Origin of the sequence: Pantoea dispersa, from assembly GCF_019890955.1 — a bacterium.
GTDB lineage: Bacteria > Pseudomonadota > Gammaproteobacteria > Enterobacterales > Enterobacteriaceae > Pantoea > Pantoea dispersa.
The window spans coordinates 3768768-3884110 of record NZ_CP082346.1; the positions used below are offsets into that span (position 1 = coordinate 3768768).

Annotated in this window: 98 protein-coding genes, 5 tRNA genes, 2 other RNA genes and 1 riboswitch (2 of these 106 cut by a window edge); of the genes, 33 read left to right on the forward strand and 72 right to left on the reverse strand. The window is 59.0% G+C overall.

The window, feature by feature from the left end; genetic code table 11:
- The 5 genes from xerC to K7H94_RS17605 all read right to left on the reverse strand — a co-directional run.
- Window positions 1-264, reverse strand: partial view of a tyrosine recombinase XerC gene (gene xerC, locus K7H94_RS17585; protein ID WP_021506971.1) — the start only. The gene continues 648 nt to the left of window position 1, outside the view; the window shows 264 of its 912 coding nt (coding positions 1-264); it begins with the start codon at window positions 262-264; its stop codon lies beyond the left edge, outside the window.
- Window positions 261-965 carry a DUF484 domain-containing protein gene (locus K7H94_RS17590; RefSeq protein ID WP_021506972.1) on the reverse strand — a complete coding sequence of 235 codons (705 nt, stop codon included), beginning with the start codon at window positions 963-965 and terminating at the stop codon, window positions 261-263. The genes xerC and K7H94_RS17590 overlap by 4 nt, the downstream gene beginning before the upstream one ends.
- On the reverse strand, window positions 962-1786 hold the full coding sequence (gene dapF, locus K7H94_RS17595) for a diaminopimelate epimerase (RefSeq protein WP_031279612.1): 825 nt from the start codon (window positions 1784-1786) through the stop codon (window positions 962-964). The genes K7H94_RS17590 and dapF overlap by 4 nt, the downstream gene beginning before the upstream one ends.
- Window positions 1787-1815: 29 nt before the next feature.
- Window positions 1816-2022 (reverse strand): LPS translocon maturation chaperone LptM, encoded by a 207-nt coding sequence (gene lptM / locus K7H94_RS17600; protein ID WP_022548017.1) that lies wholly within the window; start codon window positions 2020-2022, stop codon window positions 1816-1818.
- 125 nt (window positions 2023-2147) lie between these two features.
- Entirely contained in the window at window positions 2148-4706 is a 2559-nt protein-coding gene (locus K7H94_RS17605; RefSeq protein ID WP_021506974.1) for a class I adenylate cyclase, read from the reverse strand.
- Window positions 4707-5023: 317 nt separating this feature from the next.
- On the opposite strand from K7H94_RS17605, the gene hemC reads away from it, so the two are divergent.
- From hemC to hemY, 4 genes are read left to right on the forward strand one after another with little or no spacing between them, the layout of a single operon-like run.
- Window positions 5024-5965, forward strand: a complete 942-nt coding sequence (gene hemC, locus K7H94_RS17610) for a hydroxymethylbilane synthase (RefSeq protein WP_222951405.1) — start codon at window positions 5024-5026, stop codon at window positions 5963-5965.
- Window positions 5962-6702 (forward strand): uroporphyrinogen-III synthase, encoded by a 741-nt coding sequence (hemD, locus tag K7H94_RS17615; protein ID WP_058758110.1) that lies wholly within the window; start codon window positions 5962-5964, stop codon window positions 6700-6702. Before hemC ends, hemD begins: the two co-directional genes overlap by 4 nt.
- 23 nt (window positions 6703-6725) lie before the next feature.
- On the forward strand, window positions 6726-7856 hold the full coding sequence (gene hemX / locus K7H94_RS17620; protein WP_058758109.1) for a uroporphyrinogen-III C-methyltransferase: 1131 nt from the start codon (window positions 6726-6728) through the stop codon (window positions 7854-7856).
- Between the two features lie 2 nt (window positions 7857-7858).
- A complete protein-coding gene (gene hemY, locus K7H94_RS17625; protein WP_058775512.1) occupies window positions 7859-9055 on the forward strand; it encodes a protoheme IX biogenesis protein HemY in 1197 nt (398 codons plus the stop codon).
- A 607-nt stretch (window positions 9056-9662) separates the two neighbouring features.
- Here hemY and K7H94_RS17630 read toward each other — a convergent pair.
- The 19 genes from K7H94_RS17630 to trxA form a co-directional block, all read right to left on the reverse strand.
- A non-coding RNA gene (locus K7H94_RS17630) (RtT sRNA) lies at window positions 9663-9792 on the reverse strand.
- A gap of 35 nt (window positions 9793-9827) precedes the next feature.
- Window positions 9828-9904: transfer RNA gene (locus K7H94_RS17635), tRNA-Pro, on the reverse strand.
- Between the two features lie 36 nt (window positions 9905-9940).
- Window positions 9941-10027 (reverse strand) — tRNA-Leu (locus tag K7H94_RS17640).
- Between the two features lie 16 nt (window positions 10028-10043).
- A tRNA-His gene (locus K7H94_RS17645) sits at window positions 10044-10119 on the reverse strand.
- 90 nt (window positions 10120-10209) lie between these two features.
- Window positions 10210-10286, reverse strand: a tRNA-Arg gene (locus tag K7H94_RS17650).
- 159 nt (window positions 10287-10445) lie between these two features.
- Complete coding sequence (wecG, locus tag K7H94_RS17655) at window positions 10446-11180, reverse strand: lipopolysaccharide N-acetylmannosaminouronosyltransferase (protein WP_021506979.1); 735 nt, start codon at window positions 11178-11180, stop codon at window positions 10446-10448.
- Between the two features lie 28 nt (window positions 11181-11208).
- Window positions 11209-12552, reverse strand: a complete 1344-nt coding sequence (gene wzyE, locus K7H94_RS17660) for an ECA oligosaccharide polymerase (protein WP_021506980.1) — start codon at window positions 12550-12552, stop codon at window positions 11209-11211.
- The gene (gene wecF, locus K7H94_RS17665) at window positions 12549-13619 is read right to left on the reverse strand and encodes a TDP-N-acetylfucosamine:lipid II N-acetylfucosaminyltransferase (RefSeq protein WP_222951406.1); all 1071 of its coding nucleotides are present in this window, start codon (window positions 13617-13619) and stop codon (window positions 12549-12551) included. The genes wzyE and wecF overlap by 4 nt, the downstream gene beginning before the upstream one ends.
- Entirely contained in the window at window positions 13616-14869 is a 1254-nt protein-coding gene (wzxE, locus tag K7H94_RS17670) for a lipid III flippase WzxE (RefSeq protein ID WP_058758104.1), read from the reverse strand. The genes wecF and wzxE overlap by 4 nt, the downstream gene beginning before the upstream one ends.
- Window positions 14869-15999: a dTDP-4-amino-4,6-dideoxygalactose transaminase gene (rffA, locus tag K7H94_RS17675; protein WP_021506983.1), complete on the reverse strand. Its 1131-nt coding sequence runs from the start codon at window positions 15997-15999 to the stop codon at window positions 14869-14871. Before rffA ends, wzxE begins: the two co-directional genes overlap by 1 nt.
- Window positions 15999-16694 carry a dTDP-4-amino-4,6-dideoxy-D-galactose acyltransferase gene (gene rffC, locus K7H94_RS17680; protein WP_222951407.1) on the reverse strand — a complete coding sequence of 232 codons (696 nt, stop codon included), beginning with the start codon at window positions 16692-16694 and terminating at the stop codon, window positions 15999-16001. Before rffC ends, rffA begins: the two co-directional genes overlap by 1 nt.
- Window positions 16672-17553, reverse strand: coding sequence for a glucose-1-phosphate thymidylyltransferase RfbA (gene rfbA, locus K7H94_RS17685; RefSeq protein ID WP_166720212.1), 882 nt, complete (start codon window positions 17551-17553; stop codon window positions 16672-16674). The genes rffC and rfbA overlap by 23 nt, the downstream gene beginning before the upstream one ends.
- A 23-nt stretch (window positions 17554-17576) precedes the next feature.
- Window positions 17577-18653 (reverse strand): dTDP-glucose 4,6-dehydratase, encoded by a 1077-nt coding sequence (rfbB, locus tag K7H94_RS17690; protein ID WP_222951408.1) that lies wholly within the window; start codon window positions 18651-18653, stop codon window positions 17577-17579.
- Window positions 18650-19909, reverse strand: a complete 1260-nt coding sequence (gene wecC, locus K7H94_RS17695; RefSeq protein WP_150361820.1) for a UDP-N-acetyl-D-mannosamine dehydrogenase — start codon at window positions 19907-19909, stop codon at window positions 18650-18652. The genes rfbB and wecC overlap by 4 nt, the downstream gene beginning before the upstream one ends.
- A 2-nt stretch (window positions 19910-19911) precedes the next feature.
- On the reverse strand, window positions 19912-21036 hold the full coding sequence (wecB, locus tag K7H94_RS17700) for a non-hydrolyzing UDP-N-acetylglucosamine 2-epimerase (protein ID WP_222951409.1): 1125 nt from the start codon (window positions 21034-21036) through the stop codon (window positions 19912-19914).
- Between the two features lie 10 nt (window positions 21037-21046).
- Entirely contained in the window at window positions 21047-22096 is a 1050-nt protein-coding gene (gene wzzE, locus K7H94_RS17705; protein WP_021506989.1) for an ECA polysaccharide chain length modulation protein, read from the reverse strand.
- 37 nt (window positions 22097-22133) lie between these two features.
- Window positions 22134-23210 (reverse strand): UDP-N-acetylglucosamine--undecaprenyl-phosphate N-acetylglucosaminephosphotransferase, encoded by a 1077-nt coding sequence (gene wecA, locus K7H94_RS17710; protein WP_021506990.1) that lies wholly within the window; start codon window positions 23208-23210, stop codon window positions 22134-22136.
- Window positions 23211-23490: 280 nt separating this feature from the next.
- Entirely contained in the window at window positions 23491-24750 is a 1260-nt protein-coding gene (gene rho / locus K7H94_RS17715) for a transcription termination factor Rho (protein WP_021506991.1), read from the reverse strand.
- Between the two features lie 346 nt (window positions 24751-25096).
- Window positions 25097-25429 (reverse strand): thioredoxin TrxA, encoded by a 333-nt coding sequence (trxA, locus tag K7H94_RS17720; protein ID WP_021313352.1) that lies wholly within the window; start codon window positions 25427-25429, stop codon window positions 25097-25099.
- Window positions 25430-25545: 116 nt separating this feature from the next.
- On the opposite strand from trxA, the gene rhlB reads away from it, so the two are divergent.
- Together rhlB and ppx are read left to right on the forward strand one after the other, a co-directional pair.
- The gene (rhlB, locus tag K7H94_RS17725; RefSeq protein WP_031279615.1) at window positions 25546-26841 is read left to right on the forward strand and encodes an ATP-dependent RNA helicase RhlB; all 1296 of its coding nucleotides are present in this window, start codon (window positions 25546-25548) and stop codon (window positions 26839-26841) included.
- Between the two features lie 6 nt (window positions 26842-26847).
- Window positions 26848-28332, forward strand: a complete 1485-nt coding sequence (gene ppx / locus K7H94_RS17730) for an exopolyphosphatase (protein ID WP_031279616.1) — start codon at window positions 26848-26850, stop codon at window positions 28330-28332.
- 141 nt (window positions 28333-28473) lie between these two features.
- Here ppx and rep read toward each other — a convergent pair whose 3' ends face one another.
- The gene (gene rep / locus K7H94_RS17735) at window positions 28474-30495 is read right to left on the reverse strand and encodes a DNA helicase Rep (protein ID WP_058758096.1); all 2022 of its coding nucleotides are present in this window, start codon (window positions 30493-30495) and stop codon (window positions 28474-28476) included.
- Between the two features lie 167 nt (window positions 30496-30662).
- On the opposite strand from rep, the gene ppiC reads away from it, so the two are divergent.
- Window positions 30663-30944 (forward strand): peptidylprolyl isomerase PpiC, encoded by a 282-nt coding sequence (gene ppiC / locus K7H94_RS17740; RefSeq protein ID WP_058758095.1) that lies wholly within the window; start codon window positions 30663-30665, stop codon window positions 30942-30944.
- Here ppiC and K7H94_RS17745 read toward each other — a convergent pair whose 3' ends face one another.
- The gene (locus K7H94_RS17745; protein WP_222951411.1) at window positions 30945-33005 is read right to left on the reverse strand and encodes an AsmA family protein; all 2061 of its coding nucleotides are present in this window, start codon (window positions 33003-33005) and stop codon (window positions 30945-30947) included.
- 61 nt (window positions 33006-33066) lie between these two features.
- Window positions 33067-33840, reverse strand: a complete 774-nt coding sequence (pdeH, locus tag K7H94_RS17750) for a cyclic-guanylate-specific phosphodiesterase (RefSeq protein ID WP_166720216.1) — start codon at window positions 33838-33840, stop codon at window positions 33067-33069.
- 282 nt (window positions 33841-34122) lie between these two features.
- Here pdeH and kdgK point away from each other — a divergent pair, with 282 nt between their 5' ends.
- Entirely contained in the window at window positions 34123-35061 is a 939-nt protein-coding gene (kdgK, locus tag K7H94_RS17755) for a 2-dehydro-3-deoxygluconokinase (RefSeq protein WP_222951412.1), read from the forward strand.
- A 396-nt stretch (window positions 35062-35457) separates the two neighbouring features.
- The gene (locus K7H94_RS17760; RefSeq protein WP_058758092.1) at window positions 35458-36330 is read left to right on the forward strand and encodes an alpha/beta hydrolase; all 873 of its coding nucleotides are present in this window, start codon (window positions 35458-35460) and stop codon (window positions 36328-36330) included.
- A 134-nt stretch (window positions 36331-36464) separates the two neighbouring features.
- Here K7H94_RS17760 and K7H94_RS17765 read toward each other — a convergent pair whose 3' ends face one another.
- The 6 genes from K7H94_RS17765 to bcsE form a co-directional block, all read right to left on the reverse strand.
- On the reverse strand, window positions 36465-37979 hold the full coding sequence (locus K7H94_RS17765; protein ID WP_222951413.1) for a M16 family metallopeptidase: 1515 nt from the start codon (window positions 37977-37979) through the stop codon (window positions 36465-36467).
- 242 nt (window positions 37980-38221) lie between these two features.
- Entirely contained in the window at window positions 38222-39502 is a 1281-nt protein-coding gene (locus tag K7H94_RS17770; protein WP_031279619.1) for a dicarboxylate/amino acid:cation symporter, read from the reverse strand.
- 232 nt (window positions 39503-39734) lie between these two features.
- Window positions 39735-41747, reverse strand: a complete 2013-nt coding sequence (hmsP, locus tag K7H94_RS17775; RefSeq protein WP_222952064.1) for a biofilm formation regulator HmsP — start codon at window positions 41745-41747, stop codon at window positions 39735-39737.
- Between the two features lie 204 nt (window positions 41748-41951).
- Window positions 41952-43589 (reverse strand): cellulose biosynthesis protein BcsG, encoded by a 1638-nt coding sequence (bcsG, locus tag K7H94_RS17780; protein WP_104094230.1) that lies wholly within the window; start codon window positions 43587-43589, stop codon window positions 41952-41954.
- Window positions 43582-43770: a cellulose biosynthesis protein BcsF gene (gene bcsF / locus K7H94_RS17785; protein WP_010617915.1), complete on the reverse strand. Its 189-nt coding sequence runs from the start codon at window positions 43768-43770 to the stop codon at window positions 43582-43584. The genes bcsG and bcsF overlap by 8 nt, the downstream gene beginning before the upstream one ends.
- A complete protein-coding gene (bcsE, locus tag K7H94_RS17790) occupies window positions 43767-45311 on the reverse strand; it encodes a cellulose biosynthesis protein BcsE (protein WP_222951414.1) in 1545 nt (514 codons plus the stop codon). The genes bcsF and bcsE overlap by 4 nt, the downstream gene beginning before the upstream one ends.
- Window positions 45312-45509: 198 nt before the next feature.
- Here bcsE and bcsR point away from each other — a divergent pair, with 198 nt between their 5' ends.
- Genes bcsR through bcsC form a run of 5 tightly spaced genes read left to right on the forward strand, consistent with a single transcriptional unit; the run spans window position 45510 to window position 54733 of the window.
- Window positions 45510-45704 carry a cellulose biosynthesis protein BcsR gene (bcsR, locus tag K7H94_RS17795; RefSeq protein ID WP_021507005.1) on the forward strand — a complete coding sequence of 65 codons (195 nt, stop codon included), beginning with the start codon at window positions 45510-45512 and terminating at the stop codon, window positions 45702-45704.
- On the forward strand, window positions 45704-46435 hold the full coding sequence (gene bcsQ / locus K7H94_RS17800) for a cellulose biosynthesis protein BcsQ (RefSeq protein WP_222951415.1): 732 nt from the start codon (window positions 45704-45706) through the stop codon (window positions 46433-46435). Before bcsR ends, bcsQ (K7H94_RS17800) begins: the two co-directional genes overlap by 1 nt.
- A complete protein-coding gene (gene bcsA, locus K7H94_RS17805; RefSeq protein WP_222951416.1) occupies window positions 46432-49047 on the forward strand; it encodes a UDP-forming cellulose synthase catalytic subunit in 2616 nt (871 codons plus the stop codon). The genes bcsQ (K7H94_RS17800) and bcsA (K7H94_RS17805) overlap by 4 nt, the downstream gene beginning before the upstream one ends.
- A gap of 15 nt (window positions 49048-49062) precedes the next feature.
- Window positions 49063-51360: a cellulose biosynthesis cyclic di-GMP-binding regulatory protein BcsB gene (bcsB, locus tag K7H94_RS17810; RefSeq protein ID WP_411829779.1), complete on the forward strand. Its 2298-nt coding sequence runs from the start codon at window positions 49063-49065 to the stop codon at window positions 51358-51360.
- On the forward strand, window positions 51353-54733 hold the full coding sequence (bcsC, locus tag K7H94_RS17815) for a cellulose synthase complex outer membrane protein BcsC (RefSeq protein ID WP_222951418.1): 3381 nt from the start codon (window positions 51353-51355) through the stop codon (window positions 54731-54733). The genes bcsB (K7H94_RS17810) and bcsC overlap by 8 nt, the downstream gene beginning before the upstream one ends.
- Window positions 54734-54738: 5 nt before the next feature.
- Here bcsC and K7H94_RS17820 read toward each other — a convergent pair whose 3' ends face one another.
- The 20 genes from K7H94_RS17820 to K7H94_RS17915 all read right to left on the reverse strand — a co-directional run bounded on the left by K7H94_RS17820 (window position 54739) and on the right by K7H94_RS17915 (window position 77561).
- Window positions 54739-55041 (reverse strand): BrnA antitoxin family protein, encoded by a 303-nt coding sequence (locus K7H94_RS17820; protein WP_058775497.1) that lies wholly within the window; start codon window positions 55039-55041, stop codon window positions 54739-54741.
- The gene (locus K7H94_RS17825; RefSeq protein WP_058771045.1) at window positions 55022-55321 is read right to left on the reverse strand and encodes a BrnT family toxin; all 300 of its coding nucleotides are present in this window, start codon (window positions 55319-55321) and stop codon (window positions 55022-55024) included. Before K7H94_RS17825 ends, K7H94_RS17820 begins: the two co-directional genes overlap by 20 nt.
- A gap of 222 nt (window positions 55322-55543) precedes the next feature.
- Window positions 55544-56548: a family 8 glycosyl hydrolase gene (locus K7H94_RS17830; protein ID WP_222951419.1), complete on the reverse strand. Its 1005-nt coding sequence runs from the start codon at window positions 56546-56548 to the stop codon at window positions 55544-55546.
- Window positions 56549-56557: 9 nt separating this feature from the next.
- Complete coding sequence (bcsD, locus tag K7H94_RS17835; RefSeq protein WP_058758083.1) at window positions 56558-57004, reverse strand: cellulose biosynthesis protein BcsD; 447 nt, start codon at window positions 57002-57004, stop codon at window positions 56558-56560.
- Window positions 57004-60807, reverse strand: coding sequence for a cellulose biosynthesis protein BcsC (locus K7H94_RS17840; RefSeq protein WP_222951420.1), 3804 nt, complete (start codon window positions 60805-60807; stop codon window positions 57004-57006). Before K7H94_RS17840 ends, bcsD begins: the two co-directional genes overlap by 1 nt.
- Before the next feature lie 11 nt (window positions 60808-60818).
- Window positions 60819-63338, reverse strand: coding sequence for a cellulose biosynthesis cyclic di-GMP-binding regulatory protein BcsB (gene bcsB / locus K7H94_RS17845; RefSeq protein ID WP_222951421.1), 2520 nt, complete (start codon window positions 63336-63338; stop codon window positions 60819-60821).
- Complete coding sequence (bcsA, locus tag K7H94_RS17850) at window positions 63335-65440, reverse strand: UDP-forming cellulose synthase catalytic subunit (protein WP_222951422.1); 2106 nt, start codon at window positions 65438-65440, stop codon at window positions 63335-63337. Before bcsA (K7H94_RS17850) ends, bcsB (K7H94_RS17845) begins: the two co-directional genes overlap by 4 nt.
- Before the next feature lie 61 nt (window positions 65441-65501).
- Window positions 65502-66302, reverse strand: coding sequence for a cellulose biosynthesis protein BcsQ (bcsQ, locus tag K7H94_RS17855; RefSeq protein WP_222951423.1), 801 nt, complete (start codon window positions 66300-66302; stop codon window positions 65502-65504).
- The gene (gene bcsO / locus K7H94_RS17860; protein ID WP_222951424.1) at window positions 66293-66925 is read right to left on the reverse strand and encodes a cellulose biosynthesis protein BcsO; all 633 of its coding nucleotides are present in this window, start codon (window positions 66923-66925) and stop codon (window positions 66293-66295) included. The genes bcsQ (K7H94_RS17855) and bcsO overlap by 10 nt, the downstream gene beginning before the upstream one ends.
- 474 nt (window positions 66926-67399) lie before the next feature.
- Window positions 67400-68410 (reverse strand): dipeptide ABC transporter ATP-binding subunit DppF, encoded by a 1011-nt coding sequence (gene dppF, locus K7H94_RS17865; protein WP_021507018.1) that lies wholly within the window; start codon window positions 68408-68410, stop codon window positions 67400-67402.
- Window positions 68400-69386, reverse strand: a complete 987-nt coding sequence (dppD, locus tag K7H94_RS17870; protein ID WP_021507019.1) for a dipeptide ABC transporter ATP-binding protein — start codon at window positions 69384-69386, stop codon at window positions 68400-68402. The genes dppF and dppD overlap by 11 nt, the downstream gene beginning before the upstream one ends.
- A 12-nt stretch (window positions 69387-69398) precedes the next feature.
- Window positions 69399-70301, reverse strand: coding sequence for a dipeptide ABC transporter permease DppC (gene dppC / locus K7H94_RS17875; RefSeq protein WP_021507020.1), 903 nt, complete (start codon window positions 70299-70301; stop codon window positions 69399-69401).
- 9 nt (window positions 70302-70310) lie between these two features.
- Window positions 70311-71330 (reverse strand): dipeptide ABC transporter permease DppB, encoded by a 1020-nt coding sequence (gene dppB, locus K7H94_RS17880; protein WP_021507021.1) that lies wholly within the window; start codon window positions 71328-71330, stop codon window positions 70311-70313.
- A 245-nt stretch (window positions 71331-71575) separates the two neighbouring features.
- On the reverse strand, window positions 71576-73186 hold the full coding sequence (gene dppA, locus K7H94_RS17885; protein WP_058758078.1) for a dipeptide ABC transporter periplasmic-binding protein DppA: 1611 nt from the start codon (window positions 73184-73186) through the stop codon (window positions 71576-71578).
- Between the two features lie 477 nt (window positions 73187-73663).
- The gene (locus tag K7H94_RS17890; RefSeq protein WP_222951425.1) at window positions 73664-73948 is read right to left on the reverse strand and encodes a hypothetical protein; all 285 of its coding nucleotides are present in this window, start codon (window positions 73946-73948) and stop codon (window positions 73664-73666) included.
- 290 nt (window positions 73949-74238) lie between these two features.
- A non-coding RNA gene (locus K7H94_RS17895) (RtT sRNA) lies at window positions 74239-74368 on the reverse strand.
- Window positions 74369-74406: 38 nt separating this feature from the next.
- Window positions 74407-74483, reverse strand: a tRNA-Pro gene (locus tag K7H94_RS17900).
- A gap of 124 nt (window positions 74484-74607) precedes the next feature.
- Window positions 74608-76302 (reverse strand): kdo(2)-lipid A phosphoethanolamine 7''-transferase, encoded by a 1695-nt coding sequence (gene eptB, locus K7H94_RS17905; protein ID WP_222951426.1) that lies wholly within the window; start codon window positions 76300-76302, stop codon window positions 74608-74610.
- Window positions 76303-76571: 269 nt separating this feature from the next.
- Window positions 76572-77000 carry an organic hydroperoxide resistance protein gene (locus K7H94_RS17910; RefSeq protein WP_021507024.1) on the reverse strand — a complete coding sequence of 143 codons (429 nt, stop codon included), beginning with the start codon at window positions 76998-77000 and terminating at the stop codon, window positions 76572-76574.
- Between the two features lie 96 nt (window positions 77001-77096).
- Window positions 77097-77561: a MarR family winged helix-turn-helix transcriptional regulator gene (locus K7H94_RS17915; RefSeq protein WP_058758075.1), complete on the reverse strand. Its 465-nt coding sequence runs from the start codon at window positions 77559-77561 to the stop codon at window positions 77097-77099.
- 60 nt (window positions 77562-77621) lie between these two features.
- On the opposite strand from K7H94_RS17915, the gene K7H94_RS17920 reads away from it, so the two are divergent.
- Window positions 77622-78215 carry an HD domain-containing protein gene (locus tag K7H94_RS17920; RefSeq protein ID WP_021507025.1) on the forward strand — a complete coding sequence of 198 codons (594 nt, stop codon included), beginning with the start codon at window positions 77622-77624 and terminating at the stop codon, window positions 78213-78215.
- A gap of 46 nt (window positions 78216-78261) precedes the next feature.
- Here the strand turns inward: K7H94_RS17920 and K7H94_RS17925 are convergent, their stop codons facing one another.
- From K7H94_RS17925 to K7H94_RS17955, 7 genes are all read right to left on the reverse strand, one after another.
- Window positions 78262-78558: an HTH-type transcriptional regulator gene (locus K7H94_RS17925; RefSeq protein ID WP_021507026.1), complete on the reverse strand. Its 297-nt coding sequence runs from the start codon at window positions 78556-78558 to the stop codon at window positions 78262-78264.
- Between the two features lie 265 nt (window positions 78559-78823).
- On the reverse strand, window positions 78824-82423 hold the full coding sequence (gene uca / locus K7H94_RS17930) for an urea carboxylase (RefSeq protein WP_222951427.1): 3600 nt from the start codon (window positions 82421-82423) through the stop codon (window positions 78824-78826).
- Window positions 82424-82503: 80 nt separating this feature from the next.
- A complete protein-coding gene (locus K7H94_RS17935; RefSeq protein ID WP_132466083.1) occupies window positions 82504-83139 on the reverse strand; it encodes an urea amidolyase associated protein UAAP2 in 636 nt (211 codons plus the stop codon).
- A complete protein-coding gene (locus K7H94_RS17940) occupies window positions 83139-83846 on the reverse strand; it encodes an urea amidolyase associated protein UAAP1 (RefSeq protein ID WP_222951428.1) in 708 nt (235 codons plus the stop codon). The genes K7H94_RS17935 and K7H94_RS17940 overlap by 1 nt, the downstream gene beginning before the upstream one ends.
- 11 nt (window positions 83847-83857) lie before the next feature.
- A complete protein-coding gene (locus tag K7H94_RS17945) occupies window positions 83858-84619 on the reverse strand; it encodes an ABC transporter ATP-binding protein (RefSeq protein WP_141497162.1) in 762 nt (253 codons plus the stop codon).
- A 10-nt stretch (window positions 84620-84629) separates the two neighbouring features.
- Window positions 84630-85442 (reverse strand): ABC transporter permease, encoded by an 813-nt coding sequence (locus K7H94_RS17950; RefSeq protein ID WP_058771035.1) that lies wholly within the window; start codon window positions 85440-85442, stop codon window positions 84630-84632.
- Window positions 85443-85456: 14 nt separating this feature from the next.
- A complete protein-coding gene (locus K7H94_RS17955) occupies window positions 85457-86515 on the reverse strand; it encodes a putative urea ABC transporter substrate-binding protein (protein WP_058758070.1) in 1059 nt (352 codons plus the stop codon).
- A gap of 63 nt (window positions 86516-86578) precedes the next feature.
- Window positions 86579-86673, reverse strand: a riboswitch (guanidine-I (ykkC/yxkD leader).
- Between the two features lie 270 nt (window positions 86674-86943).
- Between K7H94_RS17955 and K7H94_RS17960 the strand changes: the two genes are divergently transcribed.
- The 5 genes from K7H94_RS17960 to rraA all read left to right on the forward strand — a co-directional run bounded on the left by K7H94_RS17960 (window position 86944) and on the right by rraA (window position 92531).
- Window positions 86944-87660: a DUF3053 domain-containing protein gene (locus K7H94_RS17960; protein ID WP_010616539.1), complete on the forward strand. Its 717-nt coding sequence runs from the start codon at window positions 86944-86946 to the stop codon at window positions 87658-87660.
- Between the two features lie 433 nt (window positions 87661-88093).
- Window positions 88094-90028 (forward strand): PTS mannitol transporter subunit IICBA, encoded by a 1935-nt coding sequence (locus tag K7H94_RS17965; protein WP_058758069.1) that lies wholly within the window; start codon window positions 88094-88096, stop codon window positions 90026-90028.
- A 94-nt stretch (window positions 90029-90122) separates the two neighbouring features.
- Window positions 90123-91271 carry a mannitol-1-phosphate 5-dehydrogenase gene (gene mtlD, locus K7H94_RS17970; RefSeq protein WP_088516551.1) on the forward strand — a complete coding sequence of 383 codons (1149 nt, stop codon included), beginning with the start codon at window positions 90123-90125 and terminating at the stop codon, window positions 91269-91271.
- 60 nt (window positions 91272-91331) lie between these two features.
- Complete coding sequence (mtlR, locus tag K7H94_RS17975) at window positions 91332-91880, forward strand: mannitol operon repressor MtlR (protein WP_193717991.1); 549 nt, start codon at window positions 91332-91334, stop codon at window positions 91878-91880.
- Window positions 91881-92045: 165 nt separating this feature from the next.
- Window positions 92046-92531, forward strand: coding sequence for a ribonuclease E activity regulator RraA (gene rraA / locus K7H94_RS17980; RefSeq protein ID WP_021507037.1), 486 nt, complete (start codon window positions 92046-92048; stop codon window positions 92529-92531).
- A gap of 51 nt (window positions 92532-92582) precedes the next feature.
- Here rraA and zapB read toward each other — a convergent pair whose 3' ends face one another.
- The gene (gene zapB / locus K7H94_RS17985) at window positions 92583-92822 is read right to left on the reverse strand and encodes a cell division protein ZapB (RefSeq protein WP_021507038.1); all 240 of its coding nucleotides are present in this window, start codon (window positions 92820-92822) and stop codon (window positions 92583-92585) included.
- Window positions 92823-93238: 416 nt separating this feature from the next.
- On the opposite strand from zapB, the gene K7H94_RS17990 reads away from it, so the two are divergent.
- From K7H94_RS17990 to glpX, 3 genes are all read left to right on the forward strand, one after another.
- A complete protein-coding gene (locus tag K7H94_RS17990; RefSeq protein WP_021507039.1) occupies window positions 93239-94087 on the forward strand; it encodes an MIP/aquaporin family protein in 849 nt (282 codons plus the stop codon).
- A 29-nt stretch (window positions 94088-94116) separates the two neighbouring features.
- Window positions 94117-95628: a glycerol kinase GlpK gene (gene glpK, locus K7H94_RS17995; RefSeq protein ID WP_021507040.1), complete on the forward strand. Its 1512-nt coding sequence runs from the start codon at window positions 94117-94119 to the stop codon at window positions 95626-95628.
- A 95-nt stretch (window positions 95629-95723) separates the two neighbouring features.
- The gene (gene glpX / locus K7H94_RS18000; protein ID WP_021507041.1) at window positions 95724-96734 is read left to right on the forward strand and encodes a class II fructose-bisphosphatase; all 1011 of its coding nucleotides are present in this window, start codon (window positions 95724-95726) and stop codon (window positions 96732-96734) included.
- Here glpX and emrD read toward each other — a convergent pair.
- Entirely contained in the window at window positions 96724-97917 is a 1194-nt protein-coding gene (emrD, locus tag K7H94_RS18005; protein ID WP_276523022.1) for a multidrug efflux MFS transporter EmrD, read from the reverse strand. The genes glpX and emrD overlap by 11 nt on opposite strands.
- Before the next feature lie 291 nt (window positions 97918-98208).
- Between emrD and fpr the strand changes: the two genes are divergently transcribed.
- From fpr to tpiA, 3 genes are all read left to right on the forward strand, one after another.
- Window positions 98209-98955 (forward strand): ferredoxin--NADP(+) reductase, encoded by a 747-nt coding sequence (gene fpr / locus K7H94_RS18010; protein WP_215800486.1) that lies wholly within the window; start codon window positions 98209-98211, stop codon window positions 98953-98955.
- Between the two features lie 105 nt (window positions 98956-99060).
- A complete protein-coding gene (locus K7H94_RS18015) occupies window positions 99061-99651 on the forward strand; it encodes a YiiQ family protein (RefSeq protein ID WP_058771031.1) in 591 nt (196 codons plus the stop codon).
- Window positions 99652-99772: 121 nt separating this feature from the next.
- Complete coding sequence (gene tpiA, locus K7H94_RS18020) at window positions 99773-100540, forward strand: triose-phosphate isomerase (RefSeq protein WP_031279624.1); 768 nt, start codon at window positions 99773-99775, stop codon at window positions 100538-100540.
- Between the two features lie 68 nt (window positions 100541-100608).
- On the opposite strand, the gene K7H94_RS18025 is transcribed toward tpiA, so the two are convergent.
- The 5 genes from K7H94_RS18025 to cpxP all read right to left on the reverse strand — a co-directional run bounded on the left by K7H94_RS18025 (window position 100609) and on the right by cpxP (window position 105408).
- Window positions 100609-101364 carry a CDP-diacylglycerol diphosphatase gene (locus tag K7H94_RS18025; protein ID WP_222951429.1) on the reverse strand — a complete coding sequence of 252 codons (756 nt, stop codon included), beginning with the start codon at window positions 101362-101364 and terminating at the stop codon, window positions 100609-100611.
- Window positions 101365-101491: 127 nt separating this feature from the next.
- Entirely contained in the window at window positions 101492-102481 is a 990-nt protein-coding gene (locus K7H94_RS18030) for a sulfate ABC transporter substrate-binding protein (protein WP_104094244.1), read from the reverse strand.
- A 147-nt stretch (window positions 102482-102628) separates the two neighbouring features.
- The gene (gene pfkA, locus K7H94_RS18035) at window positions 102629-103591 is read right to left on the reverse strand and encodes a 6-phosphofructokinase (protein WP_021507047.1); all 963 of its coding nucleotides are present in this window, start codon (window positions 103589-103591) and stop codon (window positions 102629-102631) included.
- A gap of 207 nt (window positions 103592-103798) precedes the next feature.
- Window positions 103799-104701: a CDF family cation-efflux transporter FieF gene (gene fieF / locus K7H94_RS18040; protein ID WP_058781662.1), complete on the reverse strand. Its 903-nt coding sequence runs from the start codon at window positions 104699-104701 to the stop codon at window positions 103799-103801.
- 194 nt (window positions 104702-104895) lie between these two features.
- Complete coding sequence (gene cpxP / locus K7H94_RS18045; protein ID WP_021507049.1) at window positions 104896-105408, reverse strand: cell-envelope stress modulator CpxP; 513 nt, start codon at window positions 105406-105408, stop codon at window positions 104896-104898.
- A 150-nt stretch (window positions 105409-105558) separates the two neighbouring features.
- On the opposite strand from cpxP, the gene cpxR reads away from it, so the two are divergent.
- Genes cpxR through trmL form a run of 3 tightly spaced genes read left to right on the forward strand, consistent with a single transcriptional unit; the run spans window position 105559 to window position 108139 of the window.
- Complete coding sequence (cpxR, locus tag K7H94_RS18050) at window positions 105559-106257, forward strand: envelope stress response regulator transcription factor CpxR (protein ID WP_007885339.1); 699 nt, start codon at window positions 105559-105561, stop codon at window positions 106255-106257.
- The gene (gene cpxA, locus K7H94_RS18055) at window positions 106254-107630 is read left to right on the forward strand and encodes an envelope stress sensor histidine kinase CpxA (protein ID WP_031279625.1); all 1377 of its coding nucleotides are present in this window, start codon (window positions 106254-106256) and stop codon (window positions 107628-107630) included. The genes cpxR and cpxA overlap by 4 nt, the downstream gene beginning before the upstream one ends.
- Before the next feature lie 35 nt (window positions 107631-107665).
- The gene (gene trmL, locus K7H94_RS18060) at window positions 107666-108139 is read left to right on the forward strand and encodes a tRNA (uridine(34)/cytosine(34)/5-carboxymethylaminomethyluridine(34)-2'-O)-methyltransferase TrmL (protein WP_021507051.1); all 474 of its coding nucleotides are present in this window, start codon (window positions 107666-107668) and stop codon (window positions 108137-108139) included.
- Here the strand turns inward: trmL and cysE are convergent.
- The 5 genes from cysE to K7H94_RS18085 all read right to left on the reverse strand — a co-directional run bounded on the left by cysE (window position 108136) and on the right by K7H94_RS18085 (window position 111249).
- Complete coding sequence (gene cysE, locus K7H94_RS18065) at window positions 108136-108951, reverse strand: serine O-acetyltransferase (RefSeq protein ID WP_021507052.1); 816 nt, start codon at window positions 108949-108951, stop codon at window positions 108136-108138. The genes trmL and cysE overlap by 4 nt on opposite strands.
- Before the next feature lie 68 nt (window positions 108952-109019).
- Window positions 109020-110039, reverse strand: coding sequence for an NAD(P)H-dependent glycerol-3-phosphate dehydrogenase (gene gpsA, locus K7H94_RS18070; RefSeq protein ID WP_215786842.1), 1020 nt, complete (start codon window positions 110037-110039; stop codon window positions 109020-109022).
- Window positions 110039-110503 carry a protein-export chaperone SecB gene (gene secB / locus K7H94_RS18075; RefSeq protein WP_021507054.1) on the reverse strand — a complete coding sequence of 155 codons (465 nt, stop codon included), beginning with the start codon at window positions 110501-110503 and terminating at the stop codon, window positions 110039-110041. Before secB ends, gpsA begins: the two co-directional genes overlap by 1 nt.
- 40 nt (window positions 110504-110543) lie before the next feature.
- On the reverse strand, window positions 110544-110798 hold the full coding sequence (gene grxC / locus K7H94_RS18080; RefSeq protein ID WP_010616518.1) for a glutaredoxin 3: 255 nt from the start codon (window positions 110796-110798) through the stop codon (window positions 110544-110546).
- Between the two features lie 19 nt (window positions 110799-110817).
- Entirely contained in the window at window positions 110818-111249 is a 432-nt protein-coding gene (locus K7H94_RS18085; RefSeq protein ID WP_058759412.1) for a rhodanese-like domain-containing protein, read from the reverse strand.
- A 249-nt stretch (window positions 111250-111498) separates the two neighbouring features.
- Between K7H94_RS18085 and envC the strand changes: the two genes are divergently transcribed.
- The 4 genes from envC to K7H94_RS18105 all read left to right on the forward strand — a co-directional run.
- Window positions 111499-112800, forward strand: coding sequence for a murein hydrolase activator EnvC (envC, locus tag K7H94_RS18090; RefSeq protein ID WP_031279626.1), 1302 nt, complete (start codon window positions 111499-111501; stop codon window positions 112798-112800).
- A 3-nt stretch (window positions 112801-112803) separates the two neighbouring features.
- Window positions 112804-113709, forward strand: coding sequence for a divergent polysaccharide deacetylase family protein (locus tag K7H94_RS18095; RefSeq protein ID WP_222952065.1), 906 nt, complete (start codon window positions 112804-112806; stop codon window positions 113707-113709).
- A gap of 67 nt (window positions 113710-113776) precedes the next feature.
- Window positions 113777-115006: a glycosyltransferase gene (locus K7H94_RS18100; RefSeq protein WP_222951430.1), complete on the forward strand. Its 1230-nt coding sequence runs from the start codon at window positions 113777-113779 to the stop codon at window positions 115004-115006.
- Window positions 114999-115343 carry the start of a hypothetical protein gene (locus K7H94_RS18105; RefSeq protein ID WP_222951431.1) on the forward strand. Its footprint extends 567 nt past the window's final position, so the window shows 345 of its 912 coding nt (coding positions 1-345); the start codon lies at window positions 114999-115001; its stop codon lies beyond the right edge, outside the window. The genes K7H94_RS18100 and K7H94_RS18105 overlap by 8 nt, the downstream gene beginning before the upstream one ends.

Below are 115343 nucleotides of genomic sequence, written 5' to 3' on the forward strand. Positions count from 1 at the left end.
GTCGAGAAAGCTGCGCAGCGCCGACATGCGCAGGGCCAGGCTACTGGCACCGAGACCGCCGCGCCGGCTGCGCGCCGCCAGACTGCGCACCTGTGCCGGTTCCAGCTGCGACCAGGCGGTGATGTGCATGTCATCCGCCATGGCGATAAGCGCCTGCAGCTGGCGCTGGTAATTCTTTTGCGTCAGCGGGCTGAGCTGGCGTTCGACTTTCAGATAGCGCAGAAAGCCCTCAACGGCCGGCAACAGCGGGCTGGCGCTGCTCATGCGCGCTCCACCCAGCGAGACAGCAGGTCGGGCAGCATTTGTGCCAGATGCTGCAGCAGCAGCGTGCCCATGCCCGCCTGATAGTGCTGGTTGTCGCGGCTGCTGAAGATCAGTACGCCGAGATCGCCCTGCTCGCCCATCAGCGACATCGCCACCGATCCGACGGCTTTTGCCTGCGGCAGCAGCAGCAGCAGCTCCGGTCCGTTCAGGCTGCCAAGGTAGTGATGCTGCTGACCAAAGCGCTGGATGCGCAGCGGCTCAAACGCCTGGCGTGACAGACCAAGCTGGGTGAAATCGGAGGGTGCGCCGATGCGCCAGCGGTCGCTGAACAGCCGCACATTAGCGCCCGCCAGGCCAAGCTCGCGCGCCCAGCGATGCAGGCGCGTCAGCATCTCCTGCAGGCTATCGGCCGCCGCGAGATGGCTCTGCAACGCCAGCAGGCGATCGAACAGCTGATGATTGGCGGTTGCCTGCTCCATCAGCAGCGTGATCTCCTCTTCCAGCTGCTGGATGTGGTTGCGCTGACGCGCCATATGCCACTCCACCAGCGATACGCTGCCGCGCACCGGATGCGGCACCATCATTTGCTCAACCTGGCGCGCATTGCGAATAAAGAAATCGGGGTTGTGACGCAGCCAGGCGCTCACCGCCTGATCGTCCAGCAAAACCGCGCTGTCGGTCTGCTCTTCGATATTTTTCATAGATGAATAAACCCATCATAGACGTGTGTGGCTGGCCCGGTCATAAACAGCGGCTGACCGGCCCCTTTCCAGGCGATATGCAGCGTGCCGCCGGGCAGATCGACGCGCACTTTCTCCGCCAGAATGCCCTGCTGAATGCCGCAGGCCACTGCGGCGCAGGCGCCGCTGCCGCACGCCTGGGTTTCGCCCGCGCCGCGTTCATACACGCGCAGACGGATGTGTTCCGGATTGACCACTTCCATAAAGCCGACGTTCACGCGCTCGGGAAAGCGCTCATGGCTCTCCAGTGCCGGACCGAGCGTCTCCACCGCGGCGGTTTTCACGCTTTCAACCTGAATCACGCAGTGTGGATTGCCCATTGATACCGCGCCAAACATCACGGTCTGCTCGGCCACGCGCTGCAGATAGAGGTTTTCCGCCTTGTTAGCGCGCAGCGGCACCTGCTGCGGGTCAAAGTTGGGCTCGCCCATGTTAACGCGTACCAGCTCATCGCTGGTGACGCTCAGTACCATGCGGCCGGTCTGGGTGCTGACGCGAATGTCGCTTTTATTGGTCAGCCCTTTGAGGCGAACAAAGCGGGCAAAACAGCGCGCGCCGTTGCCGCACTGCGCCACTTCGCTGCCGTCAGCGTTGAAGATGCGGTAGTGGAAATCGAGATCCGGATCGTAAGGTGGCTCGACGATCAGCAACTGATCGAAGCCGATCCCCAGATGCCGATCCGCCAGGCGGCGAATCAGTTCCGGCGAAAAAAAGACGTTTTGCGTCACGGCATCGACGACCATAAAGTCGTTACCGAGACCGTGCATTTTCGAGAACTGCATTTTCTGCTCCGCCGGATGACTCATCGGGTTTAATTCGCCTGCACGCCAGCCGGTTTGCTGGTGACCAGGCCGCTGGTATCCGCATCCTGTGCCGCTTTCTGCTGCTGCTCAGTCACCGGCTGATTTTTCTGTTGCGGCCGATCGTTGGGCGGGAAATACAGCGGTCCTTTCAGGCCACAGCCTACCAGGCTGACCAGTGCCAGCGCCATACCCAGCTGGCTCATCACTCGTATCATTCTGTCTGCTCTTTTTATCCAAATCCCAGCTGCTTATCATCGCAGTTGACGTTGTAAAAGCAACAGGAAATATCCGGCAGAAGGTTCAGAAACGGGGGCAGGCCACTGCGTACAGCGCAGCGGCTTTAGTGCATCTGGTAGCGCGGCTGGAAGTCGCCGTTGTCGTTGTCCGGCTGGGTGGCGCACAGCTGCGTCAGCGTCTGGCTGCGGAACGGAATCACCTGGAAGCGATCGCCGGCGTGCACAATCTGATAGAACTGCGGCAGGTTGAAATTGATAAAGCTGGAGCCGTAGGTAAAGCGATCGTGCGACGACGAATAGAAGCGGCTGACGTCACGCACCAGCTCCTCTTTGCTGCCTTCGCAATGGTGATACACCTCAACCCGGTTGCTTTCATCGAGAATGTAGATATTGAAGCCGCGATCGTCACTGGTGTCTTCAAAGAAGAACTGAATGATGCCTTCGCTGGCGTAGCCGTTGACCACCGGTGGCAGCGGCGTCTGGTTCGATTCAACTTTGATCGACAAACCGTGCAGCTTGTTGTTGGAAATCGCGCCGTAAAACTCGACCGCGTTTTCCAGCTTCTGCACCGAGACGCTCATGCGTTCGAAAAACAGGCCCCAGGTCTGACCGGCCATGCGCAGCGCTTTAAAGCGGCCCGGCTCCTGACGCGTGCTCGACAGACGCAGCTCAATGCATTCCGACACCAGCTGCTGCACGCGGGTACGAATCAGGCCACGCAGATGCTGGCTGTAGCAGAATACTTCTACCGTGTCCGGCGGTGCGGCGTCCTGATGCATTTTGCCCAGAATGGTTTTCAGCGCTTCAATCATCGCCTGCTCGCCGCTGAAGTGCAGCGTACGCACTTCGTTCCACGAGTTGCGGTACAGCAGATCGATGCTGCCAATCAGGCACTGCTGCTGCTGACCAAAGCTAAACACATCCAGCTTACGGAAGTCGAAGTGCACCACCTGATTGCGGAACGCCGAGGTCGGATCGTGTTCGAGGTTAACGATGATCGCCAGATGCCGGATTTCGCACGGGCTGTAGAGCGCTTTCGGCGTCGGCGCGGGCAGACGCAGCGGGAAGTGGCTGGAGACATCGTTGACCAGCTCCTGCAGGCGCGGCAGATCGCAGAACTCGTTGCCCTTAATGTGCAGACGGGTTTTGCGCGTCAGCAATCCGTTGAACCACGCCCATGCCACTAACTTGTTGAGATAACGGTTATATTCCAGCGGCTGATGGCTGATGATTGAGCTCATGTCCGGCGACTGGTTATACAGATACCAGCCGGCACGGTTGGCGCGCCCGGCCGGCACATGAATAAAGGTCAGGTTCTCTTCCGACAGATCGGGCGAGATTTGCGGGTTCACCAGCGTGACTTTGCCCGGCAGCGCTTCAAACGCGGCGTACAATTTACGCGTCAGCACGCCGATGTCCTGCGGGCTGGCGCTGACGCTTAAATTGTTGCGACGGGCAAAACGGATCAGGTTGCGATAGCTCTGCATCATCGCATCCAGCAGCTCATTGTGCGCCTCGCGCACCCGTTCGATTTTCCACTGCGCGCGATTATCCAGCACCGCCAGCTTCTCATCGTCCCAGCCCCACTCTTTCACCAGCTGCGACAGAATTTCACGCCGCCAGCCCGCGCGCGGATGCTGCTCCTCGCTGGAGAGTTTTTCGCACACTTTGAGGTAAAAACAGCGACGCACCAAATCAAGGCGCGCGGTGTCATCGACGCTGGTCAGATAGCGCGTCACGCGCTCCAGCATCATGCAGTAGGGATCGAGACCGAAGCAGACAATTTCGCCGTCGTGCAGTCGCTGTTTGATATCCATCGCCAGCAGCTGCGTGTTTGGGTATTCCCAGCTGTAAGCTTCCAGCAGCAGGGTTTTCAGCACCGCTTTGTACGGCGAATCGATACTTTTATACAGCTGCCACAGGCTGGCACCAAAATACTCTTCCGCCGACAGCGTGCCGAGACCGCCGAGATCCAGCCACTCATTCGGCGTCAGCACGCCCTGTGAATAGAGCGACATCACGTAATCGTCGTAATGATGTTCTTCTTCGCCAGGCACCATGTTCCACAGAATGCGTTTCCCCGCCATGCGCACGGCGGTACGGTAGAACTCATCCAGCAGTAAAATATGTTGGGTAGAACCGCAGTCCTCACCGCCGAGGCTGCCGCTCTCATTATGGCGGAAGCGGTTTTCGTCGATCAGGAAGAAGCTGACTTCCACACCCAGCGACACACACCATTTTTGCAGGAGCGTACACTTGCGCTGCAGATTGAGACGCTCTTCGTTATCCAGCCATGACTGATGGCATACCCAGATGTCGAGATCGGAGACGCTGTTCTGGCCGACGGACGAGGTGCTGCCCATTGAGTAGATGCCGGTGATAGGCAGTTCGCCCTTCACCGCGCTGCTGAGGTCGAGCGGATGGTCGCCCGCTAACTGTTGCAACAGTTGCTGTTGGTTTTCATCAGGCGCAAAGAAGCTGACGCCATGGGGAACGCTACCTTCAAGGTAACCCGGCATCAGCGGATGATGATAATGCAGTAATGTTGGCAGCAGACTGTAGACGTGCTGGAAAGCAGGTCCCATGGCAGCCAGTGCGCGATCTACACGCAGCTGGTTAATCGCATCCAGTCTCTGTTTCAGTGTCTCAATGTAGAGGTACAAGACGATTCGCCTGATTGTCCCAGTGTTAAGCACCCTGTTTCCAAAATCTGCCGCTTAATAATAAAGATGTCGGGCAAATTATTGCTGGAAACGTGATCAATCTAACACCTGGAAGATTGACCGTAAAGAAAGTTGCGCTACCTGACAGTTTAGCACGTTCCAAACGTAGCCCTGCATTTTCGGACTCCAGCCTCAGAATCTGACGCCGTAAAAAGCGGGCTCCGGTCTGAGATTGCAGCCTGGTCAATCCGTTGAAACTGACAGCATTCCCCTATCAATGATAGGATAATCGATGAACGATCAAAATGGTTAACAGCATGTTAAACAAAATTTTCAGAATTGCTACCAGGCAAAGCCCGCTTGCCTTGTGGCAGGCACAATATGTCCAACAGCGCCTGATGGCTGCGCATCCCGGCTTGCAGGTTGAGCTGGTGCCGATGGTCACCAAAGGTGATGTCATCCTTGATACGCCGCTGGCGAAAGTGGGTGGCAAAGGACTGTTTGTCAAAGAGCTTGAGCTGGCGATGCTGGAAAACCGTGCCGATATGGCGGTGCACTCCATGAAAGATGTGCCGGTCGATTTTCCCGACGGTCTGGGACTGGTGACCATCTGCGAGCGCGAAGATCCGCGCGACGCTTTTGTCTCGAGTCATTATTCCTCGATCGACGCGCTGCCGCAGGGCGCGGTGGTCGGCACGTCCAGCCTGCGTCGCCAGTGCCAGATCAGCGCACGGCGCCCGGATCTGGTGATTCGCTCGCTGCGCGGTAACGTTGGTACGCGTCTCAGCAAACTGGACGCCGGCGAGTATGACGCCATCATTCTTGCTGTCGCCGGACTGAAACGCCTTGGACTGGAAGATCGCATTCGCCAGGCGTTGCCGGCGGAGTTTTCCCTGCCGGCGGTGGGCCAGGGCGCGGTCGGCATTGAGTGCCGCCTTGACGATCAGCCGTTAATTACGCTGCTGCAGGCGCTAAACCACAGCGACACAGCCGTCTGCGTGCGCGCCGAGCGCGCCATGAATACCCGTCTCGAAGGCGGCTGTCAGGTGCCGATCGGCAGTTTTGCCGTGCTGGAAGATGATCAGCTGTGGCTGCGCGGCCTGGTCGGTGCGCCGGATGGCAGCCAGATGGTGGTGGGCGAACGCCGCGGCCCGCGTGAACAGGCCGAACAGATGGGGATTTCACTGGCCGAAGAGCTGCTGGACGGCGGTGCGCGTGACATTCTGCGTGAAGTTTATCAGGGACAGCCGCCCGCATGACTATCCTCGTGACCCGTCCGGAACCCGCCGCCAGCGAACTGGTCGCGCGCCTGCGCAGCCAGGGCAAACTGGCGTGGTCGTTTCCGTTGATTGAATTCACGCCGGGTCGCGATCTCCCCCAACTGCCGCTGAAGCTGGCCGCCCTGCAGCCCGGTGACCTGGTATTTCTGCTGTCGCAGCAGGTGGTGCACTTTGCCCAGCCCGCTTTACAGCAGCAGCGCAGCGCGTGGCCGGCATTTCTCGACTATTATGCCATTGGTCGCAGCACCGCGCTGGCGCTGCACACCGTCAGTAATCTGAAAGTTGACTATCCGCATGCGCGGGAAACCAGCGAAGAGCTGGTGCGGCTGAATCGCCTGCAGCAGGTCAGCGGCAAGCGTGCGCTGATTCTGCGCGGCAGTCCGGGCCGTGAACTGCTGGCGGAGACGCTGATCGCCCGCGGCGCGGACGTGCAATACTGTGAGTGCTATCAGCGCTGTGAAAAGCAGTACGACGGCGCGATTGAAGGCCGTCGCTGGCGCGATCGCGGTATTACCACGCTGGTGGTGACCAGCGGTGAAATGTTACAACAACTGTTTGCGCTGTTTCCGCCAATCGATAGGCGGGAATGGCTGCTGCACTGTCGACTGCTGGTCGTCAGTGAACGTTTGGCTACCCAGGCCGCCGAATTAGGCTGGCAGGAGATTGAGGTAGCCGATGGTGCGGATAACGACGCGCTGCTGCGTGCGTTACGCTGAACTTAACATTGGGATGAGCCACAATGACGGAACAAAAAGACTCCTCCGCCATGGTTGAAGAAACCACCCCTGCGGACACTTCCCCGACGCCAGCCAGCCAGCCGCCTCGTGCGAAAAAGAGCGACGGCAAGGTGCTGAGCGCGGTGGCAATTGTCATTGCACTGGCGATTGGCGCGGGACTTTACCTGAATGGGAAACACCAGGCCGACTTACAGGCTCAGACTAACCAGAACCTGAGCGAGCAGCTGAGCGCCCTGCAGCAGCAACTGGGCAGCGATAAACAACAGCTCTCGCAGCAGCTGGCGGACGCCAACACCGCGCTGCAGGAAGCGCGCAGCCAGCAGGATAACAGCGCCAAAGAGCTGGAGACGCTGCGTGAAAAAGTGGCCACTATTTCCGGCAACGATACCCGCACCTGGCTGCTGGCGCAGGCCGACTACCTCGTCAAACTGGCGGGTCGCAAACTGTGGAGCGATCAGGACGTCACCACCGCGGCAGCGCTGCTTAAAAGCGCGGACACCAGCCTGGCGGAGATGAACGATCCCAGCATCATGAACGTGCGCCGTGCGCTGACTCAGGACATCAGTTCACTGGCGGCGGTCAGCCAGGTAGACTACGACGGCATCATCCTCAAGCTGAACCAGTTGTCGAACGGCGTGGATAATCTGCGTCTGGCCGATAACGACAGCGATGAGTCGCCGATGGATGCCGACAGCGGTGAGCTCTCCAGCTCGCTGCACGAATGGCGTCAGAATCTGGTGAAGAGCTGGCACAACTTCATGGATGATTTCATCACCATCCGCCGCCGCGATAATACCGCGCAGCCGCTGCTGGCACCGAATCAGGATGTTTATCTGCGCGAAAACATCCGTTCACGTCTGCTGATTGCCGCGCAGGCGGTGCCGCGCCATCAGGATGAGATCTACAAACAGTCCATCGATGCGGTATCCACCTGGGTGCGTGCCTGGTACGACACTAACGATGCGGCAACCAAAGCCTTCCTCGCCCAGCTCGACGAGCTGAGTCAGCAAAGTATTTCGATGGACGTGCCGGACACGCTGGAGAGCCAGGCGCTGCTGGAAAAACTGATGCAAACGCGCGTGCGCAATCTGCTGGCGCAGCCATCGGCTGCGGCTGATCAACAGGGAGGCTAACCATGCTGAAAGTATTGGTGCTTTTCCTGCTGCTGATTGCCGGCATTGTGCTGGGACCGATGGTTGCCGGCCATCAGGGCTACGTGCTGATCCAGACCGATAACTGGAACATTGAGACCAGCGTCACCGGTCTGGCCATCATCCTGATTCTCAGCCTGCTGGTAATTTTGCTGGTTGAATGGATTCTGCGTCGCCTGTTCCGCACCGGCGCCCGCACCCGCGGCTGGTTCACCGGGCGGAAACGTCGTAGCGCCCAGCGTCACACGCAAAGCGCGCTGATGAAGCTGGCGGAAGGCGATTATCGTCAGGTAGAAAAGCTGCTGTCAAAGAATGCCGATCACGCCGATCAGCCGGTGGCGAACTATCTGCTGGCGGCGGAAGCAGCGCAGCAGCGCGGCGATGAAATCCGTGCTAACCAGCACCTGGAGCGCGCCTCTGAGCTCTCCGAGAACGATACCATTCCGGTTGAGATCACCCGCGTGCGACTGCAGCTGGCGCGTAACGAAGATCACGCCGCACGTCACGGTATTGATCGCCTGCTGGAAGTGGCGCCGCGCCATCCGGAAGTGCTGCGTCTGGCCGAGCAGGCTTATATCCGCACCGGCGCCTGGGGCGCACTGCTGGATATCCTGCCCTCTATGCAGAAGGCGCAGATTAACGATGAGAACCAGCGTAACGCGCTGCAGCAGCAGGCGTGGCTGGGTCTGATGAATCAGGCTATGGCCGATCAGGGCAGCGAAGGCCTGAAAAAATGGTGGCAGAACCAGAGTCGTAAAACCCGCCAGGAGACTGCCCTGCAGGTGGCGATGGCTGAGCATTTGATCGAGTGCGACGATCCGGACACAGCGCAAAGCATCGTGCTGGAAGGGCTGAAGCGTCAGTATGACGATCGGCTGGTGCTGCTGATGCCGCGTATCAAAAGCGGTGACCCGCAGGCGCTGGAAAAAGCGCTGCGTCAGCAGATCAAGCAGCACGGCGCCACGCCGCTGTTGCACAGCACGCTCGGCCAGCTGCTGATGCGCCATGGTGAATGGCAGCAGGCCGCAGAAGCCTTCCAGCAGGCGCTGGCACAGCGTCCCGATGGCTTTGACTACGCCTGGCTGGCGGACGTTTACGATCGCCTGCATCGCCCGGAAGACGCGGCTAAAATGCGTCGCGAAGGTCTGTTACTGACGCTGAAGAACAATCCTGGCGCCTGATTTTACTGTTGTTATTTTTGTGCACGCCGGGCCAGTCCCGGCTTTTTTTTGCCTCAAAGAGCGTGCAGGGAATACGGCATCAATCCGTGAACGGCAGATAAAAAAACACCTGCCAGAAGCAGGTGTAAGATCAGGTCGGTAAGACAACTGATGGTATCCGACTCAACGTAATGTCCTTCTTACTGCAGTAGCGCGTACACGTTACTGCCAGCTGGACAACGGATACCGTAAGGGGCTCTGCATCATTCCCAGGTTTATGTAGCATTAGCAAACATAAGAGGTGGAATGAGCATCTACGCTGAGATTATTGCACAAAGCGTGCCAGAATGGCATGAATCACGGGAAGTTATTTTATATCAGTCAGTTAGATGACCCCTGCCTGCTAACAGCGGTTACGATGTCGCGAAAACGCGACAGACCGGTTTAAAGCTGTCTCCGCTGAGCGACAGGCTGTGCAATGAAAGGTAAGACTATTAAAAATCAGCAGGTTATATGTCGCGTAATAGCGACAATCGCTGCGCCCGGCGCAAACCTCCTTCGGAGGTTCTCATCCTCTTTTGCTGCGAACGAAAAAAGCCCGCTTTTTGCAAAGCGGGCTTTTCGAATATGGTCGGCGAGAGAGGATTACGCTTCTCTGCGAGAAGCGCCCTGCGGGCCGTTGCTGACGCAACGTTGTCTCGCTGCGCTCGGCTCAAACCTCCTTCGGAGGTTCTCATCCTCTTTTGCTACGAACGAAAAAAGCCCGCTTTTTGCAAAGCGGGCTTTTCGAATATGGTCGGCGAGAGAGGATTCGAACCTCCGACCCACTGGTCCCAAACCAGTTGCGCTACCAAGCTGCGCTACTCGCCGATTTTGTACTGCCTGTTACTGCTTACTTGTTTTGCCTGGTGCGAAGAGAGGGACTTGAACCCTCACGTCCGTAAGAACACTAACACCTGAAGCTAGCGCGTCTACCAATTCCGCCACCTTCGCATGTCCCAGCAAAATCTGGGGTGGCTAATGGGACTCGAACCCACGACAACTGGAATCACAATCCAGGGCTCTACCAACTGAGCTATAGCCACCATAATTCTGGTGCGTAAGCGTAACCGCTTACTTAATGCACTGCATAACGCGGTTAAACCAACCACCGAAGCTCTTGCGCACAAACTAAATGGCGCGCCCGACAGGATTCGAACCTGAGACCTCTGCCTCCGGAGGGCAGCGCTCTATCCAGCTGAGCTACGGGCGCGTAGCGCCGTTGCGGATGGGCATACTACGTATTTGACTCCAGGCTGTCCAGTGCTTTTTCATAAAAAAATCGCGTTTGCTTACGCTTTGTGCATTCCGTCGATAAATAACGCAATTTGCCTGCTTAACCTGCCGGAATTACAGCACTATTCCTGCCGCGTTACAGATCGCCGCGCCAGTGATAGCGTAAATATTTCAGCAGTTTTAACTGACGGCGCCAGCGTGATGGCTGGCGTATCAGGCGATAAAGCCACTCCAGCCCTAATTGCTGCCAGATGCGTGGCGCACGCGTGACGTGGCCGGTAAAGACATCATAGGTGCCGCCGACCCCCATATATAGCGCGTGCGGCCAGTGTTCGCGGCAGTCGCGCATCAGCAGCTCCTGGCGCGGCGATCCCTGCGCCACGGTCACAATCTGCGCCCCGCTGGCGGCAATGCGCGCAAATAGCGCCTCGCGTTCGGCTGGAGCGAAGTAGCCGTTCTGGCTGCCCACGATGTTGACATTCCACTGACGGCGTAATTTATCGCAGGTTTCCTGCAGCACCTGCTCACGCCCGCCGATTAAAAACACCGGAATACCGCTGCGGCCCGCCTGTTCCATCAGCGCTTCCCACAGATCGGCGCCGGCGATGCGGTTCACCGTTAGCTGCGGGTATTTCTTTCGCAGCGAACGCACAATGCTGATGCCGTCCGGGTACTTGATCTCCGCGGCGGCGATCAGCGCGCGCAGCTGGGCATCCTCTTCCAGCGTCAGCATCTTTTCAGCGTTGATTGCCACTAGCGTGCCGCTGCGCGGCTTGCCGTCCGGCAGCAGAAAGTGAAGAAAGCTCGCCATATCAGCGAAAGCGTGTAAATCGATGCCGCGCAGGGTATAACGCGGATGATCGGTTTCCATGGTCGGTATTTCCCGTCAGGCCCGGAGGTTAAGCAGAGCGCGATAATACTGGCTCCGCGCGCGGGCGAATCAGCCCGGCACGCGCTAACAGCCAGAAAAGTAACTTCGCCAGCCCAACGCAGGCGGCGAAAATCAGGCAAAAGAACACCACGCGCGAGCCGAATGCATCCAGCCCTTCGCGCGCCAGCACGATCATATTGAACACCGCGCCAAAGCAGAAGCTTTGCAAAATGGCACCGCTGTAGCGGTTGCCGGCTTCGCGCCCCTGCTGGTAGAGAGAATCAAACCCTTTCATCAACAGCCCGACCGCTATCGCCCCAAGGGGAATAAAGCCTGCGCCGCCCATGATCAGCAGCGAACCGAGTAACGTGGGCGAAATCGCCAGCCCGGAGTGGTTATTCAGCACTTCCCAGGTGAAATAGTTGGCGCTGTTGAGCACCATCGATGGCCGATCCGGCCACAGCCAGCCCGGGATAAACACGTAGAAATCACGCCAGATCGGTGCCAGCCCCTGAAAATCGATTTTGTCGTAATTCTGCAGCAGCAGCGCAAGGTTTTCCCACGGCGAAAAGGTGTCGCGCGTCAGATAGAGAAACGTGTAAAACGCTTCATCGCCCACCACGTCGAGATTGTAACGACGCAGCGCCAGCCAGAACATGCCGCCAATCGCCATCACGCCGGCCCCCACCAGCATCCACAGCGTAATCCAGCCGCGCGTAATGCCGATGAACAGGAACAGCGCAAAGGCGATGATGATATTGGCGCGCGTCCCGCCCACCAGCGCATAGGTCAGCAGACCAAACGCCACCGTGATCAGCAAAAACAGCAGCCACTGGCGCTGGGTAGGATTAAGGAAATAGCGGATCAGCATCGCCGGAATGAAGAAGTAGAAGAAACGCTTGAGCGCCACGCCGGACACTTCGCTGGAGAAGATCTGGTTATAGGCCGACAGCCGGAACAGCAGCAGGCCGTTATGCATAAAGAACACCGTGACGGTTCCCACCGCCACCAGCGCCAGCAGCAGGCAGGTCAGATGGGTTTCCACCCGGTTCATCGTCAGCCAGGGTTTGCGCGGCGCCGCCTGCGCAGGCCGCAGCCGCACTTTGTAGCTGACGTAATAGATGGCGTAGAAACTGGTGGCGGCCAGCAGCGCCTGCAGCAGATAGTCTGCCGGCACCACGCTGACGTTAAAGCGGAATACCAGCACGCTGGTCAGTGGGAAGCCAAAGTAAAAGGTCAGTAAAAACAGCAGAGTAAAGAACAGGTGGAAATTAAAACGCACCCGTTTAAATTCGCGCCAGGTCAGCGTCAGAATGAAGCCCAGCGAAAACAGATACACCACCAGCAGACCACTAAACTGCAGCAGGCTCATGTTGACTCCCTTTCACTCTCCGCCAGCGCGTGGCGCCATCCCGCCAGATAGCCCGGGGCAAAAAAGGCGATAGCAGAACAATCGCACTGCGCCAGCTGACGCTGCGCCTCCGCCACGCGCGTGCGATCCAGCGCGTCAGCGCTAAATAACACCGGCAGCCCCTGCTCGCTCAGGTCACGCCAGAACGGATTCTTACGGTTAACCACAAACGGAATGCCGGCCTGAATCAGCAGGCACAGCGTACCGATGCCCTGCTGACGTTCGAACATAAAATAACCGAGCTGACAGCGACTCAGCAATTGCAGATAGGCAGTGAAGTCGATTTTGTCGCGCAGCAGCGTCACCTGGCCGCGCGGAAACAGGCGCTGCGCGGCAGCATCAATCTCATCGATGTACTCATAGTTGCTGGCCGGATAACCGAGCGGGATCACCACGTTAACCTGCTCACCAAACTGGCGGCGAATCGCCTGCAATCCTTCAATGTGCCGGTTGCTGCGATCGCCCGAGTTGCCGAGCAGAATGGTAAAGCTATCACTGGCGGCAGGGGCGGGTATCGCGGTCTCCGGCATACGCGTTGGAAAATAGAGCAGCGAAGTGGGTACGCGCGGATGGCGCTGCTGGAAAAAGTGCAGATCGCCGCGCGTGGCAAACACCTGCGCCATGCGCCCCTGGGCGATACGCCGCAGCAGATAAAACAGGCGGTACTTCAGCCCGGCGCCCTCTTCGTAGAGATCGGCGCCCCAGACGTGCCAGAACGCCTGCTGTCGCCGCAGTTTGCCGCTGAGCAGCGCCAGCCACAGGCGCGGATTGAACTGGCCGTGAAAGAAGAAGCGCTGACGGCGATCGGCGGCGCGTGCGATCACCGCCTGCGCCAGCGCGCGCTTGCTGGGATACACGTCGATCTGCAACTGAGGATAGGCCAGCAGGGTATCCGGCGCGGCCGATACCACCATAAACTGACGCGGCGCGTCGGCTGGCGCTTCGACGCTCATGACGTCGTTAAAAAAGCGCAGCAGCGTGTGATTGTGATGCGGGATATCGGAGCCCAGCACGTGAAATAGCGTCATTTTTTCCGGCAATAAATCAAGAAAGCGCCACAGCAAAGGGCAAAGTAGAGCACGTAGGTCGCCATGTAAGCCTGCGCCGCGCCCGCCGTTCCGTGCAGTGGGATCAGCCAGTGCGCAAAGGCGGTCAGCAGCACAAACTGGCTGATTTCCGTGAGAATATAAAAGCGCAGTGAGGCTTTGGCGATCACCAGGTATCCGAAAACATAGGCGCCTACTTTAAAGACGTCACCGCACAACTGCCAGACAAAAAGATCGCGCATGGCGCTGAACTGCGGGGAAAACAGCAGCCAGATGGCGACATCGCGCAGCAGCCAGACACAAAAGCTGGCCGCCGCCACCGCCGGCAGCACAAAGCGCAGCGCACGGCCAATTTCGCGCGCGATGTCGGCTTTATGCTCCAGCCGCGCCAGCGTTGGCAGCAGCCAGACGCTGAACGTGGCGGTGATAAATTGCAGATACGCATCGGAGATGCTGGTGACGCCCTGCCACAGACCGACCTGCGCCCAGCCCTGCTGCTGCGCCAGCAGATTACGCATCATCACCCAGGCTACCGGCAGGGTCACGGCCGTCATCAACGCCATCAGGGTAAATTTGGCCAGATTACGCGCCAGCGCCGGCTGCCACTGCGGCATCAGCCAGCGCAGCGGCAGTTCCTCGCGGTGGCGTCGCAGCATCCACAGCGCCGGCCCGACCAGCAGCGCCGGCACCAGCGCCAGCCCGACCAGCGCACCGGCATAGCCACCCAGCCACCAGCACAGCACATAACCCACCACGCCGATCAGGCTGCCGGCGATCAGCGCCAGCGCGTTACCGCGCGCATCGCGAAAACCTTTCAGCAGCGCCAGTGTCAGGTTGGCCCAGGCAATGCCCAGCTGCAAAAAGGCGACGATACGCACCACGTTTTGCCAGGCGGCGTGGCCAAACAGCGCCCGGCTGATGGGCTCCGCCGCCAGCAGGAACAGCAGCGCCAGCAGCGTGGAAAACCCCAGCACCATTGCCGACGCGGTGCCGGTCACGGCGCGCAGCTGCGCCGGCTGCTGGCGGAACTGCGCGACATAGGTGGTTACGCCGTTGAAGATACCCGCGCCGGCCAGCACGCCGAGCACGGTAATCAGCTGGCGAAAGTTACCCGCCTGGCCGACGCCCTCGGGGCCGAAGCTCACCGCCAGCAGTTTCACCACCAGCAGGCCAGCGACAATTTTTACCAGCGTGGACGAGGCGGTCCACACTGAGGCTCTGGCTAACGACATCAGGCAAAGAAGCTCAGCAGCGAACTGATTACCGTACGCTGGTTGTTGTCCGACAGGTTGTAGAACAGCGGCAGCCGCAGCAGGCGCTCGCTCTCGCGCGTAGTGAACGCATCCGTGCCGTGGAAGCGGCCAAAACGCGTGCCGGCCGGTGAGGAGTGCAGCGGGATATAGTGGAACACGGTGAGGATCTCCGCTTCCTTCATCCAGTTAATCAGTGCCTGGCGATCCTCACTGTCGCGCAATTTGAGATAGAACATGTGGGCGTTGTGACGGCAACTGGCCGGCACCGCCGGTAACGCAATGCGCCCGCTGGCCGCCAGCGGCTGCAGCGCGTCGTAATAGTTCTGCCACAGGCGCAGACGCTGCTGATTGATGCGTTCCGCCGCTTCCAGCTGTGCCCACAGATAAGCCGCCTGCAAATCCGCCATCAGGTAGCTGGAACCAATATCGCGCCAGGTATATTTATCCACCTGTCCACGGAAGAACTGGCTGCGGTTGGTGCCTTTTTCGCGGATGATCTCCGCACGCTCGATCAGTTTCGCCTCGTTGATCAGCGTGGCGCCGCCTTCACCGCCAGCGGTGTAGTTTTTCGTCTCATGGAAGCTAAAGCAGCCAATATGGCCGATGGTGCCCAGCGCGCGCCCTTTATACTGCGACATCACGCCCTGCGCCGCATCTTCAATCACATACAGCTGGTGCTTCGCCGCCAGCGCCATGATGGTATCCATCTCGCACGCCACGCCCGCATAATGCACCGGCACGATGGCGCGCGTTTTCGGCGTGATTGCTGCTTCAATCTGCGTTTCGTCGATATTCAGCGTATCCGGGCGTACATCGACAAACACAATGGTGGCGCCGCGCAGCACGAAGGCGTTGGCGGTGGAGACAAAGGTGTAGCTCGGCATGATCACTTCATCGCCGGGCTGGATATCGATCAGCAGCGCTGCCATCTCCAGCGAAGCGGTGCACGAGGGCGTCAGCAGCACTTTTTTGCTGCCAAAATGCTGCTCCATCCACTGCTGACAGCGCCGGGTAAAGCCGCCGTCGCCGCACAGCTTGCCGCTGGCCATCGCCGACTGCATATAGTCAACTTCGGTGCCCACAACCGGGGGCGCATTAAATGGGATCATCAGGCTTTCCTGTAAAACCAGTAGGCGGTGCTTTCCAGCCGGGCACCGCTGCGTAAATAGAGGCGCATCGCCGTAAGATTGCTGAGCTGGGTTGCGACCCGCAGACGTTCGAGCTGGCGCACCCGGCCCCAGTCGGCTGCCGCCAGCAGCAAACGCTGCCCGACGCCATTGCCCTGCGCCGCCGGCAGCACCGCCAGCAGACCGATACGCGCGTCACCAGCGACTTCGCGCATGGAGACGAACCCCTGCAGCGCGCCCTGCTCGTCGCAGGCGATCAGACACTGGTGATCAAATGTGCCGCGCACCGCGTTCTCAATCCACTGTGCGTAGAAGCGGCCGCTGTCTTCAGCGTCAAACCAGGGAGCACGAAAACGGCTCTGGCTAAACGCCTGGGCCGCTGCCGCGCGCAGCTGCGTGATCTGCGCTTCGCGCGCGATGCGCACGCCGGTCTGCCGTTCGGTGCGTTTGATATTGATCGCCAGATCCGCTTCGCCTTCCACCAGCTGAAAACCGTGCTGGCTCAGCGCATCTATCGCCGCGCTGTCCTGCGCTGGCACCTTAACCTGCCACAGCGTGTAAGGCTGCTGCAGCGCCTCGGCCAGCGGCACATCGCCGTCCAGCGTCAGCCGCGCCGTGGCGCAGCGGAAGAAGTCGCTCTCCCACGCAAGGGGATCAATACTGACGCGGACGGGCATGAAGAATATCCAGCAGATACTGGCCGTAGCCGGTTTTGGTCAACGCCTGTGCCGCTGCCAGCAGCTGCTCATCGCTCAGCCAGCCGTTGCGCCAGGCAATCTCTTCGAGGCAGGCAATTTTAAAGCCCTGGCGTTTCTCAACCGTTTGCACGAACACGCTAGCCTCAATCAGGCTGTCGTGGGTGCCGGTGTCCAGCCAGGCAAAGCCGCGCCCCAGCAGCTCCACCGCCAGTTCGCCCTGCTCCAGATACATCTGGTTGATGGCGGTAATTTCCAGCTCGCCGCGTGCCGAAGGCTGCACCTGCTTCGCAAAATCCACCACGCGGTTGTCGTAAAAGTAGAGGCCGGTGACTGCCCAGCGCGATTTCGGCTGCTGCGGCTTCTCTTCAATCGACAGCGCGTTGAAGTCGTCATCAAACTCCACCACGCCAAAACGTTCCGGATCCATGACCTGATAGGCAAAGACCGTGGCACCGTGGCTGCGCGCGGCCACCTTTTTCAGTTTCGGACTGAAGCCCTGGCCGAAGTAGAGATTGTCGCCCAGCACCAGACAACAGCTGTCGTCGCCAATGAAGGATTCACCGATGATAAAGGCCTGCGCCAGGCCATCCGGGCTCGGCTGCTCGGCATACTGCAGCTGCAGGCCAAATTCACTGCCATCCCCCAGCAGCCGCTCAAAATGGGCGCGATCGTCCGGCGTGGTAATAATAAGAATGTCGCGAATCCCCGCCAGCATCAGCACCGACAGCGGATAGTAGATCATCGGTTTGTCGTACACCGGCAGCAGCTGCTTGGATATCGCCCGGGTTATCGGGTGCAGGCGCGTGCCCGAGCCACCGGCTAAGATGATACCTTTCATCGTTGCTCCTCCTGCATGCGTGCTTAACGCGGGGTGGCTAAGCCCAGTCGCTCGCCGCGATAACTGCCGTTGAGAATCGCCTGCCACCACTGCGGATTGGCCAGATACCACTGCACGGTTTTACGGATGCCGCTGTCGAATGTTTCCTGCGGCGTCCAGCCCAGTTCACGGGCGATTTTACTGGCATCAATGGCATAGCGCAGGTCGTGGCCGGGACGATCGTGGACAAAGGTGATCAGTTCCCGGTAGCTGCTCAGCCCGGCAGCGCGCTGTTGCGGTGCCAGCTCATCCAGCAAATCACACAGCGTCTCCACCACCTCAATATTGCGCCGCTCGTTGTGGCCGCCAATGTTGTAGGTCTCGCCCACTTTGCCGCTGCTGACCACGGTGTAAAGCGCGCGGGCGTGATCTTCCACATACAGCCAGTCACGAATCTGGCTGCCGTTGCCGTACACCGGCAGCGGCTTACCGGCCAGCGCATTGATAATGGTGAGGGGAATCAGTTTTTCCGGAAAATGGTAAGGGCCATAGTTGTTGGAACAGTTGGTGACCACCACAGGCAGTCCGTAGGTGCGCAGCCACGCGCGCACCAGATGGTCGCTGCTGGCTTTGGTCGCCGAATAAGGGCTGCTCGGGGCGTACGGCGTGGTTTCGGTAAAGAAATCTTCCGTGCCGTGCAGATCGCCAAACACCTCGTCGGTGGAGATATGGTGCAGGATGAAGCCCTTCTTGCGCTCATCCGTCATGCCGTTCCAGTAATGGCGCGTCGCCTCCAGCAGCTGGTAGGTGCCGACAATGTTGGTTTCGACAAAGGCGATTGGCCCGTCAATCGAGCGGTCCACGTGACTCTCAGCCGCCAGATGCATGATGCAGTCCGGCTGGTACTGCGCCAGCACGCGATCCAGCGCGGCGCGGTCGCAGATATCGACCTGCTCAAAAGCAAAGCGTGCATCCTGCTCAACCGGTGCCAGCGACGCCAGATTGCCGGCATAGCTCAGCTTATCCACCACCACCACCCGGTGGTCGGTATTGGCAATCAGGAAGCGCACCAGCGCGGAGCCAATAAAACCGGCACCGCCGGTGACTATAAACTGTTTCATCGCCAGACTCCTTTGGTATCCACAATCCACGGCTGCGTCACCTGTTCAGGGGTAACGGCGCGGAACTGTGCATGATCGACCAGCATCACCAGGATGTCGGCGTGTTGCAGGGCATCAGCCAGCGGCACCAGCGTAGCGCGTTCGGCGAGCTGCGGCGGAATATCCGCCACATGCGGCTCGACCACCCAGGTGCGGCCGCTGTGCCAGCCCGCAATACGCTGCGCCACCGACATCGCCGGGCTTTCACGCAGGTCATCAATATTAGGTTTGAATGCCAGACCGAAACAGGCGATGGTCACGTCCGTGGCACGCTTGCCGCTGGCCGTCAGGCACTCGGCCAGCGCCTGTTTAACCTGATCCAGCACCCAGCCCGGCTTGGCATCGTTAACCTCACGCGCGGTCCGGATCAGCCGTGCCTGCTGCGGGTTTTGCGCCACGATAAACCATGGGTCGACCGCAATGCAGTGGCCGCCAACGCCCGGTCCCGGCTGCAGGATATTGACGCGCGGATGGCGGTTCGCCAGCGCAATCAGTTCCCATACGTTGATCCCCTGTTCGGCGCAGATCAGCGACAGTTCGTTGGCAAAGGCGATGTTCACATCGCGGAAACTGTTTTCCGTCAGCTTGCACATCTCTGCGGTGCGCGCGTTAGTTTCCACACACTCGCCGCGCAGGAAAATGCGATACAGTTCGCTGGCGCGCGCTGAACAGGCCGGCGTCATGCCGCCAATCACGCGGTCATTTTCCAGCAACTCGACCATCACTTTCCCCGGCAGCACGCGCTCCGGGCAATAAGCGATAAACACGTCAGGTTGCTCGCCGTGCTGCGGGAAGCGCAGATCCGGGCGCGCCGCCGCCAGCCATTGCGCCATCTGTTCAGTAGCGCCCACCGGCGAGGTTGATTCGAGGATCACCAGATCGCCGGCCTTCAGCACCGGCGCAATCGACAGCGCTGCCGCCTGCACGTAGCTGAGATCCGGCTGATGATCGCCGACAAACGGCGTCGGCACGGCAATCAGAAAGGCGTCGGCAGCTTCAGGCTGGGTGGTGGCGCGCAGGTTGCCGTTGTGCACCGCTGCACGTACTACGTCGCCCAGCTCAGGCTCGACGATATGAATTTCGCCGCGATTAATGGTTTCCACCGCGCGCGCATTGATATCCACGCCGATGACCTGTTTCCCGTGCGACGCAAAAACGGCTGCCGTCGGCAGCCCAATGTAGCCCAGTCCGATAACGGAAATGGTTGAAAAACGCATAGTTAAACTCTGTGTTGTTTAAGTGCATGCAGGATGCGCGCGCAGGCATGGCCGTCGCCATACGGATTGTGCGCGCGGCTCATCGCCTGCCACGCCTCGTCGTCCTGCAATAGCAGGCTGACTTCAGCAACAATTTTATTCACGTCGGTGCCGACCAGCTTCACCGTACCGGCCGCGACCGCTTCCGGCCGCTCGGTGGTTTCACGCATCACCAGCACCGGTTTGCCCAGCGACGGCGCCTCTTCCTGGATACCACCGGAATCGGTAAGAATCAGCCAGGCGCGATTCATCAGCCAGACAAACGGCAGGTACTCCTGCGGCTCAATCAGAATGATGTTGTTGATACCGCTCAGAATACGGTTCACCGGCTCGCTGACGTTAGGGTTGAGGTGCACCGGATAGACGATTTGCAGCTGCGGATGCTGACGCGCCAGCTGCGCCAGCGCGCTGCAGATGCGTTCAAAGCCTTCGCCAAAGCTTTCGCGCCGATGGCCGGTAACCAGAATCAGCTTTTTACCGGCCTCAAGGAACGGGTAACGCGCCGCCAGGCGGGCATTGAGATCGGCATCATCCAGCACGCGATCGCGTACCCACAGCAGCGCATCGATCACCGTATTGCCGGTGACGAAAATGCGCGCGTCGGGCAGATTTTCGCGCAGCAGGTTTTGCCGCGAATTTTCTGTCGGCGTGAAGTGATAGCTGGCGAGATGGCCGGTCAGGGTGCGGTTGGCCTCCTCCGGCCACGGTGACATCAGGTTACCGGTCCGCAGACCCGCCTCAACGTGGCCCACCGGAATTTGATGGTAAAACGCGGCCAGGCTGGCGGCAAAGGTAGTAGTGGTATCGCCGTGCACCAGCACGACATCCGGCTGGAAGTCTGCCAGTACGGTCTTCATACCCTGCAAAATGCGGCTGGTGATCTCGGTCAGCCCCTGTTCGGGCCGCATAATATTGAGGTCATAGTCGGGCTGCAGCCGGAACAGGCGCAGGACCTGGTCAAGCATTTCACGATGCTGTGCCGTCACGCACAGGCGCGATTCGAAGGCAGCATCCTGCGCCAGTGCCTGCACCAGCGGAGCCATTTTGATCGCTTCAGGGCGCGTGCCAAATACAGTCAGAACTTTCACGCGGATTCTCTTAGTGACGGTTGGCGAATGTTGCACGCGGACGACGCACCAGCGCTACGCCGGCACCCACCAGCGCACCGATCGCGCCCCACATCACCATCATAAACAGACGACGTGGGCTATCGCGGCTGACCGGCTCTTCCGGCGTGCGCAGGTAACGGTAGGTCTGGAACGGTTTATCCAGGCGCGGCCCGGCCTGCAGTGTGTTGAGCATCGCCCTGTTTTGATCATAGCTTAAATCGTAAGCAGGTCCGCTGGCTTGCAGGGTATCCAGCTGCGCCTGCAGCATCTGCTGCCCCAGCAGGAAGCGATCGCTGTCCGGCAGCGCTTCTCCGCTGACCGGCGCGCGGTTCTCTTTAATGCCCTGCTGGCTGGCCACTTTCAGCGCCTGCTCGATGCGCTGGCGACGGCGATCAAACACCGCCTGTGCCACTTCCTGCTGACGACTGACCTGCGCCTGCAGCTGCACGCTGCGCGCCTGCCACGCACCTTTGAGCTCATCGTTGAGATGACGCGCGGCGCGTTCGCTGGCATAGGCAATGTACTGCCGCAGCAGATTGTTGGCGTCGCCGGCGGTCTCCGCGATCAGCTTAATGTTATCCAGCGTATTGTGGGTGGCATCGGCCGGGGTGAACTGAATGTTGGTGATCAGATCGTCGAGCAGCGCGGCATCATTGTGCGCATTACCGCTTTTGCGGCTCTTATAGTAATCAGTCTGCAGCCAGAAATCGCGACGCGTATCCCACGACGCCAGCTGCATGGTGAACTCCTGATAGACCTCATCCATCACCGTCGGTGCTGGCGTATTCAGGCTGACGGTCTCGTTGCGCACATCCAGATTATTGAGGAACTGCTGCTGCACAAAGAATGCGCCCAGCATATTCACCGTCGGCCGATCGGTCACCGCCGTGGCGCTCCAGGATTGCTTCATTAGCATGGAAGCCAGCCACGCCAGCAGCGCAAACAGCAGCGCCAGGCCAATAATCCAGCCTTTGCCGCGCCACAGCGTGCAGCCGAGGCCGCGTACATCCAGTTCGTTCTCCACAACGACAGAGGTCATAACAAAAGTGTCCTTATCCGGGTACTTATCTGGGTAATTATTTTTTCTCTTCGCCGCTGCTTTGCCAGCGACGTTTGATACGACGGATTTTGCGCGCGACGCGCCATGCATGTTTCAGGCAATAACCGTAAAGGAGGAAAGCAGCGAGGAACAGCGCCAGCATGACCCACTCGGGAATAAATGCCAGATATTCGCCCAGCACGCCGATCCCGGCCAGCAGCGCGGCGGCCACGGTAATCAATAAAAAGGCCTGGCGGGAGGTAAAACCGGCCCGCATGATCAGGTGATGGATATGCTGACGATCGGCCGAGAACGGGCTCATGCCCTTGCGCAGGCGACGATACATGATCGCCACCATGTCCATCAGCGGAATAGCAATCAGCCACAGGGCGGTAACTGGCGTGATGGGATGGCTGAGGCCCTGCGTCGTTTCCAGCAGAATCCAGATGATGGTGAAGCCGATCATGGTACTGCCGGCATCACCCATAAACACTTTATAACGGCGGCCTAAAAAGCCGAGATTAAGCAGAATGTAGGGAATAGTGGCGGCGATCATCGCGAAGCACCACATCGCCAGGCTGGTCTGTCCGTCAAAGTAGAGGATGATGCCCATCGCGGCGAAGGTGACGCAGGATAAGCCACCCAGCAGACCATCAATACCGTCCACCATATTGAAAGCATTGATCGCTGCCCATACCGCGAACAGCGTCAGCACATAGCCGAAAGGCCCGACGATCAGCTCGACCGGACCAATGATAAACCCCAGGCTCAGTAAATAGAGTTTTGCCCCGACCATCATCACGATGGCAATCGCCGCCTGAACCACGGCACGGATTTTGACGCTGATATCAAAGCGGTCATCGAGCGCGCCGACCAGCACCAGTACCCCGGCGCAGAAAAGGTACAGTACGGCGTGCGGCAGATAATAATTTGAGATGGCAAAGGCGAAGCAAATCCCCGCATACACGGAGATACCGCCGACTAACGGAATGGCGCCATGGTGTCGTTTTCTGGAATTCGGCGTGTCCACAAGCCCAATTTTTTTAGCCGCTTTACGAGCAAAAAACAGGAACGCTAAAGAAAAAAGAAATACTAAACCAAGCTCAGTACTCATAGTGAGTAAATTCACGTTAACGCTCTCAGCTAAAATCATGGGCAACAATAAGCAATTTTCCCGCCATTGCTGTATATCCCTGGTCTGAATTCTGTCGCAGCGCGTGCGTTTGCTGAAAAAACCGCCGCTTTGCTGCCTCAGTCAATATGTCTGCTTCCTGACAGGCATAATCCTAATGCCCACAAATGAAAAACGCCACGTTAAGACGTGGCGTTAGTCATAAATCCTGGCAATTTGTGCCTTTAGCCGGCTGGCTCAGGCCGTTACCGGCGGCAACAGATTACGAGCGTTTCATCATATCGAAGAATTCGTCGTTGGTTTTGGTCATTGCCAGTTTATTAATGAGGAACTCCATCGCATCAATTTCACCCATCGGATGGATGATTTTGCGCAGGATCCACATTTTCTGCAGCTCTTCCTGAGAGGTGAGCAGCTCTTCTTTACGCGTACCGGAACGGTTGTAATCGATAGCCGGGAACACGCGCTTCTCAGCGATTTTACGTGACAGGTGCAGTTCCATGTTACCTGTACCTTTAAACTCTTCGTAAATCACTTCGTCCATCTTCGAACCGGTATCAACCAGCGCGGTGGCGATGATGGTCAGGCTGCCGCCCTCTTCCACGTTACGTGCCGCACCGAAGAAACGCTTCGGACGATGCAGGGCGTTGGCGTCAACACCACCGGTCAGGACTTTACCCGACGCCGGCACTACGGTGTTGTAGGCGCGCGCCAGACGGGTGATGGAGTCCAGCAGGATGATAACGTCTTTTTTGTGCTCGACCAGGCGCTTAGCCTTCTCGATCACCATCTCTGCAACCTGCACGTGACGCGAGGCCGGTTCGTCAAAGGTCGACGCGATAACTTCGCCTTTCACCAGACGCTGCATTTCGGTCACTTCTTCCGGACGCTCGTCAATCAGCAGCACCATCAGTACGCAGTCAGGGTAGTTATACGCGATGCTCTGCGCGATGTTCTGCAGCAGCATGGTTTTACCGGCTTTCGGCGGTGCGACGATCAGACCACGCTGACCACGACCGATTGGCGATGCCAGATCCAGCACGCGCGCCGTCAGGTCTTCGGTCGAACCGTTACCACGCTCCATGCGCAGACGGTTGTTCGCGTGCAGCGGCGTCAGGTTTTCAAACAGAATCTTGCTACGGGCGTTTTCTGGCTTGTCATAGTTAACTTCGTTAACTTTCAGCAGCGCAAAATAGCGTTCACCTTCTTTCGGTGGGCGGATTTTGCCAGAAATGGTGTCACCAGTGCGGAGGTTGAAGCGGCGGATTTGGCTGGGAGAAACGTAGATATCATCGGGACCGGCGAGGTAGGAGCTGTCTCCGGAGCGGAGGAAACCAAATCCATCCTGCAGTATCTCCAGCACACCATCACCGAAGATGTCTTCGCCGCTCTTCGCGTGTTGTTTCAGGATGGCGAAAATAATGTCCTGTTTGCGCATACGCGCCAGGTTTTCCAGCCCCATATTTTCGCCGAGAGTAATCAGCTCAGAAACCGGCGTATTCTTTAATTCGGTAAGATTCATAGTGATGGGTTCTTAAACTCGGGGTAATTCTCGAAATGTTTGTCGTGAATGGTATGGCAAAAATTCCATGCCTGTTAATGGCTCTTTTTCAACGCTGCTCGACGGTTATCGTCAGATGTGGCGATAGGAAGCGAGGAGACGGTCGAAAGGTGATGCCGAATGTGCTAGCCGTCAGATTGCCAAACCACGAAAACGTTCAATGCGAGCTGGGTCTGACAAGGGAAAACTTTAGATGCAAACTACAAGGTAAGTGCGTAATGCAGTGAGGTCAACTTAACACGCCTGAAGGGAGACGTCCAGCAGTGGCGAAAAAATTCACCACTGCCGAACAAACACCGCGCCGGGCTTAGGCCAGGTTAGCGTTCAGGAACTCTTTCAGCTGACCTTTAGACAGCGCACCCACTTTGGTCGCCGCCACTTCGCCGTTCTTGAACAGCAGCAGGGTCGGAATACCGCGAATACCGTATTTTGGCGCAGTACCTGGGTTTTCATCAATGTTCAGCTTGGCGATGGTAAGCTTACCGTCGTACTCTTCTGCGACTTCGTCGAGAATCGGGGCGATCATTTTGCAAGGACCACACCATTCAGCCCAGAAATCTACCAGCGTCACACCGTCGGCTTTCAGCACGTCAGTGTCGAAACTGTCATCGGTCAGGTGAACGATTTTATCGCTGCTCATGTTTAACTCCAAAGATTATGCCTGGCGAATTGGCGTAAAATATACCAACGTAGGTTGACTTTATTTCATCGGATACGCTTTCGTAAAGCGATAGTAAGCTGATATTCTACCACACTATGAGCAAAACACACTTAACAGAACAGAAGTTTTCCGACTTCGCCCTGCACCCACAGGTAGTGGAAGCCCTTGATAAGAAAGGCTTTCATAACTGCACGCCGATTCAGGCGCTCGCGTTGCCTTTTGCGCTTTCAGGGCGTGATGTCGCGGGTCAGGCGCAAACCGGTACCGGCAAAACGATGGCGTTCCTGACGTCAACGTTTCATTATCTTCTTTCTCATCCTGCTGCTGAAGGCCGTCAGGTTAATCAGCCACGCGCGCTGATCATGGCACCGACGCGTGAGCTTGCGGTGCAGATTCATGCCGATGCCGAGCCGCTGGCGCAGGCCACCGGTCTGAAGCTGGGCCTGGCCTATGGTGGCGACGGCTATGACAAGCAGCTGAAAGTGCTGGCAGACGGTGTCGATATTCTGGTGGGCACCACCGGACGCCTGATTGACTACGCCAAACAAAATCACATCAACCTCGGCGCCATTCAGGTCGTGGTACTGGATGAAGCGGATCGCATGTTCGATCTCGGCTTCATTAAAGACATTCGCTGGCTGTTCCGCCGCATGCCGCCGGCCACCCAGCGCCTGAGTATGCTGTTTTCGGCCACGCTTTCTTATCGCGTACGTGAACTGGCGTTCGAGCACATGAACAACGCCGAATACGTCGAAGTTGAGCCCGAGCAGAAAACCGGCCACCGTATTAAAGAAGAGCTGTTCTACCCTTCGAACGAAGAGAAGATGCGTCTGCTGCAGACCCTGCTGGAAGAAGAGTGGCCGGATCGCGCCATCGTCTTCGCCAACACCAAGCACCGCTGTGAAGATATCTGGGGCCACCTGGCTGCCGATGGCCACCGCGTGGGCCTGCTGACCGGCGACGTGGCGCAGAAAAAACGCCTGCGCATTCTGGACGACTTCACCAAAGGTGACGTGGATATCCTCGTTGCCACCGACGTCGCCGCGCGCGGCCTGCACATCCCGGCAGTTACGCACGTCTTCAACTACGACCTGCCGGACGATCGCGAAGATTACGTGCACCGCATTGGCCGTACCGGTCGTGCTGGCGCCAGCGGTCACTCCATCAGCCTGGCCTGTGAAGAGTACGCGCTCAACCTGCCGGCGATTGAAGAGTACATCGGTCACGGTATTCCGGTGAGCAAGTACAACAGCGACGCCCTGCTGAGCGACCTGCCGCCACCGAAACGCCTGCAGCGTAACCGCTCGGGCAACGGTCCACGTCGCGGTGGCAACAACAGCAACCGTCGCGGCGGTGCCCCGCGCAACAACAACCGTAAACGTTCGGGTTAAGCACACATGCTAAGCGCATCGTCACTTTATGCTGCGATTGATTTAGGTTCTAACAGCTTTCATATGTTGGTGGTGCGCGAAGTGTCCGGCAGTATTCAGACCGTCGCGCGAATTAAACGCAAGGTGCGTCTGGCGGCAGGTCTTGATGCGGCCAACCATCTCTCGGCTGAGGCGATGCAGCGCGGCTGGCAGTGCCTGCGTCTGTTCTCCGAGCAGTTGCAGGACATTCCCCCGGAACAAATCCGCGTGGTGGCAACCGCCACGCTGCGCATTGCCAGTAACGCGCAGGATTTCCTGACTCAGGCGGAACAGATTCTCGGCTGCGCGGTGAACGTCATCAGCGGTGAGGAAGAAGCGCGCCTGATCTATCAGGGTGTTGCGCACACCACCGGCGGCTCTGACCAGCGGCTGGTGGTCGATATCGGCGGCGGCAGCACCGAGCTGGTGACCGGCGAAGGTGCGCATGCTACTACGCTGTTTAGCCTGTCGATGGGCTGTGTGACCTGGCTGGAGCGCTTCTTCAGCGATCGTCATCTCGCCAAAGAGAACTTTGCCCAGGCCGAACAGGCCGCACGTGAAATGATCCGTCCGATTGCGCCGGCACTGCGAGAGAAAGGCTGGCAGATTTGCGTGGGCGCGTCCGGCACAGTCCAGGCGCTGCAGGAGATCATGGTGGCGCAGGGCATGGATGAGCGCATCACCCTGAGCAAACTGCAGCAGCTTAAGCAGCGTGCCATTCAGTGCGGCAAGCTGGAGGAGCTGGAGATTGAAGGCCTGACGCTGGAGCGTGCGCTGGTGTTTCCCAGCGGCCTGTCGATTCTGATCGCCATTTTCCACGAGCTGAGCATTGAGAGCATGACGCTGGCCGGCGGCGCACTGCGCGAAGGGCTGGTGTACGGCATGCTTCATCTGCCGATTGACCGCGATATTCGCAGCCGCACGCTGCAGAACGTTCAGCGTCGTTTCGCCATTGATGTTGAGCAGGCGGGCCGCGTGCGCCAGCTGGCAGAGAGCTTTTTCCGTCAGGTGAGCAGCAGCTGGAAGCTGGATCAGCGATGTCGCGATTTACTCCTCAGCGCCTGTTCAATCCACGAAATTGGCCTGAGCGTTGATTTCCGCCAGGCACCGCAGCACGCCGCGTATCTGATTCGCCATCTCGATCTTCCTGGTTTCACCCCCGCACAGAAAAAAATGCTGGCCTGCCTGCTGCAGAACCAGAGCGGCAGCATTGATCTGGCGCTGCTGACGCAGCAAAACGCCGTGCCGCCGCGCATGGCAGAGCGGCTGAGCCGTCTGCTGCGGCTGGCAATTATCTTCTCCAGCCGGCGGCGCGACGACACGCTGCCGGCGGTGCGTCTGCAGGCGGATGATGATGCGCTGCACCTGACGCTGCCGGCAGGCTGGCTGGCTGCGCATCCGCTGCGCGCCGAGCTGCTGGAGCAGGAGAGCCATTACCAGTCGTATGTGCACTGGCTGCTGACGATTTCCTGATCGAACCTGCTGATGCTGCGTTGAAAAACGCCCGGCAACTGCGCTTTTACGCGAGTGAAGTTTGCTTTGCCGGGCGCTTTGCCTCTGCGGCGCGCGCAACAGATTTCGCCACAGGCCAGGCTTGCGGCTGTGACGAAACCATTACCCCTTCTTCGCATTCTCCAGCATCGCACGTAAGCCGGCGACGCGCGTTTGCCCGGTTTTCACCCGCTCTTCGGCGCTGATCACCTTTTTCTCACGCTCCCACGCCACATCATCCTGCGGCAACTCCAGCAGGAAGCGGCTTGGTTCCGGACGCACCAGCTCGCCGTACTGACGGCGCTCGCGGCACAGGGTAAAAGTCAGTTCTTTCTGCGCGCGGGTGATGCCCACGTAGGCCAGGCGACGCTCCTCTTCGATGTTGTTCTCATCGATACTGCTCTGATGCGGCAGCAGCCCCTCTTCCATGCCCACCAGATAGACATAGGGGAACTCCAGGCCTTTCGAGGCGTGCAGCGTCATCAGCTGGACCTGATCGAGCTCTTCGTCACTCTCACCGCGCTCCATCATGTCGCGCAGGGTAAAACGCGTCACCACCTGCGCCAGCGTCATCGGCTCGTTAAGTTCGTCGCCCTCCAGCATTTCGGTCATCCACTGAAACAGCGTATTGACGTTCTTCATGCGCATTTCCGCCGCTTTCGGGCTGGGGGAGGTTTCAAACAGCCAGCTTTCGTAGTCGATGCCGCGAATCAGGTCGCGCACCGCATTCACCGGTTCACGCTCGGTGAGCTGAACGATTTCATTCAGCCAGTGGGTAAAGCGCTGCAGATGCTCCAGCCCGCGCCCGGAAAGCGTCTGTTCCAGCCCCATATCAAAGCTGGCGTTAAACAGGCTTTTGTTGCGCAGATTGGCCCACTCACCCAGCTTCTGCAGCGTCGCGGGGCCGATCTCGCGGCGTGGCGTGTTCACGATGCGCAGAAACGCGCTGTCATCTTCCGGATTGGTCAGCACGCGCAGATACGCCAGCAAGTCTTTGATTTCCGGCCGCGAGAAAAACGACGTGCCACCGGAGATGCGATAAGGAATACGGTTCTGCATCAGCAGCTTTTCAAACACGCGCGACTGATGGTTACCGCGATAAAGAATCGCGTAATCTTTGTACTGGGTTTTATTAATAAAGTGATGGGCAATCAGCTCGCCCGCCACGCGCTCGGCTTCGTGATCTTCGTTGTTGGCGCTCAGCACTTTCAGCTCGCTGCCCTCGCCCAGCTCAGAGAACAGCCGCTTTTCAAATACGTGCGGATTGTTGGCGATGAGGATATTGGCGCATTTAAGAATACGCTGCGTCGAGCGATAGTTCTGCTCCAGCTTCACCACTTCCAGCGCCGGGAAGTCCTCTTTCAGCAGCACCAGGTTCTGCGGCCGCGCGCCGCGCCACGAGTAGATAGACTGATCGTCATCACCGACCACGGTAAAGCGCGCCCGGGCACCGACCAGCAACTTTACCAGCTCATACTGGCTGGTGTTGGTGTCCTGATACTCATCCACCAGCAGATAGCGGATGCGCTGTTGCCAGCGTTCGCGCACTTCCTGATTCCGCTGCAGCAGCAGGGTCGGCAGCAGAATCAGATCGTCGAAATCCAGCACGTTACAGGCTTTCAGATGCTGATCGTACAGCGCGTAGCAGTGGGCAAAAATCTGGTCGCGCTGCGATTTGGCGAGACCGGCCGCACCCTGCGGATCGACCAGGTCATTTTTCCAGTTGGAGATGGTGGAAATCAGCTGCTGTAACAGGGTTTTATCTTCTTCCAGCCACTGTTTGGTCAGGTCCTTAAGCAGCGCCAGCTGATCCTGATCGTCGAACAGCGAGAAGGTCGATTTCATGCCGAGCGCCTTGTATTCGCGCTTGATGATCTCCAGGCCCAGCGTGTGGAAGGTTGAGATCATCAGGCCGCGCGCCTCTTTGCGTCCCAGCGTTTGCGCCACACGTTCTTTCATCTCGCGCGACGCCTTGTTGGTGAAGGTTACCGCCGCGATATGGCGCGCCTGATAGCCGCATTCACGGATCAGATGGGCGATTTTATTGGTGATCACGCGGGTTTTACCGGAACCCGCACCGGCCAGCACCAGACAGGGACCGGTGACAAATTCGACAGCACGTTGTTGGCCGGGATTAAGACGCATAGAAAAACATCACTCAATTTAATCAGACAGGAAGATTTACATCGCGCCGTAGGGTGCGCATTGATGCGCACCTGAGCGCAAAGGTCGCCATCAATGGCGACCCTACAACTGACGCGCACTACGCTATAATGCGTCGAATATTATACATACATAACGGGAACACCATCATGGCGAAAACCGCGGCGGCTTTACATATCCTGGTGAAACAGGAAGCGCAGGCGAAAGCGCTGCTGGCGCAGCTGGAAAAAGGCGCGAACTTTCAGCAACTGGCAAAAAAACACTCGACCTGCCCGTCCGGGCGTAACGGGGGCGATCTGGGGGAGTTTCGCAAAGGGCAGATGGTGCCGGCATTTGATAAAGCGGTGTTCACCTGCCCGCTGCTGCAACCTTACGGACCGGTGAAAACCGCTTTCGGCTACCACATCATCAAAGTGCTGTGGCGTAACTGATCACTTTTTGCTTTTCATCTGCTGGAGCACGTTGCTGCACTGATTATCATCGGTGTCGCTTGGTGAAATCAGCGCCAGCAGTGCAGCCGCCGGCGCGACCACTGCCCCCAGCGCGACGGCTGCGGCACCACGCGCCAGCAGCGGACCGGCTTTGACTCCGGCATCCGGGTTTTTGAAGGTGCCGCGCACATACAGCGGCGAACGCAGCGTAATGATACGAATGCCCTTGCTCTCCGGATTGATCGACAGATCCAGTCGCTCATTAGCAAAGTTAGCGTTGCCGGTAACGTTAATCACCGCGTTCTCGGTATCAAACACGAACAGCCGCGGCGTCGCCAGTCCCTGACGGATATTCAGGTCGGTCGCGGCACAGTTGATGCGCACCTCATCGTCGCCAAACAGTTTACCCACCACATAGTTACCGACGTTCAGCCCGGCAATCTCCATCAGGCTGCGACTGATCAGGCCATCGTTCATCAACAGTTTCAGCTCGCCATTGCTGGTGCCCAGCAGGTCGGCCACCGAATTGCCGATGCCGGTCAGGCTGGCATCCCCGTTGAGCTGGCCGAGACTACGCTGCATGGCGGTGACATCCGGGAACAGCTGACGCAGTTGCAGCTTGCGCGCATGCAGATCGGCGCGGCCGCGCATCGGTGAGCGATCGCCCTCCAGATGGATGGTCGAATTAATGCTGCCGCCGGCCATGCCGAAGCGCAGCGGATCCAGCAGCAGGTCGCCATTTTTCAGCTGCAGATGGGTATAGAGATCGCTGAGCGGCAGCTTGCTGCTGTGCTCGATACGCTTGCCGCTGAACTTCACGTCAGCGTCCATCACATCCCAGTTTTTGGTATCGAACTTGTCATGTGGCAACACGCGATCCGCCGGCTGGGTGCTGGCCTCACCGCGCTGTGCTTTGGCCTGCGCCGTTTTTTCACTGCCCTTGCCGGAGTTAACCCCAATCAGCGGCCCAAGGTCCGCCATACGCAGCTGGTTCGACGTCAGCTCGCCGCTCAGCGTCGGACGCGGTTTGCCCTGACGGTAGCTGAGCGAACCGTGAATATCGCTGTCACCAATATGACCGTTGAATTTTTCGTAGCGGAACAGCGGCCCTTTCTCTTCGTTGAAACGCGCAATCAGGTGGCCGTCAGTTTCATACGGTGGCGTGTCCGGCAGCAGCACGCCGGTTAAGCCGTACAGATTTGCCAGCGTGTCGCCGGAGAAGCGCAGCCGCACATCCAGCCCGCCGAGATTGAGCGGATCCTGCAGGGTGCCATCCACGCGCACACGTGTGGTGCCATTGCGTACGTCGAGCTGCAACGGGAACGGCGTAGTTTTGCTGCGCAGGGACAACATACCGCCAATCTTACCGTCGCCATCGAGTTTCTGGTTGTTGTAGGTCCCGCTCGCCTGCCAGCCAAACACAAAATCGCCGGCCCCTTTTTGCTGGTCGTTACCGCCCGCGACCTGCGCGTACGGCACCGGTTTACCCAGCGGATTGATCTTCACCGTGACATCGGCTTTGTTGATGGCGTCGCGATAGCGCAGCTGTCCTTGATCGAACAGGATATTATCAAGGCGGAATGACCATGCCGAAGGCGGCGCGTTGGGGTCGCTGTTTTCGCTGCTGGCGAGGTTGAAAGTCCAGTTATTTTTCTTATCGGCGGTCTGCACCAGTCGCGCATCCGGCTGCTGCATCTTAATCCACGGCAGGTAAATCTCTTTGTGCAGCAGCGCCAGCGGCGCCAGCGTGGCTTCCACCCGCTGCAAATGCACCATTGTCACTTCCGGCACGCTGGGCGGATTACCGAGCATAACATCGTCAGCGTGCACCTGCGGCCACGGCACCCAGCTGCGCCAGCCTGGCTCTTCGCGATTGCGCACCCAGGCAACGCCAAGATCGCCGCGAATAGCGAACGGTCGGTTCAGTTCTGCCGAGACTTTCTGGTTGATGGTTGGCTTCAGGCGGTTCCAGTCAAAGGTGGCGATAATCACCACGACCACCACAACCAGCAACAATAAAATCCCGACCACCCAGCTAATTATTTTTCCTGTACGCGACATTTTGCCTCCTCCTTGCCCTTCCACGTCTCCTTAAAGATAGTCGAGACGCGGCAGAACGGAATTACGGAAGCTCAAGTACCAGGTTTTCCAGCTGGTTAAACGGCAGCGGACGTGAAAAATAATAGCCCTGTGCGGCCATGGCGGGCGAGTTGCGTACCTGCTGCCACTCCTCCTCGTTTTCCACCCCTTCGACGATCACGCCGTTACAGTAACGGTTGATCAGCGCCAGCAGCATGGAGAACAGCGAACGCCCTTCATCACTGGCGCGCAGCAGAATAAACAGCTCGCGCGAAAGCTTGATGTAGTCGTAGCGCAGTTCGGTCAGCGCGGAGAAGTTCGCCATGCCGGACCCAAAGTCATCCAGCCACAGCGGGCCCAGCTCCGGCATCTGCGCCACCATCTCTTCCTGCGGCAGCGCGTGGTGCTCGGTCAGTTCGAAGCGCACCCACGGCAGTTGAACGATCAGCGCGCGCACGGGCGCATGCTGCTGAATGGCCAGTAACGTGGGTCCATCAATATTGACGGAGGCCACCAGCTGACGCTGGCTGAAGAAGGAAGCCCACTGTAATAACAGTTCAAGCTGCTCCTGGACGATGTCGAGACGCTGGGCAATGGTCAGCGCCTCGAAATAGTCTTCGGGTGACACGTTTTGCTCAGGTGCGGCGGGATGCACCACGGCGGTAAGCAGTTCAATAGCCAGTAAGCGGCCAGAAACCTGGTAAATCGGCTGGAAAGTGTAGCACCGTTGGCACTGCTGCCAGTAGAGACGGGTTTCCTGTTGTTGCTCAAGTTCGGGAGAAAAAGGCAGCCGATGACTCAAATTCTTCATCACCATGGTGTTTTCCTGGTTGGTATTGAGTGCCTGCAAATAGCATCTCAGTGGCAAGTATCGGCTCTCCCCTGGATAACTTTATTGGTCTGCGCAGCCACACGAGCTGTTGAGTCTAGCAGCGTGTCTGCGGCTTAATCGGCAAAACAACCCCCGGTTTGGCCGCTAAATCGGTGCAGAAGCGCGGTTTTACGCCTTAAGGCAAATTAAAACAGCGTTTTAAAAAGCATTGACGACTGCCATACCAGACGCGAGACTAGAGCGCAGCATTCACTACAGGCCAACACCATGACGCAGAAAACCATCGCCATTATTGGCGAATGCATGATTGAGCTGTCCGAAAAAGGTGAGAACATCAAACGCGGCTTTGGCGGCGATACGCTGAATACCGCGGTCTATCTGGCACGGCAGAGCGATCCCAGCCAGCTGCGTGTGGAGTATGTCACCGCGCTGGGCACCGACAGCTTCAGCGACCAGATGATCGCGGCCTGGCAGCAGGAGCAGGTGCACACGCAGCTGGTGCAGCGCCTGCCGGACAAAATGCCCGGGCTTTACTTCATCGAAACCGATGCCCACGGCGAGCGCACCTTTTGGTACTGGCGCAGCGATGCTGCCGCGCGCTTCTGGCTGGATAGCCCGCAGGCCGGGGCCATCTGTCAGCAGCTGGCGCATTACGACTATCTCTACCTGAGCGGCATCAGCCTGGCGATCCTACCTCAGGCCAGCCGCGAAAAGCTGATGGCGCTGCTCAGTGCCTGCCGGCAAAACGGTGGCACCGTGATTTTTGACAACAACTACCGGCCGCGTCTGTGGGCGGATAGCGCCAGTGCGCAGCAGGCGTATGCGGCGATGCTACGCCACACCGATATCGCCTTCCTGACGCTGGATGATGAACACCTGCTGTGGGGCGAACAGCCGCTGGCGGACGTGATTGCGCGCACGCGCACCGCCGGCGTGCAGGAGATTGTGATTAAACGTGGTGCCGACTCCTGCCTGGTGGCGCGCGGCGACGATCCGCTGCGGGACGTTGCGGCCATCAAACTGGCTCCGGCGCAGATTGTCGATACCACCGCCGCAGGTGATTCCTTCAGCGCCGGTTATCTGGCGGTGCGCCTCGCGGGTGGCAGCGTGGAGCAGGCCGCAGCGCGCGGCCATCTCACCGCCAGTACGGTGATCCAGCATCGCGGCGCGATTATTCCGCCCAGCGCGATGCCAAAAACCGTTTAACACCGCACACGATTGTCGCGCCGCGCTGCCTGCTGCGCGTCGCGACAATTTCCCCTCTGCCCTGACGACAAATTGATTATTACGCTGAAAAATATCACCGCGAAAATTTGGCTTAATGACGCAGATTCGCCGGGCAATTTTTACTAATGACGCATGCCATCCAGCCTCCTCTCTGCCTGACGCTCACCACTTAAATGCCGCTAATCAGACTGATTTAAATTCAATGCATTACGATGATAAACCCGACCGCCAGGCATAGTCCGAAACTGGCGACGCCGGCGGTTTTCGGCTGGACGATCGCGCGAAAAAAGACCATGTTTTAATCAACCACAGCAGGAAGCTGTCAGGTCGACCGCGAACACAATAACGACAACATGACTCGCTCAGGACAGATTTATGCACACAGAAATTATCAATATCTGGCCGCACGGCGACGCGCCAGGCGCGAGTGACTCGCGCGCTCAGCCGCAGATCGTCGATTTGGCCAGAGAGTTCGAACCTTACGACCGCGCCGCCACCGGCGTGCGCTGCCCGGAGATGGCGATCTGGCATCCGGAAACCTCAAACGGTATCACCCTGCTGGTGGCACCGGGCGGCGGGTATCAGCGCGTGCTGATCGACCGCGAAGGCAGCGCCCTCGCCACCTTTTTCACCTCGATGGGCTACACGCTGGCGGTAATGACCTATCGCCTGCCGTACGACGGCCATCATGAAGGGCCGGATGCGCCGCTGGCCGATGCCCAGCGTGCGGTGCGCGTGCTGCGCGAGCGCTCACAGCGCGGCCTGAACGGAAAGTACATCGTGATGATGGGCTTTTCCGCCGGCGGGCACGTGGCCGCCAGCCTCGGCACCCGCTTTGGCGAAAAAATCTATCCGCTGCAGGATCAGGCCGACAGCCTGTCACCGCGGCCTGATGCGATGGTACTGCTCTATCCGGTCATCAGCATGCGCGACGGTCTGGCGCATGAAAGTTCACGCACCCGCCTGCTGGGCGCGTGGCCGGATCAAAAAAGCATTGATGCTTATTCGCTGGAGACGCGCGTGCACGGCCAGACGCCGCCGACGCTGCTGATCCACGCTGCTGACGATGAGACGGTTTCCGTTAATAACAGCATGGTGTTTTTTAGTGCCCTGCGGGAGCACAAGGTGCCGGCGGAAATTCATTTTTATCAGAAAGGCGGCCACGGCTTTGGGATTCGTGGCGTGGCGGATCTGCCGCTGGCCAGCTGGCCGATGCTGGTGACCGAATGGCTGCGCGCAAAGACCTGATGCCCCTGCTACGTTGAACCGCAGCGGCGCTGGCGGCGCGCGTTCATCCCGGTCGCTTACGTAAGCTTCTGAGGATGAACATCCATGCCGCCTTGCTGTAGCGCACCTTATTGCGGGGATTCATGCGCCCTGTGTCATGACGAGGGTTGAGCCGGATCGGTCGCGCTCGCGCTGCCATTATTTTCGGGTTTAGCTTCGTCCGGGGTAGCAGCGGCGGCAGGCGCATCCGGAACCTTCATCACCTTGTCCCAGCTGTCCTGCAGCATCCTGACGTTGGTTTCGGGCTCACCCTGCGGCTGAATCAGCACCATGGTCAGCTCCTGCGTTAACTGCTGGCGCAACTCCTGGTTGAGCTGGTCGCGCGTTAACTCACTGAGAAACGCCTGACGCAGTTTCTGGTACTGCTCCGGCGCGATATCCACCACGGAATTCTGCTGCGAGCGCAAACGTTGCCCCATCAGAATATCGGTGTCGGTGCGCGCGTAGGTGGCAAACAGTTTGTTCAGTTCCAGCAGCTTTTGCGCCATCAGCGCATCAAACTCCTCCTGCGGCAGACCTTTGTCACGCACGGTGGCCAGCTCACGCGCCACCTGGTTCAGGTTTTGCGCCAGCGACGCGTTAGGCGAATCCATGTTAATGGCGCACTGCGCACGCTGATACAGCACGCGACAGTCGAAGCCTACCTGCACGTTTTGCGCTTTGCTGTCGGCCAGCGCGCGCTGGACGTGCCAGAACAGCGCTTCGCGCGCCAGATCGCTCTGCCAGTAGCGCTGCAGATTCTGCGAGTCGCGGATCGGCTGCCATGGCGTATCCCACACCAGCGACAGGCGATCCTGTATCATGCCGCCGTTAACCAGGTTGATTGGCTGATGCGGCAGCGGCGACAGCGTGGGCAGCGCCGCGGGCGCCACCCGTTTGCCTTGCAGTGGCGAGAACGCTTTGTTGATCTGCTCCGCCATGCTGCGGCTATCCACGTTGCCCACCACGTACAGCGTCATGCCGTCCGGCGTGTACCACTGCTGGTAAAACGCATTAAGCTGCGCGATATCCACCGGCGCACGCGGCTGTTCGCCCGGATCATGCGCCAGCATGGTCGACCCTTTCAGGCGATAGCGCCACCACACATCCTGCGTATTGGGCGGCCAGGTCGCGATGGGATCGGTGGCGGTCAGTGCGGTCGACACCACCTGCTCATTGATGGTCATTTTACCGGCGGTAGCCGCCAGCCAGCTGAGCGCCTCTTTCAGCAGCTCCGGCCGGTTGTTCGGCAGGCTAAGGTTGTATTGGGTGAAATCATAAGATGAGATGGCCGGCGGCAGCGGTCGCTGCGGATCCATCGCCTGTTGCCACAGTGCGCGCTGCTGATTGGTATCCAGCGCGGTGTTATGCACCATCGCCAGACGCGGTAAAAGATGGCTGAACCCGGTTTGCTGGGCGCTTTCCACCAGCGAACCGGTATTAACTATCAGGCGCAGCTCGATGCGATCGCTCGGACGTTGTGGTGTGGTCAGCAGCTGCCAGCTGAAACCATTGTCCAGTTTGCCTTCCTGCCAGGCGGGATCAGGCTGAAGTGTTTCGGCGTGGACGCCGAAGCCAGATGCCGCAAGCAGCCATCCGCCAACCAAAAGCCGAATTCTGGTGCCCTGCATGTGAACCCCTACTCAAACAGATAAACGCTCGTGCGCGCCATAGGCGGCCGCTTTTCAGCGAACCACGGCGGCAGGCTGCCGCCACGTTTATACGACGACAGACTCTTTGACCACAGGAAGGTCAGGATGTCGCGCGACGAGGAAAAAAATCGGGAAAAAAATCAATGGGGTTATTATGCAAATGCCCGCTGTCAGGGCAAGCGACAGCGGGCATTTCACGACAAATTAACGCAAATAGAGGATTACGCGCTGGTCTGTGAAGCGTTATTGACCTTTTTCGCTGAAGAAAGCGTCGCTTTCATCTGCGCTTCATCGAGCTGGCCGACCCACTTCGCCACCACCACAGTCGCCACACCGTTACCCACCAGGTTGGTGAGCGCACGGGCTTCCGACATGAAGCGGTCAATGCCGAGAATCAGCGCCAGACCGGCCACCGGCAGATGTCCCACCGCCGACAGCGTTGCCGCCAGCACGATAAAGCCACTGCCGGTCACCCCTGCCGCGCCTTTGGAGGAGAGCAGCAGCACCACTAACAGCGTGATCTGGTGGAAGACATCCATGTGGGCGTTGGTCGCCTGAGCGATAAACACCGCCGCCATGGTCAGGTAAATCGACGTGCCATCGAGGTTGAACGAGTAGCCAGTTGGAATCACCAGCCCGACCACCGATTTCTTACAGCCCAGCTTCTCCATCTTATCCAGCATGCGCGGCAGCGCCGACTCGGACGAAGACGTTCCCAGTACAATCAGCAGCTCTTCTTTGATGTAGGCAACAAACTTAAAGATGTTGAAGCCGGCCCAGCGGGCAATAATGCCCAGCACAATCACCACGAACAGTACGCAGGTGATGTAGAAGCAGATAATCAGCTGACCGAGCTGCACCAGCGATCCGACACCATATTTACCGATGGTGAACGCCATGGCGCCGAACGCACCAATCGGCGCCAGACGCATGATCATGTTGATCACGCCAAAAATCACTTTCGAGAAGCTCTCGATGACGTTGAACATCACGGTGCCGGCGTTACCGAGGCGATGCAGCGCAAAGCCAAACAGGATAGCGAACAGCAGCACCTGCAGGATGTTACCGCTGGCGAAGGCACCGACCACGCTGTTCGGGATCACGTCCAGCAGGAAGGCTATCACGCCCTGCTGCTCAGCCTGCTGCGCGTAGACCGCAACCGCTTTGGCATCCAGCGTCGCCGGATCGACGTTCATTCCCGCGCCCGGCTGGATCACGTTGACCACCACCAGACCGATAATCAGCGCGATGGTGCTGACAATTTCGAAATAGAGCAGCGCCACTGCGCCAGTCCGTCCAACTGCTTTCATGCTCTCCATGCCGGCAATACCGGTCACCACCGTACAGAAAATCACGGGGGCGATGATCATCTTGATCAGCTTAACGAAGCCATCGCCAAGCGGCTTCATTTGCGCGCCTAACTCAGGGTAGTAGTGGCCTAACAGGACGCCGATGCCGATGGCAACCAGCACCTGAAAGTAGAGGCTTTTGAACAGTTTCATAACAGGTGTCCAGGTATAGACGGCATTCACCGCCATTGTTATGGAGAAACGCATGCGGCAAGCCGCCTGGAAGCGTATGACCTTACCGATGGCGAGGAAAATAACACTCTGTTAACAGGATTAGTATACCCTTACATTCCTTACAAAAGTTACAAAACTCTAACTATGAACTGAAACGCTTCAGCACCCCATAACGGTGCAATTCTGCAAGGAAAATCAATAAATAAGGTGATTATTCAGACGGTGACGAGCTGGCCAGCCAGCGCTGGTTAAACACCGGTAACGGCAGGGCTTCAGCATATAAATAGCCCTGTCCTATAGTAATTCCGCGCGCCAGCAGCCAGTCGCGCTGCTCGGCGGTTTCGACGCCTTCGGCAATCACGTCGAGGTGAATGATATCGGCAATTGCCGCCACGATGCGCACCATGGTGTCATCATCCGGCAGCGCGGCGACAAAACTGCGATCCATTTTTAGCTTATTGACCGGCAGCGCTTTGAACTGATGCAGGTAGTTGAGGTTGGAGTAGCCCATGCCGAAATCATCCAGCGCGACCGCCACCCCGGTTTGCTGCAGCGAGCGCAGCAGCGCCATCGCCTGTTCAGCATCGCCAATCTGCGCGGTTTCGGTGATCTCCAGCACGAAGTTACCCGGCGCAATGCGGTGGCGCTCCAGCAGCCCCTGCAGATGGCTCACCACGCTGGCATCGCGCAGCTGTACTGCGGAGATATTCACGCTGAGCGGCAGATTGATGCCGTGGCGCTGCCAGCCAGCGATAATGCGGCACGCCTCTTCAAATACCCAGCGGCCGAGCGCGGAGATGACGCCAATCTCTTCGGCGCTGGCGATGAACTCTTCGGATAAACCATAGCTGCCGTCCGGCATTCGCATGCGCAGCAGCGCTTCTGCGCCGGCCAGCTCGCCGGTGGCCATATTGATTTGCGGCTGCAGATAGAGCGCAAACTGGCCATCCTGCAGGCCCTGCAGGATGTCGTGCTCCTGGGTTAAGCGCTTCTGCGCCCGCTCGGTCAGCGCCGGGTCAAAGAACAGAATCTGGTTTTTACCCTGATGGCGCGCCGACATCATCGCCGACGTGGCGCGCGCCAGCTGTTCGCCAGCGGACACGGTGTTGTCATCATGCAGCGCCAGACCAATGCTGGCGTTGGGGCGCAGCTGCAGCTGATACAGGTTCACCGGCTGGTTGATGCGTAGCATCAGGTTGCGCGCCAGCCGCATGGCGCGAAACGGGTTGTGCGCACGCTTCATCAGTAGCGCAAAGTCGCTCGGTCCGGTCTGTGCCAGCAGGGTATGGTCATCAATGGTACTGCGGATTTTTTCCACCAGCGTCAGCATCAGCGTATCGCGTTGCTCATCGCTCAGGACGCCATTGGCTTCCTGCAGGGTTTCGATGCGGATCACCATCAGCCCCCACGGCTGCTGGCTGTGGCGATGGCGGATGTGCTGATCAAGCAACGCCAGAAACAGCGCGCGGTTGGGCAAATCGGTCACCGCGAAATGGGTGGTCAGCCGGCTCATCTCATCGTGAATCGACTCCAGCACCTGCTGGTTGCGGTTGTAGCTGCGAATCAGCATGCCGATCTCATCGTCGCGATGATTGTGCGGCAGCGCCAGCTTATGGGTGAGAATGGCGGGCGGCGGCAGCTCCTGCAGCTCACGCGAAATATTACGCAGCGGATGCACGATCAGCCGGTTGATACACCAGCTGATCGCCACGGACAGAATCAGCGCCAGCAGCAGATAGGTGGTGATCATGGTGGACAGCGTGCTGAGCAGGAACTGATAAACGCGCGACGAATCAGCCTGCAGCACCAGATAGGCAATCGGCTTCGGCAGCCCGCTGCGCTCGACCGAATAGAGCGGCAGCGTAATCTGCACCGGCAGTTCGAACAGCCGGGCGACAAAGCGCGGCACCGGTTTCTCCGGCGCGAAGTCAGCATGCAGCGCCTGGAAGGCGTTCGGCAACACCACATCGGCGCGCGACAGAATGCCCGCTGGCTTAAGGGTATTCAGAATGCGTTCGGCCTGCGGGATATCGGCTTTAAGCACCGCTTCGGACAGCGGCTGACGCACGGTATGCGCGACGTTCTCCATCTGCTGGGCGTAATCCACCCTGCGCTGCTGCACAAAATGGAATAACTGGATGACGATAAAAATACAGATGGTGACCAGCGCCACGGCGGACACGGTGGCCATCTGCTTTATCGTTAACGAACGACTGACGCGCAACAAAACCTCTCCTGGCCGCCGGGGGCCGTGACAGTTGCCGGAATGCGCAGCAAGTATATCCCAGGTCAGCATTTTTTTGCGCCGGGATAAAGGCGAAAATCACGCAACTGCCCCGCTTTGCGCGCGGTTTCAGCATTTTGTCAGCCATTAGCGGCGCAGAGACAAAACGGTGCGCGCCAGCCCGCACCGTTTGCCGCTCAGGTTTTACTGCGGATAGGCTACCCAGTCGCCGCCGTTAAGGCGAATCCACGGTTTGCCCTGATACATCATCACGACGGCGTTATCATTTTCCGACACCACCGGCGTCTGCGGCAGGTTATCCGCCAGCACCGACATGTTGACGTTCGGTGCGTTAAACACCTGACCGTCCACCACCCGCGACACCAGCTCGGAAATTGCCAGCAGGCTGACAGGCGTATCGATGGTCAGCGGCTGGCCCTGATGCGGCGCTTTCATGCCAACAAATTTAATGCCAACCGGCACGTGGGTGATGCCCGGGCTCGGAATGTCGCGCAGCCCGGACATTTGCATTTTATCCCCCTGCAGTGCCGCACCGTGCTCTGGCACAACCAGCACCATCACCCGGCGTCCCGACTTCTCCAGATTGGTCAGGAAGGTATCGAGCTGGTCGAACAGCACCCGTGCGCGCGGCTGCCACTCGGCGGTGCGGGTGCTGCCCAGCTCGCGCGTACCGTCGTGCAGCGGAATCAGGTTGTAGAAGGTGGCGCTGCGCGCATCGCTGCTTTTGCTGCGGTCATCAAGCCAGCGCTGCATCAGCTGCCCGTCGTTGTACACTGGCGAACCATCAAAAGACGTCAGCTCCGGCGCAATCCCGGCCTGCGACATCAGCGGCGCCTGCATGTTGCCGTCCTCGCGCAGCTCTTTCAGGTAGTTACCGAACACGCCGGTATGGTCCATCATCAGCTGCTGCTTAAAGCCCAGCTTCGCCAGATTATCAAACAGATAGCAGCGCTGGTCGGTGGCTTTATACAGGTTACTGTGTGAGGTCTGGCCGCAGCTGGCGCGCAGCAGGCGAATACCAGCCGGACCGCTGTAGCCGGTGGCGGAGTTGTAGTTGTTCAGCACGATATCAAAGTGCTTCCACAGCGGATGGTCACGCAGCTGTGCCACATCAATGTCCGACCACGCCAGCGAACAGATGTTGATCACCAGAATATCGAACGGCTGCGAATCGGCGGGCAGCGCATCCGGGAAGTGCGTGACGCGCTGGCGTTCGCTGTCGTAAAAGCGATTCAGCCACGCGGTGAGGTTGGCGCTGGTGGGCGGCGCGCTTTGATCGAGTCCCGCCGCGGCCGGGCTGGCGGCCGGTTTGTCATTCAGCGCCACCGGCGGTACGGCGGCTTTGCTGGGCAGCAGGCTGACCGCCGGGCCGGCGAGCGTCAGCACGTTCAGCCAGATCAGCGCCAGTGACACCAGCACGGTGACGCGAATCCACTGCGCCACGAACAGGTAAATTACCAGCAGCACAAAGGCCGCGCCGATCATCTCCCAGTTAATAAAGCGCTGCAGCAAATCCAGCAGATAGGCCGGCGAGAATCCCGCCACCTGGCTGCCCTGGCTGAGCAGCGAGTTCAGACCCGGCAGCCAGGTATCGTGCCAGAACAGCGCGAAGCCAATCGGCAGCGAAACCCACTGGCGCAGACGATGCAGCCGCGCTGATGGCAGCGGAAACAGCAGCCACGCCAGAAACACCAGATTACTCAGCGCATGGAAGTTGAGATAGCCGTACCACAACAGACCAAATTTGATCAGAAAGTAAAAGTTCCAGCCGCCGAGGCCGCGCCAGCGCGCCGCGTGCAGCGTCGAAGGTGTGTTATCCATGTTTATCCGTTTTGGTCGATTGGCGTTGCCACTGCCCTTCCGATTTGAGGGCGCGGGCAGGTAACAGGCGCATCAGCAGGCTGGTGCTGCGCTGCGGCAGCCAGCGTCGCCACAGCGATTTCAGGAACAGCAAAATCAGTAACAGCAGGATCGCCACCTGCACACCATCCATCAGCGTCATACGTGCGGCTCCCCGAGGTCGATGATGATCGGCTGCGGCGTCTGAGGGCCGCGCGGCGCGGCCGCTGCCGGCGCGGCAGGTTGCGCAGCGGCCGGTACTGTTAGCGGTTCGAACTGCGCCACCGGCGTCAGCTGCCGCACTTTATTCACCTCCGACAAAATCTGATTGTCGGCAAACCACACCATGCGGTTGCTGAACAGCTCGTCGTGCGGCAGGGAAAATATCGATTTCAGGGCAATGTCCAGATCGTTAAAGCGGCAGGAAGAGAGGAATAAATAGAGCCGATCGTCAACCAGCGTCATCAGGTCGCCAAAACGACGCGGTTTACACAGCGTCAGCACCTGCGGCGGCGACAGCTGCGGCACCGGGCGCAGCGCCACCATCAGCCCTTTGTCGTTTTCCGGCAGCAGCGTATTGTTCATCAACTGCTGTACCGCCGCACAGAAACGCTCCAGCGGCAAATAGCCTTTCTGCTGCAGCGGCTGTAGCGCCTGCACCAGCGCCGGCAGATCGGCCGGCACGTGGCGGGTAAACTGCTGGCCCTGCACGCCTTCCAGCGCGGTCAGCAAGCGCGACAGCGGCGCCGCCGTCGGGACAATGCTGTTAACGCCGCACGCCAGTAGCAAACGTTCGTCACTGTAGCGCAGGCTGGTGCCGAGTTCCCGCACCACGATTTTCAGCGCGTTGCCACGCGAGCGCCGCAAACCATGGACCATGCTCGCCAGAGTCGGCACATCCTGATTATGGGCCAGGCTAAAGATGACCGTGGCGGCGTTGGCCTGCTGCCCGCGCGCATACACGCTCTCGTTATCGCTGAACAGTTGCCACTGCGCGGAAAGCGGCGGCGCCCCTTCCAGCACATCCTGCTGGGCCAGAAACTGGTTTTCATCATTGAGGCTCAGCGGCTGCGACGCGGCGGCTTCAGCCTGCGCAATAAACTGATTATCAATACAGTTCAGGCGGATAGCGCGGTCGGCCAGCAATTTATCGGCGGAATACCACCAGTTAATTCGATATTGCCAGCTATCCTGCTGAAATTCTAAATGAGCGACACCATCAAGCTGACGAAAATAACGCTGCAGATGATTTCGCAGGGGAATAATTGCGGTTCCGCAGGTGATCATTAGCAGCGTCATTTGTTTTTTTAACAGAACCCGGCGCAAGCCTTTTATCCACACGGTTAGTTCATCCGGGGATAATTTGCTCCACAGCGCCGCCTGACTATAAAACATGACCAGACCGCTACGTTTATTCATTACGCGCGCCATATCGCTGGCCAGATGTTGCAGGCTGGCTTTATTGGCAGGCAGCGAAAATAAGGGAATACGCGCCGGACCGTCGGGCGGATCGGGCGTTAACAGCGCCTGCGGGGATGCATCCGCACTCACCAGCGTGGCCGCCTTTTGCTGGCTAACCACCTGACGTAACAGCGTTCGTGCGTCTTCGGGCCGCTGGCAGGTTATCCAGTAAAATCCCGGCGACTGCAGGGCGATTAATTCCTGTTGTACCTGCTGCAGGCCAAGCGTATAAAGATTTTTCATATTAGCGTCGCGATCTGTACAATCCAGGCTAGTTTAATATAGACGGCAACGATTGGAACTGCTGAAATAAAAAAAGCTGCGCACGCGCCAGACTGTTTGACTTTGCCGGGCCAGAAATCGCTGGCTGCGGTTTTATACGCGACAAGAAAAATATCACCCCTCTTTATCCGTTGTCGTTTCTTTGGTGGCAAAAAAGTAATGAAAACTGAAAATGCTTTTTCACTGATCGCTGTCGGCAGCGAAGATCAGGATGATATTAACGCCCTGAGTGACGCCTTTTCCCTGAAGGCGTTTCGCTATATTGATATTGCCCGTGAAGCGCGTCTGCAACAGCTGCTGTCGCGCTGGCCGTTGTTGCAGGAATGCACGCAGGGGCCGGAGTCACCACGCTAATGCCGGTTCTCGCCTTACAGGGGCTGCGTGGCGGGTGCGGCGCGACGGCACTCAGTGCTGCGCTGGGCTGGGCGCTAAACGCGCTGCAGCAGTCGGTGCTGCTTATCGACCTTTCGCCAGCCAACCAACTGGCGGCCCACTTTAATCTGCCGCTCGACACGCCGCACGGCTGGCTGCGTGCGCAGCTGGATAACCAGCCGTGGCAGCACAGCGCGCTGCGCTATCAACCGGGGCTGGATTTTCTGCCGTCTGGCACGCTCACGCATCAGCAGACCTTATCCTTAAACGCAGCGACAGCGGAAATTGCACAACCGCTGCTTAAGGCTTTGCCGGCCCTGAAACAGCGCTATCAGTGGATTATTTTTGACCTTCCGGCGGATCTGCTGCCGTGGCAGCAGGCGTTCATCCCGGCCGCCGATCGGCTGCTTCAGCTGCTAACGCTGGATGCCAACTGCCAGCTACGCCTCCACCGCGCGCACTTTTCGCCGCAGACGCTGTTTCTGATTAACCAGTTCAACGCCAACAGCCAGCTGCAGCAGGATCTGCATCAGCTGTGGCTGCGCTCGCTTAAAAACCTGATTCCACAGGTGATTCATCGCGATGAAGCGCTGGCGGAAGCGCTGATGATGAAACATCCGGTGGGCGCCTGGCGTCCGCATGCGCTGGCCAGCGAAGAGATCAATACGCTGGCCAACTGGCTGCTGCTGCATGTTGCCGGAGGTGGCGCATGAATGCGCTGCGCTGGCTGCTGGTGCCGCAGGCCTCGCAGGCATTGCAGCAGCGCGCGCGCCTGGCGCGTCAGCACGGCGCCGGGCGGTTAACGGTCGCGCTGCATCTGCTGTGGTGCGTGCTCGCCTGGTCGCTGCTGCGGCTGGAAACGCCGGCGTGGCAGCGCGTGCTGCAGCAGCGCCAGCGCTACTTTCCGCATATCTCTCCGCTGCGCCCGCGTCCGCTCGATATTGTGCGCTATGCACTCCAGAGCCTGTGGCTGCTTATCATGCTGCCGCTGGACGGCAGCGCGCGCAGCGAGCGTAAACGTTTTAACGCCTTTGGCTCGCTGTTCCGCTGGCGCCAGCAGCTGTATCAATGGCTGGCGCAGCTGCCGGCGCGGCTGGAACACAGCGGCGTGCCGCAGCGCAGCGAACGCTGGCTGCAGCGCCTGCCACGGCGCGTGCGTCAGTTGCTGTTCATCGTAGTGGCGATCGCCGCCAGCCTGCTGGCGCTGCTGTGCATCTCGCAGCCGTTTGATATCACCACCCAGTTTGTGTTTGTGCTGCTGCTGTGGGCGCTGGCCATGCTGGTGCGCCGTATGCCGGGCCGGCTGGTGACCATCATGCTGATTGTTCTGTCGCTCACCATCTCCTGCCGCTATCTATGGTGGCGCTATACGGAAACCCTTAACTGGGACGATCCGCTCAGCCTGACGTTTGGCCTGCTGCTGATTGGCGCGGAAACCTACGCGTGGACGGTACTGGTGCTGGGCTATTTCCAGACGCTGTGGCCGCTCAACCGCCAGCCGGTCTCTATGCCGCCGGAGATCGCCAGCTGGCCCAGCGTCGATATTCTGGTGCCGACCTACAACGAGCCGCTCAGCGTGGTCAAACCCACCATCTATGCTGCGCTGGGCATCGACTGGCCGCAGGATAAACTCAACATCTATATTCTTGATGACGGCACGCGCGAGGAGTTCCGCGAGTTTGCCGCCAGCGTGGGCGTCAATTACGTGGTGCGCCCCAGCCACGAACACGCCAAGGCCGGCAACATCAACCATGCGCTGAAAACCACCTGCCGCAGCGAATACGTGGCGATTTTTGACTGCGACCATGTGCCGACACGCTCATTCCTGCAGCTCACCATGGGCTGGTTCCTGAAAGATCACCGGCTGGGCATGCTGCAGACGCCGCACCACTTCTTCTCACCGGATCCGTTTGAGCGCAACCTCGGCCGCTTCCGCCAGACGCCGAATGAAGGCTCGCTGTTTTACGGTCTGGTGCAGGATGGTAACGACACCTGGGATGCCGCCTTTTTCTGCGGCTCCTGCGCAGTGCTGCGCCGCAGCGCGCTGGATGAGATTGGCGGTATCGCGGTGGAGACGGTGACGGAAGATGCGCACACCTCACTGCGACTGCACCGCCGCGGATACACCTCAGCCTATATCCGCATTCCACAGGCCGCCGGGCTGGCGACCGAAAGTCTGTCAGCGCATATTGGCCAGCGCATCCGCTGGGCACGCGGCATGGTGCAGATCTTCCGTCTCGATAATCCGCTGTTTGGCAAAGGACTGAAGCTGGTACAGCGGCTGTGTTACGCCAACGCCATGCTGCACTTTCTTGCCGGTATCCCCCGGCTGATCTTTCTGCTGGCGCCGCTGGCGTTCCTGCTGTGCCATGCCTACATCATCTATGCGCCCGCGCTGGCCATCGCCATCTACGTGCTGCCGCACATGGTACATACCAGCCTGACCAACTCGCGCATCCAGGGGCGCTGGCGCCACTCGTTCTGGAGCGAGGTGTATGAAACCGTGCTCGCCTGGTATATCGCCCGCCCCACCACCGTCGCGCTGTTTAATCCGCACAAAGGCAAATTCAACGTGACCGCCAAAGGGGGCCTGGTAGAAGAGCGCCATCTCGACTGGGTGATCACCAAACCCTATATGCTGCTGGTGCTGCTGAACATTGCCGGTATCGGCATGGGCTTCTGGCGCATGGCGCACGGCCCGGCCAATGAGCTGCTCACCATCTGGGTCAGTCTGGTGTGGGTGGTTTACAACATGATTATTCTCGGCGGCGCGGTGGCGGTGTCGGTGGAAGCGCGTCAAATCCGTGAAGCGCACCGCGTAGAGATCGCCATGCCGGCGGCGCTGGCACGCGCCGATGGTCATATGCTGCCGTGCACGCTGCGCGACTACTCTGACGGCGGCGTGGGCGTCGAACTGCGCGAGCCGGATGCACTGCGCGAGAACGAAAGCGTCTCGCTGCTGCTGCGGCGCGGACAGCAGGAGTTCAGCTTCCCATGCCAGGTACAGCGCGTATTTGGCCGCCGCGCAGGTATCCGCCTGCACCAGCTCTCCACCCGCCAGCACATCGAATTTATTCAGTGCACCTTTGCGCGCGCCGATACCTGGGCGCTGTGGCAGGACGGTTTTCCGGAGGATAAACCGGTGCAGAGCCTGGCGGACATTATGCTGCTCGGCTTCAAAGGCTATTTGCGGCTGGCGGAGTATGGTCCGGCACCGCTGCGCCGCCTGTTCCGTGGCCTGACCGCCGGACTGCACTGGCTGGCAACGCTGTTGCCGCATAACGTCCGTCCGCGACCGGCAACGCTCAACACTGATTTTACCTAAGCTGATGATATGACCATGACGAGAAAACTGAGTTGGTTCACCGCCCTGCTGCTGGGCACGGCGTCTCTGGCGCAGGCGGCACTTCCGGCGGCGCTTCCTGCTGCACCGCCTGCGGCAACCTCTGCGCCGCTGCCCGACGTGAACCAACCGCTCGATGCCAGCGCCCCGCTGCGCGATAGCCAGCTGCTGTTTACCCAGGTGGCACCGCCGCCAGGTAGCATGACGCTGCGCGGCACCGTCCCCACCAGCCAGATTGAGTTCGGCGTGCGCAGCGACGAGGTGGTCACGCGCGCGCTGCTGACGCTCAACTACCGGCCTTCGCCGGCGCTGCTGCCGACGCAGTCGCAGCTCAAGGTGTATCTCAACGATGAACTGGTGGGACTGGTCACCGTCACCGCCGATCAGCTCGGCAAAGAGAACCAGACGCAGCTGGCGATCGACCCGCGCTACATTAGCGATTTCAACCGCATCCGCCTGGAACTGGTCGGCCACTACGCCAACGTGTGTGAAAATCCGGCCAACAGCACCATCTGGCTGGATATCGGTAAAGCAAGCAAACTGGACCTGACGCTGCAGAAGCTGCCGCTGAAAAACGATCTCTCCCATTTCCCGGAGCCATTCTTTGACGCGCGCGACAACCGGCCGCTGCAACTGCCGATGGTGTTCAGCGGCCAGCCGGATGTGCAGCAACAGCGCGCGGCAGGCCTGCTGGCCTCGTGGTTCGGTAGCCAGGCGCAGTGGCGCGGCCAGTCCTTCCCGGTGCTGTATAACCAGTTGCCGGAAGGGCAGCATGCGGTGGTGTTCGCCACCAACGATCGCCGGCCTGACTTCCTGCAAACGCTGCCGCCGGTGGACAAACCCACCGTGGAAATGGTCAGCCAGCCGGACAATCCCTATCAGAAGATGCTGCTGATTCTCGGCCGCGACGATAACGATCTGATCACTGCAGTAGAGGGCATTGCGCAGGGTGAACTGCTACTGCGAGGCGAGCGCGCCACCATCGACAGCGTGAAACTGCTGGCCCCGCGCCAGCCGTACGATGCGCCAAACTGGGTACGCACCGATCGCCGTACCACCTTTGGTGAACTGACGCAGTATCAGAACCAGCTGCAGGCCGATGGCCTGCAACCCAACCCAATTAGCCTGACGCTCAACCTGCCGCCGGATCTGTTCCTGGTGCGCGCACGCGGCATTGATATGGACCTGATCTATCGCTACACCTCACCGGTGCAGCAGGACGGCTCACGGCTGGCGGTGCATCTCAATAACCAGTTCATGCAGGATTATCCGCTGACCAGTAAAGATGGCGCGGGCCAGCAGCTGATGCGCATTCCGCTGATGCAGGGCCTGCAGGACAACAGCCGTCAGCTGACCATTCCGGCACTGCGTCTCGGTGTGGTGAACCAGCTGCGCTTTGATTTTGATTACGCCAATACCTTTATCGGCGGCACTGCCGATGGCCGCTGTGAAACCGTCACCCCCGTCGCGCATCATGCGGTGATCGACGATCGCTCCAGCATCGATTTCTCCGGCTATCGTCACTACATCGAAATGCCCTCGCTCGGCGCGTTTGCCAGCGCTGGCTTCCCGTTCAGCCGCTACGCCGATCTGGCGCAAACCCTGGTGCTGGTGCCGGCAAAACCGGAGAGCGGCGAAGTCAGTACGCTGCTTGACGCGCTGGGGGCGATCGGCGCCCAGACCGGCTATCCGGCACTGCGCGTGCAGATGAGCGATGACTGGCGCAACGCGAAAGACCACGATGCCGATCTGCTGCTGATCGGCAGCATTCCGCCGGATCTGCAGGCGGACACGGCGATCAATCTGCTGGTGGATCGCACGCGCAGCACCCTCAACATGCCATCGCGCCCGGGCAGCGCGCCCAACGTGCCACTGTCAGCCAGCGAGCGCACCGCCGAAAGCCAGACCGGCATCAGTTCGCGCGGTCCGCTCGGCGCTCTGGTTGGCTTCCAGTCGCCGTTTCACGATCAGCGCAGCGTGGTCGCGCTGCTGGCTGACAGCCCGCGCGGCTGGGATTTGCTGAATGCAGCGCTGCGCGACAGCGGCAAACGCGCGGCGATGTTCGGTTCCGTCAGCATCGTCCGGGAGTCCGGCGTCAACAGCGTGCGCGTGGGTGATACCTACTTTGTCGGGCATCTGCCGTGGTGGGAGCGGCTGTGGAATCTGCTGGCCACCCATCCGGTATGGCTGGCGATATGTGCCGTGCTGGTGGTGATCCTGTTCGCCCTGATGGCCTGGCGCCTGATGCGCATGGTGAGCCGTCGTCGCCTGGCTGAGCTGGATGACGATGAATAAGTTACCGCTTGCGCTGCTGATCGCCAGTGCGCTGGCCGGCAGCGTGGCGGCCGCACCCGGTCCGCAGGTGGCGCCGGTGGCGTGGCTGCTGATGCAGATTCGTACCGGCGAATCCACCAACAAATACGATTTGGTGCAGCAGTCGCTGTACCGGCTGGAAAAAATCGATCCGGATAACCCGCAGGTGCTGGCGGCGCGCATTCGTATGGCGCTGCGTCAGGGCGATCAGGCCAAAGCGCAGCAGCTGTTCGATGCGCTGCAAAAGGCTGCGCCGGATGACGCCGCCACACGTGAATCTGCGGCAGGTTTGCGCCTGATGAGCCCCGAAGGGCGTCAGCAGCTGCAGCAGGCGCGGCTGCTGGCCACCGCCGGACGGCTGCCGGAGGCCAAAGCAGCGTGGGATGCGCTGTTTCACGGCGTCTTTCCCGATGTAAACACCGAACTGGAGTACTGGCGACTGGTGGCGCGCCTGCCGGGCCAGCAGCCGCTCGCCTGGCGTCAGTTACAGGCGCTGGAGCAGCGTTATCCGGGCAATATCGGCGTCGAGCTACAGCTGGCGCGCATGGCGTTTGATAATAATCAGCCGGATCAGGCGATGACCCAGCTGCGTCAGCTGGCCAACCGCGACGGCGGCCGCGATGCCGCGTCCGAACTGTGGCTGCAGCAGATCCAGAACCAGCCGGTAAGCGAGCGCAGCGTTGCCAGCCTGCAGCAGTATCTGCAGGTGTTCACCAGCGGCGATGCGCAACAGCGCGGAGCGGATGAGCTGGCGCGTCAGCAAAAAATGCTGGCCGATCCGGCCTTCCGCCAGCGCATGCGCGGCCTGGCGCTGGTCGAGGCTGGCGGCGGCGCGGCGGCAATCGGCGCATTACAGGCGGCGCTGAAGGCCAATCCGGACGACGCCGAACTGCTCGGTGCCATGGGCCAGGCGCAGGCGCGTGCCGGTCACCGCGCCGCCGCCATCAGCTGGCTACAGAAAGCGATTCAGGCGGGCCAGGCCAGCACGCAAATCGGCAAGTGGCAGTCCCTGTTACAGACCAATCGTTACTGGCTGGCCATCGACAGCGGCGACGCGGCGCTGAAGCAGGGGGATTTGTCCGGCGCTGAGCAGCAGTACCGCAGCGCGCAGGCTATCGACAGTAATGACAGCTGGGCGCTCATCGGCCTCGGTGATGTGGCGCAGGCGCGTAAAAACAGCGCGTTAGCCCGACAGTACTGGCAGCAGGCGCTGCGCCTTGACCGCAGTAACGGCACGGCGCAGCAGCGCCTGAGCAATTTACGTATTGAGAGCCTGCTGGCCGACGCAGATACGCTGGCGCAGCAGCAGCAATGGCCGCAGGCGGTAGCGAAATACCGTGAGGCGGCTCAGGCGCGACCGGATGATGTCTGGCTGGCCTGGCGGCTGGCCAGTGCGCTACGCAGCAGCGGTGACAACCAGGCAGGCGCGGCGGTAATGGCCGCGATGGTGCGCCAGCAGCCGCAGCAGCCAGCCGCGCTGTATGCCACGGCACTGTGGCAGTCATCCGGCGACGACGATGCCGCCGCGCTGGCCACGCTGCACCGTTTACCCACCGCCCGCTGGGACAGCAACATGCATGAACTGGCGGATCGCCTGGCGCAAAACCAGGCGTTCGGGCGTGCCGGGGAGCTACGCGCCCGCGGTGATGAAGCCGCCGCCATCCGCTTGCTGCAACAGCAGCCGGCCTCGCCGCGCCGCGACATTACGCTGGCCGACTGGGCGCTGGAGCGGGGCGATGCCACAACAGCGCTGGCCGGGTATCAGCAGGTGCTGCAGCAGGACGCCAGCAACAACGATGCCGCGCTCGGCCGCATCGAGGCGCTGCTGGCGCTGCAGCGCACCACCGAAGCGCGCGCAGCGTTGCACAGCCTGCCGGACAGCGTGGCACAGCAGAGCCTGAACAGCGGCCGGCGCGTGGCGCTCGCCTGGCAAAACAGCGGCGATCTCCTCAAAGCGCAGCAGCTGTTCAGCGCGCTGAAAACCCGCGCCGCCGCTGTCGCGCCGTCACAGGAAAAAGCGCTGGTGCTGCGTGATGCCGCGCGGCTGGAGAGACAGCAGCGCCAGCCCGCGCTGGCACAGCAGGATTACCGCGCGGCGATGGTCGCCAGCGGCATTACCCCTGCGCTGCCAGACGATAACGCCCGCTATACCCGGCTGACGCGCACGCAGGCCCAGGACGACTGGCTTAAGCGCAGCATCCGCAGCGACGCCGCTGACCTGTATCGCCAGCAGGACACCACTGTGACGCTGGAACAGGACTACTCGCGCGATAAGGGCAACGGTGGCACCTCTGACTTTACCGCCCATACCACCATGCTGCAGGCGGAAACCCCGCTGGCCGATGGCCGCAGCTTTGTGCGCGTCGATCACGTACAGGTGTCTGCCGGAACATTTTCCACCACTGATGGCAGCCACAGTGAACAGTTCGGCAGCTGTAACGATGCCAACGCCGGGGGCTGCCGGCGCGATTTCACCCAGCGGGACGAAGGCACCGCGCTGGGCGTCGGCTGGCACAACGATCGCTGGTCAGCCGATATCGGCACCACGCCGCTCGGTTTCACCGTCACTAACTGGGTCGGCGGCGTAAGCTGGAAGACCGACATCGACGATCTCGGGGTGACCTTTACTGCTTCACGTCGCCCGATCTCCAGTTCGCTGCTGGCTTACGCCGGCGCGCGCGATCCGGCCACTAACGGCGGCAAAAACTGGGGCGGCGTCGTCGCGACTGGCGGCGGCATCGGCCTGAGTTACGATCGGGGCGGCGCGCACGGGGTGTGGGCCGATCTCAGCGCCCATCAAATCAGCGGTGAAAACGTGGCGGATAACAGCCGCGAACGGCTGATGGCAGGCTATTACTACAAGCTGATCAATAGCGACAACCAGCGCGCCACCATCGGCCTGAACAGTATGCTGTGGCACTATCAGAAAGATTTGAGCGACTACACCTTTGGCCAGGGCGGCTATTACAGCCCGCAGCGCTACTTCTCGCTGGCGGTGCCGCTGACCTGGCGTCAGCGCACGGAAAACTGGTCGTATGAACTCGGTGGCTCGGTGTCGTGGTCACAGTCAACCACCGACGCTCAGGCGCGCTACCCGGTGAATCCCGGCTTTACGCTGGCCAGCAATCCGTCATCGGACAGCAGTTCCGGACGCGGTTTCGGCTATACCGTGCAGGCGTTGATAGAGCGGCGCATCACGCCGCACTGGTCGCTGGGTTTGGCCATGGATATTCAGCAGGCGAAAGATTACACCCCAAGCCACGGGCTGCTGTATGTGCGCTACTCAATGGCCGGCTGGAACGGCGATATGGATATGCCACCACAGCCACTGGAACCGTATGCGGATTTTAAATAAGCACACTATTTACCCTGCAGTTCTCTTAGCATCGCGGCTCGCAGGATCGCGTTGAGGCGCGTCTGGTAACCTTTGCCAGGCGCCTTCAACCACTCAAGAATATCCGCATCGATTCTGATCGAAGCCTGGGTTTTTACCGGGCGGTAAAAACGCCCCCGTTCGGCAGCCTGCCAGAAACTGTCATCTAACGGCGCAATATCATCACACTGGATGTCGCTGTCCTGTTTCCGGCTCAAAGCATCCAGCTCCGCCTGTTGCTTATCGGTGAGCGGCGGTAATTCACTGCGTTTAAACCTGACTTTGCTCATAGCGCCTCCTCTCAATACGCGTTGCATGGCGTGCGCTGATAATCCTTATTCGCTCAACATCTGTTTCGAAGCGCACCGTATGGGCCACCAGAATGACCACATGCCCCATAACATTACCAATGGTTTGCCAGCGATATTCCCCATTTTCATAACGATCCTGCACCGACAGGTGGAAAGGATCCTCAAACACGCGGGCTGCAACTTCAAAGCGGATACCATGCTTGCGGAAATTTGTTTCCGCCTTGGTGGTATCCCACTCAAACTCCGGTTCCGTTTGCATTTATCATACACTTTTGTCTATACATTTTAGCATGACAAATTGCGTGTAGTACGCGACGATGGTGTTGATCGGGCGCAATAGCTGCGCAGTCAGTACAGGAATGAAATGAAATACAGACAGGTCTGGAATCGAGTGAAACGGTGGAACAGGGTTTGAAGCCAGGCGGGCGGGCCTGATGGTGATCGGCCGGACGGAAGGTTAATTCCGTCCGGCACAGAGAGGCTATCGCTTCTCCTGATAAGCCAGCCAGGTCAGCAGTTGCAGGCTGGCGGAGAAATAGTTTTGCTCCGGCGCTAAGCGGTCGCTGAGGTAGCCGGTTTGGTTGAGCGTCAGGTCGCGCACCGCGGTCAGGCCACCTTCCATATTGTAAGGCGCCGGGGTGTTGGCCAGCACATCAAACCACGCTGGCGTGGTGTCGCGCGCGTAGCCCTGCCAGACGCGCTGGAAGGGCACCAGCCGCAGGCTTTGCGGATCGTACCACCAGATATTCAGCGGAATACGGATCGCGTCATAGCTGAAGTGGTTGGAATAGCCGACCGCCGGCGCGACGGAGCCATCGGCGTTCAGCGCCACCCAGTCCAGCGGCAGGCCGGTTTTGCCAAACTGCATGTCGCCCAGCAGCGCAAGGCCATCATCAATCAGCGTGTTCCACACGCGCAGATGGCTGTGCTGCGCAAACTCCTGCCATGCGGCGAACAGGAAATAGGAAGGGTTAAGCACCACATAGCTGGTTTTATTGAAGCCCTGCGCGCCCGGCAACATCACCTTGCGGCCGGCGTAGTCGATCACCGTTAGCTTGATGACCGCGCGCTGAATGCGATCCGACGCCTGCTGATAATCACCGCCCCACTTCTGTGCCGCGCGCTGCAGCGCCCAGGCGATCAGCACATCCCCGTCCGAGGCATCATTTTTATCGGCGATGGGATCGGCTGCACCCGGCGTATAGCGCCAGTAGAACAGGTCATTCTGCGGATTGCGCAGATGGGTACGCGTCCACTGCCACAGCAAATCAAAGGTGGCGCGATCGTTATACGCCACCGCCAGCAGCATGCCGTAGCCCTGGCCTTCGGTGTGGCTGACGTTGTTGTTGGCCGTATCGCTGATGCGGCCGTCGCTGCTCATAAAGCGGCTTTTGTAACTGCTCCAGCCATCGGCCGCCGCCTGAGCACTGAAAAATATCACCATGAAACACAGCATCCACTGACGCCAGAACCGCATCACTCTCATCACAGCTTCCTATTGGTATCGATAATGCAGCGTGCCGCCGTCGATTTTTTCCAGCGTCAGCGGTACCGCCGCGCTGCCACCCTGCGCACGTAGCCACTGCGCGTACACGCCGGCCAGCACTGCGCTCAGCGCCAGCTGCCAGCGTTCTGCATCAAGCTGGCTGTCGCCCTGCGGCAGGGCATGGTGCTCAAGCATAATCGCGTTCTGCTGCGGCTGCAGCTGAACAAAGCCCCAGTTAAAGCGCGCCAGCTGAAGATTAATTTCGCGCTCCAGATCCTGCACGGTGCGCGCCTCCGGCAAAGGATAGCGCGTTGCCAGCAATTCGCCCACGCCGTTGAGGAAGGCTTCCGCCTCCGCGCCAGCGTTATCCAGCATGCTCTCAATCATCACGCTGACCAGATCAAACCAGCCCGGCTGATACGGATGGCTGATGCGTGCGCCCGGTTGCTCACTCATTAGTTGTCTCCAAACAGATAACGGAAGTACAGATTGGCTGTGCTTTCGTTGTAATCGCCAAAGGTGTCATAGCCGAGCTGGCCGCCGATGGTGACATCTTTATTAATCTTATAATCGGCACCGGCGTGCAGGTTATAGCCAATGCCGTTTTTGCTCTCACCGCTATAGTAGGCGCTTTTGACAAAGCCCTGATCGGCGAGGCTTTGCAGCTGGGACTGCAGCGACGGATCGTTGGGGAAATACGCGCTCTTGTCCTGGCTGTACGACTGATAGCCGACCGAACCGCCAACGTTGACTTTCAGGTCATCAAACTTGCGGCTGAAGTCGACAGGGAACGACACCGCGGCATAATTCTGCGGACTGAAATAGCCGCCCTGACCGTAGCTGAAGTAACTCAGGTTTTTGGAGAAATCCATCCACGACAGGCTCATGCCGACCTTTAGCTCGCGGTCGTCGTAGTGGAAAGGCCGCACGTAAGCGCCAGCCGTGGCCTGCACGCTGTTGTTGCTCGCCACGTTCTCGCCCAGATAGCTGTAAGCACCGCCGCCGACGTAGAAACCCGCGTCGCCGTTATCGAAGCTCAGCATGGCGTTGCCGCCGTTTTTGGTGACGCGCCCCCAGCGCTTGCCGCTGGTCTTGTCCTCCACGCCAACGTACGACAGCAGACTGTCGGTCATGGCGCGGCGTTCACCGGTGAGGATCAGCGTCAGGAAATCGGTCAGCTTCGGTGACCACTGCACGCCGCCCACCAGCGTACTGAGATCCTGGCCGAGCGGCGTGCTGCCGAGATCGATCTTATAGCTGTCGCCCTTCAGCGCCATATTCAGTTCCACGCCGGTGGCCTTTTGCGAATCGGTCGACGAAGACGGCGTGTCGTCTATTTTGGCCGCGCCGGATGCCACTACATTGCCCTGCACCAGCGCGTTGCTGCCGAAGCGACGCCACGCATCACCGGCCGCACTGCCAGCGGTGAGCGACACCGGCGTCATAGTAAAGTCGAAGCGTGACTCGCCGAACGGCACGGTCGAGAAGGTCAGCGGCGCTTTGGCTTCAGTCAGCTTGCTGAGCCCCGATTCGCCGTCGCGTCCGCGCACCTGCATCTGCCCCTGTACCCAGGTGCCGGTTTTCTCCTGCAGATTGTCCATCATCTCGTCAATCTGACGCAGCGTCTGGCTCTGCCGGACCTCCGGCGTGGTGCTCGCCAGCGTGACGTCCTGCGCGCTGCTGCTGGTGGCCGGTGCCGTTTGCCAAGGCATCACTGTGCCATAACTGGAAGGCGAACCGGACACTGGCGAGGTGCTGCGGTTGATAAACGGATTGTCCGCCAGCGCCAGGCCGCCAACGGTCGGCACGCTGCCGCTCTGTGCGCCCTGCAGACCAATCAGCTGGCCGCGCGCGCTGCGCAGGTAGCTCATCGCCTGGCTGTGCTCGCCGTTGGCTTCCGCCACGCGTGCCAGCAGTAACAGGCGATCCGGCGTCTGCTCATTGCGCAGGCCGCGGGTTAAGGTGTTCGCTTTGTCGATGTCGTTCTGCGCCAGCGCCACATCAATAGCACCGGTGCGCGCATCCTGAGTGGGCGTATCCTGCGTCAGCAGATAGTCATACACCACGCCCGCTTCTTTGTTCATCTTGCCGGACTGATACAGACGCGCCATGGCAAACATCAGATCGCGGTTCTGCGGATCGTGCTGCAGCGCGCCCACCAGCTTGTCATAGGCGGCGGCGTACTGCTTCTGCTCGCGCAGGCGATCGACTTCATTGATGAGATAACCGTTGCGGATACCGGCCAGCTGCGTGGGCGTACTGCGCGCCTGCAGCTCCGGACTGCTGAGGAAGCTCTGCGCTTCTGTCGTCAGTCCCGCCTGATTCAGTACCGCCACCTGCGCGGCGTAATCACCGGCGTTGCCCTGCACGCCGCGCTGCATGTTGCCGTGCACCACCGTCACCGCCGTGGTGAGATCGCCGGCTTTGGCCAGTTTCTGTGCCAGATTACCGGCATCGACCGGATTGGCGGGCGGCGTGGCGGCCAGCGCGCGCAGCGTATTGGCCGCTGCCGCGTCAGAGCCCTGCGCCAGATAGCGATCGGCGGTGGCCATTTGCAGATTGAAATTCACGCGCTGCGCCAGTTCGCGCATCTCGCTGTTCTTGCTGCCGTTGGGAATGCGCGCCAGCAGCTGGCTGGCCTGCTGCCAGGCACCGCTCTCGCTGGCGTTGAGCGCACCGGCATACAGCTCGCTGGTGCTGGCACCGCTGCGCAGGGTCGGCTGCATGACGTTGGCAGCCAGTAAACTATCGCCCTGCGCGCGGTAGATGCGCGCCAGATCGAGTCGCAGCCAGCCGTCGCTGGGATAGCGCTGAATGGCGCTGTTCAGCGTGGCGATGGCCGCACTGCGGTTGCCTGCCGCCAGCTCGCGTTTTGCCTGCGCACGCAGCGGATCGCTGCTGTTACCGCGCGGTGCCACGCTCTGGCGCACGCTGTCGGGCAATGATGCCAGCAGGGTATTGGCTTCGGCGCTGCGGTTTTGCTGGCGCAGCACGTAAAACAGTCCCTCTTTGGCGCTGCGGTTATCGGCATCGCTCTGCAGAATGGTCCGGTAGGTTTGCTCCGCCTGCTGCAGCTGATTGCTGCGGCGCAGCACATCAGCGCGGAACAGCTTCGCCGATATACCTTTTTCGCCCTCAGCCTGCGTCAGCGGCTCACTCAGCGCCAGCGCCTGCGCGCTGTCACCGTTTTTCAGCGCCTGCTGGGCATTCGCCAGCTGCGCGTAAAAGCGGGCGTCGGCCGCCTGCTGCTGACGCTGCTGGCTCTGATCGCCGCCCATCTGAGCGGCGCGCGTCAGATAAGCGGCGGCTTCGGCGTAGCGTCCGGCGCGCTGCGCCACGTAGCCCATACCGGCCAGCGCATCGGCGTCCTGCGGGTTGGCCTGCAGCACTTTTTCAAAGTTATTCTGCGCACCGCTGACGTCGCCGCTGTTCAGCGCGCTAAAGCCCGCGCCCTTCTCCGCGCCGCCGACATTTTTGCGGTAGTAATCCACCACGGCGCTGTCCTGCGGATGGCGCTGCTGCCAGGTCTGGTACAGCGCGGCGTCCGACGCCTGCGGCGCCAGCCACAGCAGCGCCTGACGCAGCGAGCGATCGGCCTCTTTATTACCGTCCGCCATGCTGGCCAGCACATCAATACCCTGGCGGCGCGTCGCTTCCTGATAGGTCAGCGCTTTGCCCAGCGCCAGCTGAGCGCCGGTATCCTGCGGATGGTCGGCGGCAAACTGCCGCAGCGCCTCCACCGCCTGGGGCAGCAGCGTGCGGTCGCCGGCCATGGTCAGATAATATTCTGCCGCCACGCTGGGTGGCGGCTCGTTGCCGCTGAAGGTGTTGCGCCAGGTTTGCAGCGCGGCGGCGATGTTACCGCTGCGCGCCTGCTGACGCGCCAGCGACAGCTGCGCCTGCGGAATGCTCTGCAGCTGCCGCGCGTTGTCCAGCTCCGTCAGATGCGGATCGTTGGGCGATACCGCACTCAGGCGGGCGCGCCACTGTGCCGCATCGGCCGCGCTGCCGCTTTGCTGTGAATAGAGCGCCAGCAGATACAGCGCCTGGGTATTGTTCGGCTCCACCATCAGGATTTTTTGCAGCGAGGCTTTCGCCAGATCGTCATGCGCTTTCTGATGCCAGTAGGCCGCCTGGTCGAACAGTGCCTGTAACGCCGGATTGGTGCTCTCCGCCGCCAGCAGCGGCTGTGAGAACGTCAGCGCGCCGCCCAGCAGGAACGCCTGACGAATACCGGCACTTATCAGCTGTTTTTTCATTATTTTTATCCTTACTTCCGGCCGGAGTGGCTATCGTCTTGCGGGTGGAGACGGCGCCACGCGTGGCGCTTCAGCATCACCCAGGCCGCACTGCCGATCAGCGCCGACAGCAGCAGCGCCGCCAGCGCCATCAGTACCGAGTGCTGGTTGGCATACCACACCACCATCATGTACCACGGCATTTCACCGCTCGGGAACTGCGGCCCGACGCGGAAGCTACGGATGCCGTTCTCATCGGTGATGATGGCGGTATCACCGCGGATGCCGGCGTTGATGCGCGCCGAATTCAAATCATCGTGCAAACGCAGCAGTTGCTGATCGCTGGTGGCAACCGTCATCACCACCAGACGATCGGCGCTCCACGGTGAGCGATAGCTGACAAAGCCGCGCCACGCTTCATTCGAGGAGAAGTAGCGATCGGCATCCAGCTGCTGGCGAGACCAGTCACCGGTCAGCCAGCCGCGCAGCTTATCGACGGTGGTCGGCTCTTTAACGCCCAGCGTGTTGCCGCTGGTCTGGTAAGCGGTGCCGGCCAGCATCTGCTGCGTGAAGGCGCTGTGCTGCATGGTGCTCACCGCCAGCACATCGCTGTGCTGCAGGCGCGTCAGATTGGTGCCACCGTTCGGCAGGCCAAATAACACCTGATTCTGCACCAGCGGCACGCCGGTGGCGTTACCGGCGCGCGCGGCCATGTCCAGTAACGTGGCGATCTCGGCATCACCCGGCGCCTCCGGCAGCAGCAGCGTGGTCTGCGAAAAATCCGCCAGCCGCGAGAACGGGAACGAGGCACCGACGAAGTACGACAGGTTCGGCAGCATGGTGAAGTGGCGCGTGTGGCTCAGATCGATCCACGAATCCTCTTCGATACGACTCTTGATGTTGTTGTTGAGCAGCACGCCGCACGGCGCATCCGCCTTTGGCTTGATATTGAAGTAGAGCGCCAGCTGGTTGTCGCCGTAAATCAGGTATGGCTCCAGCTTCAGCGTGTACTGCTCCTGGCGTGCATCCCCGCCCAGCCGGTGCCAGGCGCTCTCCAGCAGCCCGACTTTGTTCACCGTCAGGTTGCGCAGAAAAGTACCGTTCAGCGTGACGTTGAGGAACGAATTGTTTTCATCGATCCAGCTTTCCGACGGGAAACGGTAGTGCAGATTGACCGGAATCGCGTCGCCGTCCCACAGGAACAGATCCGGCGCCGCGCGGAAGTTAACCCGCAGCGCATCGTGCCAGATACCGGTGGTGGTCAGGCTCTGATCTTTACGCAGCAGCTCGCTGAGACGCACCGGGCGGCTGGTGTTGATCCAGCGCGGTGCGTCGTACGGTTTGCGCGTGCCAATCGGCTGCGGCGGTACGTTCAGGCTGCTGGCATCGGTGGCCAGCGGCTGCGTGGTCAGGCGGTTGGCCGCCTGGCGCAGCTGGGCATCATCTGCACCGACCACCAGCAACAGTTTGTACACCGGATTGTTGGGGTTATCGATCACCTGCAGCAGCGGCCCCTTCGCCGCAGGCAGCGTCACGCTGCCGATTTTGTCACCCGGATGGCCGATCAGGATACCGTTGTGCTCGGGCAGATCGCCGCGCACCACCGGGAAACGGATGCCACGGTAATCCGACTGAATGCCGAGCCAGGAAGCCACCAGCGCGGCGGCGCTGACGCTATCCGGCGAAACGTTAGCGGCAAAACCAAAGGTCACGCTGGCGGGCGTCATGCGCTGCACATCAATAAACGGACGCGGGAAGTTGCGCAGGCTGGTGCCGATGTTGAGCTGCTGGCCTTCTAGGCTGAGCGTGGTTTTCGGCAGAATGGTGACCTGATACTGCTGCGCGCTCTCTTTTTCGCACAGCAGCTTGTCGGCATCGTTGATTTTAAAGCTGAGGTTATTACTGGAAACCACCATCGCCGCCGGAATATCCAGCTGATAGTCGCTGACATCGCTGTCGCTGGCACCCAGCGGCAGCGTGCCGAGCGGCTGGCCGTTGAGCATCAGCTGCAGCGACGTGTTGCGCGCCGCCAGCGCGGCAGAGACGCGCAGCGACAGGTTGAGCCGCGCATTAGTGATCACCTCATCACCCGGCAGGGTAAACAGAATACCGGACTGCAGCTGGCCGCCGGTCAGGGTGATGCCGCGCGGCTGTCCCATCTGCGCCACCGAAATGGTGCTGCTCACCGGCTGGTTTAACAGCGCGCCAGCGGGCTCAGCGGCAGCCGGTGCCTCTGCAGCCACCGGCGGTATGACGATGTCAGGCGCCGCCGATGCTGCTGGCGGTGCTGCCTCTGCCGGCGGTGCTGACTCTGCTGGCTGTGCGGGTGCTGTATTTTCCTGCACCGGCGCTGCATCGCCCGGCGTGTACGGCGCGTCGCCCGCGGCCTGCTTCAGCTGCGGATCGGCACTGCCATCCAGCCCCTGCGGCGGCGGTACGTCAGAGAGCGCGGCGCTGTCCTGGGTTACCGCCGGCGTCTCTGCCCAGGCAGGGGCGAGCAGCAGCGTGGTGGTCAGCGCGCTGGCCAGCAGCGTGTACGTCAATGTTTTCATGCTGCGCTGTCCTCTTTGGCCGTTGTCTGGCCATCACGCTTGCGCGCCTCACGGCGATCTTTCCAGCTCAGCCAGAACAGCTCAAAGACGGTACGGATGATGGTGCCGAGCGACACCAGCGGATTGTCCTGCTTATACTCCGGCTGGATCCACGCATCGGCCCGCGCCAGCACCACGCGCACCAGTTCACGGCGGCGCACCAGCGGCATCGCGCCAAAGCGCAGGCGAATGGTCTCCTCATCACCGGAGATCTTGCTCACCGGAATGGTGATGGCACCCGATTTCAGCAGCAGATCGATCTCTTCGATTTCATCGTGCTCATGCCGGTTGTCTGGCGCATCCAGCTGCGCGCCGCCCATCGACAGATCGCTGGTTTGCGTGCGCGAAGAGATGCCGCTGGCATAGTGAATCACCGCCGGGATCTGCACTTCGATACGAATGGTTTTACGCACCTGTTTGGTTTCACGCGCCACGGCAATCGCCGCCATCAGGATGATCAGGCTGAACACCGCCCAGCCGACGTTGAGCGCTATCACATACGGGTCCACCCCGAAGTAATCATGCGCCACGGCGCGCACCACGCCGGCCACGATGCCAATCGACAGCAGCGCGGCAACGATGACGTGAGGCCGCACGATGTGGAAGTCAAAGAAGCCCTGGTCCAGCAGGCCGCCTTTATCCGTCACGTTGAATTTGCCGTGCTTTGGCGACAGCAGGGTCAGCAGGGTCGGAATCACCAGGTGGAAGCACATCACGGTTTCGTAGATTTCACCCCAGAAGGTGTAGCGGAATTTGCCATTCATGCGCGAGTTAACGTACAGCGACATCACCAGATGCGGCAGTACGTAAGCGAAGATGAGTGACGCCGACGAGTGGATAATATTCAGGTTAAACAGCAGGTAAGCCAGCGGCGCAGTGAGGAACGCCACGCGCGGCAGGCCAAACTGGAAGTGCAGCATAGCGTTGAGGTAGCACAGACGCTGCTGCCACCTGAGCCCACGGCCCAGCAGCGGATTGTCGACGCGGAAAATCTGCGTCATGCCGCGCGCCCAGCGGGTACGCTGAATCACGTGCAGGCCCAGACGTTCGGTCGCCAGTCCCGCCGCCAGCGGAATTGCCAGGAACGCCGAGCCCCAGCCGAGACGCTGCATTTTCAGCGCGGTATGCGCGTCCTCGGTGACGGTTTCCACCGCGAAGCCGCCAATCTGTTCCAGCGCGCTGCGGCGGATCACCGCACAGGAGCCGCAGAAGAACGTGGCGTTCCAGTTGTCGTTGCCCTGCTGCACCGGACCGTAAAAAAGCGAGCCCTCATTCGGGATGCTGCGCGCGGCGCGCAGGTTACGTTCGAACGGGTCCGGCGAATAGAAGTAGTGCGGCGTCTGCAGCAGCGCCAGCTTCGGATCTTTCAGGAACGGACCGACGGTGGCCTGCAGGAATGTGCGCGTCGCCACGTGGTCGCAGTCAAACACGCAAATCAGCTCGCCTTTGGTGATTTTCATGGCGTGATTGAGGTTGCCGGCTTTGGCGTGGCGGTTATCGTCACGCGTGATATAGCCGACGCCAACGTCGGCGGCAAATACCGCGAACTCGCTGCGTTTGCCATCATCCAGCAGGTAAACTTTGATCTTATCGCGCGGGTAGTCGATACACTGCGCCGCCAGCACGGTATCCCGCACCACGTCGAGGCTTTCGTTATAGGTCGGCACGTAGACATCGACCGTCGGCCACAAGCGGGTATCATCCGGCAGCGGTTCGATGGTGCGTTTTAATGGCCAGCTGGTTTGCAGGAAGCCGAGAATTAAGATCAGCCAGACGTACAGCTCGGCCAGATATAAGCCGATACCGAGAATCGCTTCAATCTCGGAATTAAACTGCAGCGTTTCCGTGGTGCGCCACCAGATATATCGGGTCGACATCAGCGCGGAAAGAAAAACCATCACAATGGTTATTTTACGGCTTTTACTGAAGCCCAGTAAAAACATCATGCCAATACTGATCAAACCAAAAATATACTGTTTCTGGCTGTCCATAGGCGTGATGACGATTACCGCAGCGACCGGTGCAAGCACCAGCAGCAGCAGGTAAAACCCGAGTTTACTCATGATTCACCCTGAAAAAGCTGTGTTGTTATTATTTGAACCAGGCCGCTGGCGGCCGGGCTTGTTAATAATGACTGCGGATCGGTGCCTGAACTTCGCCGTTGCCTACGTTGATATTCAGGATATTCGCCACCCGTTTTGCCACCAGTTCAATATCAAACGCCGCTGCCGAAGCCGGGCTGAAATCATAGATTGACTGCTGCGAGGCATTGGCCTCAGCCACGCTTTCATCGCGGTGCACCACGCCGAGTAAATTATCGCCCAGCCGCTGCTGCATAAATGCGGTCACTTCACGGCTGATATTCCGGCGATTATCACTTTGGTTGAGCACGAAATAATGACCGTGCTGATTATTTAATGGCTGGCCAATCATGCGATGGTTTTCAATTTGCGGCAGCAGCGCCACCGAGGCGGTATCTGCCAGCATCACCACTAAATGCATATCGGCCAGCGCCTGCATGGCTTTTAACGCCGGACCGGGTCCCGGCGGAAAATCCGCAATAATCACCAGACCCGGATAATTCAGGACGGTATCCAGGCCGCGTTTTAAGAAATGGGTATCGTGCGCCAGGTTGTGTTCGAAGCGCTCACGCTGCGCTTCAGTCACTTCACCGTAAGGCATGACAAAGATGTTGCTGCCGGTGGTGAGGATCGACTGACTCCAGTCAGCCTGCTCTTCCGAGCGCGCCACAAAGCCGCGGCTGTCGTGCAGCGGTACGCCAAAATGCAGGCGCAGCGCATTTTGTACGTCAAAATCGATCGCCAGCACTTTGCTGCCGGCACGCGCCAGACTCCAGGCCAGGTTGGCCGCCATGGTGGTTTTTCCTACTCCCCCTTTTGGCGAGCACACACAAACTAATGGCATAGCGCGATCTTCTCCAGTAACGGTTTGAGCAGTGTTTCTTTAGATAAATGAACCGGTTCCGCCGCACGCGAGCGGAACAGTGCGCCAAAGCGCGAGGGCGTAGCAGGCTCCGGCTGCGCCACGGCGGGCGCAGTGGCCGGTGCTGCGGCAGCAGGGGCAACCGCCTGTTCAGCAACCGGCGCGCTGATCGGCGGCGGTGGGAACAGTGAAGTGGCCGCCTGACGCGCTACGTGCGTGGCTGCCGGTGCCAGTGACGACACTGACGCGGCACTGGGCGCGCTGCTTGCTGGCGGGAATAACGCGCTGCGCGGTGTTTCTGTGTCGGGTGCCGGCGCGCTGGCGGCGAGGCTCTGCAGCAGCGATGCCTTTTCACTGCGGGCGACGGGCGCCGGATTGAGAGCCTGCGGCGGCGCGACAAACTCATCGCCGCGAATCGGCTGCGGCTGCGGCAGATCGACGCGCTGGCCGCTCCCCAGCTCCGGCTCATCATCCGTCGCCAGCTGACGGATGATCGCCCACTGGCTGTGATCGGCTTCCAGCGATTGCCCGGACATATCCTTAAAAGCAATGTCCAGCGTTTGCGTTTTTTCCTGGAAACGCTGCAGATCGTCGTAGTTCTTCATGATCAGAGCCTGTTAAAGCGGAGGGGTAATTTCCGCGAATATAACACACACGTTAAGACACGGTGAGAGAATTCTGATTATTAAAACCGCAGATTCGACAAAAGAGTTTTATCTGAAAGATTGAAAATATGCAGATGCAAAAAGCATGCACTGATTAATTGAGCAGGATTAATAAAAATCGATTAACGGAAATAGCAGCCGGAAGATAATTAGGGTAATTAACTGATAGTAAACAACATATCATTGAGATGTGCAGTTATCTCTGGCCGTGACGGCGCTCACACAATGCGGCACGGATTCAGAATTTGCCTTAACCTTTTCGCTGTGGTTCAGGACCAGCGATTTAAAGATTCAGTCGCGTAATACATTTCTGCCATCGCAGGCGATTAAGACACGTCAGGTTAATTTTACTCATGTATCAGGCCACCAATAACAAAGGCTCCCGCAGGAGCCTTTCGCACTGGCTGGCCGTAATTACGGCGTCGCCACCGGCTGATTCTCATCCTGGTCGACGGCGAAGCAGGCGATTTGCTGCTCACCATACTGCTTCAGTTTCGGCTGCAGCTGCACGCAGGTACCGAAACGACGGCGGCAGCGTGCGTTGAACGCGCAGCCCGGCGGCGGATTCAGCGGGCTCGGCAGCTCACCGGTCAGTTTGATGCGCTCGCGGCGTTCGTCCGGATTGAGGCGTGGCGTGGCTGACAGCAGCGCCTGGGTATACGGATGGCGCGGGTTGCTGAAGATCGCCTCTTTGCTGCCCTTTTCCACACAGCGTCCGAGATACATCACCATCACTTCGTCGGCGATGTGCTCCACCACCGACAGGTCATGCGAGATGAACACATAGGACAGGCCGAGATCCTGCTGTAAATCCATCATCAGGTTGAGCACCTGAGCGCGCACTGATACGTCGAGCGCCGAGACCGGCTCATCGGCAATAAGCACGTCCGGATCGAGCATCAGGCCGCGCGCAATAGCGATACGCTGGCGCTGACCGCCGGAGAACATGTGCGGATAGCGATCGTAGTGCTCGGTTTTCAGGCCCACTTTGGCCATCATCTCCAGCGTTTTTTCCCGCCGTTCCGCTTTGCTCAGCGCGGTGTTGATCACCAGCGGCTCTTCCAGAATCTGGCTGATTTTCTTACGCGGATTGAGCGAGCCATACGGGTTCTGGAACACAATCTGGATTTTCTGCCGGCGCAGCTTTTGCGCCTGCGGATCGTGTTTCAGCAGATCCTGCCCGTGCCAGTACAACTCGCCGGCGGTCGGCGTTTCAATCATCGTCAGCAGGCGACCCAGCGTGGATTTACCGCAGCCGGATTCGCCCACCACCGCCAGCGTTTTGCCACGCTCGAGGTTAAAGGAGACGCCGTCCAGCGCCTTCACCAGGCGCTCCTGGCCGAACAGGCCCTTTTTCACCGGATAGTGTTTTTTCAGGTCAATCGCCTGCAGCAGGTAATCCTGCTTCGTGTTATCAAGACTCATAAGTCGGTCTCCCGGCATCATCCAGTGGGAAGTGACATTTGGACTGGCGGCCCGGAATATCGCGCAGCTCAGGTTCTTCAGTACGGCAGCGGTCGGTCACGTACGGGCAGCGCGGATTGAGCAGACAGCCGTTAGGGCGGTCATACTTGCCCGGCACCACGCCCGGCAGCGACGCCAGCCGCGCTTTGTCGGCGGCAAACTCCGGCAGCGCACGCAGCAGCGCCTGCGTATACGGGTGACGCGGCGCTTTAAAGATATCCACCGCTTTGCCGCTCTCCACCACCTGACCGGCGTACATCACGATGATGTGCTGCGCCGCTTCGGCCACCAGCGCCAGATCGTGCGTGATCAGGATCAGCGCCATGTTCTCCTGCTTCTGTAACTCCAGCAGCAGTTCGATGATTTGCGCCTGAATGGTCACGTCGAGCGCCGTGGTAGGCTCATCGGCAATCAGCAGCTTCGGCTTACAGGCGATGGCCATGGCGATCATCACGCGCTGACTCATGCCGCCAGACAGCTGATGCGGATAGACATCGAGCCGCGACGCCGGATCGGGAATGCCCACCTGCTCCAGCAGGTCGATGGCACGCTGACGCCGCGTGCGCTTGCTGCCGCCCTGATGCACCTTCAGCGCTTCCATGATCTGGTAGCCCACGGTATAGCACGGGTTGAGGCTGGTCATCGGGTCCTGGAAGATCATCGCCACTTCTGCTCCCACCAGCTGGCGGCGCTCTTTTTCGGAGATGCGCTGCAGGTCGCGCTGATTGAACTCCAGCTTCTCCGCTTTCACGCGGCCGGGATAGTCAATCAGCCCCATGATCGCCAGCGAGCTGACCGATTTACCGGAGCCGGACTCGCCGACAATCCCGACGACCTGGCCCTGTTCTACCTGGTAGCTGATGCGGTCAACCGCACGGAACGGTGCCTTTTCGTCGCCGAAATGCACCGACAGTTTTTCTACATTTAATAACGCCATCTCGGTGCCTCTTTACTGCTTGAGTTTCGGGTCGAGTGCATCACGCAAACCATCGCCCATGAGGTTAAAGGCCAGAACCGTCAGCAGGATGACCACTCCGGGGAAGGTCACGACCCACCAGGCACTCTGCGCGTACTGCAACACGTCGGAGAGCATGGTGCCCCACTCCGGCGTCGGCGGCTGCGCCCCCATACCGAGAAAGCCCAACGCGGCCATATCCAGGATGGCGTTGGAGAAACCTAACGACGCCTGCACGATCAGCGGTGCCAGGCAGTTAGGCAGAATATTGATGAACATCTGGCGCAGCGTACCGGCACCGGCCACGCTGGAGGCGGTTACGTAGTCGCGATTGACTTCCACCAGCACCGCTGCGCGCGTCAGGCGAATGTAGTGCGGCAGTGCGACGAAGGTGATCGCCAGCGAGGCGTTGACAATCGACGGGCCAAAGATGGCCACCAGCACCAGCGCCAGCAGCAGGCTTGGCAGCGCCAGCATGATATCGACGAGGCGCATGATCACTGCATCCACCACGCCGCCGAGATAACCGGCCATCAGACCGAAAATCACCCCCAGAATCAGCGACAGCACCACCACCATGCAGCCCACCAGCAGCGACAGGCGCGCACCAAACATCAGGCGCGACAGGATGTCACGGCCGACGTCATCGGTGCCCAGAATAAATTTCCAGCTGCCGCCCTCCTGCCACACCGGCGGGTGCAACAGCGCATCGCGGAACTGCTCAGCCGGGGCATGCGGTGCCAGCACATCGGCGAAGATGGCGATCAGCAGCATCAGAATGATGTAAACCAGGCCGATAACCGCGCCTTTGTTACGTTTAAAATAGTGCCAGAATTCCTGAATCGGGGTCATCGGCTTCGGTGCAGCGGTGACGCTTGCGGGATCAACAGCAGACATGATTCCCCCTTATTTCTTATGACGGATGCGCGGATTCACCACGCCGTACAACAGATCAACCAGCAGGTTGACCAGAATGATCAGGATTGCCACCAGCAGCACGCCGCCCTGCACCACCGGATAATCACGGCGCTGCAGTGCTTCGATCAGCCAGCGGCCGAGTCCCGGCCAGGAGAAGATGGTTTCGGTGAGGATGGCGCCCGCCAGCAGCGTGCCCACCTGCAGACCGATCACCGTGACCACCGGCAGCATGGCGTTACGCAGCGCATGCACCACGATCACGCGCATGCGCGTCAGACCTTTGGCGCGCGCGGTGCGGATGTAATCTTCACCCAGCACTTCCAGCATCGAGGAGCGCGTCATACGTACAATCACCGCCAGCGGAATGGTGCCCAGCACGATGGCCGGCAGGATCATGTGCATCACCGCATCTTTGAAGTCGCCCTCTTCGCCCCACAGCAGCGTATCAATCAGCATAAAGCCGGTGAGCGGATGGCTGTCGTCAAGGAAGATGGTGTCGCTGACGCGGCCGGAGACAGGCGTCAGGTTGAGCTGCACCGACACCAGCATGATCAGCATGATGCCCCACCAGAAGATCGGCATTGAGTAGCCGGTCAGCGAGATGCCCACCGCGGTGTGATCGAAAATTGAGCCGCGTTTCACCGCCGCCAGCACGCCGACCGGAATACCCACGGCAACGGCGAAGATCATGGCACAAATGCCCAGCTCAAGCGTGGCTTTAAAGCGCGGCACGAACTCATCCCACACCGGGATGCGGCTTTTCAGCGAGATGCCGAGATCGCCATGCAGCACGCCGTTGATGTAAGTGATGTACTGTTTCCACATTGGCTGATCGAGACCAAACTGGGCCATCAGCTGCGCATGACGTTCGGGGGAGATACCGCGTTCACCGGCCATGATCAGCACCGGGTCGCCGGGGATCAGGTGAACGAAGGCAAAGGTCAATAATGTAATACCGATGAACGTCGGGATGACAAGGCCCAGACGTCGGAGTATGAATTGCAGCATAAGCCGGATTCTCAGTCATTTTCCGTGGCGCTAACGCCATGGACTACATTGCTCACAATCCGCAGCCGGCATAGCCGGACGCGACGCAAGAAGCGCTTCAAAATCCCCGTCATACTTCACGCTGCATCAGCGCAAGGTAGTGAGGGTTTATAAGAAATTAGCCGGAAATAAAGTGCGGAGTACGGGCGGCGAAGGTGCCGCCCGAGGGCCAGCCATGCTGGCCCTGACCGCGATAATCCGAAAGGTTATTCCTGGATGTCGACGTTTTCGAAGTGATGTTTACCTAATGGATCAACCACATAGCCACTCACTTTCTTGCTCACTGGCTCGTACACGGTTGAGTGCGCGATGATCAGTGCTGGCGCCTGGTCGTGCATCACCACCTGCGCCTGCTTATAGAGCTCAATACGTTTGTTGTGATCGGCTTCAGCACGTGCTGGCTGAATCAGATCTTCAAACGGCTTGTAGCACCAGCGTGAGTAGTTGGAACCGTCTTTCGCTGCCGCGCAGCTGAACAGGGTGGCGAAGAAGTTATCCGGATCCCCGTTATCACCGGTCCAGCCCATCATCACGGTCTGGTGTTCACCGGCTTTAGCACGCTTCAGGTACTCGCCCCACTCGAAGGTAACGATTTTGGCTTTCACGCCGATTTTCGCCCAGTCAGCCTGAACCATTTCCGCCATGCGACGGGCGTTCGGGTTGTAAGGACGCTGTACCGGCATCGCCCACAGGTCAATGCTGAAGCCATCCGGCATGCCCGCTTCTTTCAGCAGCTCTTTGGCTTTGGCTGGATCGTAAGCGTAGTCTTTGACGTCATTGTTGTAGCCCCACATGGTTGGTGGGATCAGGTTTTTCGCTGCCTGACCGGCACCCTGATAGACCGCATCAATGATCGCTTGCTTGTTCACCGCCATGGTCAGAGCCTGACGCACTTTGACGTTATCCAGCGGTTTTTTCTCGGTGTTGAAAGACAGGTAACCGACGTTCAGCCCTGGCTGTTCCATCAGGTTGATTTTGGTGTCTTTCTTCATGCTGGCGATATCAGCCGGGTTGGGATACGGCATCACCTGACACTCGCCTTTCTGCAGTTTGGCGTAGCGCACTGAAGCATCTGGCGTGATGGAGAACACCAGGCGATCGATTTTTGGCTTGGTGCCCCAGAAGTCCGGGTTGGCTTTGTACAGAATACGTGAGTCTTTCTGGTACTGCTGCAGCACGAACGGACCGGTACCCACCGGGTTGAGGTCCAGTTTTTCTGGCGTGCCGGCTTTCAGCATGTTGTCGGCGTACTCTTTCGACAGGATTGACGCGAAGTCCATGCCAAGGTCGGCGAGGAACGGCGCTTCCGGACGGGTCAGCGTGAAGCGTACGGTGTAGTCATCCACTTTTTCGATTTTGGCGATCAGCTTCGGCATGTCCATGCCTTCGAAGTATTCGTAGCTGCCGCCGGAGACACCGTGGTACTTGTTGTTTTTATCGAGCTGGCGCTCGAAGGAGAACACGACGTCATCAGCGTTGAAGGTGCGGGTCGGCTTGAAGTCTTTGGTGGTTTGCCACTTCACGCCCTGACGCAGATGGAAGGTATAGGTTTTACCATCTTCGCTGACGTCCCATTTTTCTGCCAGGCCCGGCTGCAGCTCGGTGGTACCGGTTTTGAACTCAACCAGACGGTTGTAGATCGGTACTGAGCTGGCATCGTAAGTGGTGCCGGATGTGAACAGCTGCGGGTTGAAGCCTTCCGGCGAACCTTCTGAACAGTAAACGAGGGTTTTCGCCTGAACGCCCGCGGCCACGGTCATAGCAATCAGGCTAAGACCGACCTTCAGCATCCTGGATTTGGCCAGGGAGTTGATCATGTTTTGCTCCATTGTGATGTGATGTTGTGTGCGTCGCCCGACCTCTGATTTTTTTATGCGGTTCGGGCAGGTCAGTTATGTAATGACCAAAATGCGAGCGGTTATTGTTGTAGCGCTGACGCCGTGGAACCTGCCAGCGCTGGCCGTCTCTGCATCTTATTGACGCATCAATTTGTCAACAGTTGCAATGAACGTCAATACAACGTGGGGTTATTTACACAGAGTGTGAGTAAGTGCAAGCAACGATAAAAAACAGTGTTTGCACGCTAAGCCAAAATTTAAAAAGGTGATAAAGCGCGCAATGCCGTGTGATTCTCTGGCAATAGCGCCTGATGACAGTGATTATCACCGTTAAAAAACGTCTTAAAGTTGTCGGTAAATGTTGAATATCTGAACGATTCCCCGTGCGTTATGACGTTCAGGCAGCGAAATATGCTGGCGTAATGGCATAAGAAATCAGCAAAAAGCAAAAGCCGGTCATAAGCAGAATGTGTCGCGAATTAAGAGAGGTGCTTTGATGCAGCAAGGGATGAAGAGCGGTGTTGAAGGATAATACGGTTTATCCCGGTGATGATTAATGGAACGCGTAAATTGATGACTTTGCTTGATGGCTGCCGGGATGTGAGTCTGGTTCAGGGAAAGCCCCATCAGATCGCCATTAATGATGGGCGTGGGTTCCGGCATGGTCATCCGGTCGCCATGAATGGCGACCCTACAGGGAATATGCCGCTGAATGATGAGCGTGGATTCCGGCGCGGCCATCCGGTCGCCATGAATGGCGACCCTACAGGATTATGCACTTTTGTAGGGTGCGTATTTATACGCACCTGGGGATGTGCACGGCAGTCAGTAAACCTTCAGCCATCGCCGAAGCCGGATAAAGGGTGGAATGCGGGGCCGTGGAGTAAAGCGTCACACGCCAGGGATGGCGTGTGCCGAGCGATCAGGGACGAGACAGCGTCTTTACGGAGCGGTCGCGTATTTCACCCTGAAACTGCAAAAACGACAGACGAAAAAAAACCTGCTTTTTGCAAAGCAGGTTTCTTAAATGATGGTCGGCGAGAGAGGATTACGCTTCTCTGCGAGAAGCGCCCTGCGGGCCGTTGCTGACGCAACGTTGTCTCGCTGCGCTCGGCTCAAACCTCCTTCGGAGGTTCTCATCCTCTATTTGCCACAGACGAAAAAAAACCTGCTTTTTGCAAAGCAGGTTTCTTGAATGATGGTCGGCGAGAGAGGATTCGAACCTCCGACCCACTGGTCCCAAACCAGTTGCGCTACCAAGCTGCGCTACTCGCCGATGGGGGCGAATATTACTGCCGTGACTTTAGAGCGTCAATCCCTTTTCCCGAAAATCCGCCTGATTGCCTGGAAAGCAAGCAGTGCCTTAAACACCTGCCTGCTCAATAAGATCCAGGCACGAATTACAGCGCTTTCGCACTGCTGGCAGTGGCAGGTGCCTGGCACCAGTTATTCGCTGCTTTAATACCGCCATCCGGCGAGGTATAACCCAGACACCCTAAAATGGTGTCAAACAGCTCAACATGACGATGGGTTTTGCCGACGCGCTGCTGCGCCTGTAACCGCTCAAAGTTGCTGCGGTTAGTCGGATCCTGCAGATACTTATCGGACGCCCAGACAATCATCGGCACGCGGAACTGCTCCGGCGGCGCCATCTCGCGCGGCGTACCGTGCAGGTGCATATTTTCGCTGATCGACTCGCCGTGGTCGGCGGCATAGAACACAATCGCCTTCTTATCACGCAGCTGATCCAGCACGCTGTCCAGCATGGTATCGACATACAGAATCGAGTTGTCGTAGGCATTGATCAGCTGGGCTTTGCTGCACTTATCGTCCACGCCAATACATTCAGGCTGATAACGGGCAAACTCGCGCGGATAACGCTGCGAATAGAGATAGTGTGAACCTTTCGTGTGCAACACCACCAGATGCTTGCCTTTCGGGAAGCGCTGCAGCGAAGCCTGCAGCTCCGGCACCAGCAGCATATCGTCCACCGCTTTGCCCTGATTGCGCTTCTCAGAACCAATCTGCTCGCGGAACGAGAAGTTATTCACATCGGCGTTGTCGTAGAACCACACTTCGCTCTGCATGGCGAACAGCTCGGAGGTGAAGCCCAGCTCTTTCATCACCGCAAAAATGTTCTGCTCTTTCAGCGTACGGCCAGGGTTATCCATGGTGCCGCCCTCGCGCACAAACATGCAGCGCAGCGAGAGCTTGGTGGCGGTATCACAGGATTCACCGCGGAATGCCACCAGATTCTTCTCTTTCGACAGCTTCGGCGTGGTATCGCGGTTATAGCCCAGCATGCCCATGTGATCCCAGCGCGTGGTCTCGCCAATCACAAACACCACATAGGTATCGTCAATGCCAGGCGGCGCTATATAGGTAAACTTCTTCGCCGGATCGAGCAACTCCTGGCTGTCCAGCTTCTCATCCACCTTGGTCCAGGCGAACAGGCCCAGCGCCGCAATCCAGTTCGAAGGCAGATAAGAGTGCGCCACTACGCCACCATAGCTTGGCAGGTCGATATTGGTGATCTCTTCATTGGCTTTTTGCAGTTTGTCGAAGTAGCGAATCGGCAGCCATACCAGCGCTACGCTCAGCAGCAGGATCACTGTAGGTTTCAGGCGCTGACCGGGAGTTTTCAGCTGTTCAATCAGCGTCAGGCTCAGGTTATTGCGCCAGATCAGCAGCAGCGGCAGTGCGCTCACCAGCACCATCCACAACACAAAGTGCAGCCCGATAACCTCTTTAGAGAGATCGACATCGGTGGTCATGACCGACGCCACGATGCCGTAACCGATCACCACGTTAAAGAACGCCATGTAATAGGCGGCGGCCACCGAAATCACCACCAGCAGGCTGGCGATGACGCGATAAAACCATTTGCCACCCAGCGACAGCAGTCGCATCAGGAAGAAGGTCAGCAGTACGGCCGCGGTCACTTCCGCCGCGGCGGATAACCAGTTGGTGACGGTGGATTTCGTTAAGAAGCCGTCAAAACGGCGATAAAAGATTGGCAAATTCAATAAGATGCCAAGATAGAGCGCCAGCAAAAGCGACAACTTTTGCTGCGTTAAACTTTTAATGTAATTCATATAAATTTCTGTTCCCGACCTGGTGTCGATGCTTCAACCGTAAATGTGACTGTGCAAAGAGCGTAAGGTTCGCTTGCGTAGCAGAAAAGCGTGACCTGGCGAGTAGGATCGGGACGAATCTGAACCCAAATAATTACGATGATGCACGGAGCGCAGCAGTAGAACATTTAACCAATGGTAAGACCAGAAAATTCTTTAGTTCGATGGGATGCGGGATGTTGTTCGTGATAAAAAAGGCTCCCGCAGGAGCCTTTTATGCAGGCATCAACTTAGTTGATGATATTCAGCGTCACGTCGATGTTGCCGCGCGTCGCGTTTGAGTACGGACAAACAATGTGTGCCGCATCAACCAGCTTCTGCGCTTCCGCCGCGTCCATCTCTGGCAGATGGATATTCAGTTTTGCTTCAATGCCAAAACCGGTGGGGATAGGACCAATCCCTACTTCGCCCTCAATCCACGCGTCTTTTGGCATGGCGATTTTGTCGCGGCCGGCGACAAATTTCATCGCGCCGAGGAAGCAGGCAGAGTAGCCGGCAGCAAACAGCTGCTCCGGGTTCGTCACCTCGCCGCCCGCGCCGCCCATCTCTTTTGGCACGCCCAGCTTCACGTCCAGCACGTTATCAGACGAGGTGGCGCGGCCATCGCGGCCACCGGTTGCTTTGGCTTTGGCGGTGTAAATCACTTTTTCTAAAGACATCATAACCTCACTATTCGCTATATAATCGCGTGCTATTTATAAGGCACAGGGGAAAACTTCACTCTCAGGATGCCGCCGCAGCGACATCCCTGATGCTCAGGTGGCGCGATTCAGGTTGCCGCGCAGATCGTCCAGCTGCTGTTTCAGCGCCGCTATGGTGTCGGTATCGCAGGCGGTCGCGCACTGTACCGCTTCCGGAATGCTGGCGGCTTTTTCCTGCAGCGCGCGTCCCTGGTCGGTCAGCGTAACCACGACCTGGCGCTCATCCTGACGCGAACGCTGACGGCGCAGCAAACCGGCGCTCTCCAGTCGTTTCAGCAGTGGCGTCAGGGTGGCCGAATCGAGAAACAGCTTTTCACCAATCTCCGATACCGTCAGATCATCCTGATGCCACAGCACCAGCATCACCAGATATTGCGGATAGGTGATCTCCAGCGCCGCCAGCAGCTGACGATAGACTTTATGCATCGCCAGGTTCGCCGAATAGAGCGCGAAACACAGATGCTGATCAAGCTGGAGTGGCGCAGGCTTCACTTTTTTGTCATCTTGATTACTGTTCATGCGACTCAATATAGATAGCGCGCTAGATAATTGCAAGCAACTTTTTCCTGGAGTGTGAAGATGCGTGATTCACTGGAAGAGCAGGCGCGCCGTTATGCCACGCAGGCACATGCCGATGCGGGCCAGCGTCGTAAATACACCGACGAACCCTATATTGTGCATCCGGCTGCCGTCGCGGAGCTGGTGCGCAGCGTCAGCGATGACGAAGCGATGATCGCTGCCGCCTGGCTGCACGACACGGTGGAGGACACCGCCAGTACTTTACAGGATATTGAAGAACACTTTGGTGCGCGCGTTGCACATCTGGTGGACATGCTTACCGACAGCGCCCAGCCGCAGGCGAAAAATCGTACCGCCCGTAAGCTGGCACACTTTCGCCACACTGCCGAAGCCTCGCCCGAAGCGCAAACCATCAAGCTGGCCGATATCATCGATAACACCCGTGCCATCGTGCAGTTCGATCCCAACTTTGCCCGGGTTTACCTGGTGGAGAAACAGATTCAGATTCAGCTGTTACAGCAGGGCGATCGGCGTTTGTGGCAGCAGGCGAATCACATCATTGAACAGGGCATCGCGCAGCTGGCAAAACCGCCGTACAGCGTGCCGGAGAGCTGGTTTGTCAAACAGGCGGCGAAATACGGTGGCTTAAGCTAAAAAAAACCCGCCGTGCAGGCGGGTCACAGAGAACCGATAGTCGGCGTTATTCCAGCAGCTGTCGGCCCAGATACGGATTGGCCTGCAGCAGTTTCATCAGTTTGCGAGCCGTGGCGGATGGGCGCGTACGTTGCGCTTCCCAGCTTTTTACTGACGAGACGCTCACCCCCATCACGCGGGCGAATTCATCCACCTGCATGCCGGTCATCTCGCGTAAACGCTGCGGTTCGGGAACGGAAACGGTATTGAGTGCAATTTCTGATACGGGAGTCTGTGCATCACGTGTCAAAACAATTTGCTCAAGACTGCTGAGTAATTCGACCATTGGATCTTTTATTTCCATAGAGAACTCCTTAAAACTCACTATGAAGCACGTGAAAGTAGAGAGGTAAGCGCCACCAGGCGCTGAAACCGGCCTTATCAGGCTGTATCCCGAAACAGTTTTCCCTTATCAGGGCGAAAATAGTGTTTTAATGAAACCGTTACGGGACACAGCCTGTTGCACACTGCGAAAAGTTGTCAGGGCAATGCAACATTGAACCGGGTCTCTAAGTATGGGTCAGATCCCCGGTTTTGCTGCCTGTTTCCTGATTATTTTTTCTTCTTTCTTATACTGCAAACGGAGCGATCACCATAAGTAACTGACCCGCCTGCACTTGCTGCCCGGCCTGGCGTTGCAGGCTGTGGATTTTGCCACTGACCGGCGCCACGATCGGGATTTCCATCTTCATGGATTCGAGAATGCCTACCGTGGCACCCGCGGTCACATCACTGCCTTCCGCTACCAGCCATTGCCACACGCTGCCCGCCACCTGGCTCTCCACGCTGTGGCAGCCCGCCGGCACCACCACTTCCTCGCTGCTCTGCGCCTGCAGCTGGCTGTCGAAGGTGAACTGGCCATCGGCGCGCCAGCGTGCCAGCTCGGCGTCAAACGCCTGCTGACGCTGCTGCTGGAACGCGTCAATCTCCGTCGCCTGGGCAGTCAGCAGCGCCTGATAGTCGGCGAGGCGAAATTCTCCGGCTTCCACGCGCAGCGGATAATCGCCCCACGGGAAACGTTCGCGGATTTGCAGCAGTTCGTCGGCACTGACCGGATAAAAACGGATTTGGTCGAAGAAACGCAGCAACCACGGCTGGGTAAAGGCGCTGGTGCGGCGATCGCGGTTCCACATCTGCAGCGTACGTCCGACGAACTGATAGCCGCCCGGCCCTTCCATGCCATAAACACACAGATACGCGCCGCCGATGCCCACCGAGTTTTCCGCCGTCCAGGTGCGCGCCGGGTTGTATTTGGTGGTCACCAGGCGGTGACGCGGATCGAGTGGCGTTGCCACCGGCGCGCCGAGATAGACATCGCCCAGCCCCATCACCAGATACGAGGCGCTGAACACAATCTGTTTCACCGCCTCCACGCTATCGAGCCCGTTGATGCGCCGGATAAACTCAATGTTGCTCGGGCACCAGGGCGCATTCGGACGCACCGACTGGCTATAGCGTGTTACGGCTTCGCGGCAGGCGGCATCATCCCAGCTGAGCGGCAGCCACACGGTGCGCGACGGCACAGCCGCGTCGGCGAGGTCGCCCAGCAGATTATCAGCGTGCAAAATTTGCGCCAACAGCTCACTTCTTGCGCACTGCTGCGCATCATAATGCACCTGTAACGAGCGGATGCCGGGCGTCAGCTCCAGCTGACCCGCCAGCGGATGCGCCTCCAGCCACTGCATCAGGGCGTGAACGCGGAAACGCAGCGCAATGTCCAGTGTCAGCGCGCCATACTCCACCAGCAGAAAACGGTCACCCGCGGCGCGCACGCACAGTGCAGGCCGCCCGGCGGTTGCTGCATGCTGGTGCAAGATCGGATCGATCAGCGGCAGTGCTGGCGCCACGCACACCGCTTCCGGTTGCAGATGCGCGATCTCGTGACGCTGCGCCTGCGCCAGACGATCGGCATCAGCAAGGGCGATCGGCACAAAGCGCAGTCGATCGCCCGCTTTGAGCTGACCCAGCTTCCACAGATCGGCGTCGATCACCGTCGCCGGACAGACAAAGCCGCCCAGCGAAGGGCCGTCCGGACCAAGGATCACCGGCATATCACCGGTAAAATCCACCGTGCCAAAGGCATAGGCGTTGTCGTGAATATTGGACGGATGCATGCCCGCCTCGCCGCCGTCGCTGCGTGCCCAGTCAGGTTTCGGGCCGATCAGCCGAATCCCGGTGCGGCTGGAGTTGTAGTGCACCTGCCACTCGGCAGCGAAAAATTCGTCGATATCGTCATCGGTAAAGAAGGCAGGTGCGCCGTGCGGACCATAAATAACGCGCAGCTGCCATTCACCGTTAAGCGGCGGCAGCAGCGTCTCGGGCAGGCGCGCCGCCGCAGCCTGACGCGGCGCGGCCAGCTGCAGCACGTCGCCGGCGCGCAGCGCCCGCCCGGCGTGACCGCCAAACTTACCCAGCGTAAAGGTACTGCGGCTGCCCAGATAGCGCGGCGTATCCAGCCCGCCCGCCAGCAGCAGATAGCTGCGGCAGCCGTCGCGCACGTCACCCAGCGTCAGGGTTTGCCCGGCCTGCGCATGCAGCACCTGATGCATCGCCAGCGGCTGGCTGTCGAGGGTGGCCGCCAGCGGCGCGCCGCTCAGTACAAAGCTGCATGCCTGATTAAAGCGCAGCGTCGGACCGCGCAGCGTGATTTCCAGCCCGGCCGCCTGTGCCTCGTTACCCAGCAGGCGGTTGCCGAGCTGGAAGGCGCGGCTGTCGAACGGCCCGGAAGGCGGTACGCCGACGTGCCAGTAGCCGACGCGGCCCGGCGCATCCTGCACCGTGGTGAGGGTGCCGCCGCTGAGGATATCCAGCGTCGGCGGCTGCCACGCCACGCTGCCGAGCGTGGCGGTAATGATGCGCCCCTGCTGCACGTCCGGCAGCGTACAGAGCTGACGCAGCCAGCGCAGGTTGGTCTCGATGCCATACAGCTCACTCTGCGCCAGCGCCGCGATCATGCCGTCGAGCGCGCGCTGGCGATCGGCCGCGTGCACGAGGATCTTCGCCAGCATCGGATCGTAAAACGGTGAAACTTCCATGCCGCTCTCTACGCTGCTGTCGATGCGCAGCGTAGCGTGATCGAGCGCCGTCGGGAACTGCACGTGGCTGAGCAGTCCGGCGCTTGGCTGAAACTGCTTCGCCGGATCCTCAGCGTACAGCCGCACCTGAATGGCATGGCCCTGCGCCACCGGTTGCAGTGTCGCCAGCGGCGGCAGGCGCTGCTGCGCCAGTTCGACCATCCAGCGCACCAGATCCACGCCGTACATCAGTTCAGTGACGCCATGCTCGACCTGCAGGCGGGTATTCACCTCCAGGAACCAGAATTGCTGGCTGACCTCATCATAGACATACTCCACCGTGCCGGCGCTGCGATAGTTAACCGCGCGCGCCAGCCGTACGGCGGTAGCCTGCAACTGCGCGCGCACCGCATCGCTCAGCCGCGGCGCGGGTGTCTCCTCCAGCACCTTCTGATTACGGCGCTGCGCTGAGCAGTCGCGTTCGCCCAGCGCAATCACGTCGCCCTGGCCATCGCCAAAAATCTGTACTTCGATATGGCGCGCCCGGGCGATAAATTTCTCTAAAAACACGCCATCGTCGGCGAAATTGTTACCTGCCAGCCGCTTCACGCGGGTAAAGGCTTCCTCCAGCTCGTCCGCGCTGTTGCAGCGCTGCATCCCGATACCGCCCCCGCCGGCGGTGCTTTTCAGCATCACCGGATAGCCAATCTGTTGCGCGGCGGCCTGTGCCTGCTGCAGGGAGGTCAGCAGGCCGCTGCCCGGCAGCAGTGGCACCGCGTTCTGCTCAGCCAGTTCGCGCGCGCGATGTTTCAGGCCAAACGCCCGCATCTGCGCCGCATCCGGCCCGAGAAAATGCAGGCCCGCCGCTTCGCAGCGCGTAACGAACTCCGGGTTTTCACTGAGAAAGCCATAGCCCGGATGCAGCGCCTGCGCGCCGCTCTGCGCGGCAATCGCCAGCAGTTTGTCCTGGTTGAGATAGGTGTCGCGCACCTGGCCCTCGCCCAGCGACCAGGCTTCATCGGCCAGCCGCACGTGGCGCGCATGGCGGTCGGCTTCGGCATAGACGGCAATCGCCCGGATATTCATGGCCTGCAGGGTACGGATGATACGCACGGCAATCGCGCCACGGTTGGCAATCAATACGCGATCAATCATGACTGAATACTCTTATTGCGGCAGGTCGTCCTGCACCAGCTGTGACGGCGTAAAACGGGTCGTCCCGTTGCGTCAGAGAATCACCACACGCTGACGGCAATCGGCGTCGGGTTGTAACCGTTACAGGGATTGTTGAGCTGCGGACAGTTGGAGATCAGCACCAGAATGTTCATCTGCGCCACCATCTCAACATACTTACCCGGCGCGGAGATGCCATCGGCAAACGTCAGGCCGCCGTCGTGGGTCACCGGCACATTCATGAAGAAGTTAATGTTGTGCGTGATATCGCGGCGCGTCAGGCCAGACTCCGGATGCGCGGCGACCGCCAGCATCCAGCTGTCACGGCAGGAGTGCATGTGGCGCTTTTCGAGGTCATAACGCACCGTATTACTCTCGCACGAGCAGGCGCCGCCGAGCGTATCGTGACGGCCACAGGTATCGGCGGTGATGGTCAGCATCGGCCGATCAAGATTAGAACGCAGCACGCTGCCGGCCGTGAGAAACACGTTGTGCTGGCCGCGCAGCGTCTCGCTCATGCTGTAGCGCTCGGCGGTATCGTCGGCGTTGAAAAACAGCGTATCCGCCGCCTGATTGCCTTCCAGATCGGTAATGCGCAGCGTTTCTCCGGCGGCAATGCGCTGCAGCCAGTAATCACCGGCGTCGATCTGCTGCTGCAGACGCGCCTGCGCCGGGTTTCGTTCACTCGCTTTAATCATCACATTTCTCCCTGCAGTTGATAGAGGGCGTTATTGCGCAGGCCGCGCTGGTTTTCCGCGCGCTGCAGACAGATTTCCGGCAGCGGCGCACGCTGCGCATCCAGCGTCAGCTGCAGCGGCTGACGCGGATAATCGCTCGCCGGGCTGAGCGGGTGCGGACAGGTGTGCAGCAGCACCAGCGTGTCCATGGCGAAACGCAGCCGAACCTGCGCGCCGGCTTCGCCCTGCCGCTCCAGCGTTAAGCGCCCGCTGTCATCGGCGCGCACCTGCGCAAACAGGTTGAGGCTGGCCGCCATGTCGCGCTGGCCAAGGCCATATTTCGCCAGCTCGACGAGGAAGCTGTCGTAGCCGTTTTGATGGCGCAGGTTGCGCACCTGCTGATAGTCGCTGACTCCATAGCGCGCGGCCGTTTGTGCCGCGTTCAGCGTGCCGCACACACTCTCGTGCCAGCCGAAACTGTCGTGTTCAATGCCGCAGAAAATGCGCCCCATGTCCGAGTAGAGACAGTGGCCGGCGGTGAGCCGGAAAGTGTGCTGGCATTTGAGCGTATCCGGCGCGTTGTAGCGCTCCAGCAGGTTTTCCGGGTTATAAAACAGCAGGCCGGCGCTGGCGCCGCCCTCCACATCGGTCAGCGTCAGCGCGCTGCCGCTGCGCATGACAAAAGACCAGTGCGCCCCGGCGGGCAGCAGGGTTTGGTATGGCTGCATCGTGCTCTCCTTTAAGCCACCTGCGTTGCGGACAGCACTTCAGCGGCGGGCTGAGTGCGATCCAGCGGCAGGTCGTAAGTGATAGTGGCGCCCCAGGCTTGCGGCGCGTGCGGATCGTGGCGCAGTTTGTCGAACACCAGCAGGCGTGACGCGAGGCTGAAGCCCTCTTTCAGATCGTGGGTGATCATGAAAATGGTCAGCTGATGCTGCTGCCACAGCTGGGTGATCAGCTGATGCATCTCGCTGCGAATACCGGGATCGAGCGCGCCAAAAGGTTCATCCAGCAGCAGAATGCGCGGCTGTTTCATCAGCGCCTGCGCCAGGGCCAGACGCTGCTGCATGCCGCCCGACAGCTGATGCGGATATTTGCTCTGCGCCTTTTCCAGTCCGACCTGCGCCAGCATTGCCTGCGCGCGCTGGCGAATCGCCTGACGTTTGCGTCCCCAGACGCGTCCCAGCCAGCGTGCGCTGCTGAACTCGTCAGCCAGCATCACGTTGCCGAGCACCGTCAGATGCGGAAACACCGAGTAGCGCTGAAACACCACGCCGCGATGGGCATCCGGCTCGTCGGGAATCGGTGCGCCATCCAGCAGCAGCTCGCCTTTGGTCGGCGCTTCGGTGCCGAGCAGCATATTCAGAAACGTGGTTTTGCCGCAGCCGGAGGCGCCGACAATCGCCACGAATTCGCCGCGCTCGACCTGCATATTCAGCCGCTCCAGCACCACCTGATCGCCGTAGTGTTTTTCCAGATTTTTCAGTTGCAGTAAGGGCATCGCGCGCTCCTTATTTGGCGTGATACCACGGCCAGCAGCGTCGGCTGACGAGCCGCAGCAGCAGGTCGAGGGCAAAGGCCAGCAGGGTGATCCACGCCACGTACGGCAGAATCACATCCATGGCCAGATAGCGGCGCATCAGGAAGATGCGGTAACCGAGGCCTTCCGTGGCCGCAATCGCTTCGGCAGCAATCAGGAACAGCCACGCCGAACAGAGCGACAGCCGCACCGCATCGCACAGGCGCGGCATCAGCTGCGGCAGAATCACCCGCCACAGAATCTGCGCGCTATGCGCACCCAGCGTCTGCGCTTTGACCAGCTGCTCCTGCGGGATTTTCTGCACCTGCAGCTGCAGATCGCGCGCGATCAGCGGCGTGATGCCGATAACGATCAGCACCACTTTGGAGACTTCGCCAAGGCCAAAGCAGATAAACAGAATGGGCAGAATCGCCAGCGGCGGCACCAGCGCAAACAGCGTCACCAGCGGTGCCAGCACCGCGCGCACCACCGGCAGCGCGCCGGTGAACAGGCCGATTGCCAGCGCCAGCAGCGCGCTGATAGCAACGCCGCTCAGCAAACGCAGCAGGCTGGCGGCGGTATCGCTCCATAGCAGATACTCGCCGGTGCGCGGGCTGGGCTGAAACGCCATCCGGCTGATGGCCTCGCCCATAGCGTTAAATCCCGGCAGCAGTTTGTCTGCCGCGTTCAGGCTGAGACGCGCATCCGACGCGAACAGATAGACCAGCAGCACCGCCAGCAGCGGCAGAATGCCAAGCAGCAGGCGGCCGAGCGGCAGCGGTTGGTAGTTGATCAATTTACGCATCGGCAGCGCCTCGCTTACAGCTGACCGGCGGCGGCCAGTTTGGTGAAGGTGTCGGTAAAGCGCAGTTTGATGTTGCCGGCATCGCCCCAGTTACCGGCCGGGGTAGCGACCCCTACCGCATCGGCCCCCGGCGCGCCTTCGCCCAGCAGACCGTGTTTAAAGGAGAATTCGGCCACCAGCTGCATCGTGGCTTTTAACTGCGGGCTATCGACAAAATCCAGCGTGGTTTTGGCATCGCTGAACAGGTGTGTCGCGGCAAGCTGCTGATCAAAACCGGCCAGATCGGTACCGGATGCCTGCGCCATCTGCGTGCGCGCCGCTTTGGCACTGTCGCTCTGTCCGGCCATGCTGTGCAGCGTCTCGTACCAGGCACCGGTCAGCGCTTTGCCGAGCTGAGGATATTTGTTGAGCGTGGCGGTGTTGACTACCAGCAGGTCAAGGATTTCGCCCGGGATCTGCGCCGAGGAGAACACCAGATGGCTGTCCGGCTGCTTCTCTGCTTCCGCCAGCAGCGGATTCCACGTGACGATGGCGTTAACGTCAGCAGTGCCAAACGCCGCCACCAGATCGGCATCGGCGGTGTTAACCACCCTGACGTCTTTCTCGCTCATGCCGGATTTCTCCAGCGCGCGCGCCAGCAGATAGTGTGAGACCGACAGTTCGACGAGGTTGATGGGTTTGCCTTTCAGCGCGCTGACGCTGTCCGCGCCTTTAAGCAGAATGCCGTCGTTACCGTTGGAGTAGTCGCCGACAATCAGCGCGGTGCTGTCGACGCCGCCAGTGGCCGGAATGGTCAGTGCATCCATATTGGTCATGGTGCAGCCGTCAAAGCCACCTGCGGTGTACTGATTGACCGACTCGATATAGTCGTTAACCTGCACAAACTGAATATCGATGCCGTACTTATCGGCCCACTTTTTCACGATGCCGCTTTGCTGGGCATAATCCCACGGCATCCATCCAGCGTAGATGGACCAGCAAAGCTTAAAGGATGGTTTAGCGGCGGCCAGCGACGGAACGCTGAACAGGGCGACGCTGCAAATCAGCAGCAGGCGCAGACAGGCTTTAATCATGATGATTCCTCTGGCGTTAACGGACGAAAATCAGGCAGGAGGCGGCGAGCAACGTTCTCGCTTTCCTCCCGGGCTTTTTTCCCGCCGTGTAACCGTCAGAGGACGGTCGGTCACTCTCGGACCAGCATCTCGCGATCGGAACCCTAGTGACCCATTGCAAATTGTGTGGCGACGTCGGTTGCCCGCGATCGCTCCTGCATCTGCCAGAAAGCAGGCAATATCAATGCCAGGTTGCTATCAGCCTGAATTACATGAGTTATTGCACAGCGCTGCGCTTGCAGGCAGGCTGCGCTGCACAGTTGTGCAGCAGGCACGCACCAGCGTGAAGCACTGCAGACCAGCCGTTGTACAGCCGGGGCCATTGCACTATTCTTTAGGACCTTTCCCAGCGAATCGAATTTAGCCATCGTCACAACAGGAGTTGAATTATGGCGTCAGGAATTTCCCGCATCTGGATGCGTAGCGGCATGCTGCTGACCGGCGTGCTACTTGTGCTGCAGCTTACCGCCTGCGGCGATAAAGAGGGCGATCAGCGCAAAGCCTTTACTGATTTTCTGCAAAACACCGTGATGCGCAGCGGTGAACATCTGCCCAGCCTGAGCGAAAACCAGAAGCAAACCTTCGGTAACTACGCCAGTGATTACGCCATCCTGTATGGCTTCTCGCAGCAGGTGAATCAGGCGGTGGATCAGGGCATGCGCCCGGTGGTTGATGAGCTGGCGGCCATCCGCGTGCCGCAGGATTATCTGACACGCCGCGACAGCCTGCGCCAGGCGAGCGGCAATCTGAGCGTGCTGACGCAGCAGATTCAGAGCGCCAAAATGCAGGCCGACAGCAGCAAAGCCACGCTGAAGCAGCCGGACGATCTGAAGAAAGTGTACGACAGCGTGTACGCCAAAGTGGTGACGCAGCCAGCCAGCACGCTGATCCCGCTGCTGCCGCAGCTGCAGGCGCTGAGCCAGTCGGCAGTTCAGGCCGGCGATTATCTGCAGTCGCAGGGCGCACGCGTCAGCTTCAATGACGGCGGCGTTCAGTTCCCGACGCAGGAGCAGGCCACGCAATACAACACGCTGATGAGTAATCTCGCCAGCAATACGCAGGCGCTGACCCAGGCACAAAATGCCGTACAGGGTGGTTTGCAGTAAGCCGCTCAGCGGGCAGTTCTCCACTGCCCGCTTTTTCAGATTTTCGTCACTTCCTTACATCGGCTTTTTCTGTCAGCACAGAGTGTGATCTGGCGCATTTTCAACCAAAAATAGTTTGTGATCTCAATCACATTTGTGAAACAAACCGGCCCAGGTGAAAGGTGATTTTTGTCACATTTCTACCGCTGTTGCGCGCATTTTTTCGCCGGCGTTGCTTTCTTACAGGGTATTTTTGTGATCAAAGTCACCTTTAATCCCCCTGCCCACCCCAACTTAGCGTGATATGCATCACACTTTTTCCTGACGCTACGCAGTGTAATCAACTAGTGCTAGAGTCCGCGTGCATACAGTAATGCCACGGCCCCCGCCGTAACGTCTTAACAAAAACAAACGCGCTCTCTTATTGCAGCGCGTCTCAATAAGGGGTGGGTTTATGTCCTCATCAGTCAAGGTCAAGGTTCAGAGCTTTGGTCGCTTTCTGAGTAATATGGTGATGCCAAACATCGGTGCGTTTATCGCCTGGGGTATCATCACAGCACTGTTCATTCCAACCGGATGGATTCCTAACGAAACGCTGGCCAAGCTGGTCGGCCCGATGATTACCTACCTGCTGCCGTTGCTCATCGGCTTCACCGGTGGTCGTCTGGTGGGTGGCGATCGCGGCGGCGTGGTCGGTGCCATCACCACCATGGGCGTGATCGTCGGTGCCGATATGCCGATGTTCCTTGGCTCGATGATTGCCGGTCCGCTGGGCGGCTGGGCGATCAAGTCGTTTGACCGCGCGGTTGACGGCAAAATCAAAAGCGGCTTCGAGATGCTGGTCAACAACTTCTCGGCCGGTATTATCGGTATGCTGCTGGCGCTGCTGGCCTTCCTCGCTATCGGTCCGCTGGTAGAAGGTCTGTCACACATTCTCGCCGCCGGCGTAAACCTGATGGTGCAGAACAACCTGCTGCCGCTGACCTCAATCTTTGTTGAACCGGCGAAAATCCTGTTCCTCAATAACGCCATCAACCACGGTATCTTCTCGCCGCTGGGTATCCAGCAGGCCAGCGAAGCGGGCAAATCGATCTTCTTCCTGATTGAAGCGAACCCGGGTCCGGGTATGGGCGTGCTGGTTGCTTATATGATCTTCGGCCGCGGCAGCGCCAAGCAGTCGGCGGGCGGTGCAGCGATCATCCACTTCCTTGGCGGTATCCACGAAATCTACTTCCCGTACGTGCTGATGGCGCCGCGCCTGCTGCTGGCAGTGATCCTCGGCGGTATGACCGGCGTGTTCACCCTGACGCTGCTGAACGGCGGTCTGGTATCACCGGCTTCACCAGGTTCGATTCTGGCCGTGCTGGCGATGACGCCAAAAGGCGCTTACTTCGCTAACATCGCGGCTATCGTTGCGGCTTTCGCCGTCTCCTTCGTGGTCTCCTCGATTCTGCTGAAAACCAGCAAAGTAAAAGAAGAAGACGACATTGAAGCGGCGACCCAGCGCATGAAAGACATGAAAGCGCAGTCAAAAGGCCAGGCCGTTGCCGGTTCACCGGTGATTGCCGATGCCAGCAGCGTTGACGTCAGCCACGTGCGCAAAATCATCGTCGCCTGTGATGCCGGTATGGGCTCCAGCGCGATGGGTGCAGGCGTGCTGCGCAAGAAGGTGCAGGATGCGGGCCTGAGCAATATCTCTGTGACCAACAGCGCGATTAACTCGCTGCCGGGCGATGTCGATCTGGTGATTACTCACCGCGATCTGACCGAACGTGCGATGCGTCAGGCGCCACAGGCGCAGCACATCTCGCTGAACAACTTCCTCGACAGCGCGCTGTACACCAACCTGACTGAGCGTCTGGTGGCGGCGAACCGCAGCGAAGCCCACCGTGAAACGGTGCAAACCGCGCTGGCAGACAGCTATGACGACGGCAGCGCGCACCTGTTCAAACTGGGCGCTGATAACGTGTTCCTCGGCCTGAGCGCCAGCAATAAAGAGCAGGCGATTCGCTTCGCAGGCGAGCAGCTGGTGAAAGGCGGTTACGTGCAGCCGGAATACGTTGAAGCGATGCTGGCGCGCGAGCAGCTGACGCCAACCTACCTCGGTGAATCCATCGCTGTGCCGCACGGCACCGTCGAAGCCAAAGACCGCGTGCTGAAAACCGGCGTGGTATTCTGTCAGTATCCGGCCGGCGTGCAGTTTGGCGATGAGCCGGACGAAGTCGCGCGACTGGTGATTGGTATTGCCGCACGCAATAACGAACACATTCAGGTGATCACCAGCCTGACCAATGCGCTCGACGACGATAGCGTAATCGAGAAGCTGGCGAACACCACCAGCGTGCAGGACGTGCTGGATCTGCTGTCTGGCAGCACTGCTAACGCGTAATTCGCGGTTTTAACTTCCCTGGGGCGGGCAAGCCCGTCCCCACTTTCCGGGGCGGACATGCCCGCCCCTTCGTCATTTGATATGGGTCAAATTTATGAAAGCGTTACATTTTGGAGCAGGTAACATCGGCCGTGGATTTATCGGTAAGCTGCTGGCGGATGCCGGTATCGAACTGGTGTTTGCTGATGTGAATCAGGTGGTGCTTGATGCCCTTAACGCCCGTCATGAGTATCCGGTTCACGTGGTGGGCGAGCAGGCGCAGGTCGAAATCGTTACCGGCGTCAGCGCGGTGAACAGCACCAGCGACGACATCGTCACGCTGATTGCTGAGGTTGATATCGTTACCACGGCGGTTGGTCCGCAGATCCTTGAGCGCATCGCGGGCAGCGTGGCGCAGGGTCTGGCCAAACGCAGTGACAACGGTAATGTCCGTCCGCTGAATATTATCGCCTGTGAAAACATGGTGCGCGGCACCAGCCAGCTGAAGCAGCACGTACTGAAGGCGCTGCCGCCGCAGTATCATGCGTGGGTTGAAGAGCATGTTGGCTTTGTTGATTCGGCAGTTGACCGCATCGTGCCGCCATCTGAAGCCGGCAGCACCGATCCGCTGGAAGTTACCGTAGAAACCTTCAGCGAGTGGATCGTCGACAAAACCCAGTTTAAAGGCGCGCTGCCGGACATTCCTGGCATGGAGCTGACCGATAACCTGATGGCGTTCGTCGAGCGCAAGCTGTTTACCCTCAACACCGGCCACGCCATTACCGCTTATCTCGGTAAGCTGGCCGGTCACGCCACCATTCGCGAAGCCATTCTCGACCAGAAAGTACGTGCCGTGGTGCAGGGCGCGATGCAGGAGAGCGGCGCGGTGCTGATCAAGCGTTATGGTTTCGATGCGGAGAAACATGCCGCGTATATCCAGAAAATCCTGACGCGTTTCGAAAACCCGTACCTGAAAGATGACGTTGAGCGCGTCGGCCGTCAGCCGCTGCGTAAGCTGAGTGCCGGCGATCGCCTGATCAAGCCAACGCTGGGCACGCTGGAGTATCAGCTGCCGCACGCCAGCCTGGTGCAGGGCATTGCCGCCGCGATGCACTATCGCAGCGAAGCCGATCCGCAGGCGCAGGAGCTGGCGTCACTGATCGCGCAGAAAGGCCCACAGGCGGCGCTGGCGGAGATTTCTGGCCTTGATGCCAATAGCGAAGTGGTGAGCTCAGTGGTGAGCGCTTACCACGCTATGGCATAATGCGCGCCCTTTAGTGGTCAATTCGGGCACGGCAGCCGCGTGCCCGTCGACGGTAGCTGAATGATGCAGGCAATAATGGAAGAGAAGCAGGCTTTTGAAAACCGGGTGCTTGAGCGGCTGAACGCCGGTCGTTCGGTGAGAAGCTTCCTGATCGCCGCTGTCGAACTGCTGGCGGAAGCAGTCAATCTGCTGGTGCTGCAGGTCTTTCGCAAAGATGACTACGCGGTGAAATATGCGGTGGAACCGCTGCTGCTGGGCGACGGCCCGCTGGGCGAGCTCTCGGTACGCCTGAAGCTTATCTACGGCCTGGGGGTGATCAATCGCCACGAATACGAAGACTGCGAGCTGCTGCTGGCGCTGCGTGAGGAGCTGAATCACGACACCAGCGACTACCGCTTTACCGACGATGAAATACTCGGCCCGTTCGGCGAACTGCACTGCGTGCTGGCCTGGCCGCCGCAACCCGATTTCACCCGCGACGACGCCGCGCTGCGCGCCATGCAGCAGCAGCGCTACCTGCAGATGGTGCGATCCACCATGGTGCTGTCGCTGACCGAGCTGATTTCCCGTATCTCGCACAAACAGGCCTTCAAGAAGCCCGCCGTGTAACGCTTCCCCTGCGGCGCTGTTGCCACGCGCCGCTGTTCTCTCCGCCGCAGACAAAATATTACGCAGGATATTGATGCAGCGCTTTTTTTGGCGGTTGATGATTTTGCCAACAATCGTCAGATAGCGATATACTTACCGCTCCTGTGGCAAACAGACGACATCCCTATGAAATACGATACATCTGAACTCTGCGACATCTACCATGAAGAAGTGAACGTTGTTGAACCGCTTTTTTCGAACTTTGGTGGGCGCACCTCATTCGGTGGTCAAATTACCACAGTGAAATGTTTCGAAGACAACGGCCTGCTGTATGACCTGCTCGAAGAGAACGGTCGCGGTCGCGTGCTGCTGGTCGATGGCGGCGGCTCAGTGCGGCGCGCGCTGGTTGACGCTCAGTTAGCAAGACTGGCGGCGCAAAACGAGTGGGAAGGCATCGTGGTGTACGGCTCGGTTCGCCAGGTCGATGAACTGGAAGAGCTGGAGATCGGCATTCAGGCGATTGCGGCCATTCCGGCTGGCGCCGCAGGCGAAGGCATCGGCGAGAGCGACGTGCGGGTTAACTTCGGCGGCGTCACCTTCTTCTCCGGCGATCATCTCTACGCCGACAACACCGGCATGATCCTGTCTGAAGACGCACTCGACATCGAGTAAGCGACAAACAAAAACGGGTGCCGCGGCACCCGTTGGTTTAAGCGCTGAGGCTTAAACTTCTTCCATTTTTCCCAGCAGTGCACGCAGGCGCTCCTGCCATACATGCTGCTCTTCTTTCAGGTGCTGATTTTCACGCGCCAGCGCTTCGTGATTGCCGGATGCCTGGCTCATTTCATTTTTCAGGTTATTGTTCTGCTCTTTCAGCTCTTCAATTTCCATCTGCAGCAGGGTGATGGTATCAATCGCCTGCTGTACTTTCGCTTCCAGTTTCTCGAATACTTCAAATGACATCTTTCTGACCTCTCCTAAATCGTGCAAGGCGTTGATAGACCGGGCGTGCCTTAAAATAGTGCGTCCAGCCACGATGTCCCGATTGTATGTAGCCACACCCGGCAAGTCCAGCAGCACAAGGCCTGCGAGGGAAGTCTGTAACACTTTTCAGTTTATACCTGGAAAACGCGCAACTTCGCGCATTTTGCGCGCGGTCACACGCGCGGGGTGCAGCGCAGCGGGGGTTTTTGGCCCTAAACACAGGCAAAAGACGCGAAAACGCGCATTTTTATGACACGGCACACAAAATTCGATTTCGCTATTTCTCGTTTATGCTCGTTAACGATAAATTCACATCAACCCTACATTAGAGCTGGGCGACTCAAGGATTGAGAACAAAAACTGATAAAATTTAACCTCGCTTCAGGAATTCCATTATGAGTCAGACAACGAACACACTCAAAGGTCAGTGCATCGCCGAGTTTCTCGGTACCGGTTTGATCATCTTTTTTGGTGCCGGCTGTGTGGCGGCGCTGAAGCTGGCCGGTGCCGCATTCGGCCAGTGGGAAATTTGTATCATCTGGGGTCTTGCTGTCTCCATGGCGGTTTATCTGAGCGCAGGCGTATCCGGCGCTCACCTCAATCCGGCAGTCACGGTTGCCCTGTGCCTGTTCGCCAACTTCGAAGGCCGCAAAGTTTTACCTTATATTGTGTCGCAAATCGCTGGCGCGTTCTGTGCGGCGGCGCTGGTCTACGGTCTTTACTACAATCTGTTCTTTGATTACGAAGCCAGCCACCAGATGGTACGCGGCAGCGTGCAAAGCCTCGATCTGGCCGGTATCTTCTCCACCTATCCGAACCCGCACATCACCGTGGCGCAGGCGTTCCTGGTAGAAATGGTGATTACTGCCGTGCTGATGGCGGTGATCATGGCGCTGACCGACGATGGCAACGGCGTACCGCGTGGCCCGCTGGCGCCGCTGCTGATTGGTCTGCTGGTGGCGGTGATTGGCGGTTCCATGGGTCCGCTGACCGGCTTCGCCCTGAACCCGGCGCGTGACTTCGGTCCGAAGCTGTTCGCCTTCTTCGCGGGCTGGGGTAACGTGGCGTTCACCGGTGGTAAAGATATTCCTTACTTCCTGGTGCCAATTTTTGGCCCGCTGGTCGGTGCCTGCCTCGGTGCCTTCGGTTACCGTGCGCTGATTGGCCGTCACCTGCCGGGCAACCTTGCAGAAACCAGTAAAACAGAAAAACCGGTCGCGCGCGCTGAGCAGCGTAAAGCGTAAGTTTCATCGTTAATCATCAGGAAACCATAATGACTACGACTGATAAAAAATATATTGTCGCGCTTGATCAGGGCACAACCAGCTCACGTGCCGTGGTGCTCGATCATGACGCCAACATCGTCGCCGTCTCACAGCGCGAATTCACCCAGATCTACCCGAAAGCCGGCTGGGTTGAACACGATCCGATGGACATCTGGGCCTCACAGAGCTCCACGCTGGTGGAAGTGCTGGCGCACGCTGATATCCGTTCTGACCAGATCGCCGCCATCGGTATCACCAACCAGCGTGAAACCGCGATTGTCTGGGACAAAGAGACCGGCAAACCGATTTACAACGCCATCGTCTGGCAGGATCCGCGTACCGCCGACTACTGTAACAAGCTGAAGAAAGAGGGTCTGGAAGAGTATATCCAGCACACCACCGGTCTGGTGATTAACCCGTACTTCTCCGGCACCAAGGTGAAATGGATTCTTGACCACGTGGAAGGCGCACGCGAGCGGGCGAAACGCGGCGAACTGCTGTTCGGCACCGTCGACACCTGGCTGGTGTGGAAAATGACCCAGGGCCGCGTGCACATCACCGATCACACCAACGCATCGCGTACCATGATGTACAACATCCACAAGCTGGAGTGGGATGCGCGCATGCTGGAGATTCTGGATATTCCGCGCGAAATGCTGCCGGAAGTGAAAGGATCGTCCGAAATCTACGGCCAGACCAACATTGGTGGTAAGGGCGGCACGCGTATTCCTATCGCCGGTATCGCCGGTGACCAGCAGGCTGCGCTGTATGGCCAGCTGTGTGTGCAGCCTGGCATGGCGAAAAACACCTACGGCACCGGCTGCTTTATGCTGATGAACACCGGTACCGAAGCGGTTACTTCGACGCACGGTCTGCTGACCACCATCGCCTGCGGTCCACGCGGCGAGGTGAACTACGCGCTGGAAGGTGCCGTGTTCATCGGTGGTGCGTCCATTCAGTGGCTGCGCGATGAGATGAAGCTGATCAGCGATGCGGGCGACTCCGAATACTTCGCGATGAAAGTCAAAGACACCAATGGCGTGTACATGGTGCCGGCCTTTACCGGTCTCGGCGCACCGTACTGGGACCCGTATGCGCGCGGCGCAATCTTCGGCCTGACCCGTGGTGCCAATGCCAACCACATCATTCGCGCCACGCTGGAGTCCATCGCTTACCAGACGCGTGATGTGCTGGAAGCGATGCAGAACGATGCCGATACCCGCCTGCAGTCGCTGCGCGTGGATGGCGGTGCGGTGGCCAACAACTTCCTGATGCAGTTCCAGTCCGATATTCTCGGCACGCGCGTGGAGCGTCCGGAAGTGCGCGAAGTGACTGCGCTGGGTGCGGCTTACCTCGCCGGTCTGGCGGTCGGTTTCTGGAACGATCTGGAAGAAGTTCGTGCTAAAGCCGTGGTGGAACGCGAGTTCCGTCCAAGCATTGAAACCACCGAACGCAACGTGCGCTATGCCGGCTGGAAAAAAGCCGTGGCGCGCGCCCAGGCGTGGGAAGAAGAAGAGTAACACTGTGCTGACCCGCGGCGCCCTGCCGCGGGTTTTTCCCGTCCCCCTGCCCCGCTGTGCTACACTGCCCGCCTGTTTTTTGTCAGGTGCAGACCATGAAACGAGAACTCGCGATTGAATTTTCCCGTGTGACCGAAGCCGCTGCGTTAGCGGGCTATCACTGGTTAGGACGCGGCGACAAGAATGCCGCCGACGGCGCCGCCGTCAACGCCATGCGCATTATGCTCAACACCATCAATATCGACGGCCAGATCGTGATTGGCGAAGGCGAAATCGACGAAGCACCGATGCTCTACATTGGTGAAAAAGTCGGTACCGGCCACGGCGATGCGGTGGACATTGCAGTTGATCCTATCGAAGGCACGCGCATGACTGCGATGGGCCAGGCCAACGCGCTGGCGGTGCTGGCGGTGGGCGATAAAGGCAGCTTCCTGCACGCACCTGATATGTATATGGAAAAGCTGATTGTCGGTCCGGGCGCGCGCGGCGCTATCGATCTCAACCTGCCGCTCGCCACCAATCTGCAGGCGATTGCGCAGGCGCTCAATAAACCGCTCAGCCAGCTGACGGTGTCGATTCTCGCCAAACCGCGTCACGATGCGGTCATCGCGCAGCTGCAGCAGCTGGGCGTGCGCGTGTTTGCTTTTCCGGACGGCGACGTGGCTGCCTCGATTCTCACCTGTATGCCGGACAGCGAAGTGGACGTGCTGTATGGCATCGGCGGTGCGCCGGAAGGCGTGGTGTCGGCGGCGGTGATCCGCGCCATGGATGGCGACATGCAGGCGCGCCTGCTGGCTCGTCATCAGGTCAAAGGGGATTCGGCCGAAAACCGCCGTCTGGGTGAGCAGGAGCTGGCGCGCTGTGCCGAAATGGGCATCAACGCCGGGGAAGTGCTGACGCTGCAACAGATGGCGCGTAACGATAACGTGATTTTCGCGGCGACCGGTATCACCACGGGCGATCTGCTAAAGGGCATCACGCGCCAGGGCAATATCGCCACCAGCGAAACGCTGCTGGTGCGCGGTAAATCGCGCACCATTCGCCGCATTCAGTCGATCCACTATCTGGACCGCAAAGACGCGGCGCTGCACCCTTTTATCCTGTAACCGTCTGTTTGCCGCTCTCCGGATGACGCGAGAGCGGCCACCAGCACAGCAGCATCACCAGCGACGTCACAAACATCAGCATACCGAGGCTCGACTGATCGTGCTGCGGCAGCAGCGCTGAGAGCCACGCCACCACACCGGAACCCAGATTCTGCAGGCCGCCAATCAGCGCACCGGCACTGCCGGCCAACCACGCGTAGGGCTCCATCGCGCCAGAAGTTGCCAGCGGAAACAGCATGCCTGCGCCGAAGAAAAACAGCGCGGCCGGCACCAGCAGCGTCCAGATAGTCATCACGCCAAACCACGCCGGCAGCCACATCAGCAGGCCCGCCAGCAGGCAGCTGTTCACGCCATACCACATCAGCGTATGCCAGGATTTCTGCTCGCGGCCGGCAAACCAGGCGCCGAAAAAGGCCGCCGGAATCGGCAGGATGAACAAAATACTCACCGTCAGCCCGTCGAGCCCCAGCACGCCCGCCATCAGTACGCCACAGCTGGCCTCAAATACCGCAATGCCCGCCAGCGCGCCGATCAGCAGTAGCAGATAGCGCACAAAGTTGCCGTCGCTGAGCAGCGTGATGTAGCGGCGCAGAAACGGTGTCGCGGGCGCATCCACCGGACGGGTCTCCGGTAGCCAGCGTGCCATCGCCGCCGTTACGCCAACACACAGCAGCAGCAGGAAAGCAAAGCAGGCGTGCCAGCCAAACAGATGGGTCAGCAGCGCGCCGATTACCGGCGCCAGCAGCGGGCTGACCAGAATGCCCATGTTGAGCAGGCTGTTGGCCTGGCGCAGCGCAATGCCGGAGTAAAGATCGCGCGGCATGGTGCGCGCCATCACGCCAGCCACGCCGGTACCCAGTCCCTGCACCGCACTGCCCAGCACCAGCACACTCAGCGACGGCGCAAACAGGGCGATCAGCGCGCCCGCCGCGAAGATCGACATTCCCGCGAGGATCACCGGACGCCGGCCAATACTGTCCGACAACGGGCCGTAGATCAGCTGCGATCCGCCGTAGGTCATCAGATAGGCCGCCATCACCTGCTGCATGGCGCCGCTGCGTACGTTAAGCGCCTCTGCCATGTTCGCCATGGCGGGCACATAGATGGTCTGCGCCATCTGCCCGACCGCCACCAGCACAATCAGCATGAACAGCAGGAAGCGGTTTTGCGTATTACTCATCATCATGGAACAAAATGTCTGCCTGAGAAACAAAGTAATGACAGCACTAAACAGGGCTGCCGGAGAGTTATGGCGGCAAAAATATCAGGAATTGCGCACAAAGCGAGAGGCGGGCGTAAAGCGGCAGCACAGGCACCGTCAAGCTTCTGTACCAGGCTGTAACGTGGCCGCTACAGTTGCTGATGTGTGCGGACGATTTGTCGCAGAGAGCCCTTTGACCGCTGCGGGGCTGGAAATCTGGTGCCGGGCTGACGAAGATAGAAAGAGACCAATTATCAATCATCAGGAGCGAACATGGCAGAGTGGGTCAATGCAGAAGTAAAAGAAGTGAAAAACTGGACCGACGCACTGTTCAGCCTGCGCGTCACGGCGCCCATCGACCCTTTTACCGCCGGCCAGTTTGCCAAGCTGGCGCTGGAAGTCGACGGCGAGCGCGTGCAGCGCGCCTACTCCTACGTCAACGCGCCGCACGATCCGCTGCTGGAGTTCTATCTGGTAACGGTGCCGGAAGGGAAGCTCAGCCCGCGTTTACAGGCGCTGCAGCCCGGCGATCAGGTGATGGTGACCAAAGAGGCGGCCGGTTTCTTTGTGCTGGATGAGATCCCCGACTGCCAGACGCTGTGGATGCTGGCGACCGGCACGGCGATCGGCCCGTATCTGTCGATTTTGCAACAGGGCGAAGGGCTGGAGCGCTTCGATAACATTGTGCTGGTGCACGCTGCGCGCTATGCCGCCGACCTGAGTTTTCTGCCGCTGATGCAGCAACTGCAGCAGCGTTATCAGGGCAAGCTGCACATTCAGACGGTGGTCAGCCGCGAGCAGATGCCCGGTTCACTGCATGGCCGCGTACCGCAGCTGATCGAGAGCGGAGAACTGGAAAACGCCGTGGGCCTGCCAATGCACGCCGACACCAGCCACGTGATGCTGTGCGGTAACCCGCAGATGGTGCGCGATACCCAGCAATTGCTGAAAGAGACCCGCGATATGCGCAAGCATTTCAAACGTAAACCCGGTCACATGACCAGCGAGCATTACTGGTAATCGCGCCGGCAGCAAAATGTCAGATTTTTCCCGGCGCGGGTTTTGACTTTCAGCGGTAAAAACCGTTCTAATCGTGGGCTAAGTGAATGATTTAGGGCCGAAGCAATGAAGAATCTGCCAGTCGCGCTGTTGCTCAGCGTCGCACTGACATTTCCCGCCTGGGCAGAGGACGCGCCCGCGCAGGATCGCAACGATCACCTGCCTGCGGCGCCGTATCTGCTGGCGGGTGCGCCCACCTTTGATATGACCATCGCGCAGTTCCGCGAAAAGTACAACGCCGCCAATCCTGACCTGCCGCTGCAGGAGTATCGCGCCATCGATAACCGCGATGACAAGAGCCACCTGACACGTGCCGCCAGCAAAATCAGCGAAACGCTGTATGCCTCTACCGCGCTGGAACAGGGCACCGGCAAGATTAAAACGCTGCAGATTACCTGGCTGCCGGTGCCGGGCCCGGATATGAAAGCGGCACAGACACGCGCCATGGATTACATGACTGCGCTACTGCGCTTTTTTGTGCCCGGTTTGTCAGCGGAAGAGGGACACAAGAAGCTCGATGGCCTGCTCAGCGCCGGCAAGGGCGCACGCTATTTTTCCCGCACCGAAGGTGCACTGCGCTTTGTGGTCGCAGACAACGGCGACAAGGGACTGACCTTCGCCGTTGAGCCCATTAAACTGGCGCTCGCTAGCCCCTGATCTCCCCGGCAAAAATGACGAAAAGCAAAGCCAGCGCCCCATTTGATCTCTATACTGTCTGGCAGACATCGCTGCCCCGATGGCAGCGCTATTTCATGAATCGCGTTATGCGGAGGAAAGAATGCGACATCCACTGGTTATGGGTAACTGGAAACTGAATGGCAGCAAGCACATGGCGGGCGAGCTGATTGAAGGCCTGCGCAAAGAGCTGTCAGGTGTGGAAGGCTGCGGTGTGGCGATTGCTCCGCCGGCCATCTATCTGGATCAGGCCAAACACGCCATTTCCGGCAGCCACATTGCGCTGGGTGCGCAGAACGTTGACGTGAACCTGTCTGGCGCTTTCACCGGTGAAACCTCTGCCGAGATGCTGAAAGACATCGGCGCGAAATACATCATCATCGGCCACTCTGAGCGCCGCACCTACCATAAAGAGAGCGACGAGTTCATCGCGAAGAAATTCGCCGTGCTGAAGGCCGCAGGCCTGGTACCGGTGCTGTGCATCGGTGAGACCGAAGCCGAGAATGAAGCCGGCAAAACTGAAGAAGTGTGCGCACGTCAGATCGACGCCGTGCTGGAAACCCAGGGTGCAGCGGCCTTCGAAGGCGCGGTTATCGCCTATGAGCCAGTCTGGGCCATCGGTACCGGCAAATCAGCGACCCCAGCGCAGGCGCAGGCAGTACACAAATTCATTCGTGACCACATCGCGAAGAAAGATGCCGCTATCGCTGAGCAGGTAATCATTCAGTACGGCGGTTCGGTTAACGACAAAAACGCCGCAGAACTGTTCACCCAGCCGGACATCGACGGTGCGCTGGTGGGCGGTGCGTCGCTGAAAGCCGACGCTTTCGCGGTGATCGTCAAAGCCGCTGCGGCAGCCAAAAACGCGTAAGTTTCTCACGCAGAAAAAGGCGGCTGATAAGCCGCTTTTTTTATTGCCTTAATCGGTCGCGATGCCACTCACCCCAGCAAACGGCACTGGTGATCCTGCAGTTCTTCCGCCGAACCGCGATTCAGCTTCAGCCAGTTGCGCTCCAGCGCCAGCAGCGCCAGGCGTCCATCCGGCAGCCGGGCCAGCGCCAGCCCGTATTTGCCCATCTCACCGCGTGCATGCGGTACCTCTTCTGCCAGCCGGATAAACACGCTCTGCTGCGCCAGTTCGGCGGTGCTCAGCGTGCGAATCAGCCAGGTATGCCGCAGCAGCGTTGCCGTCTGCCACTGCGCATTCAGCTTCGGTGCCAGCGTATCCAGCTGCTGACGCACATCCGGTCGCAGGCAGGAGATATGAATGTGCAGCTGATTCTGTGTACGACCATACTGCGCGTTGATGGCAAGCGACAGCACGCGGTCGTCGACAGGCGCACCGCGCTTCTGCGCCAGCAGGCGGCGCTGCTGCCAGGCGGCAGCAAACAGGTTCGGCGTGGTGGGTTCGAGGAGGATTGGGCTCTCCATGCCGGTGATTTTTGCTATCGGCATCAGCAGATATTGCAGCGGGCCATTCAGATCTTTGAGCGTGACGTAACCCTGCGCCAGATTGACCTGCTGACAGGGGGCAGGATTACCGCGTTGCGTCATGTCCGGTACGCACTTTTCGCTGACAATCTGCCACAGCGCGTCGGCGTTTTTATGTAAATGCACCGCACCGGCGATCATCCCGGCAATCAGAAGGATGAACGCGATAATCAGCAACGTAAGACTACGGCGGCGCGCCTGCATGGCCAGATCCTCAGTGATGAGCTGTCAGCATCCTCACCTGTCGCCAGCGGAAAGTCACGGCTTTTTCCGCGCCGTAAAGCAAAACGGCCAGCGCAGGGCTGACCGTTTCGTCATGATGAAAACGCGGTTACGGTTTCATGACCTGATCGTAGCTGCCGCCGTCGGCAAAGTGTGCTTTCTGCGCTTTGCTCCAGCCGCCAAACTTGTCATCAATGGTGAAGAGTTTGACCGGCGCGAAGCTGCTGGCAAACTTCTTCGCCACCTCAGGATCGCGCGGACGATAATAGTTTTGTGCCGCGATGGTCTGGCCTTCCGGTGAGTAGAGATATTTCAGATACTCTTCTGCCACTTTACGCGTGCCCTGCTCATCCACCACTTTATCGACTACCGAGACTGTCGGTTCGGCAAGGATTGATTCGCTCGGCGTAACGATTTCAAACTTGTCTTTGCCCAGCTTATCGACGGCCAGATAGGCTTCGTTTTCCCATGCAATCAGCACATCACCGATACCGCGCTCAACGAAGGTATTAGTCGCGCCACGTGCACCGGAATCCTGCACTTCAACGTTTTTGAACAGCGCCCGGACGTAAGCCAGCGCTTTGGCCTGGTCACCGTGGTTCTGGTCCAGCGCCCAGCCCCAGGCCGCCAGATAGTTCCAGCGTGCCCCGCCGGAAGTTTTCGGGTTTGGCGTGATTACGGAAACGCCTGGCTTAATCAGATCCGGCCAGTCATGAATGCCTTTAGGATTGCCTTTGCGCACCAGGAACACGATGGTGGAAGTATAAGGTGCCGAGTTGTCCGGCAGACGCTTAATCCAGTTTTTATCGATACGACCACGGTCAGCAATAGCATCCACGTCGGACTGCAGCGCCAGCGTCACCACATCTGCGCGGATGCCATTGATCACGGACGTCGCCTGCTTACCCGAACCGCCGTGCGACTGGCGGATCACCACGTTATCACCGGTTTCCTGCTTATAGTGTGCGCTAAACGCTTTGTTGTACTGCTCGTACAGCTCACGGGTTGGATCGTAAGAGACGTTTAACAGCTGAATATCCTTTGCCAGAACACTGGTTGAAGCCAGTAACAGGGTGACACCAATACTCCACTTGTTCATTGCTTGCTCTCCCGAGGTCGTTATAGAACAAGACTGACACAAAGCAATCCATGGATTAAAGAATTAAAAATAAGCTGTTATAACTATGGAGAATATAGCAAGGCATAAAAAAGGGCGCGAGAGCGATCGCGCCCGATTTATCGTTGATTAGTAGAGTTTTTTCGCGGTATCCAGCCAGTCGCGCTTGAACGGACGCTTCATGTTTTCGATAGCGTCGATGATGTCATGATGCACCATCTTCTCGTTCTGAATACCCACGCAGCGACCGCCGTAGCCCTGCAGCAGCAGCTCAATTGAATAAGCGCCCATACGTGATGCCAGAATGCGGTCGTAAGCGCATGGCGCACCGCCACGCTGGATGTGGCCGAGCACGGTGGCACGGGTTTCACGCTTGGTTTCCGCTTCAATAAAGTGCGCCAGATCATCGATGTCACAGATGTGTTCGGTGATCGCCACGATGGCGTGTTTTTTACCTTTCGCAATGCCAGCCTGGATTTCTGCCACCAGCTCTTCGCGCGTGTAAGGGATTTCAGGCAGCACGATGAACTCACAGCCACCGGCGATGGCCGCCGCTAAGGTCAGGTCACCGCAGTAGCGGCCCATCACTTCTACGATGGAGATACGCTGATGCGAAGAAGAGGTGTCGCGCAGACGGTCAATCGCTTCAACCACGGTTTCCAGCGCGGTGAAATAACCGATGGTGTAATCGGTACCGGCGACGTCGTTATCGATGGTGCCCGGCAGGCCAATGCACGGGAAACCCATTTCGGTCAGGCGTTTGGCACCCATGTAAGAACCGTCACCGCCAATCACCACCAGCGCATCAATGCCGCGCTTTTTCATGTTTTCGATCGCGACCTGACGCACTTCTTCGTTGCGGAACTCCGGGAAACGCGCCGAACCGAGGAAGGTGCCGCCACGGTTAATCATGTCCGACACGCTGTAGCGGTCGAGGTTGATCATGCGGTCTTCGTACAAACCCAGATAGCCGTCATAGATACCAAAAACTTCAAGGCCTTCACTCAGCGCGGAACGGACAACTCCGCGAATGGCTGCGTTCATGCCTGGGGCGTCGCCGCCGCTGGTCAGTACTCCGATTTTTTTGATCATGACAACCTCTGGATTGTTCAAAACTAAGGATTATTCCTGCCTGTCGACCGGTGTGGACCAGCTCGCGATCGCACGGCTTAATAGTTGCAGATAGTATATCAAAGGCTTGATGCTGAATTGATTCAGGTCAGACAAGTTTTCGCTAATTTTTTACAGAGTTGTTAGCGTTACGTCATTTTTTTCACGCAATACTATGTTTTATAACGGCTAAAACTGAAAAAAACCCTGCTGATTTTGCGGCACGACAGAACAGGGGTCCTGATGAATGATCACATCTGAGCCGGGAAATTTTTGCCGTAATGCCTGCTCAATTTGATCGGCCACCTGATGCGCCTGCACCAGCGGGAGATGATCGTCCATCTCCAGATGAAGCTGAATAAACCGCGTCGGGCCAGACTGCCGCGTACGTAACGCATGGGCACCGCGTACGCCGGGCCAGTGGCTTACCAGCGCGATAATCGCCTGTTTTTCCTGCTCCGGCAGCGCACGATCCAGCAGCGACTGCACCGCTTCATAGCCCATGCGCAGCGCGTTATAGAGGATATATACGCCGATGCCGAGCGCAAACAGCGCATCCGCACGCTTAAAACCATAACTACTTAAGCCTAGCGCAACCAGAATGGCACCGTTCATCACCACATCCGACTGATAATGCAGCATGTCCGCGCGTATCGCCTGGCTGCGGGTACGCCGCACCACCCAGCGCTGAAAAGCGACCAGTACCAGCGTGGAACTGAGGGCGATCAGCGTCACTACTATACCCACCAGCGGCGCGCGCAGCGTTTCCGGCGTGGCCAGATGCTGCAGCCCGGTAAGAAACAGAAACAGCGCCGATCCGGAGATAAACATGCTTTGCGCCAGTGCCGCCAGCGATTCCGCTTTACCGTGACCAAAGGTGTGATCGTCGTCGGCAGGCTGCAATGAATAGCGCACCACCAGCAGATTGGTCAGTGACGCGGCGATATCGACCAGCGAATCCACCAGCGCCGCCAGCACGCTGACCGAACCGGTGTACCACCAGGCGAAAATTTTCACGATCAGCAACAGCGTTGCCAGCGTGGTCGCCGCCAGCGCCGCGCGGTTTACCAGTTTTGCGTAGGAAGGTTCCATGCCTTGCCTCGTCAGGCGCTGCAGCACGCCATGCAGTGGAAAATGGCTCAAGTTTATCACCGTCCCGTGCAGACTGCGTGACAGGATAGCGAAACGGATGCAGTTTGCCCGCAAATCCAGGGCAAAAAAAACCCCGCCATCATGGCGGGGAAGACAGGGATGGTGTCTATGGCAAGGAAAACAGGGATACTATGTTACTGGTTACTGCTGGTACTACTCACTGCTTGCAGCGGTGATGATGGCTGCAATCCGGAGAGCCGACGCGCTTCGTTCAGACGCCGCTCAAAATTCTTCTGCAATGTCGCTTGCTGTGCAGGCGTTAGCAGGTGATACATCTGATTACGAACCCGGGCCATCTCGATTTGCAGTTCTACCTGCTCACGGGCCTGTTTCTCTGCCTGCTGGCGGATAGCCGATTCGTTAAATTTGTCTGCAATGACAAGGTCATGCATAGTTTCTATGTCCTGAACGCTTAACACCGGGCGTTCATGGCGCGCTTGCTGCATCAGGTCACGCATCTGTTGCCGCTGTTGTTCAGTCAGCTCAATGCCATCGAACATGTGGCTTTGCGGATTTTGCGTCATACTGCCTGTCGTCAATCCGCCGTTATGATGCATCTCGTCAATCGTCGTCGTGTCTGCTGCTTCTGCGCTGGCGTGACTGAGAACCATCGCTGAGGCAAAGACGACGGCGGTTAAGTAGCGCATCGTTTACTCCCGGTTCGTTCCGTTTCGCGATTCAACGAGAGCTAGTGTACGGCGACAGCTGCAAACATCCGTCAGGGGGTGTAAAACTACGTAAAGCGTTGGATTGCCACTATAGGAACACGGTATTTTGCCTGCGGAGGGCAACAAAAAATGAATAAAATCCTGTTGGTTGATGACGACCGCGAATTGACTTCGCTGCTTAAAGAACTGCTTGAAATGGAAGGTTTTGAGGTGATTGTCGCCAGCGATGGCGAGCAGGCGCTCAATCTGCTGGACAACACCGTCGACCTGCTTTTGCTCGATGTCATGATGCCGAAGAAGAACGGTATCGACACGTTAAAAGAGCTACGCCAGCAACATCAAACCCCTGTCATCATGCTGACCGCCCGCGGTAGCGAGCTGGACCGCGTTCTGGGCCTGGAACTGGGCGCGGATGACTATCTGCCAAAGCCGTTCAACGATCGCGAACTGGTGGCGCGTATCCGTGCGATTCTGCGCCGTTCCAACTGGAGCGAACAGCAGCAACAGCACGATAACAGCTCACCGACGCTGGAAGTGGATTGCCTGCGCCTGAATCCGGGCCGTCAGGAAGCCAGCTTCGACAGCGAAACGCTGGATCTCACCGGCACCGAGTTCACCCTGCTCTACTTACTGGCGCAGCATCTTGGCCAGGTGGTGTCACGCGAGCATCTCAGCCAGGAAGTGCTGGGCAAGCGCCTGACGCCGTTTGACCGCGCTATTGATATGCACATCTCTAACCTGCGTCGTAAGCTGCCGGAACGTCGTGATGGTCATCCGTGGTTCAAAACTCTGCGCGGACGCGGCTATCTGATGGTTTCGGCATCATGATCGGAAGTTTGACCACCCGCATCTTCGCCATCTTCTGGCTCACCCTGGCGCTGGTGTTGATGCTGGTACTGATGGTGCCCAAACTCGATTCGCGCCAGATGACCTCGCTGATGGAGAGCGAACAGCGCCAGGGCACCATGATTGAGCAACACGTTGAGGCGGAGCTGTCACAGGATCCGCCCAACGACCTGATGTGGTGGCGCCGGCTGTTTCGCGCCATCGACAAATGGGCACCGCCCGGTCAGCGCCTGCTGCTGGTGACCAGCGAAGGACGGGTGATCGGTGCGCAGCACAATGAAATGCAGGTGATCCGCAACTTTATCGGCCAGTCTGATAATGCCGATCATCCGCAGAAGAAAAAGTATGGCCGCGTGGAGATGGTCGGCCCCTTCGCGGTGCGCGACGGCGAAGACAATTACCAGCTGTATCTCATCCGTCCCGCCACCAGTTCCCAGCTCGATTTCGTTAACCTGCTGTTTGACCGTCCTCTGCTGCTGCTCATCGTCACGATGTTAATCAGCTCACCGCTGCTGCTGTGGCTGGCGTGGAGCCTGGCGCGTCCGGCACGCAAACTAAAACATGCCGCGGATGAAGTGGCGAGCGGAAATTTGCGTCAGCATCCGGAACTGGAATCGGGCCCGCAAGAATTTCTCGCTGCCGGCTCCAGTTTCAACCAGATGGTGAGCGCGCTCGAACGCATGATGACGGCACAGCAGCGTCTGCTGTCGGATATCAGCCATGAATTACGCACGCCGCTGACGCGTCTGCAGCTGGCGACGGCGCTACTGCGCCGGCGTCATGGCGAAGGCAAAGAGCTGGAGCGCATTGAGACCGAAGCGCAGCGTCTGGACGGCATGATCAACGACTTGCTGGTACTGTCGCGCACCCAGCACAAGAACGCGCTGGTGAGCGAAGCGATGAAGGCCAACCAGCTGTGGAATGGCGTGCTGGAAGATGCCAAATTCGAAGCGGAGCAGATGGGTAAAACCATGGACGTGCCCTATCCGCCCGGTCCATGGCCGCTGTACGGCAACCCGCATGCGCTGGAAAGCGCGCTGGAGAACATTGTGCGTAACGCGCTGCGCTATTCACACACGCACATCAGCGTTAGCTTTGCGGTGGATATTCAGGGCATTACCGTGCACGTGGACGACGACGGTCCCGGCGTCAGCCCGGAAGATCGCGAGCAGATTTTCCGTCCGTTCTACCGCACCGATGAAGCGCGTGACCGTGAATCCGGCGGCACCGGGCTCGGGCTGGCGATTGTCGAAACCGCCGTGCAACAGCACCGCGGCTGGGTGAAAGCCGATGACAGCCCGTTAGGCGGTCTGCGCCTGACGCTGTGGCTGCCGCTGTACTCCGCCCGGCAATAATTTGCTATGCTGCGGCCCTCGTTTCCGGGGGCCTTATGCTAAACATCGTCTTATTTGAACCTGAAATCCCGCCAAATACCGGCAATATCATCCGCCTGTGCGCCAATACCGGCTTTCAGCTGCACCTGATTGAGCCGTTAGGCTTCGCCTGGGATGATAAACGCCTGCGCCGCGCCGGACTGGATTACCATGAATATACCGCGCTGAAAAAGCACGCCAGCTACGCTGCTTTTCTGGCGGCAGAAGCGCCACAGCGCTTATTCGCGCTGACCACCAAAGGCACACCGGCGCACAGCGCCGTCAGCTATCAGCCGGGCGACTATCTGCTGTTTGGCCCGGAGAGCCGTGGCTTACCACCAGAAATTCTTAATGCGTTGCCGGCAGAACAGAAGATCCGCATTCCGATGCGCGCGGAGAGCCGCAGCATGAACCTGTCGAATGCGGTTTCAGTGGTGGTGTATGAGGCGTGGCGCCAGCTGGATTATGCGGGCGCGCTGATCAAAGGCTAGATGCCGTCGCCGTACTCAAACCCGGCGCCGGTGAAGTGCTGATCCATATCCATCGACGGTTTGTCGCTGGCTGGTTTGCCGACAATGCGCGCCGGCACGCCGGCCGCCGTGGTATGGGGCGGCACCGGCTGCAAGACCACCGAACCGGCACCGATTTTGGCACCGCGCCCGACTTCAATATTGCCAAGGATTTTGGCCCCTGCGCCAATCATCACCCCTTCACGGATCTTCGGATGGCGATCGCCGCTGGTTTTACCCGTACCACCCAGCGTGACCGACTGCAGAATGGAGACGTCATTTTCCACCACAGCCGTTTCACCAATCACGATGCCGGTGGCGTGATCCAGCATGATGCCGCGCCCGATGCGCGCCGCCGGATGAATATCCACGGCAAAAGAGACCGAGATTTCGTTTTGCAGATACACCGCCAGCGCGCGCCGTCCCTCTTTCCACAGCCAGTGGCCAATACGGTACGCCTGCAGCGCGTGGAAGCCTTTCAGATAGAGTAACGGCGTGGAATATTTGTCGACCGCCGGATCGCGCTGACGCACCGCCTGAATATCGTACGCGGCCGAGACAATCATCTCAGGATCCTGACGATAGGCTTCTTCAACAATTTCGCGGATGGCGATAGCGGGCATGATCGGGTTAGCGAGCTTGTTAGCCAGCATGTAGCTGAGCGCGCTGCCGAGATTTTCGTGCTTGAGCAAGGTCGCATGGTAAAAACTGGCCAGCATCGGTTCACAATCGGCCAACGCTCTGGCTTCGGCTTTGATATGGTTCCAGACCAGTTCTAACTCTTCAGACGACATTGCTGTTTGCTCCCGATAAAAAAGCGCCCGATTAGGCGCTACAGGTGATAATGCTTAAGCGTCCTGCTTTAGCTTTGGCTGTTCTCGTCCTTCCTTGTACGACCAAGCAGGCTCAATGCTGCCTCTCGCGCCGATTTTTCGCAATATAATACCTGATAAATTTGCTCGGTTATTGGCATTTCCACGCCCACACGCGCAGCTAATGCTTTGACTTCTTTGGTATTTCTGTAGCCTTCTACAACTTGTCCGATAATGCGTTGCGCCTCATCCACGCTTTCGCCCTGCCCCAGCATCATGCCGAAACGGCGGTTGCGCGACTGATTATCGGTACAGGTCAGCACCAGATCGCCAAGACCCGCCATGCCCATAAAGGTCGTTGGATCGGCACCCAGCGCAGCACCGAGACGGCTCATCTCCGCCAGACCGCGGGTGATGAGTGCCGTACGCGCGTTGGCACCAAAGCCAATGCCGTCGGAGATCCCGGCACCAATCGCAATGACGTTTTTCACTGCGCCGCCCAGCTGCACGCCGATAAAGTCCGGATTGTTGTAAACGCGGAAGCTTTTGCCGCAGTGCAGCTTTTGCTGCAGATCGTCGGCAAACTGCGCGTCAGTGGCCGCCAGCGCAATCGCCGTCGGCAAACCGGCCGCCAGCTCTTTGGCAAAGGTCGGGCCGGAAATCACCGCCAGCGGAATGCTGTCGCCGAGGATTTCGCGCGCCACATCCTGCAGCAGCCGTCCGGTCTCTTTTTCCAGTCCTTTGGTCGCCCAGACAATGCGTGAGTCGGCACGCAGCAGCGGTTTGAGCTGCATCAGCACGTCGCCGAACACATGGCTTGGCACCACCACCAGCAGATCGCGGCTGGCGCTGACGACGCGGGCCAGATCGGCTTCAGGAACGAGATTATCGGGGAAAGGAACATCGGGCAGGAAAGCGGTATTGCATCGGTCAGCCTGCAGCTGCGCCACGTTTTGCGGATTGTGGCCCCACAGCAGCACCGGATGGCCATTACGGGCCAGCGTAATGGCCAGTGCGGTGCCGTACGAGCCGGCACCGATGACGCTAATCGAAGCGTTGAGTGTAGTCATCAGGCATCCTGACGTGGCGCTTCGCCTTCACCCTGCTGCTGCAGATAATTCATGAACAGCGCATCAAAGTTGACCGGCGCCAGATTGAGCTGAGGGAAGGTACCGCGTGACACCAGGCTGGTGACACATTCACGCGCATACGGGAACAGAATGTTCGGGCAGTAAGCGCCGAGGCAATGTGCCATCTGCGTGCCTTCGATACCGCTGATGGTGAAGATACCGGCCTGCTGTACTTCGCACAGGAACGCGGTGTCTTCGCCCACGGTGGCGGTGACAGTAACGCGCAGCACGACTTCATACACTTCATCCGCCAGCTGAGAAGAGGCGGTGTCCAGATCCAGCTTCACTTCCGGTTCCCACTCTTTCTGGAAAACCTGAGGTGCGTTTGGCGCTTCAAATGAAACGTCTTTGGTGTAAACGCGTTGAATCTGGAACTGCATTTCGTTGCTGCTATGCTCTGACATGTTACTGAATCCTTTAAGTGAAAATTGTCGGTCGAAAATATTATGCGCGGAGTAAGGGATCGAGTCCCTGACGCCCGTCCAGCGCGTAGAGATCGTCACAGCCGCCAATGTGCTGCGCGTCAATAAAGATCTGTGGCACCGTGGTGCGGCCGCTGCGTTTGATCATCTCTTCGCGCTTTACCGCGTCCCCATCAATGGGAATCTCCTGGTATGACACGCCTTTTTGATCCAGCAACGCCTTCGCCCGGTGGCAGTAAGGACAGGTCACTTTGGTGTAAATCTCAACATTAGCCATGCGGTGATACCTCAGGAAGTTATTTACCGCGAACCAGCGGCAGGTTTTCGCCACTCCAGCCGCTCACACCATCTTTCAGCACGGTCACTTTGTCAAAACCCGCTGCGCTAAGGGTGGCTGCCGGTTCTGCGGCGCTCTGGCCGGTGGCACATACCACAATTATGGGCTGCGACTTGTGCTTTTCCAGCTCGCCGAAGCTGCCTTTTTTGATATCGGCTGCGGCGATGTTAATAGCCCCTGAAATGTGTCCTTTGCGATAGTCGTCGCGTGAACGAACGTCTACCACCACCGCGTCCTCTTTGTTGATCAGGTGGGTTGCTTCACCACGGCTGATGGTTTTTACCTTAGAGAACATACCCTTAACGGTGGTTACAATCACCAGAATAAGTAAAGCGACCCATGCCAGACTAAGGATGGGGTGATTGCTTGCAAACTGCATAATTTCTTGCATGAGGGGTAACGACTCCAGACCGGGGCTAATAAGCTAAAACAAGGGTTCTGAGTATACCTGCGCCACTTCGCATGTACAGTCGCGAAGCGGGCAGAGTTACGATTTGTGCGTCATTTTCCAAAAAAAGTGTTCTAATCGCAAAATTGAGACAATCTTTATCCCGGTAAGCTGTGGCCGACATCTTTCGTAAAGCAAAACCCGGCCGGGATAACTGGTAAGCGGCTGTTCATCGTGGAATAATTATCGACTATGAAGGGAAAAGCGACCGTTACACACACAAGGACCCGTTACAACGACCCGGCATCTCCGTTGTCATTTCGCTGGTCCGATATCTCCCTCAGCCTGCTTTGTGCGGGTGCGTTGCTGTTGCCCGTCGCCGCGCATAGCGCCGATGACAGCAAAACGCAGCTAAAGTCCATTCAGCAGGACATCGCCGAAAAAGAGAAAAGCGTTAAAGCGCAGAAGCTGCAGCGCAGTAAGCTGCTCGATCAGCTGCAGAGTCAGGAAAAAGTGATTGCCCAGGCCAGTCGCCAGCTGCGTGAAACCCGCAACAGCCTGAGCGCGCTGAACGGCGAAATCGCCCAAACCACCGCCGCCATTGCCCGGCTGGAAAAGCAGCAGGCGCAGCAGGAAAAACTGCTGGCGCAGCAGCTGGATGCCGCGTTTCGTCAGGGCCAGCACAACGGCGTACAGCTGCTGCTCGGCGGTGAAGAAGCACAGCGTAGCGAACGCATTCTGGCCTATTTTGGCTACCTCAATGCCGCCCGGCAAAAAAACATCGACGAGCTTAAGCAGACTCAGCAGGAGCTGGCGCAGCAGCGTCAGGCGCTGCAGGGCAAGCAGGAGCAGCAAAAGTCGCTATTAGCGCAGCAGCAGACGCAACAGAACAAGCTGGAAACCGCCAGCGCCGCGCGTAAGAAAACACTGTCCGCACTGGAGAGCGCGCTGGAGAAAGATCAGGCCGATCTGGTCGAGATGCGCCAGAACGAAAGCCGCCTGCAGGACAAAATCGCCAAAGCCGAACGTGAGGCGCGCGAACGGGCGCAACGCGAAGCGCGCGAGGCGGAAAAAGTGCGCCAGCGTCAGGCCCAGGCAAAAGCCAAAGGCTCCAGCTATTCCCCTACGCAAAGCGAGCGCGAGCTGATGGCGCGCACCGGCGGCCTTGGCCGGCCGGGCGGACAGGCCATCTGGCCAGTGCGCGGTCGCATTGAACATCGCTTTGGTGAAGCAATGCAGGGCGAACTGCGCTGGAAAGGTCTGGTGATTGATGCCCCGGAAGGCACTGAAGTCAAAGCGATTGCTGATGGTCGCGTGCTGATGGCCGACTGGCTGCAAGGCTACGGCCTGGTTGTGGTCGTCGAACACGGTAAAGGCGATATGAGCCTTTATGGCTACAATCAGAGCGCGTTGGTGAGCGTCGGTGCGCAGGTGAAGGCAGGACAGCCTATCGCCCTCGTGGGCACCAGCGGCGGCCGCGGCACGCCCTCGCTCTACTTTGAAATTCGTCGTCAGGGACAGGCCGTCAATCCACTGCCGTGGTTAGGAAGATAAGTGTTGTTTCAGTCCCAAAAGCTTAGCGCCGCCCTGTGCGGGCTGTTTTTCACCTTTACCGCCCATGCGGGAAAACTGGCTATCGTCATTGACGACTTCGGCTACCGCCCGGCTGAAGAGAATAAAGTGCTGCAGATGCCCGCCGCGATTTCTGTGGCGGTGCTGCCCAACGCGCCTCATGCGCGTGATATGGCAACCAAAGCGCATCAGGGCGGTCATGAGGTGCTGATTCACCTGCCGATGGCACCGCTGAGCAAGCAGCCGCTGGAAAAGGACACGCTGACGCCGGAGATGAGCAGCGAAGAGATCGCGCGCATCGTGCGTGACGCCAGCAACAAAGTGCCGTATGCGGTTGGCCTGAACAACCATATGGGCAGCAAAATGACCTCCAGCCTGCCCGGCATGCAGAAAGTGATGCAGGTGCTCAATCACTACAACTACTACTTCCTCGATAGCATGACCATTGGCAACAGCCAGTCGGTCCCGGCCGCACAGGGCACGCAGGTTAAGGTGCTGAAGCGGCGCGTATTCCTCGACGACAGCCAGAATGAAGCGGCGATTCGCACCCAGTTCACCCGCGCAGTGAAGCTGGCACAGCGTGATGGCTACGCCATCGCCATTGGCCATCCGCATCCCACCACGGTACGGGTGTTGCAGCAGATGTTGCCGACGCTACCGGGCGATATCACTCTCGTCCGCCCCAGCCAGTTGCTCAACGAACCGCTGCGCCAGGGCGCTACGCCGCCGGCCAGCACGCCGGTGCAACCGCGTACCCCGGTATTCCGCGCGCCTGGCGTGTGTAAGCCGGGCCAGCCGCTGCCTGCCGTACCGCAGAGTCGTGCGGTGGAGGTGGTGACAGAGAGCATTACCGGCAGTTCACTCGTGCAGTCGCTTAAACAGCTATTCTGATTATCAGGCGCAGCGGGCTGCGCCTTATTTAACGCCACACCTTTTCCGCGCAAGGATATCGGAACAGATGACGTCAACCAGAAAGAAAATTCTGCTGCTGGATACCGGGCGCGAATGGGGCGGCGGCACCAACAGCATGCTGGAATTACTCAAGCGCATCGATCGCCAGCGTTTCGCTATCACCTGCTGTTTTTATCAGAATTATGCGCGTGGCAATCAGGAGACCATTGCCTCGGTATTAGACGCGATCGGCATTCCGGTGCTATTTATTGCGCAGCGCCGCCAGCCGCTCTGGGCAAAAATCACCAAAGAGTTGCTGCGCACCCTGCTGTTTTTTAACCGCGCGGTGAAAAAAAGCGCCATCGACCGCATCGATCGCCAGTGGCGCATGCAGCCTAACGCCCGCCAAATCGCGACGATTTTACGCGACGGTGGCTATGATGCGCTGTACATGAATAATCAGCCCAGCACCAACGTTGAAGGCTATTTCGCCGCTGAACAGACTCACGTGGCGTTAATTCAGCACTGCCGCATTGATCCGTTACTCAATAATGCGCTGGTCAAGATGATTAATCGGCATTGTGATGCGGTGATTGCCGTGTCACAGGGCGTACACCGCACCTTAAGCGAAAGCGGTGTTGATGCGCAGCGCTGCTTTACCGTATCCAACGCTATCGATATTCATCAGCCGCTGCCGGTGCGTGAGGCGGTGCGTCAGCGCTTTGATTATCCCGCGGATACCTTTATTTTCGGCTCCATCGGTTCCCTGATTGCGCGTAAATCCAACCATCATATTTTGCAGGCGCTAGGTGCATTCAGCCGCGCGCATCCTGCCGCTAAATGGAAAATGGTGATCGTCGGTGCCGGCCCGGAGCAGCAGCACTTACAACAGCTGGCGCAAAAAGAGAGGATTGCCGCGCAGGTTATTTTTACCGGCTTTCAAAATAACGCACTGGATTATCTGGCGGCATTCGATACGTTTATTCTTGCCTCAGCCAGTGAAGGGTTACCGCGCGTGGTGCTGGAAGCGATGCTGGTGAATACGGCGGTGATAGGTTCGAATGTCGTCGGTACGTCGGAATTAATTCAACACGGCGAGACCGGTTTACTGTTTGACTATGGCAATACGCAACAGCTTAGTCAGCATCTTAGCGCGCTGTGGCAGGATACTGCACTGCGTCAGCGTTTAATCGCCGCCGCCGCCGCCCGGGTGCGCGAGCGCTATAGCATTGAACATTACGTGTCGGGCGTGGAAAACATTCTGGAAAACGTCATGGAGAGAAAAAAGCATGTTTGATTTTTTAAATAAACACCGTCGCTATATTCTCTCGCGCCACAACATTCCCGTCACGCAGGCGGATGCGCAGGGCACCATTGCCGTCAGTTCCGTGGTCATTCCCTGTACCGGCGCTGATTACATTGAAGAAGCGGTGCTCAGCGCTTATTTTGCCAGCCGCTGCGCCGACACCATCAGCGAAATTGTCATCGTCAGCGATCAGCCTTCGAGCGCTTTTCCGCCGCTGCCGACACGGGTGCGCGTGGTGACGCTGGAGGTGCCGTTTCGTGAAGAAAACTACCGTTATAAACAGATCTACCGCAGCCGCCTGATTAAACTTCAGGCCCCCTTGCAGGCG

Bases quoted from the DNA above. Each gene is read 5' to 3' on its own strand.
- K7H94_RS17590 (WP_021506972.1), bottom strand. From the start codon at position 965: ATGAAAAATATCGAAGAGCAGACCGACAGCGCGGTTTTGCTGGACGAT.
- dapF (WP_031279612.1), bottom strand. From the start codon at position 1,786: ATGCAGTTCTCGAAAATGCACGGTCTCGGTAACGACTTTATGGTCGTC.
- lptM (WP_022548017.1), bottom strand. From the start codon at position 2,022: ATGATACGAGTGATGAGCCAGCTGGGTATGGCGCTGGCACTGGTCAGC.
- hemC (WP_222951405.1), top strand. From the start codon at position 5,024: ATGTTAAACAAAATTTTCAGAATTGCTACCAGGCAAAGCCCGCTTGCC.
- hemD (WP_058758110.1), top strand. From the start codon at position 5,962: ATGACTATCCTCGTGACCCGTCCGGAACCCGCCGCCAGCGAACTGGTC.
- hemX (WP_058758109.1), top strand. From the start codon at position 6,726: ATGACGGAACAAAAAGACTCCTCCGCCATGGTTGAAGAAACCACCCCT.
- hemY (WP_058775512.1), top strand. From the start codon at position 7,859: ATGCTGAAAGTATTGGTGCTTTTCCTGCTGCTGATTGCCGGCATTGTG.
- wecG (WP_021506979.1), bottom strand. From the start codon at position 11,180: ATGGAAACCGATCATCCGCGTTATACCCTGCGCGGCATCGATTTACAC.
- wzyE (WP_021506980.1), bottom strand. From the start codon at position 12,552: ATGAGCCTGCTGCAGTTTAGTGGTCTGCTGGTGGTGTATCTGTTTTCG.
- wecF (WP_222951406.1), bottom strand. From the start codon at position 13,619: ATGACGCTATTTCACGTGCTGGGCTCCGATATCCCGCATCACAATCAC.
- wzxE (WP_058758104.1), bottom strand. From the start codon at position 14,869: ATGTCGTTAGCCAGAGCCTCAGTGTGGACCGCCTCGTCCACGCTGGTA.
- rffA (WP_021506983.1), bottom strand. From the start codon at position 15,999: ATGATCCCATTTAATGCGCCCCCGGTTGTGGGCACCGAAGTTGACTAT.
- rffC (WP_222951407.1), bottom strand. From the start codon at position 16,694: ATGCCCGTCCGCGTCAGTATTGATCCCCTTGCGTGGGAGAGCGACTTC.
- rfbA (WP_166720212.1), bottom strand. From the start codon at position 17,553: ATGAAAGGTATCATCTTAGCCGGTGGCTCGGGCACGCGCCTGCACCCG.
- rfbB (WP_222951408.1), bottom strand. From the start codon at position 18,653: ATGAAACAGTTTATAGTCACCGGCGGTGCCGGTTTTATTGGCTCCGCG.
- wecC (WP_150361820.1), bottom strand. From the start codon at position 19,909: ATGCGTTTTTCAACCATTTCCGTTATCGGACTGGGCTACATTGGGCTG.
- wzzE (WP_021506989.1), bottom strand. From the start codon at position 22,096: ATGACCTCTGTCGTTGTGGAGAACGAACTGGATGTACGCGGCCTCGGC.
- wecA (WP_021506990.1), bottom strand. From the start codon at position 23,210: ATGAGTACTGAGCTTGGTTTAGTATTTCTTTTTTCTTTAGCGTTCCTG.
- rho (WP_021506991.1), bottom strand. From the start codon at position 24,750: ATGAATCTTACCGAATTAAAGAATACGCCGGTTTCTGAGCTGATTACT.
- trxA (WP_021313352.1), bottom strand. From the start codon at position 25,429: ATGAGCAGCGATAAAATCGTTCACCTGACCGATGACAGTTTCGACACT.
- rhlB (WP_031279615.1), top strand. From the start codon at position 25,546: ATGAGCAAAACACACTTAACAGAACAGAAGTTTTCCGACTTCGCCCTG.
- ppx (WP_031279616.1), top strand. From the start codon at position 26,848: ATGCTAAGCGCATCGTCACTTTATGCTGCGATTGATTTAGGTTCTAAC.
- rep (WP_058758096.1), bottom strand. From the start codon at position 30,495: ATGCGTCTTAATCCCGGCCAACAACGTGCTGTCGAATTTGTCACCGGT.
- ppiC (WP_058758095.1), top strand. From the start codon at position 30,663: ATGGCGAAAACCGCGGCGGCTTTACATATCCTGGTGAAACAGGAAGCG.
- K7H94_RS17745 (WP_222951411.1), bottom strand. From the start codon at position 33,005: ATGTCGCGTACAGGAAAAATAATTAGCTGGGTGGTCGGGATTTTATTG.
- pdeH (WP_166720216.1), bottom strand. From the start codon at position 33,840: ATGGTGATGAAGAATTTGAGTCATCGGCTGCCTTTTTCTCCCGAACTT.
- kdgK (WP_222951412.1), top strand. From the start codon at position 34,123: ATGACGCAGAAAACCATCGCCATTATTGGCGAATGCATGATTGAGCTG.
- K7H94_RS17760 (WP_058758092.1), top strand. From the start codon at position 35,458: ATGCACACAGAAATTATCAATATCTGGCCGCACGGCGACGCGCCAGGC.
- K7H94_RS17765 (WP_222951413.1), bottom strand. From the start codon at position 37,979: ATGCAGGGCACCAGAATTCGGCTTTTGGTTGGCGGATGGCTGCTTGCG.
- K7H94_RS17770 (WP_031279619.1), bottom strand. From the start codon at position 39,502: ATGAAACTGTTCAAAAGCCTCTACTTTCAGGTGCTGGTTGCCATCGGC.
- bcsG (WP_104094230.1), bottom strand. From the start codon at position 43,589: ATGGATAACACACCTTCGACGCTGCACGCGGCGCGCTGGCGCGGCCTC.
- bcsF (WP_010617915.1), bottom strand. From the start codon at position 43,770: ATGACGCTGATGGATGGTGTGCAGGTGGCGATCCTGCTGTTACTGATT.
- bcsE (WP_222951414.1), bottom strand. From the start codon at position 45,311: ATGAAAAATCTTTATACGCTTGGCCTGCAGCAGGTACAACAGGAATTA.
- bcsR (WP_021507005.1), top strand. From the start codon at position 45,510: ATGAAAACTGAAAATGCTTTTTCACTGATCGCTGTCGGCAGCGAAGAT.
- bcsQ (WP_222951415.1), top strand. From the start codon at position 45,704: ATGCCGGTTCTCGCCTTACAGGGGCTGCGTGGCGGGTGCGGCGCGACG.
- bcsA (WP_222951416.1), top strand. From the start codon at position 46,432: ATGAATGCGCTGCGCTGGCTGCTGGTGCCGCAGGCCTCGCAGGCATTG.
- bcsB (WP_411829779.1), top strand. From the start codon at position 49,063: ATGACGAGAAAACTGAGTTGGTTCACCGCCCTGCTGCTGGGCACGGCG.
- bcsC (WP_222951418.1), top strand. From the start codon at position 51,353: ATGAATAAGTTACCGCTTGCGCTGCTGATCGCCAGTGCGCTGGCCGGC.
- K7H94_RS17820 (WP_058775497.1), bottom strand. From the start codon at position 55,041: ATGAGCAAAGTCAGGTTTAAACGCAGTGAATTACCGCCGCTCACCGAT.
- K7H94_RS17825 (WP_058771045.1), bottom strand. From the start codon at position 55,321: ATGCAAACGGAACCGGAGTTTGAGTGGGATACCACCAAGGCGGAAACA.
- K7H94_RS17830 (WP_222951419.1), bottom strand. From the start codon at position 56,548: ATGAGAGTGATGCGGTTCTGGCGTCAGTGGATGCTGTGTTTCATGGTG.
- bcsD (WP_058758083.1), bottom strand. From the start codon at position 57,004: ATGAGTGAGCAACCGGGCGCACGCATCAGCCATCCGTATCAGCCGGGC.
- K7H94_RS17840 (WP_222951420.1), bottom strand. From the start codon at position 60,807: ATGAAAAAACAGCTGATAAGTGCCGGTATTCGTCAGGCGTTCCTGCTG.
- bcsB (WP_222951421.1), bottom strand. From the start codon at position 63,338: ATGAAAACATTGACGTACACGCTGCTGGCCAGCGCGCTGACCACCACG.
- bcsA (WP_222951422.1), bottom strand. From the start codon at position 65,440: ATGAGTAAACTCGGGTTTTACCTGCTGCTGCTGGTGCTTGCACCGGTC.
- bcsQ (WP_222951423.1), bottom strand. From the start codon at position 66,302: ATGCCATTAGTTTGTGTGTGCTCGCCAAAAGGGGGAGTAGGAAAAACC.
- bcsO (WP_222951424.1), bottom strand. From the start codon at position 66,925: ATGAAGAACTACGACGATCTGCAGCGTTTCCAGGAAAAAACGCAAACG.
- dppF (WP_021507018.1), bottom strand. From the start codon at position 68,410: ATGAGTCTTGATAACACGAAGCAGGATTACCTGCTGCAGGCGATTGAC.
- dppD (WP_021507019.1), bottom strand. From the start codon at position 69,386: ATGGCGTTATTAAATGTAGAAAAACTGTCGGTGCATTTCGGCGACGAA.
- dppC (WP_021507020.1), bottom strand. From the start codon at position 70,301: ATGTCTGCTGTTGATCCCGCAAGCGTCACCGCTGCACCGAAGCCGATG.
- dppB (WP_021507021.1), bottom strand. From the start codon at position 71,330: ATGCTGCAATTCATACTCCGACGTCTGGGCCTTGTCATCCCGACGTTC.
- dppA (WP_058758078.1), bottom strand. From the start codon at position 73,186: ATGATCAACTCCCTGGCCAAATCCAGGATGCTGAAGGTCGGTCTTAGC.
- K7H94_RS17890 (WP_222951425.1), bottom strand. From the start codon at position 73,948: ATGGCCGCGCCGGAATCCACGCTCATCATTCAGCGGCATATTCCCTGT.
- eptB (WP_222951426.1), bottom strand. From the start codon at position 76,302: ATGAATTACATTAAAAGTTTAACGCAGCAAAAGTTGTCGCTTTTGCTG.
- K7H94_RS17910 (WP_021507024.1), bottom strand. From the start codon at position 77,000: ATGTCTTTAGAAAAAGTGATTTACACCGCCAAAGCCAAAGCAACCGGT.
- K7H94_RS17915 (WP_058758075.1), bottom strand. From the start codon at position 77,561: ATGAACAGTAATCAAGATGACAAAAAAGTGAAGCCTGCGCCACTCCAG.
- K7H94_RS17920 (WP_021507025.1), top strand. From the start codon at position 77,622: ATGCGTGATTCACTGGAAGAGCAGGCGCGCCGTTATGCCACGCAGGCA.
- K7H94_RS17925 (WP_021507026.1), bottom strand. From the start codon at position 78,558: ATGGAAATAAAAGATCCAATGGTCGAATTACTCAGCAGTCTTGAGCAA.
- uca (WP_222951427.1), bottom strand. From the start codon at position 82,423: ATGATTGATCGCGTATTGATTGCCAACCGTGGCGCGATTGCCGTGCGT.
- K7H94_RS17935 (WP_132466083.1), bottom strand. From the start codon at position 83,139: ATGATTAAAGCGAGTGAACGAAACCCGGCGCAGGCGCGTCTGCAGCAG.
- K7H94_RS17940 (WP_222951428.1), bottom strand. From the start codon at position 83,846: ATGCAGCCATACCAAACCCTGCTGCCCGCCGGGGCGCACTGGTCTTTT.
- K7H94_RS17945 (WP_141497162.1), bottom strand. From the start codon at position 84,619: ATGCCCTTACTGCAACTGAAAAATCTGGAAAAACACTACGGCGATCAG.
- K7H94_RS17950 (WP_058771035.1), bottom strand. From the start codon at position 85,442: ATGCGTAAATTGATCAACTACCAACCGCTGCCGCTCGGCCGCCTGCTG.
- K7H94_RS17955 (WP_058758070.1), bottom strand. From the start codon at position 86,515: ATGATTAAAGCCTGTCTGCGCCTGCTGCTGATTTGCAGCGTCGCCCTG.
- K7H94_RS17960 (WP_010616539.1), top strand. From the start codon at position 86,944: ATGGCGTCAGGAATTTCCCGCATCTGGATGCGTAGCGGCATGCTGCTG.
- K7H94_RS17965 (WP_058758069.1), top strand. From the start codon at position 88,094: ATGTCCTCATCAGTCAAGGTCAAGGTTCAGAGCTTTGGTCGCTTTCTG.
- mtlD (WP_088516551.1), top strand. From the start codon at position 90,123: ATGAAAGCGTTACATTTTGGAGCAGGTAACATCGGCCGTGGATTTATC.
- mtlR (WP_193717991.1), top strand. From the start codon at position 91,332: ATGATGCAGGCAATAATGGAAGAGAAGCAGGCTTTTGAAAACCGGGTG.
- rraA (WP_021507037.1), top strand. From the start codon at position 92,046: ATGAAATACGATACATCTGAACTCTGCGACATCTACCATGAAGAAGTG.
- zapB (WP_021507038.1), bottom strand. From the start codon at position 92,822: ATGTCATTTGAAGTATTCGAGAAACTGGAAGCGAAAGTACAGCAGGCG.
- K7H94_RS17990 (WP_021507039.1), top strand. From the start codon at position 93,239: ATGAGTCAGACAACGAACACACTCAAAGGTCAGTGCATCGCCGAGTTT.
- glpK (WP_021507040.1), top strand. From the start codon at position 94,117: ATGACTACGACTGATAAAAAATATATTGTCGCGCTTGATCAGGGCACA.
- glpX (WP_021507041.1), top strand. From the start codon at position 95,724: ATGAAACGAGAACTCGCGATTGAATTTTCCCGTGTGACCGAAGCCGCT.
- emrD (WP_276523022.1), bottom strand. From the start codon at position 97,917: ATGATGAGTAATACGCAAAACCGCTTCCTGCTGTTCATGCTGATTGTG.
- fpr (WP_215800486.1), top strand. From the start codon at position 98,209: ATGGCAGAGTGGGTCAATGCAGAAGTAAAAGAAGTGAAAAACTGGACC.
- K7H94_RS18015 (WP_058771031.1), top strand. From the start codon at position 99,061: ATGAAGAATCTGCCAGTCGCGCTGTTGCTCAGCGTCGCACTGACATTT.
- tpiA (WP_031279624.1), top strand. From the start codon at position 99,773: ATGCGACATCCACTGGTTATGGGTAACTGGAAACTGAATGGCAGCAAG.
- K7H94_RS18025 (WP_222951429.1), bottom strand. From the start codon at position 101,364: ATGCAGGCGCGCCGCCGTAGTCTTACGTTGCTGATTATCGCGTTCATC.
- K7H94_RS18030 (WP_104094244.1), bottom strand. From the start codon at position 102,481: ATGAACAAGTGGAGTATTGGTGTCACCCTGTTACTGGCTTCAACCAGT.
- pfkA (WP_021507047.1), bottom strand. From the start codon at position 103,591: ATGATCAAAAAAATCGGAGTACTGACCAGCGGCGGCGACGCCCCAGGC.
- fieF (WP_058781662.1), bottom strand. From the start codon at position 104,701: ATGGAACCTTCCTACGCAAAACTGGTAAACCGCGCGGCGCTGGCGGCG.
- cpxP (WP_021507049.1), bottom strand. From the start codon at position 105,408: ATGCGCTACTTAACCGCCGTCGTCTTTGCCTCAGCGATGGTTCTCAGT.
- cpxR (WP_007885339.1), top strand. From the start codon at position 105,559: ATGAATAAAATCCTGTTGGTTGATGACGACCGCGAATTGACTTCGCTG.
- cpxA (WP_031279625.1), top strand. From the start codon at position 106,254: ATGATCGGAAGTTTGACCACCCGCATCTTCGCCATCTTCTGGCTCACC.
- trmL (WP_021507051.1), top strand. From the start codon at position 107,666: ATGCTAAACATCGTCTTATTTGAACCTGAAATCCCGCCAAATACCGGC.
- cysE (WP_021507052.1), bottom strand. From the start codon at position 108,951: ATGTCGTCTGAAGAGTTAGAACTGGTCTGGAACCATATCAAAGCCGAA.
- gpsA (WP_215786842.1), bottom strand. From the start codon at position 110,039: ATGACTACACTCAACGCTTCGATTAGCGTCATCGGTGCCGGCTCGTAC.
- secB (WP_021507054.1), bottom strand. From the start codon at position 110,503: ATGTCAGAGCATAGCAGCAACGAAATGCAGTTCCAGATTCAACGCGTT.
- grxC (WP_010616518.1), bottom strand. From the start codon at position 110,798: ATGGCTAATGTTGAGATTTACACCAAAGTGACCTGTCCTTACTGCCAC.
- K7H94_RS18085 (WP_058759412.1), bottom strand. From the start codon at position 111,249: ATGCAAGAAATTATGCAGTTTGCAAGCAATCACCCCATCCTTAGTCTG.
- envC (WP_031279626.1), top strand. From the start codon at position 111,499: ATGAAGGGAAAAGCGACCGTTACACACACAAGGACCCGTTACAACGAC.
- K7H94_RS18100 (WP_222951430.1), top strand. From the start codon at position 113,777: ATGACGTCAACCAGAAAGAAAATTCTGCTGCTGGATACCGGGCGCGAA.